This window comes from Mesorhizobium sp. WSM2561, assembly GCF_000513915.1.
Taxonomy (GTDB): Bacteria; Pseudomonadota; Alphaproteobacteria; order Rhizobiales; family Rhizobiaceae; genus Mesorhizobium; species Mesorhizobium muleiense.
Map to the genome: position 1 here is coordinate 1 of NZ_AZUX01000026.1, position 95,717 is coordinate 95,717.

Consider the following 95,717-nt stretch of genomic DNA (forward strand, 5'->3'; position numbering starts at 1 on the left):
CGACGGCACGCCGACCTGACGGGCCAGCAGGATGTGCTCGCGGGTCTGCGGCATCGGGCCGTCGGCGGCCGACACGACCAGGATCGCGCCGTCCATCTGCGCGGCACCGGTGATCATGTTCTTGACATAGTCGGCGTGGCCGGGGCAGTCGACATGGGCGTAGTGGCGGTTGGCCGTCTCGTATTCGACATGCGCCGTCGAGATGGTGATGCCGCGCGCCTTCTCCTCGGGCGCCGCATCNATCTGGTCGTAGCGCTTGTATTCGCCAAAATACTTGGTGATCGCCGCCGTCAGCGACGTCTTGCCATGATCGACATGGCCAATCGTGCCGATGTTCACATGAGGCTTTGTACGCTCGAATTTACCTTTTGCCATAGTCTCTTTCCTTGGACGGCCGGGACCTTCAGTTCAGTCGAATGCGGGGCGATTAGCGACTGCGGCCGAAAAACACAAGTGTCTTGTGGCCGGGGCTTTCTCACCCGGTCTGAACCCATGATCCGGTTTTCGGGGATGTGGCGCGGATATAGGAACGAACAAGAAGAAATGGAATGGCCAAAGATAGGTTCCGCGGGTATCGCCATTCAGCGAATGGACATCGCTGCTTCCGCCTGTCCGCCTTGCCGGATTTTACTGCCGGATCTGGCCCATTGCCGGTGTGACGCCGGTCTGATTTCCTGATCCGATGCATTTCATTCCGATCGCCATCCGCGGCCCGCTGTTCATGATCCTGTCGACCGGGTCCTATGTCGCCAACGACACCATGTTGAAGCTCGCGACGGTTGGGCTGCCGCCCTATGAAGTGCTGTTTTTGCGCGGGACGGCGGCAACGCTGTGGGGCATTCCGTTGCTGTTTGCGCTGGGCTATGCCAGGCAAATCCCGCTGATCCTCGACAGGAGAGTGTTGCAAAGAAACCTGCTCGAGCTGGCGGCAATCCTTTGCTACGTGGTGGCGCTTGCCAACATGCAGATCGCCGATTCGACCGCCCTGGGACAGATCACGCCCCTGCTCATGCTGATTGGCTCCTCTGTCCTGTTCGGCGAACGGATCGGCGGCTTGCGCATGGCGCTGATCGGGCTCGGCTTCATCGGCGCGGTGATGGTGGCGCAGCCGACGATGCAGGGAATCTCGGTCTACGCCTTGCTGGCGCTCGGCAATGCGGCGTTCGCCGCCGCGCGAGATCTGGCCGGGCGGCGGGTCGCCGCCGACGTGCCTGGCATGATCGTCGCAATTTCTGCGGTGGTGGTGGTGCTGGTCGGATCAGGCGTCGCGCATCTGATGTCGGAGCGTTGGGTGATGCCCGAGACGCATCATTTGCTGCTGATGGCCGGGGCCGGATTGTTCCTGATCTTCGGCCATTTCTTCATCTTCATGGCCTATCGCACCGGGCCAACCGGCGTCGTGGCGCCGTTCTATTACTGCTTCACCGTCTGGGCGGTCATTTCCGGCCTGGTGGTGTTCCAGCAATTGCCGAACGCGCTGGCGATCGGCGGTATCCTGCTGGTGGTGACCAGCGGGCTGACCATCGTGTCGCTCGACGAGCGGCGGCGCCGACTGACCGTCGTCGCATAATTTGGGCAGTGGTGACCAAAACAACGGTTACACCACAAATTTCAACTTGGCCGCTGCCCGCAAAAAATGGAGAAACCAGTGACAAGCCAGGAGAATGCCGGCAACCGCATGCTTGCCGGAAAATGCGTGTGCGGCGCCGTGCAATACGTGGTGGCCGACGAGTTCATCTACGCCGCCAACTGCCACTGCTCGGACTGCCGGCGCACCACCGGTTCGGCCTTCAAGCCGTTTGCCGGCATCGAGCGTGAGAGACTGAGCCTGACCAAGGGCGAGGACAACCTCCTGATCTTTGGCGAGGAGACCGGCCACGACGTGCACTGCAAGACCTGCGGCTCATTGCTCTATTCGGTCGTTCGCGACGGCGCCTTCGTCCACGTCGCCATGGGAACCCTCGTCGACGAGCCGGCCATCCGTCCGACGCAGCACATCTTTGTCGGCTCCAAGGCGAAGTGGTTCACGATCACCGACGACCTGCCTCAATATAAAGAGCATGTCGCCGGAGGCGCCGACTGAAGACCTGGCGATGTGGCTGACGGCATTGCCGCTCAGGCAAACGCAGTGACACGGCGCATTTTCAGGAAGTTATTTTCGATAATGACTTCAACAGCATGCTTGGAGCGGGTAGCGGGAATCGAACCCGCATATTCAGCTTGGAAGGCTGCTGCTCTACCACTGAGCTATACCCGCGCATTTCACCAGAAAACCGCTATGCACTTTTCGGTCCGAGGCTTTGCGTTTCAGGGCTTCCGGGCCGGCAGTGGTGGAGAGGGTTGGATTTGAACCAACGTAGGCATAGCCAACGGATTTACAGTCCGTCCCCTTTAACCACTCGGGCACCTCTCCAGTCTGCCGCCGGAGCCATGCAACGAGGCATCGACGCGTCGCGGCCGCAGGAGCAGCCCGTCGCGAAGCGCCTTATGGCGGCAGCGCCCAAAACTGTCAACCGCAACATCCCGGCAAAACGCGCTGAATTTCTTGACGACCCGACGAGCAGGGTTTTCAGGCTGTATCCATAGGCGAACGACACGGCTATAGAACCGGCCATGAGCAACGATAACAAGCCCAAAACCCCGAAAGACACCCACTACGCCAAGCTGCGCCGCGCGCATCGCGACGAGAAGAGCGGCGGCGCGCCGGCGTTCAGGCCGCGCCAGCCGGTACCACCAGGAGAGACCGCCGCGGATGGGCTGGTGCGGCTGTACGGCCTGCACACGGTGCGAGCAGCACTCGACAATCCGCGCCGGCGGATCAAGAAGATGCTGGTGACGCGCAACGCCGCCGAGCGGCTGGCGATCGCCGACCTCACCGCCCTGCCCTTTGAGACAGAGATGGTCGAGCCGAAAGACATCGACAAGGTCACCGGCTCCGATGCCGTGCATCAGGGCGTGCTGATCGAAGCCGAGCCACTGAAGCCGAAGCGGCTCGATGCGCTCGGCGATACAACGCTGGTGCTGGTCCTCGACCAGGTCACCGATCCACACAATGTCGGCGCGATCCTGCGCTCGGCGGTCGCCTTCGGCGCCGGCGCGCTGATCACCACGGCGCGCCACAGCCCGCATGAATCCGGCGTGCTGGCAAAGTCGGCCTCCGGCGCGCTGGAGCATATCGACCAGATCGAGGTGAAGAACCTCGCCGACGCGCTCGGCCAGTTGCACGAGGCCGGCTTCCAGACCATCGGCCTCGATTCGGACGGACCGGCGGAACTCGAAAAGAGTTTTTCGGGAGAAAAGATCGCGCTGGTGGTGGGCGCCGAGGGCAAGGGCCTGCGCCAGAAGACCCGCGATACGGTGACGACGCTGGCCCGGCTCGACATGCCCGGCGCCATCCGCTCGCTCAACGTGTCGAACGCCGCGGCGGTGAGCCTTTATGCGGCGAGGAAGTTTTTGGGTTAGGGGAGTAGGGGAGTAGGGGCATAAGGGAGTAAGAATAAGGCAGCAAGAAAGGCGGATTGCGGCTCGCTGCAAGCGCTATCCCTACTGCCCTACTGCCTTACTGCCCTATTCCCCTAACCCCCTATTCCCCTACTCCCCTAACTCGTGCCCCGCCATTCGCTCCAGCGCCCTGACCAGCGCCGAATGATCCTCCTTGGCGCCGCCATTGGCCGCGCAGGAGTTGAACAATTGCTGCGTCGTCGAGGTGTTGGGCAGCGCGACGCCAAGCGCTTTTGCCCCTTCCAGGGCGAGATTAAGATCCTTCTGGTGCAGTTCGATGCGGAAGCCTGGCGCGAAGCTGCGCTTGATCATGCGCTCGCCATGCACTTCGAGGATGCGCGAGGCGGCTAGCCCGCCCATCAGCGCTTGTCGCACCTTGGCCGGATCGGCGCCGGCTTTCGATGCAAAAACAAGCGCTTCCGCGACCGCTTCAATGGTCAGCGCGACGATGATCTGGTTGGCGACCTTGGCGGTCTGGCCGACGCTGTTGGGGCCGACCAGCGTGATGTTCTTGCCCATTTTTTCGAACACCGGCCTGGCGCGCTCGAAGGCCTTTTCCTCGCCGCCGACCATGATGGTCAGCGACGCGGCCTTGGCGCCGACCTCGCCGCCCGACACCGGCGCATCGAGATAGTCGCCGCCGAGGTCGTCGATCTTCCTGGCGAAAATCTTGGTCTCGATCGGCGAGATCGAACTCATGTCGATGACCATCTTGCCCGCGGTCAAACCCGAGGCGACGCCGTTGTCGCCGAACAGCACGTCGGCCACCTCAGGCGTGTCGGGAACCATGGTGATGACGATGTCGGCGGCACGTGCCACGGCGTGATGGCCGGTGACGGTTTTTAGACCCTTGGCGACGAGATCGGCCGGCGGTTTCGAGCGATGGTCGCTGGCGACGACGGTGTAGCCGGCGTCGAGCAGGTGCCCCGCCATCGGCGCGCCCATGATGCCGAGGCCGATGAAGCCGATTGTGTCCATTGATGTTCTCCCTGGTGTTTCCTTGTTGAGGCCGCGTTCCGTCGCGCCCCCCTCTGGCCTGCCGGCCATCTCCCCCACGGGTGGGGAGATTGGCAGTTTCGGCGCCGGCTTTTACTTTTCCGACCTCGAAAATTGGCGAAAGCGGCGGTGACATCCAATCTCCCCACCCGTGGGGGAGATGGCCGGCAGGCCAGAGGGGGGCGCGACGGAACGCGACATTTATTGCTACGTCCCGTCCCTACGCCGCCGCCTGCCCTGCAAACTCCCGGAACCAGCCCAGCCCGGCTTCCGTCCCGCCCTTCGGCTTGTATTCCGCCCCGATCCAGCCGGTATAGCCGATGCGGTCGATGTGACTGTACAGAAAAGGAAAATTGATCTCGCCCGTCCCCGGCTCATGACGGCCGGGATTGTCCGCAAGCTGGATATGCGCGATGCGGCCGAGGTTTGCCTCGATGGTGCGGGCGAGATCGCCCTCCATGATCTGCATGTGATAGATGTCGTATTGCAGGAACAGGTTTTTTGAGCCGACGCGGTCGATGAGCGCCAGGGCCTGGTCCGAATAGTTGAGGAAGAAGCCGGGAATGTCGCGGGTGTTGATCGGCTCGATCAACAACCTGATTCCGGCCTGCTCCAGCTTCTCGGCCGCGAAAGCCAGGTTTTCGGCGAAGACGTCTTCCAGCACCGAACGCTCGACGCCTTGCGGCGCGATGCCGGCGAGGCAGTTGACCTGTTCGCAACCCAGCGCATGCGCGTAGGTGATCGCCTTGGCGACGCCTTGCCGGAACTCGGGAACACGATCCGGCAACACCGCAATGCCGCGCTCGCCCTTGCCCCAGTCGCCGGCCGGCAGGTTGAACAGCACCTGCGTCAGGCCGTTTTTCTTCAGCCTCGCCGCAACGACATCGGGCGAATGGTCATAAGGGCCGATATATTCGACACCCCTGAAACCGGCGCGGGCGGCGGCATCGAAGCGGTCGAGGAACTCGTGCTCGCCAAAGAGCATCGAGAGATTGGCTGAACAACGCGGCATTCTTTTTTCTCCGTTCAGTCCAGCATGACGATCGCCGTCGGCGCGTCTTCGTGATGTTCGGCAAGCTCCTCGAATTCGGTGATCTTGTCGATTTCGGTGCCCATCGAAATGTTGGTGACGCGCTCTAAGATGAATTCGAGCACGACGGGAACCTGGTGCTCCTTCATCAGGCGCTGCGCCTGTTTGAAGGCGCCGGCGAATTCCTCCGGCCTGCGCACCCGGACCGCCTTGCAGCCCATGGCCTCGGCGACAGCAACGTGGTCGACGCCATAGCCAGCCTCGGGATCGTCCTTCCGGTTGACGTTCTCGAAGGCGAGGCTGACCTCGAAATCCATCGAAAAGCCGCGCTGCGCCTGGCGGATGAGGCCGAGATAGGCATTGTTCACGACGACATGGATATAGGGCAATTTGTGCTGCGCGCCGGCCGCCAGTTCTTCGATCATGAACTGGAAATCATAGTCGCCGGACAGCGCCACGATGTTGCGCTGCGGATCGGCGGCGCGAACGCCGAGTGCTGCCGGCAGCGTCCAGCCGAGCGGGCCGGCCTGGCCGCAATTGATCCAGTTGCGCGGCTTGTAGACGTGCAGGAACTGCGCGCCGGCGATCTGCGAAAGGCCAATCGTGGTGACATAGGTGGTGTCGCGGCCGAATGCCTTGTTCATCTCCTCGTAGACGCGCTGCGGCTTCAGCGGCACCTGGTCGAAATGCGTCTTGCGCTTCAGCGTCTTCTTGCGGCCCTGGCATTCCCTGGCCCAGCCGGACCAGTCGCGCAGTTTCCCAGCCGTTTTCCACTCGGTGGCGACGTCGAGCAGCATTTTGAGCGCTGCACCGGCATCCGAAACGACACCGAGGTCCGCCGCGAAGACACGGCCGATCTGCGTCGGCTCGATGTCGACATGGATGAATTTTTTGCCCCTGGTGTAGACGTCGACTGAGCCGGTATGGCGGTTGGCCCAGCGGTTGCCGATGCCGAAGACGAAGTCGGCCTCGAGCATCGTCGCGTTGCCGTAGCGATGCGATGTCTGCAGCCCGCACATGCCGACCATCAGCCGGTGGTCGTCGGGGATCGCGCCCCAGCCCATCAGCGTCGGGATCACGGGCACGCCGGTGACTTCGGCGAACTCGATCAGCAGATCCGAGGCATCGGCGTTGATGATGCCGCCGCCGGCGACGATCAACGGTCTTTCGGCCGCGTTGAGCATCGCCAGGGCCTTCTCGGCCTGGCCGCGAGACATTGCCGGCTTGAACGGCACCAGCGGCTCATAGGCATCGATGTCGAACTCGATCTCGGCCAGCTGCACGTCGACCGGCAGGTCGATGAGAACCGGCCCCGGCCGCGACGAGCGCATCAGGTGGAACGCCTTCTGCAGCGCCATCGGCACCAGGTAGGGTTCCATCACGGTGACCGCCCATTTGGCGACCGGTGCTGCGATGGCGGCGATGTCGACGGCCTGGAAATCCTCCTTGTTGAGACGCGCCCGCGGCGCCTGGCCGGTGATGCAGAGGATCGGGATGGAATCGGCCGCGGCCGAATAGAGGCCGGTGATCATGTCGGTGCCGGCCGGGCCGGACGTGCCGATGCACAGGCCGATATTGCCTGATTTGGCGCGGGTATACCCTTCGGCCATGTGTGAGGCCGCCTCGACATGACGCGCCAGGATATGGCGGATCGTACCCCTCGCCTTCAGCGCCGAATAGAACGGGTTGATGGCAGCACCCGGCACGCCGAAGGCGCATGAGATCCCTTCTTTTTCCAAAACGAGAACCGCTGCGTCGACTGCGCGCATCCTGGCCATTTCAGCCTCCACGGAATTGTTGATGGCCGAGAATGGCAGCGCGCCTGTTATTTTTCAATTTTTTCAGAATATTTTTTCATTTTTAGAAAACGACTTCTAACTCCTGATTTCCTTTGCTTTTCCGTTTTCCACGGAATTCGGATTGCAAATTTGTGAAAAATTTTTTCATTGCGCATTTGGCGAAATTGGCAAGAATGCCCACTATGGAAACCGCCGAGAAACGCCAGCGCGGACGGCCGCGCGCCTTCCACGGTCCGGCCGAGGCGGCTTCGGTGCAGTCGCTCGACCGGGCGCTGCGCATCCTGGCCATCGTCGCCGAAGGCAGCGGCCTGTCGCTGAGCGAGATCGCCGCGCAGAGCGGCCTCCCCGCCTCCACCGCCTACCGCATGCTGACGACGCTGGAAAACCACGGCATGGTCGAGTTCGACAGCAGCGACCAGCTGTGGTCGATCGGCGTCGAGACCTATCGCATTGGCGCGGCGTTCCTGCGCCGCCGCAAGCTGGTCGACCGCGCCCGCATCGTCATGCAGGAATTGATGGAGAAGACCGGCGAGACCGCCAATCTCGGCGTCGCCGAGGACGACTGCGTCGTTTTCGTCAGCCAGGTCGAGACGCATCAGGCGATCCGCGCCTTCTTCCGGCCGGGCACGCGCAGCTCCTTCCATGCATCGGGCATCGGCAAGGCGGTGCTGGCGCATCTCGAGCCGCAGCGCGTCGGCGCCGTCCTGCGCCGGACCGGGCTGGAGCGCTTCACCGAAAAGACGCTTTCCGACATCTCGGCGCTGGCCCGTGATCTGGTGACGATCAAGCTGCGCGGCTGGTCGGTCGACGACGAGGAACGGCACCCCGGCATGCGCTGCGTTGCCGCTGCCATCTTCAACGAGTTCGGCGAGCCGATCGGGGGCGTGTCGGTTTCGGGACCGACGGTGCGGGTCACGCCGGAGCGGCTGGCCGAGATCGGCCCGCTGGTGCGCGATGCGGCAGCGGCGGTGACAAAGATGATCGGCGGCAGGACAACTAAGGCCTGACGCGCCGCAAGCGCGAGCGGGGCAACCCTCCAGACAAAGAAAAAGGGGCCGTGGGGTGCCCCTTCTTCCGGTTGCCTGAACGGTCCTCTCAAAGCCGGCAGCGGTGACGATAGCCGTCGTAGCCGACATAGGTGTCGGAGTACGGATCGTAGCTCTGATAGCGGTTGAGGCAGCGCCGGACGTGCCATGAGCCGCCATTTTCCTCGATGTAGACGGTCCGCGGCTGGGCGAGCGCGGTGCCAAGCAGGAAGCCACCGACGCCGGCGGCGATGCCGATGCCAAGGTGCTTGTTGTGATGGTGCTTGTGATGGGCGGCCGAAGGCTGAACGGTGCCGGCCAGCATGGCGGCGCCGACAGTGGTGGCGATGAGGCCGGAAACGATGGTGCGCTTGAACATGACGATCTCCTTGCTGCGTTGTGAGAGGCGATCCATCCGCCTCTTGACCATCTGTCGTGGCAGCAAGGAAAAAGGTTCGACGGTTTTTTGGATTTTTCTTGAACAGGGTTTGCGCCAGGCGCGCAATTACGACCGGCAAAGAGCGCCGGTCGGCAGTCCGGCGGCGGGAGGCCTCAGCCCATGCCGGTGATATGACGCAGCCAAAAGGCGAGCGCGATGAAGCCGATGATGGTGGCGATACCGGTCCAGTCGATGTTGGCGTTCTTCACTTGCCTGATGAGCTTCACCAGGAGAAACCAGGCCACGACGACGATCAGGGCAATGACGACAAGTCTGATCATGCGACACCCTCGCCTATGCGATTGCACCTTCGAACGATATAGGAAGCCAATTGGCCGTTTTCAGGATGCCCGCGCCGGCAGCTCCGGCGCGCTCAAAACGGAGTTTTGTCTTTACTGGCGCACCAAATATGCTAACCGGAGCGCCGTGCCCTTGTAGCTCAGCTGGTAGAGCAGCGGTTTTGTAAACCGAAGGTCGGCGGTTCGATTCCGTCCGGGGGCACCAATTAAATCAACGCATTAGCTCATATTTGCAAATTGCCAGTTTGGTTACATTCCAGCCCTGGGTAACGTTTCGGGTAACAGAAACTGATTCCTAGCCGAGAGTGTGAGCGCCTCTGCCCTGCCGGCCAGGTGGCAATTGCGAAGCCAACTCATTTCTTGCAACTATCTGCCCGACGGTCGGAAATGGCGAGCGAGACGGGGGCATGCAAAGGCCAGTTGGGGCATGGGAATGGGTTGCACTGATTTCCGGTTTTGGCGCAGCATTCCTAGGCGCAATCGTCGGCGTCGCCAGCCTGGCCTTGGTGCCGAATGGGTGGCGCTCTTCAAACTTCTCAACCTCCGTGACGGTCCACGAATGAAAGCCGTCTCCGCTCGATTTGAGGTAAGGGACATCCTTCGCGGGATTGTGCTTTGCGAGGTCATTGGCGATCGCAAAGGTAAAAACAATCGTTCCGCTGTCGGTCTCAAGTTCAAGCAGTCCGATCAACGGCTCGGCCGATAGCAGGGTGGTGTCGGCGGCGAGCAGTTTGTTTATTCCGGTTTTGCTGGTTTTCACGGCGGCCTCCAAATCGGAATTCCGGACTTTAGCAAAGCGCCCGCCCCGTGCGAACTGACGGCGATCGGGCGGAAGCCAAACAAACTCGCCGCTCCATTCGCGAAGCGGCGAGCCCTTCGTTCGCATGTTTCGCTTCGAATTAGCTTGAACGCATGTATTCGCCAGCCGGCGAGTCCCCATTTCTCGCCGGTTAGGCCCGGCGCCAGAGCTCCCCCGAAGTAAAACCCTGACGTCGGGCCGCTGTATCATAGGTTATTGAACGAAGCCGGGCAAAATGGTTCGATCGTTCGCAACTTGGGAGGAAGCAATGCGCAGAACCCAATGCGATGCCTTTGATAATCCAGAGAGCTGTGACGACCTTTTTGAAACCCGAATTGAAGTGGTAGAAGCCCACGGCGAGTGGTCGGTGCACGTAGTTGAGGAAGATGAAGAACGCATCTACTCATTCGTGCTGGAATCCTTCGCCCTAGCTTTCGCGGAGGGCCAGAGGATGCGCCTAAAACTCGCTGATGTTATGCGGCAGTAGGAACCATATCGACTACTGTGATTGAGGACGGCGGCCCGCATGCCCCTCACGCTTCGAACCGAGTGTAGGCGCGCTCGACGCCGACCACCGCCTCATCCTTGGTTTCGACAGTTCCCCTCGCCCCACCTTCAAAGCACGTCCAGAACCAGGTGCCGGCGCCTGGGCCATGTACCGCCTTAAATATCCGTCCGACGGCATCCTGTTGAAAGCTCGCAGTGAAGTCGAAAGGCGCCGCCTGTCCGCCGATCACCGTTCGTGACCACGCGAGCAAGACGCGGGCACCTTTCCCGTGCACGAACCTGAAGGCGTCGTCCCGGTTCTCGAATGTCTGCATCACCGTGCTGCCGTCGACGACTTGCCAGCCTCTCTGGTAGGCGAGGCGGACCTTGAGACGCTCGATCATCCTCGGAAACGCTCGACAAACCACTCGATCTTGCCGCCGACCTTCATCGGCTTGTGGATCATGAGGCGTTTCGGCAGGTGTTCGGGATGAACTTCCAACAGCGTGATCTTGATCGACGGCTTGCATTGGCCGCAGCTGAAATTGAGAGTTTGTGGATCTCTGCCGCCGCCGAACACCATCATCAGATCGGCCGAGCGATGGTAGCGGACGTTTCCGCAACTGCATTCGGCCTTGACCAGCATGTGGTGCCGGGTCGCCTTTCCCAGGGTGTCGATCGGATCATGCGCCATAGGAACAAAAAAGGAACATTTTCCTTGATCGTCAAGACGGGCTGTGGAATCTTTCCACCAATGTGAAACCTGCGGAGCATGCGCTTTGAGCGATGAAATTCGCCTGCCGAGGCCAGAGGTGACCGCGCCAGGCGTCCAGCATCATTTTTGCGAGCATCCCGGGTGCGGCAAGCACGCCAGCTGGGGCTTCGCCAAGCCTAGGCAGCCGCCGCGTTGGTTCTGCTTCGAACACCGCAGTGAAGGGGAGCGCGTCTGTAATTGTAAAAGCCAGCACGCGGGGGGCAAAGGCGCTCTAGGCTGACATCTCTTTGATGATTTCGTCGAGTAATGCGATATCGTTCAACGCTGCCAATTCCAACGGATCGCTAGCCTGCTCAAGCGTCCTTGGTTGAGGGACGCCGCCCGGCGCTAACGGCGCGTAGCTTGCCACCAGGATATCTCGATACTGCCTCAGCAAGCCGAGTGCCTGATCGATGGTTGCCTGTTTCATGTGTGGGACACTATCATATAGCGTACGAGTGCCGTGGATTATTTCCCGGCCTCAGCCCATCATCGTCGTGGGGCTTCTAGCTTTGGCGCTCGCTTAGTCGCTCTAGGAGCTTGCGGGATTCCTCGATGATGCGTCGACTTTCGGCGATTGTATTCCGAAGATCAGCAAGCGCCGCCTCACGGCGCTCTCTATCCAGGCGAGCGCCCTCGATTATGGTCCGTTCGAAATCCGAAGCGTTCATACCCCTACTTAAATGCGGAACTCGGCTTCCGGTTTCATTGGGTCTGTTGCTCCTCGCGATAGTCCTGCAGTGACGCATGCCGAAGGTCTTCCTCGCCACGCAGGTGCTTCACGCGTCCGATCAGCCCCGGTCTGACCCATTGCGTCGCCGGCCGCTTCATGCCCTTCGGTGCCGGCCCGGCGTGCTCCTGGACGCGCTTCCATAGGCGCTCACGAACCGCACGGCTCGAATTGATGAAGGCCGATCCAACATATTTGCGCGTGCCGATCTCGCCCATGAGAGCGAATGCCGGCTTGCCGGCCTCGCGCTCGACGCCCAGCAGCTCGAACTCACCGACGGTGTAGCATTTCGCCTTCAGCCAGTTGGTCGAAGGGCCGCTGCGGTACTTGCTGTCCCGGCGCTTGGAGACCATGCCCTCTAGGCCGGCCTGGTCAACCAGGTGATAAATCGCCTTGGCGTCGCCAGGCAGATCCTGGCTGAACTGGATGCGAAGATCAGACGGGAGGATGGCAGCGAGGATTTCGCGGCGTTCCTCCAGCGCCATGTCACGCAGATCATGGCCGTTGAGGTGCAGAAGATCGAAGGCGACGAAATAGAGGTCATGCTGGCGCCGCGTAATGGCCTTACGCAACTCCGTAAAGGCAGACAGTCCCGCTTCGTTGAGCACGACTATTTCGCCGTCAATAATGGCGTTCTCGACATCAAGCGTTGCAGCGGTCGCAGCGAGCGTGGGGTATTTTGCGGTCCAGTTAAGTCCTCGCCTCGTGAAAATACGAACCCCGGACTGGTCAATGATGATCTGCGAACGGTAGCCGTCGAACTTGACCTCATGGCTCCAGGCGTCGCTTTCCGGAGGCTTGTCGACCAGGGTTGGCATGAGCGGTTCGATGAACTGCAATCGGCCATCGCCGGAACTCTTACGCATACTGGAACCCCAACACAGATGCGATTCAAGCCGACAACGCCGATTCAGTTCCGGAACATTTTAGACGAATTGAATGATTGAACAGCTATGACGAACGAGCACAACCTCTGCAATGCATGGGCTGCCCTAAGCATGGTGCGGATGGCGATCGAGCAGACCTGCCCTGCTGGCGTGCTGCCAAGCGAGGAAGCGGTGTTGCTGCTCTACGGGCCGGAGCCTGTGCATGATGGCGAAGCATTGGCCAAGGCCATCATTGAGACCGTCGAGAGACTGACCCGAGAATGAACGAATGCGACTACCGATTCTTTTTGAGCAGTCGGGCTTCCCTCAGGATCGAGTTGCGGTCGAAGCCGATCAGCGAAACAATCTCGCGGATCTGGTGTTCAGATGCGCCTGACTCGCGCGCAAGATCGCTAACGATTTCAGGTTTCATGCCGGGCCGCCGTTGGTCTTCTGCCATCACACAATGCCTCGTGCTGGCCAAGAGTGCGATGGTCGCTCCTAAGCGTCAGCGGCCATGTTGTGTGGCTGACGATTTGCTACTGTACGCTTTCGGACAAATCTTGGCCAGTGGCTTCGCTCGGGGTAGAGATAGGCCTTCGCCTTGCTCGCGATCCGCGCCATGCGAGAGGCGTTTCCACTTGTGAGCGGACGGGTTAGGACTCCTTCGCAAAAGACAGTTGATCTCATTTGTGTACGGCACACTGAGCTCGGTCGAAAATCACCGAGTCGGCGTGGGCGTTGGATGACGATCGAGCGACGCGCGTCATCCAATCGATGGATGAAGCCCATCAAGGGCCGGTGCTATTTTGATGCATGTCGCGACCTTGCTCGAGCCACCTTGCTATCGCCATGCTCGCGATCAGCGTCAGCTATGCCGAAGCTGCTGACCGTAAGGTCGAAGCCTCGGACCTCGGGGCGAACGCCAATTCGAAGAACCTGCCGATTTGCACCGCATCAAGCTCACTCTACGAAGTCCTCGGAGACAAGTGTTTTCTCGTCAAAGGTTCGATGATCTATGGCGACATTGCCGAGCTTTCCGAGTTAAGCATTTGGGCTGGTAGCGGAGGCTGGTAGCGGAGCGGATGGTGGTAGCGCCGCCCCTTTCTAAAGCCGGGGCTGATAAGGCCCAAGGCCGGCAGCTTGAGGAGCCATGACCGAAAGCCCGTTGGGATGGTCGCTGAGAGCTGATGGCGGATCTAACGGAACGGGCGTTCTTTAAATTCCCTTATCCACCTGATTTGCCTCGTTTCGCACCCGAAAACAAACTTAACTGGAAAGAGGTTGATTTGGTGCTGGTTCGGCGGCAATCCGCACTTCTGGCGCGCACTGAATATTTCGAAAAGGCCAGGTGGCGAACGGTCAGAAGGTTGTGCAGTTGACTGAATTGCCGAACCGGTTGCAGGTGGTGGTCTTAGGCTGGCTTGCGGCCATGTTCGCAAAAGCGGCGTTCGACCGGGCCGCCGCCCTGCCGCGTGACGACAAGGATTCGTTCTGGATGCATTGCGCCATGGCCGGCGTGTCTGGGCTGAAGCCGTAGGATACGCAGCGGGTGCGGAAGTAGGTCGCCTGCTCTGCTTGTGGCGTCGTCGAAAACCATGCTGGCGAGCCAGGCATTCCAAGGCCAGATCCGGAGCACCCGGCAACAGTGCACAGAACGGCCGCGACCCATGTTTTTGCCAAAGCTAAGCTCCCCCCCAAACCACAACATAGTCCTCAATCACTCGCGCTGTCCACGGCCGATAGATTGGCGCGGCAAGACCCCCGCCAGTGATGGCGAGGGCATTTGTGGCTCATGGAAGGCGGAGCCGCATTCTTCAAGATTGCTTTGCCATGCGAAGAATTGAGTTCGCGAAGTCCGAGCCCCAATCAGTAGCGCCGTCATAGAGGATGGTATCGCCGACAGTTGCTTGGCGTCCCCATGCTTCTAACGCCTGTGCCTTGACGATGACGCCAGCCATGCCGGTGGCAGTGGTTCCCATCGCCGCGCTTACCACGTCACCAAGCGCGCGCAGAGCTGCCTTACGGGTCCCAAGCCGCGTCAAGGCCGGACTTTTCCTTCATGAGCTTGCGGTGGGTTTCAAGGCGCTTCGCGAGGTTGCAGCCGGCGCAAGCTGGCAAGCTCCTGCTCCCATTCGGCACGCCCGCAGCCCATGATCTTGCGCTTGTCGACCCCCTGCCTCTAACGATGCTGCGAACTCGGTTGACGTACCATTCCAGATCACTGGACGAACCGTATCGCTGATATCTGTGCTCAGAGCCCGGCTCCTTGATGCCGCTGCCGATGAAGTCGCGGTCCATTTCCTCACCTTGGCCAATGAGGCACTGAGGCACCTTCGGCCAACGCGGCGTCCATTCCTGAGTGTGGCGGCAGCGGTGGAAGCAGCAGCGAGGTGGCGGGCTCATATTAGCCAGCGTGAACGGAACGTGATTCCGCTGGGCTGCGGCAACGAAAGTTGGTCGTCGGCGTTGCGCTTATTCGCCCGAGGAGGAAATAACTCGTGCCAAGTCTGGATGCGAAGCCCCGCCAGTTTCCCACGCTCGCAGGCATTCTGTTTGGCCTTGGTTTGGGCGGCTTTTTCGACGGCATCGTCTTTCATCAGCTGCTCCAGTGGCACCACATGATAACCAGCGCCGGCTATCCCGCCGACAGCGTCCAAAACCTACGATTCAACACGCTCCTCGACGGTCTGTTCCACGCCGCCACCTATCTGTTCGTTGTGCTTGGGCTGGTCCTGCTCTGGCGCGCCGCGCATCAATCGCACCTTTGGTGGCCGGGAAAGATGCTGGTCGGCACAGTGCTCATCGGATTTGGCTTGTTCAACCTGGTCGAAGGGCTGGTGGATCACCAGATCCTCGGCATCCACCATGTCAACGAGACCGTCCCGCGGGAGCAATGGATCTACTGGGATTTGGGTTTCCTACTTTGGGGTGCGCTGATGTTGGTCGGCGGATGGAGGCTGTGGAAGCAGGGCAGACGTGCCTCGCCAGGCTAGTTGCGGTAAGGTGCCTGCCTAGGCCGGTACTTACAATTTTATGCACTTATTCGATTCTACGCGACCTGCTTACATTAGCCAGAGTGAACAGAACGTGATTCCGGGCCGAGGCCTTCACACCTTCGCTTTACGCCAGCCATACGCATCGACTTCGGATTTGTGGACGCGGAAGCAAGACTGAGGCGTGTTGCGTAGTGCTTTGAGCGCCTAAGCTTCCACAAACGCAACGAGGGTTCGCACGCGGCCTAGCCGCGGATCGAACCATCAACAAGGCCGAGGTCGAGTTCCTTCAAAAAATGGCTAGGTTTGTTACGCAAAAAAGAGCGGCTACTTCATTCTATCCATGAAGGGCGCAATGGCGACACCGATGAGATTAAATGCATGATAGTCGTGACGATTACCACCGCTATATAAGCAAGAAAGGCAGTTATGCCGACTATCAAACGCAGCCTTCATTACCAAGCCCACAGGGATCTTGGATCACCAGCGCTAGATAGGTCAAATAGCCAAACGCGGGTGGAATGAGCGTCCAGAGAAGCAAACGAAATCATTCAGGCATGTCACCCCACATTATGGGTGCGCACCCTGGGGAACGCGCCGTCATCGAACCTACATTCGACAATGCTATCACGGGGCGAACCTAAGATGACTTTAAATTGTCATATCCGGTTGATTTGGTTCATTTGGCGGAACGAAATTAACTGGTAAGAGGTTGATTTGCGCCCTGAGATTTTCCATTTCGCTCAGATGGCGAACTTTCAAAAAATTCATAAGGGGCGCCGCGACAAGCTAGCTGTCCCCTTTTTCAAGAAGTTTAGCGCAGGACTTTGCTAGTCTCGGCAATGATTTTGGGGCTGGACCCAATCGCAATCGTATAGCTGAAGCGAGCCACGCCTTTTGCCTGTTTGTGTCTTGGCAGGCTGCGGACAACCCAATCATAGGTGCCCGAAACCATGCACCGGTCATTGGCACAAGTGACCATGACGCTGTTGTTGCGGACGTTGTAACCCCGGCTCAGGCCATCGCTGGAAATAGCTCCTCTTATCCTCAATGATCGAGCCTAGGTCCGTCCATTTGCCATAGTAGTCAACGAACGGCGCGTAGGACGTCTGAACTTGAGCCAGAGCCAATTCGGCGTTGTCGCCATGGTGCTCAATGAGCCCCTTTGATGAAGGCCACTGCAGCGCTCTCCATCTGTTGCTTGGCGCTTGCGTCGAGTGCGGGCGGGGGATTGGGCCTAGCGGGTACCTGTGAAGTATCCACTTCTGGCTGCGTCACCGCGACATTGGTCACCCGCAACTCTGCCATTTCGCTGGCCGATAGGTACCTCATGTCGGACCTGTCATAGCTTAAGGCTAATTCCATGAGCTTCGGGTCCACTCCCATCTCGCTCATGTAGGACATTATCTGGGCTGTCCCAGCCTGGATGCGAGCCACCGCTTCAGCGGTGGACATTCCGCTGTCTGGTGCAAAAGATGACCGATGAATGCCAATGGAGCCCGGGTCGGCAACGCGGCGAACGCCACCCATAAAGGCCAGTGAACAGGCCGAAACGCATTGTAATTGGCGGACCTGAAGCGTATCCAGCCCCGCTGCGCGGATCATACGCCCCAACTGAATTGCGCTGCCGACATTGCCGCCCGAGGAGTCGAATACGATCACCCTGGCTCCGCTGCTTACAGCGGCATTGCTGAAGGCGGTCAGAGGTTCACTATCGCCGAATTCACCGGAGACAACAAGGAATGGCTGCTGCCCCGAGGACGAAACCGGTGTATACTCCAGGGCCTCAACCTGACATGTCGCCGCGACAATTGTCCCAACTGCCAGAACTAAAGAAACTGCACGCACAATCTGAACAAGCCCCACCTGCCTGACGCAGGTAAGAGCCTGTTAGCGAGCTAATTCAAGAGGGAACTGAAGGCAGGGGTGAACACGGGTCAAGCCCAGCCAAAAGGGGTAGTGTCTCAGAGCCAGCCCTTTCGCTCGCCATCGCGATAAAGCCGCTCGGCATATTGCTCTGGGCTGATCGCATGCTTGTTGCTCTTGCGCTGGACTATGCCGTCACGTTCGGCTCGCGAATAGAGCGCACAAACTGTCTCTGGCTTGCGACCGTGTTTAATCACAAGCTGCCTCATGAGATCGACCTGTTTGACGGTCTGGGACATGCCCTAGAGATAGAATGTTTCCTCCTCCGCGCATAGTGATATCACCAAAGCCTTACCCATGTGGGCCGTTTATGGAGCGACAAAATTCGCCCCCGGGCATGCAAGAACCCGCCAAGGCGAACCGTGGCGGGACGCAACATGAGTGGAGGACGCCGACCCATGGGGAAACCAACTGAAGGCCGCTCGCGCCCTTGTCGGGATCGAACAGAAAGACCTTGCCGGACAGGTTGGCGTCAACGTCAACACGATCCGAAGCATGGAAGCTGCGGGAACTGGACCAATTGCCGGACGGTCCCAAAATGTGCAGGCCGTTCAACGAGCATTGCAAGCACAGGGGATCGAGTTCCTGAACCATGGGCGTCCAGGCGTCCAATTGCGCTGGCGCATTGCTAAGAAGGGCTGAAGTCAAAGTAGAGGCATGCATGCCCGGCTCGCTGCGCTCCAAAGGCGGTGGAGCCAGTGTCCTAGCCAGCCGCCGCGATCAGATGGGGCGGTTCACCGTTTCCACGAGCGTGCGGGCTCGGCGAAACTCGTCATGGGCACGACGCAGCGATGCTCGATGCCAATGAAACGCTGGATGTCGATTTGACGCATATCAGGCAACAAGACGACGGCATCATCATCCGATCTACTAGCGACCTGACCTCGAACACTTACGTCATTAATTCTGCACCCGTGACGCCACAAGTCGCGGAAGTGCAGGAAGCGTCCTGATCGGGCGGAATTAACCTTGCGGGATCGCCCTGATCTCAGAGCCCGATGATCGCGCCTGATTTTGGTTGCCACCGTTTGAGCACTCGCGGGAACAAAGGTCGTGTCCGCCTGTTAGATCACACCTTGAACAACGGGAGACTGCGATGCTCACCAAATCTCTATTAGCCCTTATGCTGGCTACCAGCTTAACTGCGACAGCAGCACCTGCCCTTTCGCAAGAGACGCCAACACCTACACCGCCTGCCGCAGCCGATGATGCTCGCGACGACTTCGACTGGGGTTGGTTGGGCCTTATCGGCCTACTGGGTCTGGCAGGTCTAACAGGCCGCAGGAGGCGGGACGACACTCTCGGTCGGACGAACGTCAGGTAATGAGCTACGGCGTGAGCGCCGAGCGCCGCTCCGCCATCCTCGCCGCCCCTATGTAGCGCTCTGCCTCAGACGTGCGATGCTGAGCACCGCACGTGCGGCGTTCTACTTCTTGCGCTTATACGGGAAGGTGGCGTCGCCATCATCATTCCCGGATATGACGCGAGGATTGGCGCTAGAGACGCCGTCGCTGGTTCCACCTTTGTGGTTTTTCTCTGACTGGCCCTTGGCGTCCGCCTCCGGCCCCGGCTTGGCGGATGAGCGTTTGAGCTCTCGATCCACTACCGAGCGGCTGCCTTCGGCCGGGTCTTTATCAAGACGGTTTTTCTTAGACATGGCTCTTTCTCCGTTGAGAAATCGCCAACTCGGCATGGGGAGCAAAGTTCCCTCGATTAGGCGGCTTTCCGCTTCTGCCCTTCCCGCTGGCGATACCGTGCCCTAGTCGGACAGGCCGCCGTCGACTGCGATGGGCGCTCAGGTAACACCCGGTCAAAGTGTTCCTCTGACTGGTCGGTTTCGAGTTCACGGGCGGTTTTGCGGAACTTGTCTACCTGACTCTTACCGCAGGTTTATCGAGCTTGCTGTGGCCGAGCAACACCTGGATGACGCGGATGTCAACGTCCTGCTCAAGCAGGTGGGTGGCGAAGCTGTGGCGCAGCGTGTGCGGGCTGACGCGCTTACGGATGCCTGCGACTTCAGCGGCTTCCTGGACCGCGCGATGGAGTTGCCGCGACGAGATCGGCGCAATGCAACTGCGTCCCGGGAACAGCCAGCCATGCGGAAGCATCACCCCGCGCCGCTTGCCTTCGCGCCACCACAGCCGCAGCAGCTCCAGCAGTTGCGGCGAGAGCATAGCGTTGCGGTCCCTGCGTCCCTTGCCCTGTTCGACGCGGATCAGCATGCGTGTGCTATCGATGTCGTCGACCTTGAGGTGCGCGACCTCGGACACGCGCAGGCCCGCGCCATAGGCGACGCCAAGCGCGGCCTTGTACTTGATACCCGGCGCCGCCTCGAGCAGCCGCGCTGCCTCCTCGACGCTCAGCACGTCGGGCAGTTTGCGCGGATACCGGGTGACCACCAGCGCGCGCGCCAGATCCCGCCGCCTCAGCGTCACCGTGAACAGGAAGAGCAGCGCCGAAACCGTGCCGTTGATCGTCGCAGGGCCTACGCCATTCTCATGCTGATGCAACTGGAAGCGCCGGATGTCCTCGGTCGTGGCGGTGTCGGGAGCGCGGCCAACGAACGCGGCAAAGCGCCGGCATGACGCAAGTAGTCCTGCTGCGTATGCGGTCCCAGGCCCCGCATCAGCATGTCGTGCTGCATGCGCTGGCGAAGCGGCGTGATCGGAGCATCGGTCGACAAGGTAGCCATGGCAAGTTCCTCTCGTTGAAGGGAACTCCATGGTCAGATCGCAGGCTTTACCCGCTCAAGGCCTTCAATGCGCGTCATCTCAGAACTAGGCGACCCTCCCGCGAAGCGGGTTCGTGCATGCTGCGCAAAGCTGCCCGAGGCCTAGCGAGTTTACGTCGGTCAGAATGCGACATCACCATGTCCGGCAATCGACCGTTACGCTGACATGAAATTGTGTTCGGAAACTATGTTCGGTTTGTCGCCAACGAGCGGTCGTTAAGGCCGAGCGGCCGGAGTCGACCACAAATGAGAAGTTAAGGGCCGCGGTGTCGTGATTTGGATTGTCTTCTGCACCGATGAACTGCCGAACGGCGTCGGCAAGGGTCTTATGCCCCGCCTTGTCACGCTTTGCCATGTGCAGTCCCCCACAAGCGTGTAGCGCAACTCGCGGGATACGGCGAGTCGATCCAACGCTCGGGGGTCACCAGCCTGCGAGGTTTGGCGATCGCCCTGAACAACCGCGGTGTCCGCACAGCCCGCATGGGCCGATGGCAGGTCTCGAATGTACCCATGGTCATTAGGCAGTTCGCATTTCGTAGGAAATGGCCTTAGTCTCCCAGCTCTGCAGCAACGTCTCCGTCCTCAATACAACGAGAAGGCCGTCAGGCAACCTTGTCGTGTAGCTGCTGGGAAGTGCCCATGAACGTCGCCACTAGATCAGCCTCGTTCACGATGCCGGCGTTGAACAGCGTCACAAGTGTTGCGGCATGTGCCTCCCGCTCCTTGACTGATGCGCCCTTCGGCAACGTCGCGTCAAGTACGCGCGACAGGAGTTCGAGGTCGCTCGGTTTAAAGATCCCGACTCGGGCTGTTTGGTACGTCAGGCTCATACGCCCATACTTAGGTTCACAGGCCGCGGCGGCGGCACGGCAAGTTGGCGTCTGGTTGCTGCGCCGAAATTCCGCTCTTTGGCCAGTCACGCCAGCGTTTGATCAGCTACGCCCAGAAAGATCCTCCTTTCCAGGTCACACTACCCTTCGCCGGCTGGATTTCTGCTTTGCGTCGGACGTGCAGGCACGTCCTCGAGCAGGGTCGGCTCATCCGAGCCGCGCCCGGGCTCAGTTGCTGGCAGTGCACCATTTGGTGTCATCTTGTTGACTGCCTCCGGCAGATCTCGTGTGATCCTGTCAATGAGTTCCTCGCGCGAAAGGCCAGTCTGCCTGGTAAGAGCAGTGAGCGTCTCCCCATCGATAGCCGCTTCCACGTCGCGCGGCTCGATGGGCTCGTTCGGGCCGGTGCCAACCCAAGAGTCTACCTTCGGGCCTGCACCCGCCGTTCTAAATCGTTCGAGGATGTCGCCGAGAGCTGTGCCCGAAACGCCCTTCGATAACTGGTCGAGAACGCCACCTTGCGGATTATTGGGATCGCGCTCTCCTGTGCCACGGATCAGGTCTCCGATCTTGTCGCGATTTTGGTAAGCCAGGACCCCGAGCATAGCGATCGCTAATTTTCCCAGATTTGCCATTGGTTCCTCCTTTTTCACAGGGAGAATAATTCGGCCTAGCAAAAGTTCCGCGAGTGCAATCTAATATTAGCCGGGGTGCACGCAGCGCTTTCAATTGTCGTCCATCACTTTGAAAACTTGGCTTTGGAGGCCCAACGTGCCGCCATCGCCCGCTTTTGCCGAAGCCGAGGGCATTGGGATCGTCCAGGAGTTCACGAAGGGAGAGACCGCCAAGCGCTCTGGTGCTTGGATCGTCGACCTCAACTGGCAGCCGCCCTAGCGCATTGTGGCTGGTGGAACTTCGCGGCTGCCGTCGCCATAGCGGTACTCGAGGATGTAGACACCGTTGCTGCTAGACCAGTGCAATCAGCAGGTAGCGGATGATAACCTTGTCCTGCCGGAATCGACGTTCGAGTTCGGAGCGCCGGCTACGCCAATCCGACAGGTCGATCTCCTTCGTCATCACCTCGAAGACGACTATGTCATCATTGCCGGTTCGGCCGCCGTCCCGCCACAGACCCTCCGCTGGAGCCTGCAAATAGGCCGTGACGCCCTCGAAACTTGCCGCCAGTTCTTCCTTCAAACGGTCGAAATCTTCCCGGTCGAAGGGCCGGCCGGTGTTGTCGGCACGTGGGAGCAGGATCTGGACGAGGTGCATGGCAAGCGCTCGCTGAAAAGCAGTCAACGACCGCAATGATTAGAGCGTTCCCGGTTGCAGCGGGCACTGGCACGTTACTCGGGTATATTAGAATCCGACGGGTTTCCGGAGCTCAAAAAGTGAATTGCGCGGTTCTTCTAACGCATCAAGCCCGCCGCCCTGAGGGCATCATCGATGGTCTTCTTTATCCCGTGCAGATCCACGGTCGAGCCCGAGTGGTTGACGCGGTTTGAGATGGCTCCGCAGACTGGGTCGTTGCCGTCACCATTTCGGGTATCCGCGCAGCGTGGAGTCGCCGCTCGCCGCCAGGTCCCGTAGACCTTGATCCGGCGGATGCACCTTTGCCGGTTTCGACGATTCCCCAGAACTGGGCGATCTCCCGGGTGGAAGAGATGCCAACCTTGAGGATGTAGGGCCCAGGAGTGCCGAGGCCATCGTCGCCCAGGGGCGTGCCGTGACCCATGCCGGCGATCATATTGACCTCGAGCTTTGCCTCTCCGTCATTGTCACACCATACCTTCTTGGTCCATCCACGCTCCGTTTTGGAATGCGTCGGCGCATTGCCGAGCTTGTGCAGGCCCGCCATTGGGCAGCGATGGCTTCCGCGTTCGATGGCGCTACGGTGTGATCAGCGGAGCCCTGCCAGATCGAGAGCCGCGGCCACGGCCCTTTGTGCGAGGACGCGCGCTGCACCAGCCGTCGCAATTCTTGCTCCGAGGGGCCGCCATGCCCGCGCATGCGGTCAAACGCTTCGGGGACTGAAGTCACGCTGCCATAGGGGAGCCCAGCGATGATGCCGCCTCCCCTGAACAATTCGGGATAGGTGGCGAGCATCGCGGAGGCCATCGCACCTCCCGCTGAGAGGCCGGTGACGAAGACACGCTTTCGGTCGAGCCCGTAGGCGACGACCATCGCCTCGGCCATCTGGCTGATCGAAAGCGCCTCGCCCCGATCACGCGCTGTGTCAGCTGGTAGAAACCAATTGAAACAGAGGTTGGGATTATTGGCTCTTTGCTGTTCGGGATAGAGCAGCGCAAAGCCAGCTTCATCTGCCAGCTGCGACCACCCCGAATTGTGGTCGTACCCGGCGGCGTTCTGGGTGCAACCATGCAACACCACGACAAGCGGTGCGCCTTCGCAAAGAAATCGCGCCTGCAACGCGCCCGGGTTGGATCCGAAATCGCTCAGGGTCGAGAGACGGTAGGATGAGCCGAAATCCGGGCTACGGGCGTTTTGCCGCGCGCGCATTGCTGCGAGGCGCGCAATCGTATCTGACATTTTCCGCATGAAGCCGACCTATTTTCGACGCCCGGGATCGGCTCCAGTATGAGCTACGCACTCGCAGCAAGTTACAAGCGAAGGGTTGACCGAAATTGAGATGTGCCGACCGCAGGACCGGCCCTCTGCGATTTTAGCTGTATTGATGCGCAAGAGAACCCAACGACCTCTCAGGGATTGAGGGAAGCTACAGCGAGCTGGCCCCGCTTACTGCGCAGGCGGGGCCACTCGGTCAGATTCGATTGACGTCGCGCGCGCGGTCGCGCTCGATTTCATCGGCGGTATAATCGTCTGCATCGGGGTCAAACCCGGTCCAGCCCCCCGCCTCGTAGTCCCTGCGGCGCTCGGCTAAGTCGACCGACCTTGATTGACTGAGGATTTGCTCGGCGCTCCGCGCAAGCTCGTCCGCAACTCTGGCCGTAACCAAAGTCCCGCCACGTCGGACGCCTTCTGCATAAACATGCGCATCGCTTTCGGCCACGCCGGAGTCCGTAAGGGCGCCAATGATGCCGCCGGCAGCACCGCCGACAGCAGCGCCCGCAAGTGCTCCAGCGGCGGTGGCAGCAAGCCATCCAGCAGCGACGACCGGTCCCACGCCAGGAATGGCCATGATGCCCAGCCCCGTCAGTAGCCCGCCGGCACCGCCCACCACTGCTCCTATCCCTGCGCCACCGGCAGCATCTTCAGCAGCTTCGGAGGAATCGACGGAACCATCGCCATCATACCAATCGCTGGAGTTGTTGGCGACGATGCTGATATCGGATGCGGGGATTCCTGTCGCCTCCAATTCGCCGACTGCGTTTGATGCGTCATCGTAGTTGTCGAACAGTCCTGTTACCGTTTTCATTCAGACTCTCCCTTAAATTTGTTCAATTGCTGCCGGCAACGACGTTGCCTTGATAGTCGAGCGCCACGGCGGTGTTTTTCCCGTCTTTGCTCGCCTCACCGCGCCAAATGCCCCGGTCGTCCTTGGTGAGCTTGGATACGTTTGAATAGCCTGCGTCCTGGATGCGATTCTTGGCCTGCTCCTCGGTGAAGCTGTTCGCGCCGGGAACAGGAGCGGCGGCACTGGACGGACCCGTCGTTTTGACAGCCGGGGTTGTTGCGGTCGTTGCCGAGGAAGAGTCTTTGTCAGTCGTTGTGGCGATCTTTTCGATCATTTCCTTGTGCATTTGGAGCGTCGGTAGTGTCTCCTGCGCGAACGCCTTCAGCGGGCCGTTATCGCCGTCTTTCGCATATGCCTCGAACAAGGACACCGCGTCGGCATGAGCACCACGCTGCATCTCGACGTAAGGTTGATCGAGGGGTGCATTGTCGTCGTGAAGTTTCTGCAAAGCGGTCTTGTGAGGGGCGTCCAGATCGGCAGGAATCTGTAGCTTCTGCTCGCCCGCGATCGACTGTAGCTTGGCGTTAGCCGCGCCATGATCGTCTATCATTTTTTGTGCAAAGTGTTTGACATTCTGGTCGGTCACTTTGGATTGGGCGACCTTGCTTGCATCGACCTCGAACATCCCGCCAATCGCAGCTTTGTTTACGAAGTCCTGAGCTTTTTCTGCGGTGAAGGCGGGCGTTGCAAATGCCATCGCGGTAGCAGTGGCCAGGTAGGCCACCAAGTAACTTGCTTTCATCAATATGTCCTCATTGGCGCACTCACTGTGCGGTGGACAACAACCATCGCGAACCGGCTTTGTTCCAACGAAAGGCGATTACGCCGAAAGCGCCGCGGCCATCCATCTAAGCCCGCGCGCCGAAGTGACGGCTTAACGTTAGCTGGTTCCAAAACTAGCGGCGCCCGCAATTCCGCGGCTTGCCTGGGTTAGATCGAAGGTCGGCGGCAAGTCATTCCGGGCGCTGGTGAGGTAACGCCAGGAACAAGCGTGCGCGAGGCGGTAAAAAGTTCGGCGTCTGGTCCTAATAGGCCCGGCTACTTCATGCGAACCTGTGCCACGCTGTCTTTGTAGTCCTCTTTCGGGTCGCCCATCCCGAGGAAAAGTTTCACCCCAGCGACCATGCTGGATGCATCTTTCCAGATTTCGGCGTCCGCAGGATCGAACCTGAGTAAGCTTAGTCTCGGGTCTTCCTTACCTCCTTCGAACCAGGCAGCGACAAAGCGGTTCCACAAGCGGTCGATGACTGCCCGATCATTGTCGATCCTCAGTGTGCCTTCGACGGTGGCGAACAGGTCGTGTCCCTTGGCGGCATAGACCAGTGTAGCTTCCTTTCCAGCTGCAACGGCCTCAGCCAGGTCGGTGTCCTTCGCAGTGAAAAAATAGATGACGTTGCGGTCACCATCGAACTGCGCTGTCATGGGTCGAGGGTGGACGCCTGGCACGCCTATCATCGCCGTCATGTCGGAACGGATCGAGTCCCAAAACTTGCTTTTGAATTCCTGATCGTCGCCGGACATGGCTCCTCTCCAGTGAGAACGCAAAACGCCGCGTGTCTGCCGTGGTTCCAAACCCCACCTGGAAGAGGCAGAGTCCCGCCAAATCCAGATCAGAGCGGCCCTAAGACGAATATGGCCATGAGGCCGACAAAAAGAACAGCGGCAAACACGGCGCCCCACATCAAGATTTTTCCGGTGCCGCGCTGCTCTTCCTGGCCAGGCAGATCTTTCGCCATTGCACGAATCCTGTTTTGAAATGCGATGACTAACCAACGTGTCTTGCCGATGCTGGTTCCGGCTGCGGAACTTTGCACCCCATATCGAGTTGGCGTTTCTCAAGGGAGAACAGGAGCCATGTCGAAAAACCCGTCTGGAAAAAGACCCGGCCGGCAACCGGTCGCCCGAGGAGGACGCCAGGGGCCAGTCCGAGAAGAGCCATGAAGGGGGAACGAACGACGGCGTCTCCAGCGCCAATCCTCGCGTCCTATCCAAAGAGGCTGACGGGGACGCCACGTTCCCGCATAAGGACAACAAGTAGACGCTTGGATTCCAGCTATTCACGTGCGGTAGGTTGGAAAACGCCGGCTGGAGAATCCGATGGTCACGCGGAAGAACACGCGCGGCGATTGCACCTCGATGGCCAGCCGAGATTATGATGATCTTGCAGGCGCCCTCGTTCCCGTTCGTGTCCCAGCCGTCAAAGGTGAGCGCGCGTTCGCGGGCTAAACCCGGCGGCGAGCAGCCTCGCGGCGCTCCCCGCAGCCTCGCGAAAAAAGCCGCCGCCTTTGTGCGCAGCACCGGATCGCCCCCACGACTTGTTAGACTGTCCATCTCCCGGCCCTCGACGAAGGCACCGTCCTCGATACCGCGGTGTCGCACTATAGGGGTCATAGCGGGCCCACAATCCAATGACTGCTTGCAGCCCACCATTCATTGGGAATGCAGTGCCTCAGTGGAACATTGAATTGGCGAGCGCGTTCGGATCAAAGGAGGACCGAGCGATGCGGCAACATCCCCAGCAGAAGCATCCCCAACCACCATTGCCCAAACAGCAGCAGGATATGCCCGGCTATACCGGAAAAATGGACCCTCGCCCGGATCACGGCGAGCAAAGTTACCGCGGGAGCGGCAAGCTGACCGACCGGGTCGCCCTGATAACGGGCGCTGACTCTGGAATTGGAAGCGCGGTGGCGATCGCCTTCGCTCGTGAAGGTGCGGATGTTGTGATCTCCTATTTAGAGGAGGACGAGGATGCACGCGAAACCGCACGTTGGGTTGAGGATGCCGGCCGCAAAGCCGTACTGGCGCGCGGCGACATTAGCGACGAGAATTTCGCCCGCTCGCTTGTAAAGCGCGCCGTGGATGAGTGCGGTCGTCTCGACATACTGGTCAACAACGCAGCGCACCAAGCCACCTTCGAGCAGCTGGAAGATATTTCGTCAAGCGAGTGGGATCTCACCTTCCGAACGAACATCTACGCCATGTTCTTTCTCTGTCAGGAGGCGGTGAAGCATATGAAGCCCGGCTCCGCTATCATCAACACCTCGTCGATCAACGCCACGAGCCCATCGCCGACGCTGCTCGCCTACGCCACCACCAAGGGCGCCATAGCGAACTTCACTGCCGGCTTGGCCGGCCTTGTCGCCGACCGCGGTATCCGCGTGAACGCGGTTGCGCCCGGACCAATCTGGACACCGCTGATCCCGTCGACAATGCCGCCAGAGAAGGTGAAGAACTTCGGCACGAACACGCCACTGAAGCGGCCTGGTCAACCGGCCGAATTGGCCGCGACCTATGTGCTCCTCGCCTCTGACCAAGCAAGCTATACCACCGGAGCAGCTTTATGAGGTTACCGGCGGCCGTCCAATGCTCTGAGCCGAGTGGCCGGCGCACACGGCCCACCTTGTTAAAGAGCGGGCCGAGATCAAGTCCTGTAACAAACCTGTGCTGGTTGATCTCCGAGCCTAATAGTCCGCAAGGAACGGCCAGCCTCAGAAAATTTACGTCGGTCAGAATGCGACATCGTCATGAAATTGTGTTCGGAAACTATGTTCGGTTTGTCGCCACGAGCGGTCCTTAAAGCGATCAAGGCCGAGCGGCCGGAGTCGACCTCATGTCAGCCGCTGGCTGGCTCCTTGCGGGTTCCCGAAAGCTGGCCTTCATCCAAGCGGCCCCGTCCACCTGAAAAAGGGCGGCAAGCAGAAAGATGTCATGCCGGCGGAAAGGGTCGCGAGGGCGGCGACGCCAGCGTGATGACGTTGCCGTCAGGATCACGCACCTGCGCCAGCGTCGAATAGTCGCCCTCATCGTCGTCCCCGAGCACGATCCCCAAGCCCTGCAGTCTGCGGCGCTCAGCCGCGACATCATCGACGTAAAGGAACATCACGCCCCTGCCGGCGATCTCGTCGCTGGTTGAAACCATTAGCCCGCCCTGGTCGAAAAGCTCCCACTGCACCAGCGTGTCCATCGGCCGGTGATCCGGTCCGCAACCGAGCAGCTTCGTATACCAGCCTTCGGCCGCCGCAAGGTCTGCGGTGAGCAATGCGGTGTAGATCTTCTGCAGGTTCATTTGTTTTTCTCCGGGCCAGACTCGGTATGAACGACTGCTCGACCAGCAAGGTTCCCGTGACATCTGGAGCATGATCGAACGGCAACCTTATCGATTTAACGTTTGGAAGCGGGCTGTCAGGAATCCAACAGTGGAAGCCGTCTACAGCTGTTCCAGATTTGGGGCCGGGAGCTGTCGGTCAGTTTCCGGCACACAATTGACCGGAGCGGACATTCCACGTCGCCTTGCCAAAGCAGATCTTTCTCGAATAGTGCTGGAACGACGCTATCGCGTATTGGTGAGCCGGCACCCGGTTCTGGCGGTGCCCGCCGGCTGTGCCGGCGCACGACGCAAGGAATTTGACAGGAGAATAGAATTGTCGACCACTCTTGCGCCAGGTCCAGTCTATAGGGCGGACCGGACGCGCGTCACAGAGTTGAACCAGCGTGAACTGGAGCGCTTCGCGGCGCACACCGGGAGGTCGAAGGCATTACTCGACCGCGCGCGCAAGGTCATGCCGGCTGGAACGCCGATGTCCTGGATGGCCGGCTATTACATGCATCCCCAGCTCTATGTTGCGGGCGGCGAAGGCGCGCGATTTTTCGATGTAGACGGGAATGCCTATGTCGACATGAACGTGGCGGACCTTTCGGCCACGCTTGGCTACGGCATTCCGGCGGTGGAAGAGGCGATGGTCCGCCAGTTCCGCAACGGTGCCCACTATCTGCTGCCCACCGAGGATGCCGTAGTGGCGGCAGATTCGCTCGGGCGACTGATGGGGCTACCCTTCTGGCAGTTCACGCTGGCGGCATCGGGCGCCAACACTGAAATTATGCGCATCGCCCGGCACATCACCGGCCGGCGCAAGCTGATCGTCTTCGAAGGCAAGTACCACGGCCATATCGAGGAAACGCTGGTCAAGTTCGACGGCGAACGGGTCGTTCCCGAATATCAGGGCCTGTCAGGGCGCCGGTCCGAAGATACCATCATCCTGCCCTTCAACGATCTCGATGCCGTGGCGGCGGCGCTGGAGTCGCGCGAAGTCGCGCTGGTCCTTACCGAACCGGCGCTGACCAATTGCAGCCTGGTGCTGCCCGATCCGGGTTATCTGGAGGGCCTGCGGCGGATTACCGCCGAAACCGGCACGATGCTGTGCATCGATGAATCGCACACCTTTTCCTTCGCCTATGGCGGCCTGACGCGGCTCTGGAATCTCGAGTCCGACTTCATCACGCTCGGCAAGGGGCTCGGATCGGGACTGGCCTTTGCCGCCTATGGCATGACCGACGCGATAGGCGATCATGTCGAGAAGCATCTCGACATCCTGCACCGCAGGCCCGGCATTGGCCTTGGCGGCACGCTTTATGGCAATGCCCTGTCGATGGCCTGCGCGCGCGCCGTGCTGGAACATGTACTGACCGAAGACGCCTTCAACCGGATTTCCGCGCTCGGATCGCGCATGGCCGACGGCATCGACGCCATCTGCCGGGATCTGGACCTGCCATGCCGCGCGTTCCGGATCGGGCCGCGTTCGGGCTTGTGCCTGACGCCCGAGCTGCCGCGCAATTATGCCGAAGCGCGTCTGTCCATGGACCTCGACATGCTCGACGCCCGCCGCGTCTTCATGGCGAACCGGGGGTACTGGGATTGCATCGTCAGCGCCGGACCACAGGCATCCTTTGCGCATGGCAAAGAGGATATCGATGGCTATGTCGATCTTATGCATGAATTCATGAATAATATTAAATGATAATAACGATCTGCTATTTAAAATCACGAAACTGCACCGTCGAGGCCGCAATCTCGGCGCACCTTTTTGTTAGTCACGAGGTCCGCTATCGACGAAAACAAGCAGCAAAAACAACGTCCGATGGGGCGCAACTGCGACTTCCAACGTGGTCCACCGCAATGTCCACTTTCAGGCGGAGGCAGAGCTCACCTCAACGGCCGACGTTAGGCGCAAAGCAGTCATACATGAGACATGGCGGGAACGACTGGAACGGGTCACGGCCGTGAGTTCCGGCGGAGCCTCCAGAGCAGCGGCCAGGGTTCTCTCCTGCGGCGCATGGCCGGCCTTTGTGTCTGCAAATCGACCGTTATGCTGACACGAAATTGTGTTCGGAAACTATGTTAGGTTTGTCGTCACGAGCGGTCGTTAAAGCGATCAAGGCCGAGCGGCCTGAGTCGACCCACTACAGCCATTCGGATTTGCATCGCTAGGCCGCAAGTTGACCCGAAGGAGACCGGGCCATACGCGCGGGAAGTGACAGGTTTGCGCGCATGCCAGTCATTCAAGGCAATGTTGCGGTCTCCCAGAAGCGGACGTTCATTGGGCAAGCCAGCCAGCAGATTTGCCGATACTAGCCGCTGCGCAGGATTTGATCTGGACGGGCATCAGGAGCTGGAGGTCAATTTTGACCTGTTCCATTGCCGTAAGCGGATTACGACCGCGCGGCGCTATTAAGCGCAGCCTGATATGCAGTCTCTGCCCACTCACAAAGCTTTTCATCATCCTCGCTCACCTCGGGAGGCACTTCGGCATAGGACTTGAGGGCGCGCGACTCGCCCTCGTTCGTCGTGTAGCCGAGCTTGCCCGAACTCGCCGCGTCGTATTCCTGCACCGACTGCTCGTCGGTCTTGAAGTAGAGACCGCCTTTCCAGATCATGCCGAAAACAAGATCATTGCGGCGCAGTGCGATCGCTCCGAAGAGCGGTTTCCTTGTCACCTCGGCCCAGTCCGCAAGGAGACCGATGTAGTGATCCGCCATCTCTGAAGCCTTCGACTTTGTCGCCATTTGTTATCTCCATCTATCCGAAGTAGTCAGTTTGGTACGACCACGTGCTTGCCCGGCGCCGTACCGCTCTCGAGATTGGCCTGTGCCTCCTGCACGCTGCCGAGGCCATGGTACACCTTGGCGATGCACACCTTCAGCCGACCTTGCGAGATGGCTTGGAGGTGCCGGTCGAATACATTGGCGGGCAGGTCGTTGGCGTTGCCGCCATAGGCGGTCAACCGCGTTCCAAAGGGGATGAAGCCGAGCGGACGGAAGTCGGGTATGACCCAGTCGTCCGATAGGGCGCTTCACCTTCCACTTCACACCGACCTCGTGTGCGTGGCTCAACGCAGTGGAGGGCTTCTTCGCCAGACTCGCCAAACGCCGCCTCAAGCGCGGCGTCTTCCATTCGGTCGTTGATCCCCATCATCAACCGCTTCCTCGCCGAGCACAACGATCACCCCAAAACCTTCACCTGGACCGCCGATCCGGACAAAATTATCGCTGCCGTCAAACGCGGGCACCAAGCATTAGATTCCTTCAATTAGGAACTGCTGCCTATCAATTGGTGCGCAAAAAGGGTTCTGACTCAGATGTGGACGGCCCCGGTCAGCAAGGGAGTCGCTGCATGTTCCGACACCTACCGAAAGGGCTCGACGCCAATTCAGTCTGAAAGGATTGCCTGATGTTGAAGCAGGTGCTGCTTGAATCGATCGGCGTAATCGTCTCCCACCGCAGAGATGACGCTCTGGCACGATGCCAGGGCGGCCCGCCACGCTGACACTCGGGGAAGATCGGCTTCGAGACGGCTGGATCGAGAAGATCGAAGTAACGAAATAGAGGTGCGAACACCGCATCGACCATGCCGAACGCCGATCCCGCGAAATAAGGCCCCTCATCGAGCTCGCCCTCGAGTCGCTGCAATTTGTCTCGAAAGGTAGCCTGCTTGGCGTCGGCGATCGGACGATCCTTGGCGTTGAGAAACTGCCAGGCATCGGCAAGCGTCGCGGTGCCAAACTCGATCCAGGCCCGCTGTTGCGCGCGGGATAGTGCGTCGGCGGGATAGAGGCTGGCACCGTCTTGCGTTTCGTCGAGATATTCGCAGATCACCATGCTCTCAAAAATGATCGCGTCTCTCCCATCCGCCTGTCCCACCTTGAGCAAAGGCACCTTGCCCGTCGGCGAAAGCGCTAGGAACCAGTCCGGCTTCGCGGCGAGATCGACGTCGATCCTGTTGAAGGGTACACCCTTTTCAAGAAGGACGATCGCCGCCCGCTGAACGAACGGGCACAGCGGATGACTAATGAGCGTGAGGTTGGCGTTCGGCATGATGGTCTCTCGATATGCTGGAGATCGGATGGAGATGCTGCGCCCGGCTCTACAGCATCTGCCCGCCTGAGATGTCGAAGGTCGTGCCGTTCGCCCAGCCCAGATCGTCGGACAGGATCGCGGCAACCGCGCCGCCTATATCATCCGGCAGCCCGACACGGCCGAGCGCGATACTCTGTGCCACGTACGCATTCACATCCTCGTTATCGCGCACTCCCCCGCCGCCGAAATCGGTTGCGATGGCACCGGGGGCGATTGCGTTCACCCGGATCCTGCGCGCCCCAAGCTCGACCGCCATGAAACGGGTCAGCACCTCGACTGCCGCCTTCATCGCCGCATAGATGCTGTATCCCGGCACGGTGAAGCGCACGAAGCCGGACGAGACGTTTAGGACACGTCCGCCGTCCTCGATCAGCGGCAACAGCTTCTGGGTCAGGAAGATCGGTCCGCGCAGGTGCGTGGTGACCAGTGAGTCGAACTGCTCTTCGGTCGCATTGATGAAGTTCGCAGTGATGCCATTGCCAGCATTGTTGACGAGGAAGTTGAACCGTTCACGGCCGAAGTCGGTCCTCAGCGTATCGGTCATTGCCCCGGCAAATGCCTGAAAGCTGGCGGTATCGGTGACATCGAGCGCCAGCATCGCAGCCCTTCCGCCCTGCGCCACGATCTCCTGTTTCAGCGCCTCGGCCTCTGCAGCACCACTGCGGTAAGTGCCGATGATATGGACACCGCGCTTGGCGAGGTGAAGCGCCATGCTGCGGCCGAGGCCGCGGCTGGCGCCAGTAATGAGTGCGATCTGATTGGTCATGGTCTGCCTTTGTCGGATAGTGGGCACCGGGAAAGGGGTGCCGTCCGGCTCCCTCGGTATTTTCAAGATAGGCGATGATGGGATCGCAAACCCGCCCAATAAGCTCAACCTTTTGCCTGATCGTCTCAACCGCTTTGCTTAGTGGCGGGGCTGTGCCATAAGTCTGTCGATGACCGACCATCTTGCCCTGCATCTCGACATCGCCCTGCGCCACGCGCCACCTGGATCGACTGTCACGTCGATCCCGCGCGTGGAGATCGGCGTTGGGCAAGCTTCCAGCGGCAAGACACCATGCCTGTATCGCTCGATGATCTGCTTCATCCTGCAGGGGTCAAAGCGCGTCGCGATTAACGACAATCTTCTGAGCTACGATAGCGCACAATATCTCATCAGCGCCCTCGACCTGCCGTTGATCGGTCAGATTCTGGATGCCCATGGGGGGCAGCCCTATGTCGCGGTATCACTCGTGCTGGACCCGGCCATGCTGGCGGAACTGGCGTCGACCATGCCGCCGGTGCGCGAGAACGATCCAAAGGGTATCGGCATCGCGATCAATCCGATGACCGCTCCGCTTCGCGACACATTGCTTCGCCTATTGTCGTTGCTCGACACGCCGGCCGATATCCCGGTTCTCGCCCCCATGATCGAACGGGAATTGCTCTATCGTCTCCTGCAAGGTCCGCAGGGACGGCTGTTGCGTCAGATTGCCCAACCCGAGGGCGCGCTGGGTCGCATCCGGCGGGCCGTTGGGTGGATCAGGGACAATTACAACACCCGACTGCGCATCGAGGCTTTATGCGATGCCAGCGGCATGAGCCGCGCCAGCCTACATCGCCATTTCCTGGCGATGACCGGCCTCAGCCCCCTTCAGTATCAGAAACAACTCCGGTTGCAGGAGGCGCGCCAGCTGCTTTTGGCCGGCGAACATAGCGCATCCGACGTTGCGTTCGCCGTCGGCTATGAGAGCGCGTCACAATTTAGCCGAGAGTACCTTCGGCAATTCGGCGCGCCGCCGGCGCGGGACGTTCGTCAGATACGGCGCGAAATCGGTGCGGCCGCGTAAGCGCTTGGAAGGCAGGTTTCAGGATCCTAGGCGCGCCGCTTGAACGGCAAAGATGGGGCGGCAGTTGAACGGCGGCTTGCTGCGCCGTCTATCCAATTCCGGACAGACGGCTTCCGGCCCCGATCAAGTCGTTCAGCGCATCGCCGGAGAGCGTCCGGAATTGGCGCTTCCTGCCGGTTCAGATCAACGGCAGCAACGTGAACTTTCCACCCTGGAGCGACGTTGTCGTCATGCAGCGGCAGTAACCGGTTCGGGGTCTCCCATATGCGAAAATCGACCGTTACACTGACATGAAATTGTGTTCAGAAACTATGTTCGGTTTGTCGCCAACGATCGGTCGTTAAAGCGATCAAGGTCGAGCGGCCGGAGTCGACCCTATCCCAGCCATTAGGCCCCCTGGATGATCTTCCTAAGAGCAGACATTGCGGAACATTAGGGCTAGCCCCTCCCCCACAGGAGTGGGGGAGGGTGGTTCACCTGGGCTGGTTAGCCGGGCCGACGGTGGACTCATTGACGGTCATGTCGTCGGGGGCGTCGATGGAGAAGTCGACTAGTCTATCCGTTTGGTTGGTTGTTGCCACAATGCGCGGCGATGAACATGGCAACGGCCGACCGGCAATAGGATTCAATTTCGTAGTCGTCCTCTGCTCTCGCCTCATCGAAGCGTACGATAATCAGCAGATCGGACCCCTTGATAAGCGCGGCAAACAAGCGGGCTGACCGGAGAGGATCGGGCACGTTCAGAAGCGCCTTCGCGTGCAACTGACGCAACAGGGCCTCGATTTGGGCGATGACATGGGCGGGGCCGGCTTCGTAATGGAGCTTGCTCAACGACTTTTGATTCGTCGTGTCGGCCATGACCATGGCTTCGACATTGCGGACGTCCGGGCGCAACAGCGTGCGAAGCAGCGATGATCCCACAGCCATGAGCTGATCTTCGGCCGAACCGTCGACGCCTTCAAAAAGGGCCTGTGGTACAAACTGATGGCAGCGGGCCGCAAAGGCCGCGCTGAACAGCGCCTCTTTGTTCTCGAAGTGCCTGTAGATGCTGAGCTTGGATATCTTCGCTCGCTGGGCGACCTTGTCCAATGTCGTCGCTTGAAAACCCAGTTCCGCAAAGAGTTCGCCCGCGGCGTCGACTATCGTTTGGCCAAGCGCCTCGTTGACGGGCCGGCCGCGCCGGCCTCGACTATTTTCGGTCACGATAATTCCAGTCCTTGACAGTATCGTTATTCTTGAATTACGATACCACGCAGTGTCTAAAATGTGCAAGCCAAGCCCAGCCCAACCACAACACGGAGCCCATCACCATGGATGACGTCATCATCATAGGCGGCAGCTTTGCCGGTCTCGCTGGCGCCCTGCAGCTCGGCCGTGCCCGCCGCAAGGTCATCGTTCTCGATACCGGCCTGCCGCGCAACCGCTTCGCCGGCCACTCGCATGGCCTGCTCGGCCACGATCACAAGCCGCCGCTGGACATCCTGGCCGAGGCGCGGCAGCAGCTGGCGCGTTATCCCACGATCAGGCTGGTCAATGCCCGGGCCGACAGCGTCTCCGGCGCCGTCGACGATTTCTCCGTCCTCACCGGCGATGGCGCAAGCCTTGGGGCGCGCCGCCTGATCCTGAGCTATGGCGTCGCCGACCAGATGCCAGATGTTCCGGGCTTTGCCGAAGGCTGGGGCACGTCCATCGTGCCCTGCCCCTATTGCGACGGCTTTGAAGTCGCCGGCCAGCATTGGGGCCTCGTCTGGTCCGGCCCGCAGTCGCACAATCAGGTCAGGCTGTTCCACGATTGGACCGACAGGTTGACGCTCTTCGCCGATGGTCACGACATTCCGCCCGATATCCGGGCCGATCTGGCGCGTCGCAACATACCTGTCGTCGAGGGCCGGATCACCGAGATCGACCGTCACGGGGGCCATAGCGCCACCGTCAAGCTCGATACCGGCCCCGATGTCGCGGTCGACATCCTGTTCGCGCATCCGCGCAACAAGCCGTCCGCAAGCCTGCATGAATCACTGGGTCTCGCCACGGTCGATACGCCCCTCGGCATCGCCCTCAAGGTCGACGAGCGCCGCGAAACCAGCATGCCCGGCATCTACGCCGCCGGCGACCTCGCCAATCCCCTCATGCCCTCGGTCACCACGGCATCATGGCAAGGCGCGATGGCGGGTATCTTCGCCCAGCAGTCGATGCTGGTTTGAGAACACAGATTGGAGATGAGCATGGCCGTCGAACCGGACAGCGCGGGTGTGCGCTTCCCTCCGCCCTTCGTCTATCTGGGAGCGCTGCTGTTGGGGCTGGCGGCGGAGCGGTTCGTCACCCTGCGCTCTTTCGGCATCGACTGGCGGTTGCTGGTCGCGACGGGCGCGCTGCTGTTCGTTGCCGGCGCGGCGATGATGCTTGCGGCGGCGGGGCTGTTCCGGCGGCTGGGCACCAACGTTCCGCCGTCGCAGCCAACGACCCTCATCGCAACGACCGGTCCTTATCGGTGGACCCGCAATCCCATGTATCTCGGCATGGCGCTTATCTATGCCGGCCTTGCGATCGGCTTCGACGGGCCGATCGCCTTCGCCTTGCTCCCGTTGGTGCTGATCGCGATCCAGACGCAGGTGATCGCCCGCGAGGAGCGCTATCTCGAAGCGAAGTTCGGCGACGACTACCGCCGCTACAAGGCCGAGGTTCGCCGCTGGCTCTGACTATTCCGCCGCCGCCGCCTGCGGGCCCGCGAGACTAGCATTCCCGGCATCTATGCCGTGGGCGACCTCGCCAACCCTATGATGCCCTCTATCACCCTGGCATCATCGCACGGCGCGACGGCAGGTATCTCCGCCCAGCAAGTCGATGTTGGTTTGAGAGCACAGATTCCCTTCTCCGGTGGCCGCGGGCCATCCTGAAGGTTGCGGCCTGTGTCACGGAAAACCGACCGGCCGGCTGAACTCACAGTTCCACTGGCCCCCCAACTACGCGAGCCGTCAAACGTCCGCTCTTTGTGTCGACTGATAAAAAAGCTGTCAGTCTGCTTCCCACCATCTTGCGACGTCATCGCCATGCAGCGGCAGTGATCGGTTCAGGGTCATAACCGGCCGTCCCGAAGTGCGAAAATCGACCGTTTTCCGTACACCCGGTGAACGTTGACTAAACTACGCCATGGACCCCTTTTTGGTGTCCGGCAAATATGTAAGGTAATCTATTGTGCGGATAACGCTCTTCGCTTAGAATACCGCACATGCTGATAGGATACGCACGGGTTTCAACGATTGATCAGAACCTTGATCTGCAACGCGATGCACTGACGAGGGAAGGCTGCACCAAGATTTTCGAAGAGAAGAAGTCCGGCCGAGCCGGCACAAAGCGTCCAGAGTTCGATGCCGCCCTCGCCTACCTTCGACCGGAAGACGTTCTGGTGGTTTGGAAGCTCGACCGTCTTGGCCGATCGCTCGTAGAGATGATGCGTACGATCGACACGCTTCGGCGCCAAGAAATCAAATTCCTGAGTCTGACTGAGCATTTCGACAGTGAGACCGCGCATGGTCGGTTCGCATTGCAGATGCATGGCGCAATGGCCGAATATTTCCTCGACCTGAATCGGGAGCGCACGATTGAGGGCCTAAAGTCGGCCCTCGCCCGAGGTCGCAAGGGCGGGCGAAGGAAGAAGCTCAACGACGGAGATGTCGAGGCCGCCAGCGCTCTGCTCAAGGCTGGCACAATTCCAGTCGCCGAGGTCGCCAAGCGGATGGGAGTTTCTCGAACGACGTTTTATTCCTACTTCCCGTCCGCACGCTCGAGACAAGGATAAGGGCGGCCTCGCCTAGGCTAGCGACCAACGCCTGACCGGGCGGCGACCGAGTAGCTTTTTATCGGAAGCCTCATCGATCATAGCAGCCTTGTCGGTCACCGATTTGAATGCGCCGATAATCAGATCTGACAGGGGGCATCGGGATAGTAGCGGATCGGCCGCATGCTTCCCGAATTTGTAGTGTCACGGAGGGATGCACGAGCTGAGCGCCCGACAACGACTTCGGTGCTTGACATCCGACCGCCTTCCTTGAGGACGCACCCTCGCCCGCCGTTGCAGACGCAACCGGGCGCAAACCCTGGCGGAAGCAGGGATCAGGTCACGTCGTCTCGAATGGAGAATGCGATGTCATTTTAATCGCTGGCGCTTGCGAAGGTCAACTCATTCGTCGAAAAGCTTCCGACCGAGGAACCCGATCAGCGAGAGCCTTCGCTCCGGCTTTGGTGGATCCCAATCCGGTCCGACCTCCTCGGCCAACATGCACATTGACCCTGCCCAGCCTGCAAGCTTGGCTGTCCATTCAGGCGTCATGCGGCTGTCGAATGCCCATCCCTCGAACACGTCGGCCAAGTGTATCATATGACGATAGCCGAGCTCCTCGCGCAGGTCCTCCGACCAGCGTTGCTCCGCGGCTTGATCGAATATACATGCGAGTCCTTCAGCCGAGGACTTCGACTGGTTCCTGCGCTCCTCCATAGCGTTCAACGCGAGCAGGTTCTTCGCCGCGCGGCGAAGCTCTATCCTTTTCTCCGAGCTCAGTCCTTCAGCCGTTTCAGCGCGGCCCTCGAGCGTTCGAGCCAGTGCAATCCTTTGCTGAGGAGTCAGACGGGGCATTGGTTTTAGCTTTTGAGAGTTCGAGTTTACCTTAGTGGTCTAGATTGCCGGATTAGCTTAAAATTGAACTCGCGCTTTGGATCACCGTTAATCGGTGCGGGAGAGCCGTACAGCATTCTCAGCAGGGTCAATCGACCATACCGCGGCCATTGCCGCCCATGCCAATAAGCTGCTTACGACGGAGAAAGCCGACATGGACGATGTGTCGGCGATCAGGGGCGAAATGCAAACGATCGCCAACCAGACGGCCATCGACTTCCCGAAGCAGGCCCAATAGCTTAGCCAAAACGTTCTGCGCTCATCAGCTTTCATGGTCGACGCCCCACCAGTGCGGATCGGCTGCGTGACCTAGGGGGCCGTTTTTCCCCGCCGAGATACAGGTCCGGGGACCCCAAGGTCCGAGCAAAAATCCAATTTTTGGATAATACAAATTTCGGATTACCGCAACGTCGAAGCGAAAAATGCTCGACGAGCGAATGGCCAAGACCCTGCATTCAAAGCGCCATCGGCGACTTGCTGAGCTGCTGACCGAAAGGAGAAAGCAGGCAGGTTTGACTCAGGCGGCTGTCGCCAGAGCACTGGGGCGTCATCAGCCATTTATTGCCAATATTGAGAACGGCGATCGTCGTCTGGACGTCGTAGAATTTCTCGTCCTTGCCGAGATAATCGGCTTTGACCCTTATGAGGTCATGCGCGAGATCGCGTCGATCAAACCAGAGTAGCGATGGCGAACTGCCGCTCATCGCCGTCGCGATAAAACCTGCAACTTCTGGCATGACCCGGCCAGAGTACGCAGGCCCGCCTGCTCCAAAGCACGTCCCTTGTCATAAAGCCGTTCGAACGTGGCTCGGTGCATTCCGCGTGGCTTGTCCGGAAAAGGTAGCATCATGTTGGCGGATCCGCCTAGCCGTTGGCGCAATTTTCGAGCCTTCGATAGAGCCCGAAAACGTGGGTCTTCATACTGGGAACGATAGCCGAGGTTCAAACACAATCGGCAACGGAATCTCTCGCCAGCGTAGAGCACCGCGCACCGTCGATCGCAGCAAGGACACCTGAACCAACGGCGCTCGCCGCCGAAAGGTTGTTCCGTGGTTTCAAGCGGGATGATCTCGTGCACGCGCCGCAACTCCGGGGCGAATTCGCGGCGGTAGTAGGTAAGCTCCAGGAACTGTCCATCCATAAAAATTTCGATCGAACTGCAAGGTCGGCCGCCGACGTCCCATACCAAACTACCGCGGCGCCCCGTCTCGAGCAGGCCGTACGTGCGCAGGACCGAAACGCGGAGATCCAAATCGGTCCTCGCACCTTTGTCGGCCTCCGTCTCGCCACCTATTTCCGGATCCTGCGCCGCCCATTGTCGCCTTCGATTTCCAGCAATAATGTGGGAACTCGGAGCAAATCTTAGCCCCAGAGACATTAAAAACCGTGACAAGGAGGCCGATGGTGTAGCTCGTTTCAGAAGGATTTTGCCTGCCTGCGCTATGGATATTTGCTCTGCAGTGCCTTCTCCAGTCTGCCTGCGCACAAGGCAGAGATCGAAGAGCCCTTCGTACCGGCAGAAGGATCGCAGAAGGGCCTGCAGACCACATTCCAGTTAGATCCAGGCAAATGCAGGCGTGCTCGCGAGCGTTCAGGCAATTGTTGAGGGCCGAAGCAGACTATGCAAATTGTGTTCAGACTTTTCGAGGAGGTGGTCGGCGCCAGCTAGGCTGCGGTGCTTGACCTGTTTTGTGGTCGGCTAGTGCAGACACTTCCCTTGCTTTCTCGGGTGGTATCACGTGCCTGTCACTCGGTTCAGATCGGTTCAGTGGGCGCACTACCCCCTTTGCAGGGGGCAATGCGCTTTCAGTCGTTCTGTCACTTCGGACGAGTCGGACGAGAGACGCAGCATGTCTCCAGATTCCAGGTGTTGAGGCTATGCCAAATTGCCTGGGCGGATCGGGGTCAGCCGGTCGATCCTACTGATGCTACCTTACTGGCGGCGCGGTGCGCGCGGACATACAAACGCGCACCACGGTGTTTTTCACACTTCCGTGGGATGGTTGTTTTGCCCAGCGGCCCGTGGGCGGTCATGTTCCCGCTTCGTGGCCTGTCGGAGGGCTGTAGTTCAGGTGCACTAGGTCGACGGCACCCATTCGAATTGGTTGAACCGGGTTACTTGCGCGATGCCTAGTTGGACAAAATGCACCCCAAGCGCCAAGCCGATGCCAGCCCGCGCCTTCGCATGGAGTTTGGGTTCACCAGCAACGGCGGCCGTACCAAGATCGAAGGCCGAGGCGCAACCGCGCTCCATCAGAAATTTCCTTGCTTGAAATTCGCGCAAATCACGGCGTCTCACGCAGCATCCTTTTCCAAGACAGCGGCGCGTCCGCGCCATTGTTTCATCGTTTGCCGGATCAGTTTGGTGAAATGTTCCCTAGCCGGATTTCTGGTCACAGTGACCTCGCCCAGATCAGGTTCGCCTCGCGGATTGCCTCGCAGGCCTCTTGCGCGGTGAGCCCAAAGCGACCCCGCAAGAGCGGGACGGCTGGCTTGCCACGCTGGCGGCGCGGTGTTGTGGCGAGCCATGTCGCGGCCTCGTCGATCGCCGCGCTGGTCTCGTGGCATAGGCCGGTGGTGCCGCCGATGGGGAGGTTGGTCATGCGGCGTCCCCCTCGTTGTTGACGTCGAGGTCTTCCTCTTCGACGTACATCTCCGATATCTGGCGGGTGACCTCGATCTGCATCAAGGCCAGCGCGCGCATCACTCTGACACGGCTTCGATATTGGTCAGTCCGCCGTGGTAGGCAGAGCTTTTGCCGAGAGCTGGTATCAGGACGTCGGCGCCAGGCCTCAACGCCTCGAAGAGACCATCCAGTATATGCTTCGCGGCGTCCGCCGTGCGCCTGTGGTTGCACTGGTCGCCTTCTGGGTGCGATCCCAGAATGCAGGCAGGCGGGGCCACCGTTGTTGTCGTTGGCGTTCATGCGGCTTTCGTGGCACGAGCCCGCTCCCAGGCCACGATGTCGGCTTCCAGGAAGTAGCGCCGACGGTTGACGGTCATAGGCTTGGGAAACGCCAGCGCGTGATCGGCCAGCCAGCGCCATAGGGTCATGTCTGTGATGTGATAGCGGGCCAGCACTTGCTTGGCCGTGAGGTAGGAATTTTCCATAAGTTAGGCCCTGTTTTGCTACAGTGCCTAACTATCTATTGACCATTCATGCCTTCGTCACCGTGGACTTTCCCAGTCAGAGGGAGGCACCTCGGAGTCCACATTGAACTCAGCCCGTCCCTCTTTTCGCCTGCGACCGTCATCGGCATGAATGGCTGGCCGTATATGGTCGGCAATCAATTGGAGGACAGTTTTAGACGCTGGTCGCTGGTCGCCTAGGGCTATGGAAAGGCAATAGTCCACGAAGCGGAGCAGAGGATTGGTTGGGTTCGGATCGCGGCGTGGCAATCCGAGATTGTCGTCAACCACGTCGTGCCACACTTGGCAGAAATCGAAAATCATCTCCTGCAAATTCGCCGGCAGACGAGATGTCGTCTCCGGCGGCCGGCTCCAATGGTGCTTCCACCGAGCCTTGTCCCACGCCATAAGGTCACCAAGCTCGGCATCGATCTGGCACCGGACGTCCCACAGGCTGCGCACCGTCCAGTTATTTTCGCGATCGAAATGCCCATAGGGTTCCGGATCGTCCGAGTTCGGCCCTTCGCCTTGTAGCCAAGCGTAGGCGCCTGCTTCATCGGTGAATGGGGCAAATTCGTCATCGTGAAAGGACCACGCCTTCACCAGCACCGCCGCCAGCGCCCGGTCGACATGCTCTAGGACACGGGATAACCGCGAACTCTCCTCGTCGTAAAATTCCTGCCATCCATCGAGGAAACGGTCGAGAGCCAGAGTAACTAGCTCGACCAGGTGGTCCTGTGCTTGGGGGTCCAGATGCCGAACGAAAGTCGTGTGCGAGAGGAGCTTGAACCGGTCTAGAACCGCGCTCATTTTGCCAGCTTCATCTGGACGACGTTGGTGGCCTTCTTCTTGTCGACGAGTGTCATCACGAACGCCGCCCAAGCGTCCAGCGCTGCTCGCTTCTCATCGGCATAGTCGTGCACCTGGTAGATGCCGGCGATGCCGCGGAACGATCCCGACTTGTGGTTCAGAACCTTCTCGGTGACCTCCATTTTGATGCCGATGCGCTGCATGCCAGCGGCCGCGGTGCGGCGTATGTCGTGCAGCGTCCAATCGGTTATCTCGACCTCTGCCTCGGCCGCACAGGCAGCCATGAGCTTGTCGATGCGTTGTTTCATCCTGGAAAAGCCGCTGACGGGGTGCTCGCCGTCCGTTGTGAAGACGTAGCCAGCCTTCCCTTTGACCTTGGGCACGGCCTTGAGAACCACGAGCGCCTGCTTGGAGAGCGGAACTACATGGGGCTCGCCGTTCTTCGATCGCGCTGCCGGGATGACCCATTCGCGGGCGTCGAGGTCGACCTCTGACCAGGTCATCTCGGCGACCTCCGAGCGCCGCTGGCCGGTGAGGATCAGCAGCTGCAGGAGGTAGCCGAACGGCCCTCGCCCCGTCTCATCGTAGGCTTTGCTCGCCTGCCACAGCCACTTCAACTCGTCGTCGCTCGAGCCTGGCACTTCCTTGCGCCGGATCAGGACACGGTTGCGGCTGTCGTTCTCTTCGGACGGCGCCTGAAGATCGGCCATCGGTGAGGCGTCGAGGATGTCTTTGCCGACGGTCCAGTTGAAGAATTTGCGGAGCTCGGCGAATGTCCTGTTGGCACCGATCGGCGCCGTCGTGGCGAGCGTTTCAAGATGCTCCCGGATGTCTCGGCGGGTGATTTCGTGGATGCGCTTTGATCCCCACAGGCCAGCGGCGCGCTCGGCGTTGGTTTTCCACTCCTCTCCGTCCTGCCGCATGCCGAGAAGCCGCGCCTTCTCCGGATAATTCCGGCGTTTGGAGGCGTACTCTTTGAGGTAGCGGGTAACGACGCTCAGAAATTGATCGCGGTCGGGGTCGGTCTTCGGCGCACGCTTGGCGGCTTGCTTCTCTGCACCGGGATCCTCGCCCCTTCTGACCCGCTCCAGGATGTTCGCGGCCTCTTGGCGCATGCGGCTCAACTCAGCGCCAGCCGCGTCCACATCATCACCAAAGAGGGAATTGCCGAGCGTCACCTTCTTAGGTGCGCCTGCCGCGCGATACCGCACCGCCCACGACTTCCGGCCGGTGGGCTGGATGACGAAGTAGAGCCCACTCAAGATACCGTCGGGAATCTCACGCCGCTTGTCGTCCGGCTTGAGCTTCAGGAGTGATGCTGCGGTGAGCGCCCTTGCCATCTCGTCCCCCTTGGGTAACATTGGGGTAACGGATGTGACGTGTTATGTCCCGTTACCCAATGATGGCAACATATGCCAACACGGCGCGCAAATAAAGGCAACGCAAGGGCTTCAAGCAGAAAGATGTTCGGTTTTGTGGAGTCTCGTTAGGGCTGGTGACAGGTTTTGTAAACCGAAGGTCGGCGGTTCGATTCCGTCCGGGGGCACCAGCAAACAAAAGCTTCTTATGGGGCCTCCCCACGGGCGCGCGAAATCTGCTCGTCCCCGATTTCCACAGGCCGGGGCCGTAGCACGTCAGCTTCAACGCTTATATTCCCTGAGCAGAGACCAAAGGTATTCCGTAATGGAACCACAGGTATTCCGTAGTGGAAAAAATAGGAGTCGCCGTTGGAGCAGAAACGCACGATCGCACCGTTTATCGGCGGCATGTATGGTGGTCTTGCTGCCCTCGCGTTGGCGTTCGGTTTCCGCTTCCTGATGATTCCCGATCCCGATCCGACCTCGCAGGCAACGATAGCCTTTTCGGGATTGGCCTTTTCGATCTGTTTCAGCCTGGCCTTCCTTCGCGAGCATCGACGCCAGATCGCTGCCGTCAGAGAATTTCTAAGCCGCCCAAGATCGTATCAGGACTAATCCCCCGCGCTTCGCGAAGCAAAGCGCCCATGCCTCCGGTCCGGGGCATCAGAACCAATGGATGCAACAGGGATGCGGACCGGCCGGCATCTCCCGCTCCCGGCCATTAATGCCATTCGATTAAAATGCCCCTGTGTATATTAGCAATCGCTCAATTTCGCGCGCTGACAATGTCCGGGCGGTGGGCTGAACAACGGGTGGTGTCATGCGAAGCGACTTCGCTGCAGCGCGCGAGCTCTTGGAGTGCGCCCAAAACCGGCTCTGCGGCATGGATGAAACGAGCCAGCGCGTCAGCGAGGCACTGGACTTGCTGATTGAAGAAATAGCCATCGCCGAATTCCGTAAGGCGCCCTTGACCGTCGTGCCGTTTCCACGTGCGCGGCCACCCAGGCATGCTCGGTAGAACACCGCCGATGTAGTCGACAGCGGAAGTGCTCCCACCAGCGGAATTGAACCTGCGCGATTGCGGCTTAGCGGCGTCCGGGCCACCAGAAATCCCATCGGGAGCCCTTCACACCGCGATCGCCGCCACCAGAATCCGGTTCTGCCTTCGTATAGCGGCGCGCAGTTCGGCAATCCTCGCCCCGTCGCGCTTCACGAATTCAATGAACATCATGTTCATGTTGTTGAACACCAGTTCGCCGAGCGCCTGCCCGTCGATATCGCGGCGAACCAGGCCGATCGCCTGCAGCCGGGCGATCAGCGCGCGGATCTGTTCGGTCAGCGCCCGGTCGAGCGCCGTGTAAGCCTGGCCGAACGGGCTGTCGGGCAGTTGTGTCGAGATTGCCATCGCCTGCCGCCACATCTCCTTGCTGAGATAATGCAGCGAATGCTCGATATAGATGCCGAGCAGCGTATCGAGCGCATCGCCGACATTGGCCGGCGGGTTGGCGACGACGCCCTGCCCGGCATTGAGCACCTCGTTGACCTCCATCGAGACGATGGCGCCGAGGATGTCGCCCTTGTTCTGGTAATAGTTGTAGATCGTGCCGACCGAGACTTCCGCCTGCGCCGCGATCGTCTCGATCTTGGCGCCTTCATAGCCGGTGTCGCGAAAAAGCGCCGCCGCCGCCTCGATGATGCGGCGATGCCGATCCGCCTTTTGCCTTGCCCGCAATCCGCTCATATCGGCTATCTGCCATAAAAACAGAATTGACTCAATTTTAGAATTGGTTCAATTTTTTGCCAGAAGCCAGAAAGGCAAGGGAGAACACTCGATGACCATCAATCAAAACACCCCGAACCCAACGACCAGGAAGCCGCTTTCCGTTCTGAAGAGGTATCTTCACGCCGCGTGTGCAGCGACAGCATTGTTGCTGGCGACGGGCAGCCTCACTCAGGCCGCTGATCTCAACGCTCTGATCTGGTGCGATCACGCCGACCCGGCGCTGCTGGCGCCTTTCGAGGAGGCCAATGGCGTCAAGGTCAATGTCAAGGAGTTCGAGGGCACCGGCGCCGGCATGGCCATTGTCGAGCAGTCGCAGCCCGGCGACTGGGACGTGATGGTGATCGACAGCATCGACATACCGCGCGGCGTCGAAAAGGGCCTGTTCGAGCCGCTGCCGGAAGACAAGCTGCCGCTGGCCGACCTCTTTCCCCAGGTGAAGATGGACAGCTCCACCGTGGTCGACGGCAAGCGCTACGGCATCACCGAAAAATTCGGCTACAACACCATCGGCTACAACAAGACCAAGGTCGATCCGGCCGACATGCAGTCGCTGGCCGCGCTGACCGGCGACAAATACAAGGGCAAGATCGCCATTTACGACTATTACCTGCCGGTCATCGGCATGGCGGCGCTGGCGATCGGCAAGAAGACCGCCGAGCTCACCGAAGCCGACCTTCCGGCCATCAAGGAAGAGCTGCTCAAGATGAAGGCCAATGCCAAGCTGGTCGGCGAAGTGACCGCCAGCCAGACCGCGCTGGCGACCGGCGAGGTCGACATTCTCGTCGGGGGCGGCGAATGGGTGACGGCCGGGCTGGCCAAGGAGAACCCTGCCCTCGACTTCTCGATTCCCAGAGAAGGTGCTGTGCTGTGGTCGCAGTCGCTGGCCATGTTCAAGGATTCCAAAAACAAGGACACGGCGCTAAAATTCATCCAGTACATCATGAGCCCTGAAGGCCAGGCGCGGCTTGCCACCTCTGCCTGCTATTGGGGCATGCCGGCGAATACCAAGGCGGCTCTGACCGATGAGCAGAAGAAGATCCTGCGCTTCGACGAGCAGCCGGATTTCCTCGCCCGCGCCCAGCCCTACCCGGCGCCGGATGCCGATCTCGACAAGAAGATGCAGGACGTCTGGACCGAAATGCTGCAGGCGCAGTGACCGGTCGCCGGTCGTGAACTCTGCCACGAACAGCGGGCGTGCCCTGCCCCGGGCGGGCTGCGCCCTGCCTCGGGCGGGCCGTGCCCTGCCCTGGGCGCTGGTCACGCCGGCGCTCGGCTGGACGCTGCTGTTCTTCGTGCTGCCGTTCGTCGCCATGGGGTTTTCCAGCCTGACGGCGCATGACGGCGGCGGCTTTACGCTCGGCAACTACAGCCAGTTCTTCACCAATCCGGCCTATTGGCAGGCGATGGTGAACTCGCTGCAGGTCACCGTGATCGTCACAGTGATTTCGGTGCTGCTCGCCTACCCCTTCGCCTGGATCCTGGCCGAACAGGTGCCGGAACGCTGGCAGCGGCTGGCGCTGATGCTGGCGGTGCTGCCGTTCTGGACCTCCTATGTCGTGCGCTCCTTTTCCTGGCTGCTGGTGCTGGCGCAGAACGGCGTAATCAATCGCGCGCTGACCGGCTCCGGCCTGTTCAGCGAGCCGCTGCAACTCGCCAACACGCGGCTGGCCACGGTCATCGGCTTCGTGCATTTCTTCGTCATGCTTTTGACGCTGACGATCTTCGCCAATCTGAAGCAGCTCAGCCCGAGCTACCGCAAGGCAGCCGCCGATCTCGGCGCCGGGCCGGTGCGCACGTTCCTGCATGTCGTCCTGCCGCTGACTTTGCCCGGCATCATGGTCGGCGCCTTCCTCACCTTCGTGCTGTGCATCGGCGACTACATCACGCCGCAGATCCTCGGCGGCAACAACGAGCTTTTGATGCCGCAGCTGGTGATGATGCAGATCGGCCGGCGCGGCGACTTTCCGCTCGCCTCGGCACTGTCAATCATCCTGATGGCGGTCGTCACCATTGCCTATCTCGCCTGCGCCCGCTGGCTCAAGATCGAGCGGGCCTGACCGTGCGCGCCGTTGTCCGCATCGTCTCCTGGTTTTACGCCATCGCCATCTTTGGCTTCATCTTCCTGCCGGTGGTCGTGCTGGTGCTGTTTTCGCTGCAGGCGACGTCGTTTCCGATCCCGCCCTTCACCGGGCCGTCGCTGCGCTGGTACGACGCCGTGCTCGCCGACACGCGGCTGACCTCGGCGCTGGTCAATTCGCTTCTAGTCGCGGCCCTCTCCTCGGCTGCTGCCGTCACGCTCGGTTTCCTCTCAGCCTGGGGTTTTGCGCGTTTCGTCCTGCCGGGGTCGGCCCTGCTGCGCGGGCTGATCACGCTGCCGCTGACCGTGAGCTATCTCATCATCGGCATGGGGCTGCTGGTGCTGTTCAACTGGGCCGGCATACCGAAGTCGCTGCTTGCTGCCGGCATCGGCCATGTGGTGATCAACCTGCCGCTCTGCTTTGCCATCATCTACAGCCAGATGGGCGACCACCAGATCAACATCGAGCGTGCCGCGCGCGACCTCGGTGCGCCCGAATGGAAGGTGCTGCTGCTGATCACGGTGCCTGTCATGGCGCCGGCGATCTTTGCCGGTTTCTTCCTGTCGATGACCTTCTCCTGGGACGAATTCGTGATCTCGTTCCTGCTGACGCGCTTCGACACGACGCTGCCGGTGGAGATCTGGAACCTGCTGCGCTCGGGCCTCAATCCCAAGACCAACGCCGTCGGCTCGCTGGTCTTCGCCGTCTCCATCGTGCTGGTGGTGTTTTTTGAACTGATGCTGTTGCGGAGGAAGCCGGCATGACCGCGCCACTGGTCGATGTCCGCGCTGTCTCGCATCGCTTCGGCCAGCACACCGTGCTGAGGAACGTGTCGCTGCAAATCGAGCCGGGCAGCTACACCATCCTGCTCGGCCCGTCGGGCTCCGGCAAGACGACGCTTTTATCCATTCTCGGCGGCTTCGTCACGCCGAGCCAAGGCAAGGTGCTGATCCGCGGCGAGGACTGCACCGCGGTGCCGCCGGCGAAGCGCCCGACGACGACGGTGTTCCAGAACTATGCGCTGTTTCCGCACATGAGCGTCGGCAGCAATGTCGGCTTCGGCCTGCGCATGCAAGGCGTCGATGCCGCTACACGGACCGCCCGGGCGCGCGAGGCGCTGGCGCTGGTCGGGCTGGCCACCGCCTTCGACAAGAAGCCGCACCAGCTTTCCGGCGGCCAGCGGCAGCGCGTCGCGCTGGCCCGCGCCCTTGTCGTCGAGCCTGCGGTGCTGCTGCTCGACGAACCGCTCGGCGCGCTCGACCTAAAATTGCGCCGGCAGATGCAGGACGAGTTGAAAGCGATCCAGAAACGCGTCGGCACCGCCTTCATCCATGTCACCCACGACCAGGAAGAGGCGATGGCCCTTGCCGACCATTGCGTGGTGATGAATGACGGGCGCATCGAGGACGAAGGTCCGCCGGAGCGCGTCTATGCGCGGCCGGCGACGCGCTTTTCCGCAACCTTCATGGGCGAAAGCACGCTGATATCGGGGACGGTGACGGCGGCGAAGGACGGAACAATCACTGTCGCGACGCAGGTCGGACCGCTTTCGCTGCCCGGTACAGTGCCTGCTGGCGCTTCTGTCGCCCTCGCCGTCCGTCCGGAGCACCTTGTCCTCGGCGCGACAGGCGGCGCGGTAAGGCTCGGCACGGCCAAGGTGAGCGACGTGGTGTTTCAGGGCAGCTTCAAGCGCGTGCTGGCTGTCTCCGAGAAAGACCCGGCGCTGCACTTCATCGCCAGGGTTCCCGCAGCAACGGTCGTCCAGCCGGGCGACTTCTCTGCGGTTTCGTGCGAGGCTGGCGATGTCATCCTTCTGGCGGGCTGAGCCATGGGCACGCTTCCGGTTGTCGACGCTGCGAATTGGTATGAAGCCGTCCGTATGGGCGATGGCGTGACGCTGATCCACGAGCCGTGGATCAAGCCGTTCTTCCGCTGCAACATCTGGCATGTGCGCGGCCGCGATCGCGATCTTCTGTTCGACACCGGCCTCGGCCATTTCAGCCTGCGGCGCCACGTCCCGCTGGTGACGGAGCGAAAACTCGTTTGCGTGGCCAGCCACACGCATTTCGATCATATCGGCTGCCATCACGAATTCCCGGACCGCTGCGTGCATGCGGCCGAAGCAGAAATCCTCGCTGATCCGCGCAATGAATGGACGGTCGCCGACCGCTACGCGACCGACGCCATGTTCGACGGAATGCCGCTGGGCTGGGATGCCACGCGCTACCGGATCCAGCCGGCGCCGGCCGATCGTCTGCTCGGAGAGGGTGATTTCGTCGATCTCGGCGACCGTGCCTTCGAGGTGATCCACACGCCGGGCCATTCACCCGGCGGCATCGCGCTCTACGAGAGGAAGACCGGTATCCTGCTTTCCGGCGACATCGTCTATGACGGCCCGCTGATCGACGATGTCTATCATTCCGCTGTCGACGACTATGTCGAGACGCTGCTGCGGATGCGCGAGCTCGATGTTACGGTCGTGCATGGCGGGCACTTCCCGAGCTTCGGCAAGGTGCGCTACCGCCAGCTTATCGACGAGTATCTCGCACTAAAGCGGCAGGCCGGCTGCCATCTGCTGCAGGCGCGCTAAGCACCGGCCTGTGGATCGCGGGAAATGCCTGGCGAATTCACAACGCCCGTTGCGGGCACGGCGTGCCGGCGGCATCGCCGCAGCGTGAAGCCGTTGGTTGGGGTCTCAAACTCGTCTGTTCCGACTGGCGCACCAGTTGGGCAAAGGCAAGAGCAAAACTTCCCAGCATCAAGACGATGACAATCAGGCGTGTTACCGGCAATAAATCGGTCCGACTAGCTGGCCCCCACGCCGCCCATCCACTGCCGGCTAACATGGTCGATCCGGCTTTACGAGAGTTTAATTCCCGTCTTAACCATCACATTCGCTTGTCACTCGACACGATGCGCGAGCAGCAGGCCGGCGGCTGCTCCCGGCGCTGTGTCAAGCGGCGCCAGATGTCTTGCTTTGCAGATCTGCCCGCCCATGCTAACCCGGCGCTGGCGCGGCCCAAGCAACCGGTCGCCACCGACCGGTCGCCATCAACACTCGCCATTGGGGAGCCATGAACAAAGCCGCCAGCCGCTTCGCCTTCGTCTCGTCCGACACCGCCGACGCCAAGGCGGCGCTGGAGAGCCTTTCGGCGCGCTATGGCCAGGCACCCATCGAGGATGCAGAGATCATCGTCGCCCTCGGCGGCGACGGCTTCCTGTTGCAGACCTTGCGCGACACGATGAGCACGGGGAAAAAAGTCTACGGCATGAACCGTGGCACCATCGGTTTCCTGATGAACGAATATCGCGCCAGCGGTTTGACCGGGCGCATCGCTGCGGCCGTTGCCGAAACGATCCGTCCACTGGAGATGCAGGCGGTCACGGCTGAGGGCGAAACAATATCGGCGTTGGCGATCAACGAGGTTGCGCTGTGGCGCCAGTCCTACCAGACGGCCAAGATCCGTATCACCGTGGACGGGCAAGTGCGGCTGGAGGAATTGAACTGCGACGGTGTGATGGTCGCGACGCCGGCCGGCTCGACCGCCTACAACCTCTCCGCGCACGGACCGATCCTGCCGCTCGACGCGCCGCTGCTGGCGCTGACCCCGGTCAGTCCGTTCCGCCCGCGCCGCTGGCGCGGCGCGCTGCTCTCCAACAAGGCGACCGTTCGTTTCGACATCCTGGAGCCGGAAAAGCGGCCGGTGAACGCCGCCGCCGACCACACCGAGGTGAAGGCCGTAACCTCGGTTACGGTGCAGGAATCGCCAACGGTAACGGCGACGCTGCTGTTCGATCCGAGCCACTCGTGGAACGAGCGCATTCTCGCCGAACAGTTCCGCTATTGAGCCGGCGCAGCGACAGCAGTTCGATTAAGCATCGCGATTAAGGTTACGACTTCACAATCGTGCCGTCCCCCGCCTGTTTGTGTTGACAAATCGTGGGCTTGCGCCTACCTGCAATACCAATCTTGCAGGCGCGTGGCGCTTGCCGCGACCGCTTGCGTTGCGCCCCCGAACCAGCCAAAGACAGCCAAACTTGTCCTCAGACACCCAGATCGCTCAAGACGTGTTGACCTTCGCAGACCTCGGCCTGTCGCCGAAGGTCCTTTCCGCAGTTACCGACGCCGGTTACACAGAACCGACACCGATCCAGTCCGGCGCCATTCCGCACGCCTTGCTCGGCAAGGATATTTTGGGCATCGCCCAGACCGGCACCGGCAAGACGGCCTCGTTCGTGCTGCCGATGCTGACCCGCCTCGAAAAAGGCCGGGCGCGCGCCCGCATGCCGCGCACGCTGATCCTCGAGCCAACGCGCGAGCTTGCCGCGCAGGTTGAAGAGAACTTCATCAGATACGGCAAGAACCACAAGCTCAACATCGCGCTGCTGATCGGCGGCGTGTCCTTCGACGAGCAGGACAAGAAGCTGGAGCGCGGCGCCGACGTGCTGATCGCGACGCCAGGCCGCCTGCTCGACCATCGCGAGCGCGGAAAGCTTCTGCTCAACGGCGTCGAGATCCTGGTCATCGATGAGGCCGACCGCATGCTCGACATGGGCTTCATTCCCGACATCGAGCGCATCTGCGAGATGATCCCGTTCACCAGGCAGACGCTGTTCTTCTCGGCGACGATGCCGCCTGAGATCACCAAGCTCACCGAGAAATTCCTGCACGCGCCGGTGCGCGTCGAGGTTTCGAAGGCCGCGTCCGCCGCGACCAACATCATCCAGCGGCTGGTGAAATCCGGCTCGAAACCCTGGGACAAGCGCGAGACGCTGCGCAATCTGATAAAGGCCGAGGATGCGGAGCTGAAGAACGCCATCATCTTCTGCAACCGCAAGATCGAGGTCTCGGAGCTTTTCCGCTCGCTGCTGAAACATGATTTCGACGCCGGCGCGCTGCATGGCGACATGGACCAGCGCGCGCGCATGCAGATGCTGGCCAATTTCCGTGACGGCAAACTGCGCTACCTCGTTGCGTCGGACGTCGCGGCGCGCGGCCTCGACATCCCCGATGTCAGCCACGTCTTCAATTACGACGTGCCGATCCATGCCGAGGACTATGTCCACCGCATCGGCCGCACCGGCCGCGCCGGCCGCTCGGGCAAATCCTTCACCATCGCCACCAAGTCCGACACCAAATACATCGATGCGATCGAACGGCTGATCGGCAACAAGATCGAGTGGCATGACGGCGATCTGTCGACGGTCGTCGCCAGCGAGAGCGGAGAGGACGATGCTCCCCGCCGTGGCCGCGGCGCCCCGCGCCGCGCCGGCCGCAAGGACGATGGCAAGGAGAGGGGCGAACGCAGACCACGCGAACGCCACGCCAAGCAAAGCGAAGCTGCAGCACCGGATGCGGCGCGCGAGGAACAGCCGGTGGCGGCCGAGACCGCGGTCGCCGATGCCGGTGAGCGGCGCGCGCGCAAGGAAGCGATCCGCTCGGAAAACACCGAGCGCCAAGCTTCCCCCGAACGCCAAGCTTCACCCGAACGCCAATCTTCCCCCGAACGGAAGACTTCGCCCGATCGCCATCGCAACGAACAGCGCGCGCCGGAACGTGGCGACACCAGGCCGCAGCGCGACGGCAATCGCCCGGCCCGCCATCGCCAGGAAGACAACGATGGGACCGTCGGATTCGGTGACGACATGCCCGCGTTCATGCGCATCGTCGGCAAGGGCTAACAGCAGAAATTGGGCTGATCACATCACAGCAAGGACCAGCAAAAACGGCCCTTGCGGGGCCGTTTTCATGTGCAAAGCCGTCTTCTTGTTGGTCTTGCTCAGGTGAGCGGCGAGAGCTGGATCTCGACGCGGCGGTTCTGGGCGCGGCCGGCGGCCGACGCGTTGGAGGCGATCGGACGCGTCTTGCCGAAGCCGGTGACGGCGAAGCGGCGGGTATCGACGCCCTGCCCGGACAGATAATTGGCGACCGCCAGCGCGCGGCGCTGCGACAGGTCGAAATTGTGTTCGTCGCCACCGGTCGAGTCGGTGTGGCCGAACACGTCGACGGTGGTCTGGCGGAACTTGTTCAGCACAAGCGCGACCGAATTCAGCACTTGATAGAAGCCGGGCTTCACCGCGTCCTGGTCGACGTTGAAGGTGATGTCGGAGGGCATGTTGAGGATGATCTGGTCGCCGCTGCGGGTGACGCTGACGCCGGAACCCTGAAGCTGCCGGCGCAGTTCGGCCTCGTTCTGGTCCATCGTGGCGCCGATGGCGCCGCCAGCGAGAGCGCCGACGCCAGCGCCGATCAGCGCATTGCGGCGATCGTTGCCGCCGGCGAGCAGGCCGAGCCCCGCACCCGCCAGCGCGCCGATGCCGGCGCCGGCCGCAGTGTTGGAGACTTTCTGTTGTCCGGTATACGGATCGGTTGTGGTGCAGGCACTCACGAGCACAGCCGTCGCCACGGCGACGAGCACAGTCTTTTTCATCAGGTAGTCCCTCTCCAGTCCGCGGTCCCACCAGTGGCGCGCCGCATCCCTTGTGCGTCCAAGTGGACGCACGTCGCTCTATGCTTGTAACATGAAATGCGGCGAAAAATGGAACGGGAAAAGCGGCTGGCTGTGGCTTTTCCCGGTCAATTCAACCGCCGCTATTTTGCGCAATTCCGATCGGCCGGCAGAGACTGTCGGCTACCAGAGATTCTTGCCGTCGATGACGACGACCTCGACCTGATCGAGGTCGAAATCGTCGAACAGGCGCGAATTCACGCTGATTTTCGGATTGTCGAAATCCGGCTTGCCGGTCGACCAGTCCGGCGTTTCGGTGAAGGTGCCGCAGCCGCAGGTGGCGCAGAAACCATGTTTTACCGTTTTCGAGCCCCATCGATAGAAAGAAACATTCTTGAGCGGGCTGGTGAGCTTGAATTGCGACGGGACGTAATAGGCCCACAACGAGCCGCGTTTCGAGCAGAAGGAGCAGGTGCATTGCGTCACGGTTAGCGGCGCTTCCGAAACCTCGAACGTCGTCGCCCTGCAGTGGCAGCTTGCCTTTATGGTCATAACGCCTCCCTCGCGATTGCTTCCCGCCAGCGCGGTAAGGCAACATAAAGAGGCGCTGTTGACAACCGTCTGTCGGCAGACTCGGCGTGCCTGCGTCGGACGCGTGGCGCGCTTCAATCTTGTTGATGCATGTCGTTATCCCAAACCGCTGCGCAGCCTCGGGTCAGGCCATGGCTCTCGGAGCAAGCTTTTGGGCGACATGCATCAAAACGACGACGGTGGCACGAACAGGCAGATGGTCTTTCCGTCATTGGCGCCGGCGACCGAACACCAGTGATATTCGCCGTCGGGCGAATTCTTGATCCGTGCATCGCTGTAGCCCACGACCTCGCCTGTTCCCTTGATGACATAGCCCTCCGGACGCTCGCTGATCGACGTCTGCGAGACCGCGCGGCAATCGTAGCCAGAACAACAGGAGAATGGGTAACTCCAGCCTTGCGGCTTCGCTGCAGTCGGCGTGGCGTCGTGCGCCAAGGCGGAGGCTGCAAATGTAGTGACGGCGGCCGTCAGAGCCACCACCGCAATGATCGAATTCAGGAGGCGGCGCGCCGTCTTGACGGCTGAGGCCAGTCGGGTTGTGGAAGCAGGCATGGGCGCAATTCCTATCACCGAGTTATCAAGCGTTTCGCTTGCCCGTTCTTGGAACGTATCTTCCCAGTGGCCGGCTCGTCAGGTCGCAAATACGCCGCGTCCGGCCATAAATGCTTTTTCCCCCAGCGTTCGGATGCTGGGCTGATTCCTTTGCTGGCGCAAGAAATTGCTGTGCAACCGAGCGCCGACATCTGCAGCCGGAACCAGCCTGCCGGGGCTGACGAGAGTGACTTCATCAACCCCGGCAGTGGGATCGCGCGGATAACGAGAATCAGCTCGCGGTGGTTCCGGGCCAGGCGACGGCAGGCCTGCAACAATGAACCCGGAGGTAGAAGTAATTGTCGAAAATTCGATGAAAAAACAAAGCCATAAAGCAGCCGCTCAATTACAGTGAAGAGCCTGTTACTCTAGCGTGATGTTCCTGCTGCTTGGGGCGTAGAAGCTTCAGTCGATATCGGCCACCACTTCGCCGGCGCCGCCCTCGATGCGCTGCGACAGCGAGGCCTCCATGAAATCGTCGAGGTCGCCGTCCAGCACGCTCGACGGGCTTGTGCTCTCGACGCCCGTGCGCAGATCCTTCACCAACTGATAAGGCTGCAGAACGTAGGAGCGGATCTGATGGCCCCAGCCGATATCGCTCTTCGACGCTTCGGTGGCGTTGGCCACCGCCTCGCGCTTCTTCAGTTCTTCCTCGTAGAGCCGCGAACGCAGCATCTCCCAGGCCTTCGCCTTGTTCTTGTGCTGGGAGCGCTCAGCCTGGCAGGCGACCGCGATGCCGGTGGCGAGATGGGTGATGCGGACCGCTGAATCGGTGGTGTTGACGTGCTGGCCGCCTGATCCGGACGAACGATAGGTGTCGATGCGGACATCCGATTCGGAAACGTCGATCTCGATCGTATCGTCGATCACGGGATAGACCCAGACGCTGGCGAAGGAGGTGTGACGGCGCGCATTGCTGTCATAGGGCGAAATACGCACGAGACGGTGAACGCCGGATTCCGTCTTCAGCCAACCATAAGCGTTGTGGCCCTTGATCAGCAGCGTGGCGGACTTGATGCCGGCCTCTTCGCCGTCATGCACTTCCAGCACCTCGACCTTGAAGCGGCGCCGCTCGGCCCAACGCGTGTACATGCGCAGGAGCATCGAGGCCCAGTCCTGGCTTTCGGTGCCGCCGGCGCCGGCATGGATTTCGAGATAGCTGTCGTTGGCGTCCGCCTCGCCCGAAAGCAGCGTCTCGATCTGGCGGGCCTTTGCTTCGCCGCGCATCGAGCGGATCGCCGCTTCCGCCTCGGCGACGACGCCCTCATCGCCCTCTTCCTCGCCAAGCTCGATCAAGCCGATATTGTCTTCCAGCGCCTGGGTGAGGCCTTTGACCGCGGCGATGCCTTCCTCGAGGCCCTGACGCTCACGCATCAGCTTCTGAGCCTCCAGCGGCTCGTTCCAGAGGCTCGAATCCTCGGCACGCACATTCAGGTATTCAAGCCGCTTTATGGCTTGATCCCAGTCAAAGATGCCTCCTCAGCAGGGTTATCGCCTGCCTGATTTCGTCGACAATATTCTGCGTTTCCGCGCGCATGGCTGGCCGTTCTGTCCTGTGCTGAAATGGTGCCCTGTCGCTTTAGCAGAGCTTGGGTTGGCGCGATACATAGGGACGGCACCGCCGCCTGTAAAGCGAAATGGGCCGGCTCGAAAGCCGGCCCAAATACCCAATCCTATGTCAGTAGAGCCCGCCGCCGCCGGACTGGATGGCCTGGTTGGCCTGTGGCGACAGCGCGCCGCCGGAGGCGTTGGAGCCGTCCTCACCCATGCCGATCACCCAATAGCTGTCGGCGGGGCCGGTGCCCGGCTTGAAGGCTTCGATAAAGGCGCCGGCGTCGTCCGGGTTGGCCCGCATGCCGGTTTTGCGATTGATGGCGATCAGCTTCATGCCTTCGGGAACCTGGAAATCGACATTGGGCGTGCCGTCCAGCGCCACGCGCATGAAGTCCTTGAAGATCGGCGCAGCAAGGCCGCCGCCGGTCGCGCCCTTGCCAAGACCTTTCGGCTGATCATAGCCCATATAAAGTCCGACAACGAGGTTGGGCGTGTAGCCGATGAACCAGGTATCCTTCTCGTCGTTTGTCGTTCCGGTCTTGCCGGCGATGTGGCGGCCGAGTTCGGCGACGGTAGCGCCGGTACCGCGCTCGACGACGCCCTCCATCATCGAAGTGATCTGATAAGCGGTCATCGGATCGAGCACCTGCTCGGAATTGTCGACCAGTTCCGGCTCAGGCTGGTTCTGCCATTCGGCCGCATTGCAATTTTCGCAGCCGCGTTCGTCCTGCCTGTAGACCGTCTTGCCGTAGCGATCCTGGATCCGGTCGATCAGCGTCGGCTTGATCGACTTGCCGCCGTTGGCCATGATCGAATAAGCCGATACCATGCGCATCACTGTGGTCTCGCCCGACCCGAGCGCCATCGGCAGATACGGCGCCAGTCGATCATAGACGCCGAAGCGCTCGGCATATTCGGCGACCAGCTTCATGCCCATGTCGTTGGCCAGGCGCACAGTCATCAGATTGCGCGACCTCTCGATGCCGGACCGCAAGGTCGCCGGGCCCGCAGTCCTTCCATCGTAGTTTTTCGGCGTCCAGGTCGTGTTGCCGCTCTTGATGGTGATCGGGCCATCCATGATAACCGAAGCCGGCGTATAGCCATTGTCGAGAGCGGCCGCATAGACGATCGGCTTGAACGACGAACCCGGCTGCCGCATGGCCTGGGTGGTACGGTTGAATTCGGATAGCGAATAGGAGAACCCGCCGACCATGGCCAGAACGCGCCCGGTATGCGGATCCATGGCGATCAGGCCGCCCTCCACTTCGGGGGCTTGGCGCAAGATATAGGTCCCATCCGTACCTTCTTTCTTCTGCACGAAGATGACGTCGCCAGGCTTCAGCACGTCCGCCGGCGATTTGGCCTTGACGGTCTTGCCGCCGACCACATGACGCATGGCGAAGCTCATGTCCTCGCGGCTGACGGTGCCTTCGACGCGATCCTTGACAAGTTCGCCCGAGATCTGCCGGGTCGGCCGAAGGCCGATCGACAGACCGCTCTCCGAGCTGTCGAGCACGACGGCGAGCGACCATTCGGGCACGTCGTCCAGTCCCTTGACTTCGCTCAAAGGCACGCCCCAGTCGCCGGACGGGTCGATGGTCTTCACCGGCCCACGATAGCCGCGCAGCGTATCGAACTTCATCAGGCCGTTCTGCATGGCTTTGCGGGCGATGAGCTGCATCTTGGGATCGAGCGTCGTACGGACGGACAGGCCGCCCTCGTAGAGCGCATTCTCGCCGTAGCGCGCGCTGATCTGGCGACGCACCTCCTCGGTGAAATATTCGCCGGCGAACAGATAGGTGCCGGAGCGGCGTGGCTTGACGCCGAGCGGCTCGGCCTTGGCCTTGGCGCCTTCCTCTTGCGTGACGTAGCCGTTGCCGACCATCTGGTCGATCACCCAGTTGCGGCGCTCGATGGCGCGGTCGGCATATTTGAATGGGTGATAGTTGGAGGGGCCCTTCGGCAAAGCCGCCAGATAGGCCGCCTCCGCCACGGTGAGTTCATTCACCGCCTTGTCGAAATAAGTGAGCGCTGCGCCGGCGACGCCATAAGCGCCAAGCCCGAAGAAAATCTCGTTGAGGTAGAGCTCGAGGATGCGGTCCTTCGAATAGGCCTGCTCGATGCGGAAGGCGAGGATCATCTCCTTGATTTTGCGCTCGTAGGTCTGGTCCGAGGACAACAGGAAGTTTTTCGCCACCTGCTGGGTGATCGTCGAGGCGCCGACCTGGCGCTTGCCCGAGCCAGCATTCTGCAGATTGACCATGACTGCGCGGCCAAGGCCGGTCATATCGATGCCGGGGTGATTGTAGAAGTTTTTGTCCTCGGCAGACAGGAAGGCCGCCTTGACACGATCCGGCACCGCCTGGATCGGCAAATACAGGCGCCGCTCGCGCGCATATTCGGCCATCAGCGCACCGTCGGACGCATGGATGCGGGTCGTCACCGGCGGTTCATACTTGGCCAGGACCTCGTAATCGGGCAAATCCTTCGACAAATGGCTGATATAGATCGCCACGCCGGCCGCGACCAAAAGGGCCAGCGCGGTGCCGATGCCGAAGAAATAGCCAATAAGACGAATCATGCCCGCTCCAGTCCTTGGTTCGGGAATTGCCTAAACGAAGCCGCCTTTCGCGCAAGCTTTCGAGACGATCCCGACCGGTAATCGAAAATCCATGTCGCCACCATGTGGGCAAAATGCGGCAGCCTGGAATTTCGGCTTCGAATGGCGAAAATATAAGTGCAAAGTGTTGTCGTCGTGCAACGCTGCCTCTGGTTGTGGCGAGGGCTGGCATCTCAGCCTCCGGTTCCGGCTCCGGCCTTGGCTGAAGCGAACAGGGCGATGGCATTGGTTATGCTCTGGGCCGCCTTGCTGCGCCAATCGGCGCTGAGCAGTTGCGCCTCGTCCTTGGCGTTCGACAGATAGCCGAGTTCGACCAGCACGGAGGGAACATCCGGCGCCTTCAACACCTTGAAGCTGGCCGAACGCTGCGGATTGTTGATGAGGCCGACGCTGGTGGAAAGCTGGCCGACCAGCGTTTGGGCGAAACTCATCGAGAAACTGTGCGTCTCGCGGCGAATCAGGTCGATCAGGATGTCGGTTACTTCCTTGTTGTCGTCCTTGATTTCCATGCCGGCGAATTGGTCGGAAAGGTTTTCACGGTCGGCGAGCGCCTGCGCTTCGGGATCGGAAGCCTTGTCGGAGACGGTGTAGACGGTCGCGCCGCGGAGGCCCTTGACCCTGATCGTGTCGGCGTGGATCGAAATGAGCAGATCGGCCTCGTGCTGGCGGGCAATGCGCACGCGGTCGTCCAGCCGCAGGAATTGGTCCGTCTCGCGCGTCATGAACACGTCGTATTTGCCGACTGCGGCGAGTTTGTCCCGCAATTCGGTGGCGAATGCGAGCGTGACGTTCTTCTCGACCGTGCCGTTCATGCCCTCGGCGCCGCCGTCGATGCCGCCATGGCCTGGATCGATGACGACGGTGAAGCGATGGCCTGGATTGGAGACCGGGCCGGTGCCGACCCTGCCGCCCTTGTCGGAGGAGACCGTCGAGCCGGTGGTCAACGCCTGATTGGCAAGAGCGGCGTCGAACTCCCGCACGGACGCCGCCGACATGTCGATGGCGATGCGGTAGCCGTTGCCGTCATCATTCTTGAGCACGTCGAACTTGTCGACGGCGAACGGGCCCTTGCCAGTGAGAATCAGCCGCGACACCCCCTCGCCGAGATCGCCGTACCGCACGCTCCTGACCAGGCCGCGCGCCTTCACATCCTTGGATTTGATGGCGAATCTCGTGCTTGGCAGGTCGACGACCAGACGGTGGGGGCCGCGCAGCAGGAACCATTTGACGTCGGGCTCACGATCGAAATTCATGACGATGCGCATCTTGGTGGCGTCACCCGCCATTTTGTAGCTCGTCACTGCCAGCGGCGCGTCGGCGGCAAAGGAGACTGGCGAAAGAGCCAGGCAAGCGACAACCAGCAACAGCAGACAAGCGGCGTGGAAGCGGGCGGCGTAGAAAAAAATGCCTCCGGCGCGACCACTCATGTGCGTGAAGACTGCCAGTGCCATCTCTTCCAGTCGCTCCGGTTTGGCGTGAGGCGCCCGATCCTGTTGTCGGCCAATCTTGCTTGTCGGAGTGTCGTCGTCTTGTCGAAACGTCGGTCAGGCCGCGAACTCGATTAACGGTTCGTAACCAGAGAAGGTTAACCAAGCCTTTTCACGCAACGCTTAAAGCCGTGCTTCCGTTGCGGAACTGCATTTTGCCGGCATCGGAAATCGGGGTTGCCTTCCAACCCGCCAAATCATAAAAGCGATGCTGGATCACTGCAATCCTGGAACCGTCCTTCTCCGCAGCTTCCTGCTACAGGTGAGATGAACGACGGCTCCTTTCGCGTCAGGCGAAAAAGGCAACAGGTGATCGCGACGAATTTCGCAGGTGTAAGCCCGTGGCGGGGGAAGCGCCTGCGTGAGGAAAACGGCCGGGATTGTCCCGCGCCGGCTCTGTACGAGCAAACAAGCTGGTCCGGTTTTCCCGGGCTTTGGTTCAAAAAGGTTCTGCTGGTTACGATGGCTTCAAGCGCAATCATGGAAAGGTCCGCAGCAAACCGCGCCATTATGGCTGCGGGCGGCACCGCCATGGCGCTCAGGCAGCGGCCGGCGGACATTCAATTGCCCGGCACCCATGTTCATCCACATTCACAGCGGCGGGCTTTGCCCCGCAAGCTGCGGCTGACGGCTGCCGGGGGGAAACGAAATAATGCCCAACAAAATGCTGATAGACGCCTCCCACCCGGAGGAAACACGAGTTGTCGTCGTTCGCGGTAACCGTATTGAAGAATTCGACTTTGAATCCCAGGACAAGAAGCAGCTCAAAGGAAATATCTACCTCGCCCGCGTAACCCGCGTCGAACCCTCGCTTCAGGCAGCCTTTGTCGAATATGGCGGCAACCGTCACGGTTTCCTCGCCTTCAGTGAAATTCATCCCGACTACTACCAGATTCCGGTCGCCGACCGTCAGGCGCTGCTGCGCGCGGAAGCGCAGGAGGCTGAAGACGAGGACGATGAGGACGGCGATGGCGACGATCGCCAGAACCGTGATCGCGGCCGGCGCGGACGCCGCCGCGGCGGCAAGAGCCGCGACCGAGGCGAGCACAAGCGTGATGCAGGTGCGGCCGATTCGGACGATTCTGGCGATTCCAGCGACAGCGGGTCCAGCGACAGCGGGTCCAACAACAGCGTCTCCAATGAGTCCAATGACAGCCGTTCCAATGAGGGCGGCGAACACGGCGAGGATGCGGTCGCGCAGAACGTCGATGCCTCAGAAAAAGTCGACACGCCGTCCGCTGCTTCGGAACATGGCGAGGCTGTCGCCAGTCATAGCGAGGCAAGTCCTGATGAGACGAGCCGTGACGAGACTGGCCATGGCCGTGACGAAACTGGCGGTGACGAAACTGGGCCTTCCGAAGGCGGTCCGAATTCCATCGCCGCCAGCATCGAATCGGATGTGATTTCCGAAGCCGTGCCGCAGGCTGATGCGGCCGGCGAAGCCACCTCCACCGACAATGATCGCGGCATGCTGGAAGAGGTGCAGTCATCGCATCCGGATGACCATGAGGTCGAATCGGTCGGCGCCGAGGATGCGCTGGAAGAAGCGCGCAACCGCCGCAAGCCGGTGCGCCGCCAGTACAAGATCCAGGAAGTGATCAAGCGCCGGCAGATCCTTCTGGTGCAGGTCGTCAAGGAAGAGCGCGGCAACAAGGGCGCGGCGCTCACCACCTACCTGTCGCTTGCCGGCCGCTATTCGGTGCTGATGCCGAACACGGCGCGCGGCGGCGGCATCTCGCGCAAGATCACCAACGCACAGGACCGCAAGCGGCTGAAGGAGGTCGTCGCCGATCTCGAAGTGCCGCAGGGCATGGGCGTCATCCTGCGCACGGCCGGCGAAAGCCGCACCAAGGCCGAGATCAAGCGCGACTACGAATATCTGATGCGGCTTTGGGAAAACGTCCGCAACCTGACGCTGCAGTCGACGGCCCCTGCCCTCGTCTACGAGGAAGGCAGCCTGATCAAGCGCTCGGTGCGCGACCTCTACAACAAGGACATCGACGAGATCCTGGTCTCCGGCGAAGAGGGTTATCGCGAGGCCAAGGATTTCATGCGCATGCTGATGCCCAGCCACGCCAAGGTCGTGCAGCCGTTCCGCGACACGACGCCGATCTTCGTGCGCAACGGCATCGAGGCGCAGCTCGACCGCATGCTGCAGCCGCAGGTGACGCTGAAGAGCGGCGGCTACATCATCATCAACCAGACCGAAGCGCTGGTCGCCATCGACGTCAATTCGGGCCGCTCCACCAAGGAGCACTCGATCGAGGACACAGCGCTTCACACCAATCTGGAAGCGGCCGAGGAGGTCGCACGGCAGCTGAGGCTGCGCGATCTCGCCGGCCTGATCGTCATCGACTTCATCGACATGGAGGAGAACCGCAACAACCGCTCCGTCGAGAAGCGGCTGAAGGATCACCTCAAGAACGATCGCGCCCGCATCCAGGTCGGCCGCATCTCGCATTTCGGCCTGATGGAGATGTCGCGCCAGCGCATCCGCGCCAGCGTGCTGGAATCGACGATGAAGCCTTGCCCGCATTGCGGCGGCACCGGCCATGTGCGGTCCGATTCGTCCGTCGCGCTGATGGTGGTGCGGGCGATCGAGGAATTCCTGCTCAAGGATTCGCGCAGCCACATCACGGTGCGGACGCCGGCGGCGACCGCGCTCTATGTGCTCAACCACAAGCGCGGCACGCTGGTGGAGCTCGAAAACCGCTTCGGCCTGACCATCACAGTCGAGGCCGACGATACGGTCGGCGCCCAGCACTATGCGATCTTCCGCGGCGCGCTGGCCGAAAAGCCTGAAGGCTTCGTCGAGGTGCGGACCTTGCCCGCCTATGTCGAGCCGGAAGAGCCCGCCGACGAAATCGTCATCGAGGAGGAGGAAGACGAGGTCGTTGCACCGGCGGAACAACCGCGCCAGGCGCAGCAGCCGCAGCAGCCAAGGCCCAGCGAGGAGGGCGAAGGCCGCGACCGCAAGCGCCGCAAGCGCCGCAGACGGCGCGGCGGCAAGGATCGCGACCGCGAGCATGGCGCCCCCGTGGAAGGCGCGTCCATCTCGGCCACTGCCGATGGCGTCTCCGAAGCCGCAAGCGATGAAGGCGCCGAAGCAGACCACGAGGACCAGGTCGGCGTCACCGAGGCGGTGGAAGCGTCGGATGACGGGCAAGAGCCTGAAGGTCGGGAGCCTGATGAAGGTCTGGGCAAAAAGCGTCGGCGCGGCAAGCGCGGCGGCAAACGCAATCGCCGTGAAGACGGCGAAGGCGAGGTCGATGCAGGCTCTGCCGAGTCGGCTGACCGTCCCGAGGTCTTGGAGGACGTAGCCGTCTCCGGCGAACCGGCAGCAGCAACGCCGGTCGAAGCAACGCCGGTCGAAGAGCCTGTCGACCTTGCTCCGGCCAATGACGACATGCCAAGCGCCGAAAAGCCGAAGAAGCCGCGTCGCGCCGCCAAACCGAAGAAGGCTGCGGCGGACGTCGTTGCCGAGACGCCGGTAGCCGAGCCGGAAATTTCTGCCGAGGCTCCCGCAGCTGTTTCGGAGGAAACAGCCGTGGCCGCCGTCGACGAGAAACCAAAGGTCCGCCCGTCGCGACGCAAGCCCGTACCGGTCGATGCTCCGGTTGAGCCGATCGTGTCCTCGACTGTTGCCGAAGAGGAAAAGACCGAGGAGAAGCCGAAGCGTGCCGGCTGGTGGCAGCGGAAAGGCTTTTTCTAAGCTTTTCAGTAGTTTAGCCTGATCTTCTGACCAAAAAAATCCCGCGCTGTCCTGTCGACAGCGCGGGATTTTACTTGGCTGAAGCGGGCCAATCTCTATGGCGCCCCCAAATCTCTATGGCGCGAAAACCGACCAGTTCATCATCTTCGCCAGCCTTTCCAGCGCAATCGACCCCAGCCTGGAATTGCCGTTGGCGTTGAGGCCGGGCGACCAGACGGCAAGCGACGCCACGCCCGGCACGATCGCTAAAATGCCGCCGCCGACGCCGCTCTTGCCCGGGATGCCGACGCGAAAGGCGAAATCGCCTGAGCCGTCATAGTGGCCGCAGGTCAGCATCATCGCGCCGATCCGGCGTGCGCGCTCGGCCGACACCACGGAATGGCCAGTCGCCGGGTTCTTGCCGCCATTGGCGAGGAAGCGGCCGGCCAGAGCCAGTTGCCGGCAGCTCATCGCGATGGCGCAATGGTGGAAATAGACGCCCAGCGCCAGATCTGGCGCGTGGCTGAGATTGCCGAAGGATTTCATGTAGTTGGCGAGCGCCAAGTTGCGAAAACCGGTGGCTCGTTCCGAAGCCGCGACCTCGCGGTCGATGATGATGGTCTCGTCGTCGGCCAGGAACTGGATGAAGCGCAGGATCTCGCCGATCGCCTCGCGCGGCTGGTGGCCGGCGAGCAGAATGTCGGAAATGACGATGGCGCCGGCATTGATGAACGGATTGCGCGGAATGCCGTTCTCGTGCTCGAGCTGGACGATCGAGTTGAACGGGTTGCCCGAAGGCTCGCGCCCGACACGCTGCCACAACGCGTCGCCGACATTGCCCAGCGCCAATGTCAGCGTGAACACCTTCGAAATGCTCTGGATCGAAAACGGCTCATCGGCGTCGCCCGCCATCAGCACGCGACCGTCATTGGTCACCGCGGCAATGCCGAACTTTTTCGGATCGACCTTGCCGAGCTGCGGAATGTAGGTCGCGACGTCGCCGCGATCGGTGCGCTCGGCCATTTCGGCGGCAATCTCGGTCAAGGCCTGCTCGAGGTCCGGCATCGCGCTATCTCAGCCAGCGTTCGATGCGCATCATCGCCTCGACCATCTCGTCGTGGCTGCCGGCATAGGAAAAGCGCATGGCTCGATGACCTTGAAGCGGATCGAAATCGCGGCCGGGCGTCGCCGCCACATGCGCCTCGGCCAGCATCTTGCGCGCGAAGGCCATGCTGTCGTTGGTGTGCCTGGTGACGTTGCAGAAGGCGTAGAACGCCCCGTCCATCGGTGCCGCCAGGGTAAAGCCGAGTTCGGGCAGGCGTTTCATCAAAAGCTCGCGATTGCCCGCGTATCGCGCCTTCACCGCCTCCAATTCCGCGGTTGCCTTGAACGCCTCGATCGCGGCGATCTGGGACAATTCCGGCGGTGAGATGTAGAGACTCTGGGCGATGCGCTCGACCGGCCGCACCAATGGTTCCGGCAGCACCATCCAGCCGATGCGCCAACCGGTCATGCAGTAGTATTTCGAGAAGGAATTGATCACCGTCACGTCAGGGCCGCAGGCAAGCGCTGTCGTGTCCGGCGCAGCGTAAGCCAGCCGGTGGTAGATCTCATCGGAGATCACGGCGATGCCGAGTTCTTGCGCCGTCGTCACCAGCGCCGACAGCTCGTCGGCGGGGATAATCGCCCCGGTCGGATTGGCCGGGCTGGCAAACAACACGCCCTTCAGCTTCTTTTCGCGATGCGCAGCCTTCAAATGTTCGGCGTGGAGATAGGCATCACCGTCGAGCTCGATCTCGACGATCTCGATGCCGAGCGCGGCCATGATGTTGCGATAGGCCGGATAACCGGGGGCGGCGATGGCGACACGGTCGCCTGGATCGAACATCGCCAGAAATGCCAGGTTGAAGGCGGCCGACGATCCGGTGGTGACGGCGATCCGGCCGGGTGAAACGGCCAGCCCGTAGTGGTCGGCATAGTGCTGCGCGATTGCCTCGCGCAGGCCCGCAAGACCCAGTGCGTCGGTGTAGCCGATTCGCCCCATGTTCAATGCATTCGTCGCCGCTTGCCTGACTCCGGCCGGCGCCGGATCCGACGGCTGGCCAACGGCCATGGAAACGACCGGCACGCCCCTGGCTTTCAGCCGATTCGCTTCCGCCAGAATGTCCATGGCGTGGAACGGCTCGACGTCGCCGCGACGCGAAAGCGATACAACCATTTGACCAAATTTCCTTGTACGCCCTTGGGTCAGCCCTTTGAGATCGGCCCTTGGGCCGGCGCTTGCCAGCTGCCGGGCGCCGAGCTTTGGCGTCCCGCGCCGCACAAATGCCCGATTGATGTGAGGATCACAAGTTCAGTAAAGTTTCAGTGCCGACTTTTCATCCTCCATCCGCTCGTCTACCAGTGGACCTGCCATGTTGAGCCGACCCAAATCGACGATAGCCAGGGCAGCGCGCGCCTTCGCGACGCTTTCGCTTGCCGCGACGGTCGCTGTGACCAGCACCGTCAGCGCTTTTGCGCAAAACGTGCCGGTGGTGCGCGATGCCGAGATCGAGGCGCTGGTGCGCGCCTATGCGCGGCCGATCTTCAGGGCCGCGGGCCTGCCGGAAGACGGCGTCGACATCGTGCTGGTCAACGACCAGAGTTTCAACGCCTTCGTGGCCGGGTCCCGCCTGTTCATCAACACCGGCGCCCTGATGTCGGCGGAGACGCCCAACGAGATCATCGGCGTCATCGCCCATGAAGCCGGCCATATCGCCGGTGGCCACCAGCAAAAATTGCGCAACCAGCTCGAACGCGCCAAGACGATGGCCATCATCGCGACGCTGCTTGGCGCCGGTGCCATGGTTGCCGGCGCCACCAGCAAGAGCCGGGGCCTGGCCGGCGCCGGCATGGGGGTTGCAGCTGGCGGCGGCGAGATGGCGCAGCGCAGTATCCTCGCTTATCAGCGCACCGAAGAGATGACCGCCGACCGCTCGGCGATAACCTATCTCAATGCCACCGGCCAGTCCGGCCTGGGCATGCTGAAGACCTTCGGCCGCTTTCAGAGCGCGCTTTCGCTGTCGGGGGCGCAGGTCGACCCCTACCGCATCAGCCATCCGCTGCCGCGCGAACGCATCGCCAACCTTGAAGTCCTGGTCAAAAAAAGCCCCTACGTCGAAAAGGTCGATCCGCCGGCGCTGCAGCAGCGGCACGACATGATGCGCATCAAGATCGCTGCCTATATGGGAGGTCAGGCCGCCGCATCGCGGCTGATGCGCAAGATGCCGGGCAGCCTCGCCTCGCAATATGGCGACGCGCAGACGAGCTACCTTTTCGGCAATCTGGCCGGGGCGCTTGCCAAGACCAACGCGCTGATCAAGGCACAGCCGAAGAACCCCTATTTCCAGGAATTGCGCGGCGACATCCTGATGAAGGCGAACAAACCGAAGGCCGCCGCGGAAGCCTATGCCAAGGCGGTCAGCCTCGACCCAGCGCGATCCGGGCTGCTGCCGGTTTCCTATGGCCAGGCGCTGATGGCAGTCGGCACGCCCGATTCCCTGGAGAAAGCGGTGGTGCAGATCAACAAGGGTCTCGCGCGCGACCGAGAAAACGCCGTCGGTTACCGCCATCTTGCGCAAGCCTATGGCGAGCTTGGCAACATTCCGGCCGCCGACCTTGCGACCGCCGAAGGCCATTTCTATTCTGGCGCCTACAAGGATGCCAAGATCTTCGCAATGCGCGCGCAGATGAAAATGAAGCGCGGCGAGCCGGGCTGGATCCGCGCGCAGGACATCATAAACTACGCACCATCAGGCAAGAAAAAGTGAACCTTCCGGCCGCGCGCGGCGACAAGTAGTGGACCAATCGGGTAGTCGAACCAATCGGGTAGTCGGGCCAATCGGGTCGGACGACCGGGCCGGAAACCAGGCAAGAGGATCAGGGATGATGACGAAGGCAATTCTGCTGGCCACCACGGGCGTGGCGGTCGCTCTCGCCATGCTGGGTTTCGGGTTCGTGACCGGAAGTCCGCAGCCGGCAAAAGCCGATGCCGCGCAGATCGCCCAGGCAGCCGCCGCCGACACCAAGATCGACCGGGCTGAAGTCGAAGGCATCATCCGCGACTATCTGCTGAAGAACCCGGAAGTGCTGCTGGAGGCTCAGGAAGCGCTCGAGGCCAAGCAGAAGGAGGCGCAGCGCGTCGCCAGTCTCGACGTCATCAAAGATGCCAAGGACCAGATCTTCAACTCGGCCTTCGACGGCGTCGTCGGCAATCCGAACGGCAAGGTCACCATCGTCGAATTCTACGATTACAATTGCGGCTACTGCAAACGCGCCATGGAGGACATGCAGACGCTGACGACAGCCGATCCGGACCTGCGCTTCGTGCTCAAGGAGTTCCCGATCCTCGGCCCGGATTCGCAGAAGGCAAGCGTCGTCTCGATGGCCTTCCACCTGATGATGCCGGAGAAATACGGCGAGTTCCACAACGCGCTGCTCGGCGCCCAGGGACGCGCCACCGAAGCGGCGGCCATCAAGGTAGCGCTTTCGCTCGGCGCCGACGAAGCGACGCTGCGCGAGAAGATGAAGGATCCGTCGATCGCCGAGGCCCTCTCCAAGACCTATGATCTTGCCAACAAGCTGGCCATCACCGGAACGCCCTCCTATGTGGTCGGCAACGAGGTGGTGTTCGGTGCGCTCGGCCAAGGCGTGCTGGCGGAAAAGATCGAGGCGGCCAAGGCCGCACTCTGATCGGCCGCTGGCTTTCGGCGCAGGCCATTTTCCGCCTGTTGTGGACAGCGAAAGAACCCACTTGCGCTCTTTTCGCAGGCGTCTAAGCCCAGTAGAGGCCCAGTGCGCCGACTGATGCCGGCGCTGATGTGGTGGATTTGAAGTTCCTGCTGCTTTGGTGGCGTCAGCGTTCAGGAACTTTAAATCCACCACATCAGAAATGTATAAATTGCCAGTATGGCTTTGAATCCGAAATTCGTTCAAAGCGCTGTTCCAACGTATTGCGAATTTCGGATTCGAAACCACACTGGGAAAAGGTCGGCATTTTGAAAACGGTTTTCGTCCTGAACGGTCCCAACCTCAACGCGCTCGGCAAGCGCGAGCCGGGCATCTATGGCGGCAAGACGCTGGCCGCGATCGCCGACGATTGCAAGCAGGCAGGTGCGGCACTTGGGCTCGAGATCGATTTCCGTCAGTCGAACCATGAGGGCGACCTCGTCGACTGGATACAGGAAGCCGCCGACAAGGCTGTCGGCATCGTCATCAATCCGGGCGCCTACAGCCACACCTCGATCGCCATTCACGACGCCATCCGCTCCGTCGCGCCATTCCCCGTCGCCGAAGTTCATCTTTCCAACATCCATGCGCGAGAATCATTCCGCCACGTCTCCATGGTCTCGCCAGTCGCCGTCGGCGTGATCTGCGGGTTCGGGCCGCTCGGCTACACACTGGCGCTGCAGGCGCTGGCCGCACGCCTATGACCGGCCAACAAACAGAAGGCTCGAAAATGTCGATAAAAAAGAATGGTGTTGACCAGCAGCTTATCCGCGATCTGGCGGGCATACTGAACGACACCAACCTCACCGAGATCGAGGTCGAGCTGGGCGACTTGAAGGTGCGCGTGTCGCGACAGGCGCCGGCCGTCCATGCGGTCGCCGCACCGCAGCCCGCCTATGCCCCGCCGGCAGCGCAGCCGGCCGGCGCAGCCGCCCCGGCAGCGGCCGACGTGTCCAAGAACGCAGTGGCCTCGCCGATGGTCGGCACCGCCTACCTGGCGCCATCGCCCGACGCCAAGGCGTTCATCGAAGTCGGCCAACAGGTCAAGGAAGGCCAGACGCTGCTGATCATCGAGGCGATGAAGACGATGAACCAGATTCCCTCGCCGCGTGCCGGAACGGTGACGGCGATCCTGTTCGAGGATGCGCAGCCGGTCGAATATGGCATGCCGCTCGTCGTGATCGAGTAGAGCCGGGAACAGCCGAAAAATGTTCCAGAAAATCCTCATCGCCAATCGCGGCGAAATCGCTCTGAGGGTGCTGCGCGCCTGCAAGGAGCTCGGCATCCAGACGGTGGTGGTGCATTCCACCGCCGACGCCGACGCCATGCATGTGCGTCTCGCCGACGAGAGCGTCTGCATCGGCCCACCGCCGTCGCGCGACAGCTATCTCAACATCCACCAGATCGTTGCGGCGTGCGAGATCACCGGCGCCGACGCGGTGCATCCGGGCTACGGATTCCTGTCGGAGAATGCCAAATTCGCCGATATCCTCGCCGCGCACAACATCACCTTCATCGGCCCGTCCGGCGATCACATCCGCATCATGGGCGACAAGATCGAGGCCAAGCGCACCGCAAAGCGCCTTGGCATTCCGGTGGTGCCCGGCTCCGACGGCGCGGTGACCGAGGAAAAGGAAGCCAGACGCATCGCCGCCGAGATCGGGTACCCCGTGATCATCAAGGCGTCGGCCGGCGGCGGCGGACGCGGCATGAAGGTGGCGCGCAGCGAAGCCGATCTTGTGGTCGCACTGCAGACGGCGCGCTCGGAAGCCGGTGCCGCATTCGGCGACGACGCCGTCTACATCGAGAAGTATCTCGAAAAGCCGCGCCACATCGAGGTCCAGGTGTTCGGCGACGGTGCCGGCCGCGGCGTGCATTTCGGCGAACGCGACTGTTCGCTGCAGCGCCGCCACCAGAAAGTCTGGGAAGAGGCGCCCTCGCCGGCGCTCAATGCCGAGGAGCGCGCGCATATCGGCGGCGTCTGTGCCAGGGCGATTGCCGATCTCGGCTACTCCGGCGCCGGCACCATCGAATTCCTCTATGAGAACGGCGAGTTCTATTTCATCGAGATGAACACGCGCCTGCAGGTCGAGCATCCGGTGACGGAGGCAATCACCGGCATCGACCTCGTGCACGAGCAGATCCGCGTCGCCTCGGGCGGCGGGCTTTCCATGCGCCAGGAAGAGATCCGTTTTCAGGGCCACGCCATCGAATGCCGCATCAATGCCGAGGATCCGCGCACCTTCACCCCCTCGCCCGGCACGATCACCCACTTCCACACGCCGGGAGGCCTCGGCATCCGTGTCGATTCCGGCGTCTATTCCGGCTACAAGATCCCGCCTTACTACGACAGTTTGATCGGCAAGCTGATCGTGCACGGCCGCAATCGCGTCGAATGCATGATGCGGCTGCGGCGGGCGCTCGACGAATTCGTCGTCGACGGCATCAAGACGACACTGCCGCTGTTTCGCGATCTCGTCGGCAATGCCGATATCGCCAATGGCGAGTATGACATCCACTGGCTGGAAAAATATCTGGCCGATGAGGATTAGGACGTGAACTTATAGAATATAATGGCGCGATGACCCGTCCCTACGCGCCAGGCTATCGCATCCCGACCGACCTGTTGCTCAAGGCCTACGCCTCTGGGGTCTTTCCGATGGCCGAAAGCGCCACCGATCCGGAAGTGTTCTGGGTGCGGCCGGAGACGCGCGGCATCATCCCGCTGGACGGATTTCACACGCCCAAAAGCCTGAGGAAGGCGATCCGGAAAAACCTGTTCGATATCCGTTTCGATTTTGATTTCGAGGCGACCATCGACGGCTGCGCCGAGAGGCGCGAGGAACGCCGGTCGACCTGGATCAACGCGCCGATCCGCGAGGCCTATGTCGAACTCCATCGGATGGGCCATTGCCATTCGGTCGAAGCCTGGCGCGAGGGTCGGCTGGTTGGCGGCCTCTACGGCGTGTCTCTTGGCCGGGTGTTCTTCGGCGAAAGCATGTTCGCCAGGGAAACGGACGCGTCGAAGGTCTGCCTGGTGCACCTGGTCGAACGCCTGAAGGAACGGCGCTTTGCGTTGCTCGACACGCAGTTCACCACCGAGCACCTCAAACGCTTTGGCGCGGTCGACGTGCCAAGGGGCAAGTATGAAAAGATGTTGGCTGACGCGCTGAAGGGCGAAGCGGTCTTTTTCCCATGATCTGAGCCAAAGGTCGGTTTTTGGTCAGGTTTTTGCGGCAGGCTCAAGCGGCGTCTGCGCGTGGAACATCATCTTCCAGCCATTGACGCGATGGACATAGCCGGTGCTGACCAGCGCCGCATAAGGCTCGCCATTCTCGCGCGTGGCATGGGCCTCATAGGTCAGCATGACAATGTCGCTGCCCGGCTCGATGATGCCCATGAGGTCGATGTCGAGATCGCGCCAGCGATTTAGGCCCGTCGCGGTTTCGGCCAGATCGGCGTTGCTCATCGTTTGCGCCATCTGTGGGAAAGCCACCAGGCATTTGGTGTCGGCATTGGCTTTGAAATAGGCTGCGTCGCCGGTCCAGAACCCTTTTTCGAGATCGAGGAGTTCGTTCTTGTTGGCCATCATGGGAACATCTCCGTAACGCCAGCCATGACCAACGCACGAAGAATAAGGCGGTTCCGGAAGGCTCAGTAGGGATCCCGAACAGGCGATCCCGCACGCCAGGCATTATAACTGGTCTTGGCTAATTGGTTTTGGCCGCGTCGGGTGCCGGCACTTCCGACTTCTGCTTGCAGCCCTTCAGCCAGACGTCGTAGACGGCGTGCTCGACGGCGTTGAGGCCGGGGCTTTCGGCAAACATCCAGCCGGTGAAGATACGGCGGATCTTGCGATCCAGCGTGATCTCGTCGACCTCGACGAAAGAATCGGTCTTCGGCTCTTCGGTTTGCGGCTGCGAATAGCAGATGCGCGGCGTCACCTGCAAAGCGCCGAACTGCACCGTTTCGTCGATATAGACATCGAAGGTGATGATGCGGCCGGTGATCTTGTCGATGCCGGCGAATTCGGCGACAGGATTGGTGATGCGTTGTGGTGCGGCCGGTGCCGCTGGCGCCACTGTCGCATCCGGTTCCACTATCGCATCCGGGTTCAAAGGCGCATCCGGTTCCACTGGCGCCTCAAATTCCGTCGGCGCCCCCGGGTCCACTGGCGCCTCAAATTCCGTCGGCGCCCCCGGGTCCACTGGCGCCTCCAGCGTCTGAGCGGCGGCGATGCTAAAAGCCGCAAAAGCGGTGGCGGCCACCGTCAGTCCGCCTATCGAGATTCGGCTGAAAATGCTCATGTAGGGATCCGGTGGTTTGCGCCCGGGGTGATTCTGTCGCGCCCAAGGCTAGTCGCTGCTGTCAGATCGACAAGCAGCTAAACGCCAATTGTGGCGATAAAGGATCGATCCGCCCTTGGCGAGCGGTTAGAGACCGTTTGGAAACTCTACTCTGGCGGCCATCTGACGGCGCTTTCTGCGCTTCCGGTGCTCACGGACCCAAATGTCCGCTCCGCGCCGGTTCTCGAAACCACCACCATATGACTCGCCAGAGCGAATTTCGAAACAGTCTCTCACGACCCCGGCGTCCAGGCGTCGTAATCGCCGGTCACCTGCGGGCGGTGCTGATTGCTGAGTATCGAGCCCTTGGGACGATAGGCCGCGGCACTTCCGGTGAGGTTCGGCTGATGCGACTTCTGCCAGTCGTGTGGCTTGTAGTTGTCGCTCGTCGGCGGGACATCGACGCGGTGATGCATCCAGCCATGCCAGCCGGGCGGAATCATCGAGGCTTCCGAATAGTCGCGATAGATGACCCAGCGGCGGGTGCGGCCTTCCGAATCGACACCACCCTCGTAGTAGACGTTGCCAGCCTCGTCCTGCCCGACTTTCTTGCCATGCCGCCAGGTGTGGAAGCGCGTGCCCAGCGTCTGGCTGTTCCACCAGGTGAAAAACTGCAGAAGGAAAGTCTTCATCCAAAATCCTCGCGGCAAGTCCTCGCGGCGGCTGCGGTGGCGCCTGTTTCCTGCTTATGGCGTCAGGCCATCGCCAAGGCAAGGGTTTTGCCGCACGAGCCACGCAAATGGCCGTCGGAAAACCGACGCACCGTGGCAAGCCTTTCGCGTCCTTTCGAGGCATGCCTTGCCAAGGCTGCCTGGTCTTTCTAAAGCTCAGCGCGCCGCATGCAGGTACCCAGCCTGATTGACGGTTGAGGGAGGGAAAGATGGCCCCAGACGCATCCGGCGCGGATCCGCGGATCAGTGCCAGCTCCATTCGCCTGGGCAAGGGCGGCGAGCCGATCGTCTGCCTCACCGCCTATACCTACCCCATCGCTCGCCTGCTCGACGATCATGTCGACCTGCTTCTGGTCGGCGACAGCGTGGCCATGGTTCTCCATGGCCACAAGACCACGCTGGGCGCCTCGCTGGAGATGATGATCGCCCACGGACAAGCGGTGATGCGAGGGTCAGCCAAGGCCTGCGTGGTGGTCGACATGCCGGCCGGAAGCTATGAGGCGACGGCGCGCCAAGCCGTCGCCTCGGCGCGGCGGATTGTCGGCGAAACCGGTTGCCAGGCCGTCAAGCTGGAGGGTGGCGTGACAGTTGCCCTACAGATTGCGGCGATTGTCGCTGCCGGCATTCCGGTCATGGGACATATCGGCTTGCAGCCGCAATCGGTGGAAAGCGACGGCGGCTACAGGATCAAGGGCCGGACCGACGAGAATGTGGCTGCGCTTTATCGCGACGCCGAAGCGGTCGAAAAGGCCGGCGCGTTCTCGGTGGTCATCGAAGGCACCGTCGAGACCGTCGCCGCCGACCTCACCCGGCATATTTCCATTCCAACCATCGGCATCGGCGCCAGCGGCGACTGCGACGGCCAGATCCTGGTCATCGACGACATGGTCGGCCTGACCGTCGACCGGGTGCCGAAATTCGTCAAGCAATATGCCGACCTGCGCAGCGTCATATCGCAGGCGGCAGCCGGCTATGCAGCCGAGGTGCGCAGCCGGACATTCCCCGGCCCGAGCCACGTTTTTTCGGCCGCAGCCGACAAGGGCGAAGCATGAGCGGGGGCGAAGCATGAGCCGGGGCGAAGCATGAGCCGGCCTCTCGTCGTCGACAGCGTCGCCGCCCTTCGCGCGCAAATCCGCGACTGGCGTCGCGACGGCCTTAGCCTTGCCATGGTGCCGACCATGGGTGCGCTGCATGACGGCCATATCTCGCTGATCAGGATCGCGCTGGAAAAGGCCGATCGCTGCATTGTCTCGATCTTCGTCAACCCAACCCAGTTCGCGCCGAGCGAAGACCTCGACAAATATCCGCGCCAGCTCGGCCGCGACCTCGATCGGCTGGCCGAGGCCGGCGCACAACTTGCGTTCACCCCTGGTGTGGCGCAGATGTACCCGGCCGGCTTCGCCACCAGGATCTCGGTCGGCGGGCCAGCCGCCGGGCTGGAATCGGATTTCCGGCCGAGCTTCTTCGACGGCGTCGCAACCGTCGTGGCAAAGCTCTTCCTGCAGGCGTCGCCCGACTGCGCGGTTTTTGGCGAAAAGGACTACCAGCAACTTTGCGTCGTCAGGCAGCTCTGCAGCGATCTTGATCTGCCGGTGGACATCATCGGCGCGCCAACAATACGCGACGCGCATGGGCTCGCCATGTCGTCACGCAACGCCTATCTCGGCGAAACCGAGCTCGCGGTGGCGCGCCAGCTCAACGCCATCTTGCGCCGAACGGCGGCGGCACTCGCGGCAGGCGCGGATGAAGGCAGCGCAACCGCCGGGGCCAGCCGCGCGCTGGTCGAGGCCGGCTTCGACAAAGTCGATTATGTCGCGGCGCGCGAGAGCCTGACGCTCGCCCCGTGGCGGCCAGACCGCGACGGGCGACTGCTCGCAGCTGCCTGGCTGGGCAAGACCCGGCTGATCGACAATGTGGAAGTTCCCTCCGCCTGAAGCGCGTGCCGTTTGGATGGATTCATGCGACGCGCTTCAAGTTGTTGCTTTGATGCATATCGTTATTGCAAAACCCTTCGCACCCTCGGTTCAAGCCCGAGGGCGTGCTTTTGCGCGCCATGCCTTAGGGCCAATCAGGCATCAGGGCCAATCAGGCGACCTTGAGATCCTTCATCGCCTTCTCGTAGACATCCTTGATCGGCTTGGATACGTCCTCAGCGGCTTTCGTCGCCGCCGCCTGAAGCTCCTTGCTCTGCTCGACCGTCTTTTCCACCTGCTTGCGCAAGAAGTCTGTCTGCAGTTCGACGAACTCAGAGGGCGATTTCACGGTAACCAGGGCTTCGAGGTGAGAAAAGCTGGCCTCAACATTTGCGCGCAAAGCGGCGATCGTCTTCAGCGACAGCTCATTGCTAGCGGTCTTGGCTGTTTCGAAGGATGACTCAAGAGCCTTCTGGGTCGCCTCGGCGCCGGTCGCCAATTTCGATAAGGCTTCTTTCGATTGCTCGACGCCCTTTTCGGCGACAGCGCGGAACTGATCGGTTACCTCGGTCTGGACTTCTGCATTCTCAACGTTTTCAGCAGTTTTATCAGCGGTCTTGGTCATAGTTTCCATCCTTTGCGGTGGGCGGCCTTTGTAGAAAGGTCGTCTCGTTCATCTAGAACCTGACGTTACGGCATCTGCAGTGCATTGCAATATTTTTGTGCGTCGCACCATGCTTTTTTGCCTCGGCGCTAGCCACTCGTGAATTTCCTACCTGCGGGCTTGTTTTTTGCGGACCGCGATTCCGCAATTCAGCCCGCAACCGACCGGCGCAGCCCCGTAAAAACGCAACTGACTGCGACCTGTCAGGCCAGGCAAATCTATTCGATCGCCTTTTCCAAAATCAGCGCCGGCAGCCCTGAGCCACCGCCACAGTCAGCAGTGTTCCCGGCCGGCAAAAACCCTTTCGAGCGATAGAAGGCGACGGCGGGAGCATTTGCCTCTTCCACTTCGACACGCAGCGTCCGCGCCTCGGGAAAGCTGACCTCGACCTCTTCCAGCAGCGCCTGGCCGATCCCTTGCCTCTGGCAGGCCGGATGCACGTAGAGCTGGTTCAGCATGACGATCCTCGCATCCGTGGTGGCTGCGGCGAACGCCATGCCGCCAATGCGGTTGCCATCGTCTGCGACCAGGAATTCGGAGTTCGGCCGTGTCAGCCGCGCCTTGAGCGAGGCGATCGAATGCCATTCATCTGTTATCTCAGCGACTTTGGCAGCACCATAGATGGCGTCGTAGGTGGCGTGCCACGTTTCGACCAGCAACGCCCGGACCGCGGCAAGATCGCGCTCGCCAGCGGTGCGAACAAACATCATCCTATTCGATCCCGAGTTTGGCCTTGACGAGGTCGTTGACGGCCTGCGGGTTGGCCTTGCCGCCAGTCGCCTTCATCACCTGGCCGACGAACCAGCCGGCCATGCTCGGCTTGGCGCGCGCCTGCTCGACCTTGTCGGGATTGGCTGATATCACCTCGTCGACCGCCTTTTCGATGGCGCCGGTGTCGGTGACCTGTTTCATGCCGCGACTTTCGACCAGCTGGCGCGGATCGCCGCCTTCGTTCCAGACGTTCTCGAACAGATCCTTGGCGATCTTGCCGGAGATGGTGCCCTCTTTTATCAGATCAATGACCGCGCCGAGCTGATCGGGCGAAACCGGAGCATTTTCAATACCCTTGCCGGCTCTGTTCAAAGCACCGAGCAGATCGTTGATGACCCAGTTGGCGGCAAGCTTGCCGTCGCGACCAGCGGCCACCTTCTCGAAATAGTCGGCGACCGCCTTTTCCGACACCAGGATCGAGGCGTCGTAGGTCGACAGGCCGAGCGAGGAGATCAGCCGCGCCTTCTTGGCGTCGGGCAGTTCAGGCAGATCCTTTGCCAGCGCATCGACATAGGCCTGGTCGAATTCCAGCGGCAACAGGTCGGGATCCGGGAAATAGCGGTAGTCGTGCGCTTCTTCCTTGGAACGCATCGAGCGCGTCTCGCCCTTGTTGGGATCGAACAGCCGCGTTTCCTGGTCGATCTTGCCACCGTCCTCGAGGATGGCGATCTGGCGGCGCGCCTCGTAGTCGATGGCCTGGCCGATGAAGCGGATCGAGTTGACGTTCTTGATCTCGCAGCGCGTGCCGAATTCGCCGCCGGGCCGGCGCACCGAGACGTTGACATCGGCGCGCAGCGAGCCTTCGTCCATATTGCCGTCGCAAGTGCCGAGGTATCGCACGATGGTGCGCAGCTTGGTGACATAGGCCCTGGCCTCGTCGGCGGATCGCATGTCAGGCTTGGAGACGATCTCCATCAGCGCCACGCCGGAGCGGTTGAGGTCGACATAGGACATCGTCGCATGCTGGTCGTGCATCGACTTGCCGGCATCCTGCTCCAGATGCAGGCGCTCGATGCCGACCTCGATGTCCTCGAACTCGCCCTGCCGGTCGGGACCGACGGAGACGATCACCTTGCCCTCGCCGACGATCGGCTGCTTGAACTGTGAAATCTGATAGCCCTGCGGCAGATCGGGATAAAAATAGTTTTTCCGGTCGAAGACCGATTTGTGGTTGATCTCGGCCTTCAGCCCGAGGCCGGTGCGGATCGCCTGCTTGACGCATTCCTCGTTGATGACCGGCAGCATGCCCGGCATCGCCGCATCGACGAGGCTGACATTGGCGTTTGGCGGCGCACCGAACGCCGTCGAGGCGCCGGAGAACAGTTTTGCTTGCGAGGTCACCTGCGCATGGACCTCGAGGCCGATGATGATCTCCCAGTCGCCGGTGGCGCCTGATATCAGGCGCTTGGCGTCGGGTGTGCGGGTATCGATGAGGGTCATGGCGATCCAGATAATTGTTGTTCAAATTGTCTGGCGTTGTCGGCCGACAAAATCAACCGTTCGCTAGATCAATCGGCCGGAACTGGCAAGGGAGTCCCCCTGTTGACAGAGACTCCCCTTGTTGATCGAGAACCTCTGTTGACCGAGATCAATGTCGTCGGTTGCCACTATGGCATGATCGCCAAGAGGCAGGAGTGACCGACATGAGTTTTTTCGACTATTTGATTTCAGTCGACGTCCGGACCGAATTGACGGGCCGCATGATGCAAAAGCTGGGCGTCGACCGGCAATTGAAAACCGTACCCGACCAAGCAGCCGTCACAAGTCGCGCCGTCGACCGCTGCCGTTCGTGCGGCCGTCAGGACGAATGCGCGGTTTGGCTCGACGAAAACGAGCAACCGGACGATCCGCCGGATTATTACCGCAACAGTGACCTGATCGCACGGCTGCAACGTGCGGGCGGCTTACGCTGGAGGGCGGGCTGAAGAGAAAAGCCGTCACGCCGTCGCGATATAGGCCCTGATCTCCGCGGCCTCGCGCTCGACATCCTCGATGCGCCGCTTGACCACGTCGCCGATCGACACGATGCCGTCGAGCAGGCCGTCCTTTTCCACCGGCAGATGGCGGAAACGGCCACTGGTCATGATCTCCATGACCTCGTTGACGGTGTGGTTCTCATTGCAGATCTTCACCTTGGGGGTCATTGCCGAACGCACCGCGATATCCAATGCGGCGGCGCCTTCCCTGGCGAGGACCCGCACGACGTCGCGCTCGGAAAGAATGCCGACGATCTTGTGATCGCCATTGGTGATGACCAGCGCACCGATCCTGTGTTCGGCCAGGATGCGAATGGCCTCGCTCAGTTTTTCGTTCGGCCCAAGCGTCAACACGTCGTGGCCGTTCTGCTCGAGAATTGCCTTAACAGTCATGGCGTCCTCCTCAGTTTACCTTGCCGGTTCCTGCCCTGACCGGCTTTCCCTAGTGCCAGACATCGTGCGCCGCGATCGATTGGTTTTCAAGTGCGGCGAGGCTCAGGCCCTGAACTCGTCCGCCTGCTGCCGCCGATCGAAAGCCCGCAGGCCGAAGAAGCCGGCGACAAAACCGCCAATATGAGCCTCCCAGGCGATCTGGCTGTCGATGCCGGGCGCGAAGGCAACGAGGCCGGTGGCGAGATTGATCACCATCCAGATGGCAAGAAAAGTCACAACGCCGCGCGAGCGGAACACCGCCGCCATCGGCAGCGGCGCGCCGGCGAAGGCGGCTTTGCCGGACGAGCGGTCGGTGCGGAAGCCGAAGCGCGCGGCGGCCCCCATCATGCCGGAAATCGCCCCCGATGCGCCGACCAGCGGCGCCTCGCCGAGCGGATGCACGGCCCAGAACAGCACCACCGCCGCCAGCCCGGTCGCGGCGAAGAACAGGCTGAAACGAAGCGCGCCGAAGCGGTTCGCCAGTGGTGAGCCGAAAGCCGCCAGCCACACCATGTTGACGGCCAGATGAGCAAAACCGCCATGCAGGAAGGCATAGGTGAAGGGCCGGGAAAACAGGAACCAGTCGAAGCCATATTGGCCAGTATAAAGAACTGGAATGAAGGCCGCATCGTACAACAATGTCAGCAACTGGCTTTGGCTAAGCACGTACTCCTGGATGAGATAGAGGACGACGCAGATGCCGATCACCGCCAGCACAACGGGCGGCATGTTGAACACCGGCTCGCGGCGCGGCTCCGGCTCACGGCCGACAGGTCCGCCCTCGCCCTGTTCGATTTCCGAGGGGCTTGCTGGTTCGCTCATATGGCTCGCACTCAGTCGCTGGTTTCGACTTCGCGAGCATGTAGATCACGGTCACCCGATTCACAAAGGGCGAATCGCCCCACGCAAATCAAAACGGCGCGAATCAAAATTGGCGCGAATCAAAAAGAAGCCGTCCAAGGTTGCCCTTGAACGGCTGGTCGAGCCCCCATGCTCCCCCAAACTCTTGACTGAAATGCTGCCGATCGCTGCGAAACGACCGCTTCTGGAGTGGTTTTAACGTGCCACGGGCCTGGGCGGAGCGCAACGTAAACCACTTGTTAACCTTAACGGCCCCGACCCGTGAACAAGTGTTAACGATGCTGGCACGCATCCTGCTCCGCAACGCATGTAGGTCCTCGGAGGGCGCCCTTCTGTTCACCGATGGGACATCAGACGACAGATTGCGCGGAGCAGCATAACATGAACCAGAACGGATCGATCACGCTGTTCCATTATTGGAACCGGCTGCGTGACGGGCGCCCTGCCCCGAAGCGTTCGGAAGTCGAGCCGGCCGATATCAAGTCGCTGCTGGCCGACACATTCATCCTGGAAAAGGATACGCGCGGCGAAGCGGTATTCCGGCTCGCCGGCACCAGGCTTTGCGCGGTCTATGGCCGTGAACTCAAGGGGTTTTCCTTTCCCTCGCTGTGGCGCGAGAAGGACCAGCGGCTTATCTCGAAGCTTATCCAGGGCGTCTTCGATCAGAAATCCGTCGTGCTCATCACCTATGAAGGTTTCAGCCGCACCGACCGTTCCAGCAAGTTCGAGCTGCTCGCCCTGCCGCTCGACGGCGGCGTCGACAATCCGCGCTGCCTCGGCGTGATAAGCGCCGCTGAAAAACCCTTCTGGCTGGGCGCGGATCCGATCGCCGACGCCCTGGTCGATTCGATCCGTCTCGTCGATCCGGAGAAGGAACCGAAATTCCTCAAGAACCGGCCGGCCATCGACGTTCCCTCGCTTGTCCCGTCGGAACTCGATCCGTCCCAGACGATTTCGGCGCTCGGCCAGGCACGCCGCATCCGTCATCTGGTCGTATTCGACGGCGGGCGCGGGGAATAATCCAAAATCCTAAAGTAGCGGCGTCAGGCTTTCCCCTTTGTTAACCCGCTTCGCTGTAGCTTTCCGGCGAAGTTCCTCGCATCAACGCGCGGAATGCCAAACGGGGTGTAGGCAGTCATGAGGTCAGCGGCGGTCGACACCGCGCCGTCCCAAGCTGAAAGGCGCAACTTTCAGCGCGTCCGCGTGAAGATCTATGGGCGCTTCATGCTGGAGGATCGCACCGAACATCCGTGCCAGGTGGTCGACATGTCGCCGGGCAATGTAGCGCTTCGCACCGAGCGCATCGGCATGCCGGGCGAGAAAGTCATCGCCTATATCGATCACATCGGCCGCATCGAAGGCGTCGTCACCCGCATCTTGCAGGACGGCTTCGCGATGACGGTCATCGCGTCGGAACGCAAGAAGGACAAGCTTGCAGCGCAATTGACCTGGCTTGCCAACAAGCACGAGCTCGATCTGCCGGAAGACCGCCGCCACGAACGCGTGGCGCCGCGCAATCCGACCAGCGTGCTTCAGCTCGGCGACGGGCGCCAGTACCAGTGCCGCATCATCGACCTGTCGCTTTCGGGCGCCGCGGTCGAGATAGACGTCAAGCCGGCAATCGGCATCCAGGTCATGCTGGGCACCATGCGCGGCCAGGTGGTGCGCCATTTCGAGGACGGCATCGCCATCGAGTTCGCGGTGATCCAGCGGCCGGAAACGCTCGATTCCGAATTCAACGCATCCGGCACCTGACAAACAGCGCACACTCCCGCAATCGACCGGCCCATTTCGGCCGGTTTTTTGTTGACTCCCGCCGGCCAACGCAGCCTGCCACCGATGCCGCGCCAAGGCGCCGCGCCGATGTGATCCCCGCGAAAAACGCCTCAACAACTTTATGCTGAAATGTTTCAAATTTTATGTTTATTCTATGGGCGTTTTACTTAATGTCTACTTCGAGCCTTTGCGTCGAATAAATCCAATCGTGTCATTGTCTCCTCAAACGGGGAGACTGGACGATGAAGAAGACGAGGGGCAAGCTGTTGCTCTTGGCAATGGCGACGCAGCTTACCGCCTGGGGGACAGCGTATGCAGCGGGACCTGCCTTCATGCACACCGGCAGCCGCACCACACAGCCGGTCGGCCATTACGAGTTCTGCCAGAAGATCCCGCAGGAATGCAGTCAGCGGACGCCGAAGCAGGCGCCGATCGAACTGACCCGCAAGCTGTGGGCGAAGATCGTGAGCATCAACAATTCGGTCAACGGCAGGATCGCGCCACGCACCGATATGGAACTGTGGGGCAGGGAAGAGGTCTGGTCCTATTCCAACAGCGAATTCGGCGACTGCGAGGACTATGCGCTGGAAAAGCGCCGCGCGTTGATGAACATCGGCGTTCCGGCCGGCGACCTGCTGATGACGGTTGCGCGCCAGCCGAATGGAGACGGCCACGCAGTGCTGACCGTGCGCACCAGCCTCGGAGAGTTCATCCTCGACAATCTCGAAACCAGGGTGCTGTCCTGGACCAGTACCGACTACACCTACCTGAAGCGCCAATCGAGCCAGAATTCGGGCGCTTGGGTAACGATCAACGACGGCCGCTCCGGCGCGGTTGCCAGCGTCCGCTAAGGACGCGACGCAAAAGCCCGGTCGAGCCCCACCTCCCCGTCCCCAACGACCGGGTTTAGGAGCCGGCCCAGTCCCCGGGCCGGCTCCACTTTTTCAAGCGGTACTAGGATCCTGGTGAGTGACAAATCCTACTTGCGCGTCGGGAATGGCGGGAGACGACCGGTGCGGACTCCGATTGCGACAAATTCAGCGGCGCAATAAGCTTCGGCCGTGAGCTACCAGGCGATGAAAAATCGAGTGATCTGTGATCAGAGGACTGTTCGGGAATGTTTCCTAGACGCTTGGTTTCATTGAGAGGTTTCCGGGCACCGTCAGGACACAGAAGGAATCTGAATACACTGAGCGCAAACCGAACCTCAATTGAGACACAACTGAAACACATCGACGCGCCGGACGACATGTATGCGAAACGTTTTGGGCGGATGGTCGAGCCGCAGGCAGGCCAGGAGCGCAGGAGCGTCGCCAATGACACCCGACCAGATTCGACTTGTTCAGGATAGTTTCCACGAGGTCCTCCCGATACGCGTGGCAGCCGCGGCTCTGTTCTATGAACGCCTGTTCGCGATCGACTCGGATCTTCGCGCACTGTTTCTGGCGAGCGACATGCCCAAGCAAGGCGCAGAGCTGATGGCGAGCCTGGGCTCCGTCGTGCGCGGACTGGATCGTGCCAACACCGTCCTTCCGACCGTACGCGAGCTCGCCAAGCGTCATGGGGCTTGCGGTTTCAAGGAGCATCATTATCCGATCGTCGGGCAAGCGCTCATCGACACGATGGCGGCCGGCCTCGGCACGGCCTTCACGCCGGCGGTCGGCGAGGCTTGGGAGGCAGCCTATGCGTTGCTCGCAAGTGTGATGATCGCGGCTGCTCGCGAGGATCAGCTCGCAGCGTGAGGCATCCGATGCCGGAACGATCGGCACTTAAGTTAGCGATGTTCGCGCTTTGAAACCAAACGCGCCCGTGGCCCAGCCCGGCGGCCGCGATTGACAGTGGCTGTCGATTCCCGTGGTTGCATACGCAGTTTAACGGATCCATTCCGTCGAATTCGACCATAATTCGACGGAGGCTCAAACGCTCACTCCCCTGGTCTTATCGCAACCTCCTCTAATTGACGGCGCGAATGGTCGCGTCGCGAGGATGGAGAAAAAACGACCACTATCGATCACGCAAACTATTCCGCCTCGAGCGACAGGCTCGACGCTATCGGCTTCGCCAAATCCGCGATCCGCCTGGCCTTCCGTGCATTGAAGATGCGCAGCGAGCGAGTCGCGCTACAGTCAACGCCCGACTTATCTGCTCAACGACATGTGCATCGGCCGCTCGGAGATCGATCACGTCACGTCCATGCGGTTTACAATTGCCAACAGCGCTCAACGCGGTCGCTTGAACGCGAATGATGCTGATCCACATTGACTCGGCCTGCTGAACAGGCTCGGCTCGACGGGCGTGAGAGTTGCCCCGAAGTCGGGCAAGGCCTTCAACACAAGAATTACTCAAACCGCGCAATCCGGGGCGATCACCTCGCCGGGGTTTTGGCGCTTTGAACAAGGCCCACGTCTCGCAGATCGTTTCGTAGCGTGGAAGCATGTGGATCAGCAATTCCATGGCAAATTCCACGAACGCAACCACCCTCGTTCAAACGCAGCGCCGTCACAAGGAAGCGGTCCGGCAAATTCGCCGCACTATTCACTTGGAGAAGACGATGCAACACACCACCAAGTCCTCAAGGCCACCGTTGAACGGCGTCGACACGCCGAACCTTCTGGCAACGATCAACTTTGTCGCCGGCCAGCCTGAATTGGCCAAGTTCCAGTTCCGCGTCCACAACGAGTGGGTCGAAGGCACCCACAGCAAGAGCGTCATGCTCGGCTTCCACGGCGCCGGCCAGGAACAGAAGCATGCCAAAGCCTATTACGCCGACAGTGACCACCCGGCCGTGCTGTGCGGCGCCGATCACGGCCCCACCCCGGTCGAATGGCTGCTGCATGCGCTCGCCAGCTGCCTGATGGCGGGCGTCGCCAACATCGCCGCGGCGCGCGGCATCAAGCTGACCAAGGTGCAGTGCTCGGTCGATGGCGACATCGATCTGCGCGGCATCCTCGGGATTTCCGACGAGGTCCGAAACGGCTTTCACAACATCACGGTGGCGTTCGAAATCGAGGGCGATGCGCCGTCCGAGAAGCTCCAGCAATTGGTCGAGCAGACACGGGCACGGTCCGCGGTCTTCGACATGCTGACGAACGGTGTTTCCGTTTCGGTCGGTGTCAAAACCATTCAGTGATCCACTCGGCAAGGCGGTTCGGACGGGTGTCTGAACCGTCGCCCTCCAAAATTGATGGAAACAATATGGAACAGGCTGACGTTGTCATCGTCGGCGCTGGCCAGGCGGGCATCGCCTTGAGCCATTGCCTTCGAAAACGTGGGATCTCGCATGTCATTCTGGAACGCGGGCGCATTGGCGAACGGTGGCGGTCCTCGACATGGCGTTCGCTCCGCCTTTTGACGCCCAATTGGCTGAACGCGCTGCCAGGCTCCCCATATTGTGGCTCCGAACCCGACGGCTACATGAGCCGCGACGCGTTTGTGGAAACCCTGGTTGGCTATGCCCATCGTTCGCAAGCGCCGGTGCGCTCGTACGTCGATGTCTTGTCGTGCGAACAGGATGGGCAGGGCTTCAGGCTGCGGACGACCGCCGGCGACTGGTCGGCGAAAGTCGTCGTTGTGGCCACTGGTCATTGCGACGTGCCGAGCATGCCCTTCCCCCTGCATACCAGCGCGGACCAACCGGTCAGCATCCACGCTTCGCAGTACCGAAGTCCCGACCAGCTTGCGTCAGGCGGCGTGCTGGTTGTCGGCGCATCGTCGTCGGGCGTCCAGATTGCCGACGAGCTGCGACGCAGTGGCAGACGCGTAATCCTGTCCGTCGGCAAGCACACGCGTTTGCCGCGCATCTGGCGAGACAAGGATATCTTCTGGTGGCTCTACCATATGGGATTCATGTCCCAGCGGCTGGACGATTTGACAGATCCCGACAGCGCCAGACGACAGCCTTCACTTCAACTTGCCGGTCGGGCGGATCGCTCCAATGTCGATCTGGCGACCCTTCAGGGCATCGGAGTCGAACTCACCGGGCGGTTGAAAGGCATCTCGAACGGGACAATTGGCTTTGCCGATGATCTCAAAGATAGCATCACGGCGGCGGACGCCAAGCAGGACCGGCTCCTTCGCCAGGTCGACCAGTTCGCGGGTCACAAATCCATGGCCGGCGCCCCCGCCCCGATCGAGCTGCCGACGAATTGCCTCAAGCGCCTGTCGTTCGCGAACGACGACATCGGCACCATCATATCGGCGACCGGCTACAGCCGCTCGTTTTCATGGCTGAAACTGCCCGTCATCACCGCCGATGGCGAACTGGCCCACAAGGGCGGGATAACGACCGTCGCCGGCCTCTATGCGCTTGGCTTTCGCTTTCTGCGCAAGCGCGATTCCAATTTCATTGGAGGCGTTGGGCCGGACGCGCAAGCGATCGCCGACCATGTCTCACACTACCTCGGTCAGAGCGGCCTCAAGGCAGCATAAGGACATTCCGATGCTTTCCAATGTCGTCCCCGCACATTCTCACTACGACGCCATCATCGTCGGCGCGCGCTGCGCCGGAGCCTCGACGGCAATGCTGCTCTCCCTGGCAGGATTGCGGGTGCTGGCAGTCGACCGCCAGTCCTATGGATCTGACACGCTGTCTACACACGCGCTGATGCGACCAGCCGTCATGCAGCTTTCGCGTTGGGGCCTGCTCCAACCGTTGATCCAAAGCGGTGCGCCGGTGATCAGGTCTACCACTTTTCACTATGGCGAGCAGGAGGTCACGGTGCCCATTCGGCCCGAGCCAGATATTCCGGGCCTGATCGCTCCACGCCGCACGGTGCTTGATCGCATGTTGGTCGATGCAGCACGAGCCGCTGGAGCCACGATTATGCACGACACTCCGGTCCATGATCTCATGTTCGACGCACATCGCCGTGTTCGCGGCGTCACATTGAGAGATGCCGGCGGCCAAACTCGCGAGATAAGCGCCGATATCGTGGTTGGAGCAGACGGGCTCGGCTCGTTTATCGCTCGCAAGGTCGAGGCACGGATGCTGGTGCAGGGGCGGTGCTCGGTGGCACATGTCTTCGGCTACGCCCCCGCGCCGGCGTTCTCGGGATACCACTGGTATTTCGGCCGGAACTTATCCGGCGGCGTGATACCGACGAATGACGGGCTTGCCTGTATCGTCGCATCCGTTGCGACCGAGCGGTTTGACGCGGAGTTCCGCTTCGATCTTTCCGCCGCACAGCTTGCCCTGGCAGCGCTGGCACCCGGATTGGGATCGCGGGTCTTCGGCAATGGTGGCGAACGTCTGAAGGCCTTCCGCGGCACGCCTGGCCGATTGCGGCAGGCATACGGCCCTGGCTGGATGCTGGTCGGCGATGCCGGCTTCTTCCGCGATCCGCTGACCTCGCATGGTATTTCCGACGCCCTGCGTGATGCCGAAGGGGCCGCGACGGCAATACTTTCCTGTCGCGAGTCCGCATTGCGGGAGTTCCAGGAAGTACGCGACAGCCTCGCGCTGCCCATCCTTGAGACCACGGACGCCATCAGTGCCTTCGACTGGTCCCTCGAAGAGCTACCTGAACGCCACAAGCGCTTCAGCGAGGCGATGAAATCCGAAGTCGCTGTGCTCTTGGCCCGGGCGGCGCGCGATCGCGAGGTTCCGCCTCTCCCGCAAGGGCTAGTGACGTCGCAGCTAGAGGCAATCTGAAACACAAAACAAGGAGCAAGGCTATGCAAACGACCATACGATCCGGATGGTCCGGGGTCCGGTTCGGACAACCGGAAGTCGGGGCCAGTGCAGAGCGAAGGCGCATCACTCGTGCTAGCGACATCATTGCGTTCAGCGACATGACCGGCGACAGAAACCCACTCCACTACGATGATGCCCTATCCGCCCGCACCGTATTCGGCCGTCTCATAGTTCAGGGCGGTGTCACTTCCGGCCTTCTCAATGCGCTGGTGGCCGAGGACTTACCGGGACCCGGCAGCGTTTTTCTTGGCGTCGAGTGGAAGTTCCTCAAGGCTGTCGGTATCGGCGAGGAGATCGTCGCACGCGCGGAGGTGCTTAGCGTGCGGGAAGACAAGCCGATCTGCACGCTGTCAACCACCGTCGCAAACTCGGCAGGCGAGATTTGCCTGTCCGGCACGGCAACAACCTACACTGTGCCGCTCGATTAGCCGCCATAGGCTGCCGGGCGGCTCCGCATTTCCATGCTCTCCCACACGCTGTCTCCAACGGGCAGAACGCATGTTCGAGGAACTTAGCGGAATGGTCCGCTGCAAACCAAGGAGCCAACTTTATGAACATCTCATTCGGTATCTATGCAGCCCCGACATCCACTCTGTGGAAAGACATCCGCAAAGGTCCGCCGCTCGAGGCAGTCCGGGAGCATCTCGACCGGGTGATTAACTTCAGACGCCTTTGCGAGATCGCTCGCAGGGCTGAGGTCCGGTGACGGAGTACGGGTCAAATGCGATGGCGGGCGTGAAGACACGTCCGCCATCGGTTTGGGTGTTGCGAACCCAAATGCTTCGTCGCTAATGTAAGGCCGACCATACGGTTAGGACAACCGGATTGAGCTCGGCCTTCGAAGTAAGGGTCTTTGGCGACCTCACGGTTCGCCGTGACGGGGAGCCTGTGGCCCTAACGCAATCGCGCAAGACGCGGGCGTTACTCGCCTATCTGGCCGTGCAGCAAAAGCAGCAGCGCCGCGAGTGGCTTTGTGAGATGTTTTGGGACGTCCCTGATGATCCTCGGGGCGCGCTGCGTTGGAGCCTTTCGAAGCTGCGCCGGATCTTAAATGCCGACGGCGAGACCCGGCTTGCGGCCGATCGCAACGTGGTCCAACTGAAGCCGGGATCGATCTGGCTCGACTACGATCTGATCAGGGGCCTGTCGGCCGATGCGGTTGGTTCGCTGCCTACAGAGGGTCTGGAATCGATCGCTGCGGCTTTCGCCGGCCCGTTCTTGTCGGACCTCTATCTGCCGCGCTGCCAGGCGTTCGAGGCTTGGCGCGTCTATTGTTCGAACGAGACCGAGATTCTGCACCTGAAGGCGCTACGCGCCCTGATCGATCGCCTGGGCGACGAGCCTGAGCGGGCGCTTCCCCACGTGCACACGCTGCAGTCACTTCTTCCGGACAATGATCTAGCAGACGAGATCGCCCGCATTAACGATCAGGCTCGACTGACCGTCGCCGCTGCCCCGATCCGAAGTGGCACGACGGCTGGACCTGTTAGCCGGCCGGCCCCCGAACCTCCGCTGACGGGGCCCGTGCCCGAACCCGTCCCGTCGCCTTTGACGAAGGTTTCGTCAGGTAAGCAGCAGATACGCTACGTCAATGCCCGCGATGGCACCCGGATCGCCTATGTCATCAGCGGATCCGGGCCAGCGATCGTGCGTGCCTCGCACTGGATGTCCCATCTCGACTTCGATTGGGAAAGCCCAGTTTGGGGACATTGGATCGACGGGCTGTCCAGCGGCTTCACGCTTGTACGCTACGACGGGCGCCTGAACGGCCTTTCCGACACAGTCTGTGAGGATGTGTCTTTCGATGCATTCGTCGACGATCTCGAATGCGTCGTAGAGGCCGTGGGCCTCGACCGTTTCGTCCTCCTTGGAATATCGCAAGGCTGTGCTCTCTCTGTCGACTACGCCATTCGCCATCCCGAGAGGGTCGCGGGTCTCTTGATTTGGGGAGGATATGTTCGTGGATGGCGAGCGCGCGGAAATGCGGCGGAGATCGTCAGACGCGAAGCAATCTCGGCGTTGATGCGTCAGGGCTGGGGTCGGGACGACCCATTGTTCCGCCAAATGTTCACCAACCTGTTTATACCGGGCGCCAATCGCGTGCAGATGGATTGGTTCAATGAGCTGCAGCGCCGGACACTCACGCCGGAAAACGCGATGCGGTTGAGCTATGTCTTTGCCGACATTGACATATCGCGATCGCTTGAACGGCTGCATGTGCCAGCGCTCGTGCTGCATGCCAACGGCGACCGGGTCGCGCCTTTCTCGGAAGGTTTGGAGCTCGCCAGATCGATAACTGGTGCCCGCTTCGTCGAACTGGAAAGCGCCAATCACATCCTTCTTGCCGAGGAACCCGCGTTCCGCAACTTCATTCTCGAGGCGTCGACATTTGCCAACGAGGCGCTTCAGGCGCAAACGGTCGTTGCCGTCGACCCGAGGACCCGGCGACAGGCAACGATCCTGTGCGCCGATTTCCAATACGCCGAACCGGTGATGGAGAACCTGCCTCCCGATGTCGCGCTGGAGCGGGTCGACCCCTTCCTCATGCAGGCCACCGCACTCGTGCGCGACAACGGAGGAACGGTTCTGACGATTTCCGAGAACGAGCTCGTCGCGTCGTTTGGCGCGCCTGAGCCGCTCGAAGGACATGCTGCACTTGCCTGCCGGACCGCACTCGCGCTGCGCGAGCTCGCGCTGCGCCATGGCGATTGGATGACCGGCGTTCGTGCTGCCCTGGACACAGGCATCGTGATCGTCAGCCCGGCACGTGACCGGGCTTTGGAGGTGCGCGGCGGGCCGGTGTCCGTGGCCCATACGCTGAGCCAGGCGTTGGGGCGCGATCTCGTGGTGGCAACCGCCAGGACCCGGACATCGGCTGGCGGCTTCGTCAGTATGGAAGCGCTGGCAGCGCCACTTCTGTCGGAATACCCGAAGAACCAGCGGCTCTTTGAAGTGATCGAGATCAGGCGGGGCCGCTCGCGCTGGCAGTTGCGCGCCGAAACGCAGCTGTCGCCGTTCGTCGGCCGCGAGATGCAACTGCAGATTCTGAACAAGGCCTGGCATGACGTATTCGACGGCGAAGGTCAGACGGTTTTCGTGGTCGGCGATCCCGGTCACGGCAAGTCGCGTGTCACGCATGAATTCGTTGGGGCCATCCCTCACGATGATGCCGAGAATCTGGAGGTCGGCGCGCTCGAAACGGACCTGCGCAGCGGCTTCGTCGTAATTCGGAAACTGCTGCAAACCCTGTTCGGCGTGGGCGACACCGAAGCGCCGCCAATCGCAATCGAAAAGGTACTGGCCGCGCAAAGCGCGCAAGGCTTCGATGAGCGGCTCCTCGATCCGATCATGGCAGTCATGGAACTGCCCGTTCAGGATCCGAACTGGGCTATCATTTCTGGCCAGGAGCGATCCCGGCGCATGCAGGAAGCAGCGGTTGGGCTTCTGCTCTTCCTTGGCCGCGAGAAGCCCGTCGTTCTCCTGGTCGAGGACCTTCATTGGATAGACGCCGAGAGTGAGGGGGTCCTGGTGCGGCTGGCGCAGGCACTGCCCACTGTCCGCTGTCTGCTTATCCTGACCTGTCGACCCGAATACGATCGCGGTGCCTTCGCCGCTGCAGGACCTTCCGAAATCCGCCTGCCGGCGTTCAATACGGCCGAAGCAGCAGCATTTCTTGACTACCTGGTTGGCAGGGACCCTGAGCTGGCGCAGCTCCGCGGTGCAGTCGGGGATGCGTGCAAAGGCAATGCATTGTTCCTGGAAGAGACCGTCCGCGCTCTCGCCGAGACCGGCAAGCTGGAAGGGCAGCCGGGCCGCTACCGGCCTTCTGGCGAGGTCGACGAGATCGTCGTTTCGGCGAGTATCCAGACGATCGTCGACGCTCGCTTCGAACGTCTCGACAAGGATTCGAAGCGGGTAGCCGAGGTCGCCTCGATCTTCGGCGGAGAGATTCCGGTGCCCTTGCTACGAAGGATGGCGACGCTGTCGAGCCTGCGCTTCGATGCCGCCCTCCAGAATTTGAAGAAGGCCGATCTCCTAGTGGAGCTTCAGGTTTTTCCCGAGGCTTTCGTCCGCTTCAAGCACGTCCTCATCCGAACTGCTGTGTCCGGACGTATCGTATCGTCGGCGCTCATTGAGCTCCACAGGACTGCGCTTGCCGAATTGAAGGCCCATTACGCGGACCGGCTTGATGAGCACAGCGAACGCCTGGCCAGACACGCGCAACAGGCTCACCTCTGGGTCGAAGCCGTCGGCTATCTTCTGATCTCGGCTCGCAAGGCGATCAGGCGGTCGGCGCACGTCAGTGCACTTGAGCAACTGGACCTTGGGGTCAGGCTGCTGAGGAGCAACGATGTCGCCGACGCCGATGAGCAAGAGATCGAGTTCCAGCTCGCGAGGGGCGTGGCCCTCATGGCGGCCCGTGGCTGGGGTGCGACCGAAGTGCTCGCCGCGTTCGAGCGCGCCGAGGAACTTTGCAGTAAGATCGGCGACCAGGCGCGTCTGTTCACGGCGCTGCGCGGGAGAGCCCAATACTACATGCTTAGCGGTAAGCCGGCAGCGGCGCAGGAACTGGCCTGCCGATGGGCTGGCATGGCTAAGGACGACAGCGATCCCGGTCTCGCGATCGAGACCGAGCACATGTTCTGGACAAACAATTTCTTCCTTGGGGAGACCGCGGCGGCCCAGAACCATGCGGAACGCGCCATCGGCCTCTACGACCCCGACCGCGATCATTATCTGACGTACAAGTACTCCGGTCATGACCCGGGCGTCTGCTGCCGCTGCTTCTCGGGATTGTCAGCCTGGCTGGCCGGCGAGCCGGATAAGGCAAGGCTACGGTGCGAAGACGCAACCGGGCTCGCCGGACGTTTCGAGCATCCGCTGAGCATGGCGCTTGCGTATTGGGGGACCAGCTACCTCCATATGTTCGCGGGGGAGCCTGAGGCCGCGCTTCGGGCGGCGGAAAGCGAGTTGCAGATAGCAGAGAAGTTCCAGTTGCCGCTCCTTGTCGGCCAAGCCGCGTTCCAGGTTGGATGGGGGCAATTCCGGCTTGGGGAACGGGGGGCCGGCCTGCGCGGCATGGAGGAAGCTATATCTGCCATTCGCCGGACCGGCGCTGAAATGGGGCTGCCCTATCTGATAGGCCTTTACGCCGAAGCGCTGGGCGACAGCGGCAGGCTGGACAGCGCTCGCAAGTCGGTTGAAGCTGCCCTCGAGCTCGGCCGCTACAACGGAACCTATTTCCAGCTCGCCGAAGTACTTAGGATCGAAGCCTGTATCCGCGAAAAGAGCGGTGGCGGACCTGACGAGATCGAGAAGATGCTCCACAAGGCTGCGAACGTCGCCACCTTGCAGCGTTCCGCGATTGGCCAACTGCGTATCGCTGTGGAACTCGCTCGCTGTCTTCGAAGCCTTGGAGATGTCGAGAAAGCGCGTGAATTTATCGCGCCTCACGGCGAGCTTGTCGGTAAGCTCGACGACAGCCAGGATGCGCGGGCGGCGCGTGAGTTCTTCTAGCCAACGTGGCTACGTGACGCGTGCCCAGCAACCGCGCCGCCGCCACTGCGGCTGAATAAGCATCCGGCTACGCTAGGTTTTCGAAATCCAGTATGCGTCGGTGAAGCCGACATATACCTCACCTCACGCTGAAACCGCGTTAGCCCGACAGGCTCGCCTTGCGAAGGCCTTCGATATATCTGCTGCGATCAGTCCGGTCGATAAAACGGCAACAGCACCTCGGCGAGATTCGAAAGCCGCAGCAATGGATCGAACGCGCAGACCCGAGCCATCATTTGCTGCGCTTCCGATAGGCGCCCCGCAAGGGCATGACCCGCCGCCACTACACGCATCGCGCTCACGTAGTTCGGCTGGTGCCGCAGCGACTTTCCCGCCCAAGCGACAGCGTCATCGTAGTGGCCGGCACAAAAATGAGCGAGCCCGGTGTTGAACTGCCAAGCGAACAGGCGTGGACCAATGGGCTTAAGACGCATGGCAAGCGCGGCGTGCTCGACGGCCTTGCCTGGCTCGCCCAAGCAAGCCNGCACCCAGCTGCTGACGCCNAAAGCNGCGGCCAAGTTCGGGTTGAGAGCGAGCGCGCGATCGATGCAAGCNGCACTGTCATCAAGNTCGCCGCCTACGTAGCCGAGGACGTATCCACCGTAGGAAAGCGCAATCGCATCGTCCCTTCCGAGTTCGACCGCTCTCCTGGCCAGTCGAGTAGCCTCGGCAATCTCTTCCGCGCGGTCGACCATCCAGCCGTTGCTTTTTCGGGTAGCGTAGCACCGCGCCGCCCGCGCATGGGCTATCGCGAACTCCGGATCACGGTCGATCGCCTTCATGAAGAGGCGCAAGGCTTCGTCAATGGCCGATC

Annotated in this window: 97 protein-coding genes, 3 tRNA genes and 5 pseudogenes; 47 read left to right on the plus strand and 58 right to left on the minus strand. The window is 61.2% G+C overall.

The window, feature by feature from the left end:
• Positions 1 to 375: GTP-binding protein (locus tag M727_RS36990; RefSeq protein WP_156941579.1), on the minus strand; the 375-nt coding region annotated here is incomplete at its 3' end.
• A gap of 307 nt (positions 376 to 682) precedes the next feature.
• Between M727_RS36990 and M727_RS0121495 the strand changes: the two genes are divergently transcribed.
• Together M727_RS0121495 and M727_RS0121500 are read left to right on the plus strand one after the other, a co-directional pair.
• On the plus strand, positions 683 to 1,570 hold the full coding sequence (locus M727_RS0121495) for a DMT family transporter (RefSeq protein ID WP_027154396.1): 888 nt from the start codon (positions 683 to 685) through the stop codon (positions 1,568 to 1,570).
• Between the two features lie 66 nt (positions 1,571 to 1,636).
• Positions 1,637 to 2,083, plus strand: a complete 447-nt coding sequence (locus tag M727_RS0121500; RefSeq protein ID WP_027154397.1) for a GFA family protein — start codon at positions 1,637 to 1,639, stop codon at positions 2,081 to 2,083.
• Positions 2,084 to 2,183: 100 nt separating this feature from the next.
• On the opposite strand, the gene M727_RS0121505 is transcribed toward M727_RS0121500, so the two are convergent.
• Both M727_RS0121505 and M727_RS0121510 read right to left on the minus strand, forming a co-directional pair.
• Positions 2,184 to 2,257: transfer RNA gene (locus tag M727_RS0121505), tRNA-Gly, on the minus strand.
• A gap of 71 nt (positions 2,258 to 2,328) precedes the next feature.
• Positions 2,329 to 2,413, minus strand: a tRNA-Tyr gene (locus M727_RS0121510).
• A gap of 200 nt (positions 2,414 to 2,613) precedes the next feature.
• On the opposite strand from M727_RS0121510, the gene M727_RS0121515 reads away from it, so the two are divergent.
• On the plus strand, positions 2,614 to 3,462 hold the full coding sequence (locus M727_RS0121515; RefSeq protein ID WP_027154398.1) for an RNA methyltransferase: 849 nt from the start codon (positions 2,614 to 2,616) through the stop codon (positions 3,460 to 3,462).
• A gap of 129 nt (positions 3,463 to 3,591) precedes the next feature.
• Here the strand turns inward: M727_RS0121515 and M727_RS0121520 are convergent, their stop codons facing one another.
• The 3 genes from M727_RS0121520 to gcl all read right to left on the minus strand — a co-directional run bounded on the left by M727_RS0121520 (position 3,592) and on the right by gcl (position 7,305).
• Positions 3,592 to 4,479: a 2-hydroxy-3-oxopropionate reductase gene (locus tag M727_RS0121520; RefSeq protein ID WP_027154399.1), complete on the minus strand. Its 888-nt coding sequence runs from the start codon at positions 4,477 to 4,479 to the stop codon at positions 3,592 to 3,594.
• 238 nt (positions 4,480 to 4,717) lie between these two features.
• Entirely contained in the window at positions 4,718 to 5,509 is a 792-nt protein-coding gene (gene hyi / locus M727_RS0121525) for a hydroxypyruvate isomerase (RefSeq protein ID WP_027154400.1), read from the minus strand.
• A gap of 14 nt (positions 5,510 to 5,523) precedes the next feature.
• A complete protein-coding gene (gene gcl, locus M727_RS0121530) occupies positions 5,524 to 7,305 on the minus strand; it encodes a glyoxylate carboligase (RefSeq protein WP_027154401.1) in 1,782 nt (593 codons plus the stop codon).
• Between the two features lie 203 nt (positions 7,306 to 7,508).
• Between gcl and bhcR the strand changes: the two genes are divergently transcribed.
• Positions 7,509 to 8,333 (plus strand): HTH-type transcriptional regulator BhcR, encoded by an 825-nt coding sequence (gene bhcR, locus M727_RS0121535; protein ID WP_027154402.1) that lies wholly within the window; start codon positions 7,509 to 7,511, stop codon positions 8,331 to 8,333.
• A gap of 88 nt (positions 8,334 to 8,421) precedes the next feature.
• Here bhcR and M727_RS0121540 read toward each other — a convergent pair whose 3' ends face one another.
• Positions 8,422 to 8,730, minus strand: coding sequence for a BA14K family protein (locus M727_RS0121540; RefSeq protein ID WP_027154403.1), 309 nt, complete (start codon positions 8,728 to 8,730; stop codon positions 8,422 to 8,424).
• 173 nt (positions 8,731 to 8,903) lie between these two features.
• Entirely contained in the window at positions 8,904 to 9,071 is a 168-nt protein-coding gene (locus tag M727_RS40250) for a hypothetical protein (RefSeq protein ID WP_084646825.1), read from the minus strand.
• Positions 9,072 to 9,218: 147 nt separating this feature from the next.
• On the opposite strand from M727_RS40250, the gene M727_RS0121550 reads away from it, so the two are divergent.
• A tRNA-Thr gene (locus M727_RS0121550) sits at positions 9,219 to 9,294 on the plus strand.
• Positions 9,295 to 9,384: 90 nt separating this feature from the next.
• Here M727_RS0121550 and M727_RS42420 read toward each other — a convergent pair.
• A complete protein-coding gene (locus M727_RS42420; RefSeq protein WP_198032674.1) occupies positions 9,385 to 9,849 on the minus strand; it encodes a hypothetical protein in 465 nt (154 codons plus the stop codon).
• A 307-nt stretch (positions 9,850 to 10,156) separates the two neighbouring features.
• On the opposite strand from M727_RS42420, the gene M727_RS36995 reads away from it, so the two are divergent.
• Positions 10,157 to 10,375, plus strand: coding sequence for a hypothetical protein (locus M727_RS36995; protein WP_051505682.1), 219 nt, complete (start codon positions 10,157 to 10,159; stop codon positions 10,373 to 10,375).
• A gap of 46 nt (positions 10,376 to 10,421) precedes the next feature.
• Here the strand turns inward: M727_RS36995 and M727_RS0121565 are convergent, their stop codons facing one another.
• From M727_RS0121565 to M727_RS0121585, 4 genes are all read right to left on the minus strand, one after another.
• Positions 10,422 to 10,778, minus strand: a complete 357-nt coding sequence (locus tag M727_RS0121565) for a hypothetical protein (RefSeq protein WP_036262955.1) — start codon at positions 10,776 to 10,778, stop codon at positions 10,422 to 10,424.
• Positions 10,775 to 11,020 (minus strand): hypothetical protein, encoded by a 246-nt coding sequence (locus M727_RS0121570; protein ID WP_245268756.1) that lies wholly within the window; start codon positions 11,018 to 11,020, stop codon positions 10,775 to 10,777. Before M727_RS0121570 ends, M727_RS0121565 begins: the two co-directional genes overlap by 4 nt.
• 340 nt (positions 11,021 to 11,360) lie before the next feature.
• The gene (locus M727_RS0121575) at positions 11,361 to 11,558 is read right to left on the minus strand and encodes a hypothetical protein (RefSeq protein ID WP_027154407.1); all 198 of its coding nucleotides are present in this window, start codon (positions 11,556 to 11,558) and stop codon (positions 11,361 to 11,363) included.
• A gap of 275 nt (positions 11,559 to 11,833) precedes the next feature.
• On the minus strand, positions 11,834 to 12,724 hold the full coding sequence (locus tag M727_RS0121585) for an ATP-dependent DNA ligase (protein ID WP_051505676.1): 891 nt from the start codon (positions 12,722 to 12,724) through the stop codon (positions 11,834 to 11,836).
• 141 nt (positions 12,725 to 12,865) lie between these two features.
• Between M727_RS0121585 and M727_RS0121590 the strand changes: the two genes are divergently transcribed.
• Entirely contained in the window at positions 12,866 to 13,009 is a 144-nt protein-coding gene (locus M727_RS0121590) for a hypothetical protein (protein ID WP_245268764.1), read from the plus strand.
• Between the two features lie 10 nt (positions 13,010 to 13,019).
• On the opposite strand, the gene M727_RS41655 is transcribed toward M727_RS0121590, so the two are convergent.
• Positions 13,020 to 13,184, minus strand: coding sequence for a hypothetical protein (locus M727_RS41655; protein ID WP_210163967.1), 165 nt, complete (start codon positions 13,182 to 13,184; stop codon positions 13,020 to 13,022).
• A 392-nt stretch (positions 13,185 to 13,576) separates the two neighbouring features.
• Between M727_RS41655 and M727_RS0121600 the strand changes: the two genes are divergently transcribed.
• Both M727_RS0121600 and M727_RS0121605 read left to right on the plus strand, forming a co-directional pair.
• Positions 13,577 to 13,801: a hypothetical protein gene (locus M727_RS0121600; RefSeq protein ID WP_245268772.1), complete on the plus strand. Its 225-nt coding sequence runs from the start codon at positions 13,577 to 13,579 to the stop codon at positions 13,799 to 13,801.
• A gap of 274 nt (positions 13,802 to 14,075) precedes the next feature.
• Positions 14,076 to 14,264, plus strand: a complete 189-nt coding sequence (locus M727_RS0121605; RefSeq protein ID WP_027154411.1) for a hypothetical protein — start codon at positions 14,076 to 14,078, stop codon at positions 14,262 to 14,264.
• Positions 14,265 to 14,541: 277 nt separating this feature from the next.
• Here the strand turns inward: M727_RS0121605 and M727_RS41660 are convergent, their stop codons facing one another.
• Together M727_RS41660 and M727_RS42760 are read right to left on the minus strand one after the other, a co-directional pair.
• Complete coding sequence (locus M727_RS41660) at positions 14,542 to 14,769, minus strand: hypothetical protein (RefSeq protein WP_198032675.1); 228 nt, start codon at positions 14,767 to 14,769, stop codon at positions 14,542 to 14,544.
• A 357-nt stretch (positions 14,770 to 15,126) separates the two neighbouring features.
• Positions 15,127 to 15,324 carry a hypothetical protein gene (locus tag M727_RS42760; RefSeq protein ID WP_210163968.1) on the minus strand — a complete coding sequence of 66 codons (198 nt, stop codon included), beginning with the start codon at positions 15,322 to 15,324 and terminating at the stop codon, positions 15,127 to 15,129.
• Between M727_RS42760 and M727_RS0121615 the strand changes: the two genes are divergently transcribed.
• Positions 15,235 to 15,720: a DUF2243 domain-containing protein gene (locus tag M727_RS0121615; protein ID WP_245268796.1), complete on the plus strand. Its 486-nt coding sequence runs from the start codon at positions 15,235 to 15,237 to the stop codon at positions 15,718 to 15,720. The two genes, M727_RS42760 and M727_RS0121615, sit on opposite strands and share 90 nt — an antisense overlap.
• A 1,152-nt stretch (positions 15,721 to 16,872) precedes the next feature.
• Here M727_RS0121615 and M727_RS37000 read toward each other — a convergent pair.
• Positions 16,873 to 17,382, minus strand: a complete 510-nt coding sequence (locus M727_RS37000) for a hypothetical protein (RefSeq protein WP_156941582.1) — start codon at positions 17,380 to 17,382, stop codon at positions 16,873 to 16,875.
• Positions 17,383 to 17,684: 302 nt separating this feature from the next.
• A complete protein-coding gene (locus tag M727_RS0121625) occupies positions 17,685 to 17,855 on the minus strand; it encodes a hypothetical protein (RefSeq protein ID WP_156941583.1) in 171 nt (56 codons plus the stop codon).
• Positions 17,856 to 18,027: 172 nt separating this feature from the next.
• On the opposite strand from M727_RS0121625, the gene M727_RS40260 reads away from it, so the two are divergent.
• Both M727_RS40260 and M727_RS41665 read left to right on the plus strand, forming a co-directional pair.
• Positions 18,028 to 18,288 (plus strand): helix-turn-helix transcriptional regulator, encoded by a 261-nt coding sequence (locus M727_RS40260; RefSeq protein ID WP_027154415.1) that lies wholly within the window; start codon positions 18,028 to 18,030, stop codon positions 18,286 to 18,288.
• Between the two features lie 149 nt (positions 18,289 to 18,437).
• Positions 18,438 to 18,599, plus strand: coding sequence for a hypothetical protein (locus M727_RS41665; protein ID WP_156941584.1), 162 nt, complete (start codon positions 18,438 to 18,440; stop codon positions 18,597 to 18,599).
• A 473-nt stretch (positions 18,600 to 19,072) separates the two neighbouring features.
• On the opposite strand, the gene M727_RS0121640 is transcribed toward M727_RS41665, so the two are convergent.
• From M727_RS0121640 to M727_RS43820, 11 genes and pseudogenes are all read right to left on the minus strand, one after another.
• Positions 19,073 to 19,303, minus strand: a complete 231-nt coding sequence (locus tag M727_RS0121640) for a hypothetical protein (protein WP_023803438.1) — start codon at positions 19,301 to 19,303, stop codon at positions 19,073 to 19,075.
• A gap of 235 nt (positions 19,304 to 19,538) precedes the next feature.
• Positions 19,539 to 20,338, minus strand: a pseudogene (locus tag M727_RS37005) (site-specific integrase); the annotation flags it as partial.
• Between the two features lie 172 nt (positions 20,339 to 20,510).
• On the minus strand, positions 20,511 to 20,732 hold the full coding sequence (locus M727_RS41670; protein WP_156941585.1) for a hypothetical protein: 222 nt from the start codon (positions 20,730 to 20,732) through the stop codon (positions 20,511 to 20,513).
• Positions 20,733 to 20,979: 247 nt separating this feature from the next.
• Positions 20,980 to 21,207, minus strand: a complete 228-nt coding sequence (locus M727_RS0121650) for a hypothetical protein (protein WP_027154416.1) — start codon at positions 21,205 to 21,207, stop codon at positions 20,980 to 20,982.
• A gap of 140 nt (positions 21,208 to 21,347) precedes the next feature.
• Positions 21,348 to 21,842, minus strand: coding sequence for a YidB family protein (locus M727_RS0121655; RefSeq protein WP_027154417.1), 495 nt, complete (start codon positions 21,840 to 21,842; stop codon positions 21,348 to 21,350).
• Between the two features lie 331 nt (positions 21,843 to 22,173).
• A complete protein-coding gene (locus tag M727_RS0121665) occupies positions 22,174 to 22,479 on the minus strand; it encodes a hypothetical protein (protein WP_027154418.1) in 306 nt (101 codons plus the stop codon).
• Between the two features lie 137 nt (positions 22,480 to 22,616).
• Positions 22,617 to 23,766, minus strand: a pseudogene (locus tag M727_RS37010) (PHB depolymerase family esterase).
• Positions 23,767 to 23,989: 223 nt separating this feature from the next.
• Entirely contained in the window at positions 23,990 to 24,604 is a 615-nt protein-coding gene (locus tag M727_RS0121675; RefSeq protein WP_027154419.1) for a hypothetical protein, read from the minus strand.
• A gap of 22 nt (positions 24,605 to 24,626) precedes the next feature.
• Positions 24,627 to 25,385, minus strand: a complete 759-nt coding sequence (locus M727_RS0121680) for a DUF4142 domain-containing protein (protein WP_027154420.1) — start codon at positions 25,383 to 25,385, stop codon at positions 24,627 to 24,629.
• Between the two features lie 296 nt (positions 25,386 to 25,681).
• Positions 25,682 to 26,164, minus strand: coding sequence for a pyridoxamine 5'-phosphate oxidase family protein (locus tag M727_RS0121685; RefSeq protein ID WP_027154421.1), 483 nt, complete (start codon positions 26,162 to 26,164; stop codon positions 25,682 to 25,684).
• 89 nt (positions 26,165 to 26,253) lie between these two features.
• Complete coding sequence (locus M727_RS43820) at positions 26,254 to 26,379, minus strand: hypothetical protein (RefSeq protein ID WP_280944173.1); 126 nt, start codon at positions 26,377 to 26,379, stop codon at positions 26,254 to 26,256.
• A 765-nt stretch (positions 26,380 to 27,144) separates the two neighbouring features.
• Between M727_RS43820 and M727_RS37015 the strand changes: the two are divergent.
• Positions 27,145 to 28,018: pseudogene (locus M727_RS37015) on the plus strand (SDR family oxidoreductase).
• A gap of 334 nt (positions 28,019 to 28,352) precedes the next feature.
• Here M727_RS37015 and M727_RS0121705 read toward each other — a convergent pair.
• Positions 28,353 to 28,712 (minus strand): VOC family protein, encoded by a 360-nt coding sequence (locus M727_RS0121705; protein ID WP_027154423.1) that lies wholly within the window; start codon positions 28,710 to 28,712, stop codon positions 28,353 to 28,355.
• Positions 28,713 to 29,067: 355 nt separating this feature from the next.
• Here M727_RS0121705 and M727_RS37020 point away from each other — a divergent pair, with 355 nt between their 5' ends.
• Positions 29,068 to 30,441 carry an aminotransferase class III-fold pyridoxal phosphate-dependent enzyme gene (locus M727_RS37020; protein WP_198032676.1) on the plus strand — a complete coding sequence of 458 codons (1,374 nt, stop codon included), beginning with the start codon at positions 29,068 to 29,070 and terminating at the stop codon, positions 30,439 to 30,441.
• Between the two features lie 691 nt (positions 30,442 to 31,132).
• Here the strand turns inward: M727_RS37020 and M727_RS0121720 are convergent.
• Positions 31,133 to 31,486 carry a TfoX/Sxy family protein gene (locus M727_RS0121720; protein ID WP_027154424.1) on the minus strand — a complete coding sequence of 118 codons (354 nt, stop codon included), beginning with the start codon at positions 31,484 to 31,486 and terminating at the stop codon, positions 31,133 to 31,135.
• A 26-nt stretch (positions 31,487 to 31,512) separates the two neighbouring features.
• Positions 31,513 to 31,704, minus strand: coding sequence for a zinc-binding dehydrogenase (locus M727_RS37025; protein WP_051505679.1), 192 nt, complete (start codon positions 31,702 to 31,704; stop codon positions 31,513 to 31,515).
• Positions 31,705 to 31,769: 65 nt separating this feature from the next.
• Between M727_RS37025 and M727_RS40275 the strand changes: the two are divergent.
• Positions 31,770 to 32,013: pseudogene (locus M727_RS40275) on the plus strand (IS630 family transposase); the annotation flags it as partial.
• Between the two features lie 116 nt (positions 32,014 to 32,129).
• On the opposite strand, the pseudogene M727_RS37030 reads toward M727_RS40275, so the two are convergent.
• A pseudogene (locus M727_RS37030) lies at positions 32,130 to 32,794 on the minus strand (glutathione S-transferase family protein).
• A 49-nt stretch (positions 32,795 to 32,843) separates the two neighbouring features.
• Entirely contained in the window at positions 32,844 to 33,602 is a 759-nt protein-coding gene (locus M727_RS0121740; RefSeq protein WP_027154425.1) for an SDR family oxidoreductase, read from the minus strand.
• A 169-nt stretch (positions 33,603 to 33,771) separates the two neighbouring features.
• Here M727_RS0121740 and M727_RS0121745 point away from each other — a divergent pair, with 169 nt between their 5' ends.
• The gene (locus M727_RS0121745; protein ID WP_027154426.1) at positions 33,772 to 34,665 is read left to right on the plus strand and encodes an AraC family transcriptional regulator; all 894 of its coding nucleotides are present in this window, start codon (positions 33,772 to 33,774) and stop codon (positions 34,663 to 34,665) included.
• A gap of 555 nt (positions 34,666 to 35,220) precedes the next feature.
• Here the strand turns inward: M727_RS0121745 and M727_RS0121750 are convergent.
• Positions 35,221 to 35,868 (minus strand): TetR/AcrR family transcriptional regulator, encoded by a 648-nt coding sequence (locus M727_RS0121750; protein WP_027154427.1) that lies wholly within the window; start codon positions 35,866 to 35,868, stop codon positions 35,221 to 35,223.
• Positions 35,869 to 35,975: 107 nt separating this feature from the next.
• Between M727_RS0121750 and M727_RS0121755 the strand changes: the two genes are divergently transcribed.
• The 3 genes from M727_RS0121755 (at position 35,976) to M727_RS0121765 (ending at position 38,464) form a co-directional block, all read left to right on the plus strand.
• Positions 35,976 to 36,869 carry an NAD(P)/FAD-dependent oxidoreductase gene (locus tag M727_RS0121755; protein ID WP_027154428.1) on the plus strand — a complete coding sequence of 298 codons (894 nt, stop codon included), beginning with the start codon at positions 35,976 to 35,978 and terminating at the stop codon, positions 36,867 to 36,869.
• A 21-nt stretch (positions 36,870 to 36,890) separates the two neighbouring features.
• Positions 36,891 to 37,364, plus strand: coding sequence for an isoprenylcysteine carboxylmethyltransferase family protein (locus M727_RS0121760; protein ID WP_027154429.1), 474 nt, complete (start codon positions 36,891 to 36,893; stop codon positions 37,362 to 37,364).
• 530 nt (positions 37,365 to 37,894) lie between these two features.
• Entirely contained in the window at positions 37,895 to 38,464 is a 570-nt protein-coding gene (locus M727_RS0121765; protein WP_027154430.1) for a recombinase family protein, read from the plus strand.
• Positions 38,465 to 38,845: 381 nt separating this feature from the next.
• Here M727_RS0121765 and M727_RS0121770 read toward each other — a convergent pair whose 3' ends face one another.
• The gene (locus M727_RS0121770; protein ID WP_027154431.1) at positions 38,846 to 39,298 is read right to left on the minus strand and encodes a hypothetical protein; all 453 of its coding nucleotides are present in this window, start codon (positions 39,296 to 39,298) and stop codon (positions 38,846 to 38,848) included.
• Positions 39,299 to 39,774: 476 nt separating this feature from the next.
• Here M727_RS0121770 and M727_RS40280 point away from each other — a divergent pair, with 476 nt between their 5' ends.
• Positions 39,775 to 40,020: a helix-turn-helix transcriptional regulator gene (locus M727_RS40280; RefSeq protein ID WP_084646835.1), complete on the plus strand. Its 246-nt coding sequence runs from the start codon at positions 39,775 to 39,777 to the stop codon at positions 40,018 to 40,020.
• A gap of 1,394 nt (positions 40,021 to 41,414) precedes the next feature.
• Here M727_RS40280 and M727_RS41675 read toward each other — a convergent pair.
• The 5 genes from M727_RS41675 to M727_RS0121815 all read right to left on the minus strand — a co-directional run bounded on the left by M727_RS41675 (position 41,415) and on the right by M727_RS0121815 (position 44,616).
• A complete protein-coding gene (locus tag M727_RS41675) occupies positions 41,415 to 41,636 on the minus strand; it encodes a hypothetical protein (RefSeq protein WP_156941587.1) in 222 nt (73 codons plus the stop codon).
• A gap of 94 nt (positions 41,637 to 41,730) precedes the next feature.
• On the minus strand, positions 41,731 to 41,940 hold the full coding sequence (locus M727_RS37035) for a hypothetical protein (protein ID WP_036262968.1): 210 nt from the start codon (positions 41,938 to 41,940) through the stop codon (positions 41,731 to 41,733).
• A 319-nt stretch (positions 41,941 to 42,259) separates the two neighbouring features.
• Positions 42,260 to 42,448 (minus strand): helix-turn-helix domain-containing protein, encoded by a 189-nt coding sequence (locus tag M727_RS0121805; RefSeq protein WP_027154434.1) that lies wholly within the window; start codon positions 42,446 to 42,448, stop codon positions 42,260 to 42,262.
• Between the two features lie 57 nt (positions 42,449 to 42,505).
• The gene (locus M727_RS0121810) at positions 42,506 to 43,276 is read right to left on the minus strand and encodes a hypothetical protein (RefSeq protein WP_027154435.1); all 771 of its coding nucleotides are present in this window, start codon (positions 43,274 to 43,276) and stop codon (positions 42,506 to 42,508) included.
• Positions 43,273 to 44,616: a site-specific integrase gene (locus M727_RS0121815; protein ID WP_027154436.1), complete on the minus strand. Its 1,344-nt coding sequence runs from the start codon at positions 44,614 to 44,616 to the stop codon at positions 43,273 to 43,275. Before M727_RS0121815 ends, M727_RS0121810 begins: the two co-directional genes overlap by 4 nt.
• Positions 44,617 to 45,003: 387 nt before the next feature.
• Between M727_RS0121815 and M727_RS0121820 the strand changes: the two genes are divergently transcribed.
• Positions 45,004 to 45,249, plus strand: a complete 246-nt coding sequence (locus tag M727_RS0121820; protein ID WP_027154437.1) for a hypothetical protein — start codon at positions 45,004 to 45,006, stop codon at positions 45,247 to 45,249.
• A 511-nt stretch (positions 45,250 to 45,760) separates the two neighbouring features.
• Here the strand turns inward: M727_RS0121820 and M727_RS0121830 are convergent.
• Complete coding sequence (locus M727_RS0121830; protein WP_027154438.1) at positions 45,761 to 46,375, minus strand: TetR/AcrR family transcriptional regulator; 615 nt, start codon at positions 46,373 to 46,375, stop codon at positions 45,761 to 45,763.
• A gap of 91 nt (positions 46,376 to 46,466) precedes the next feature.
• On the opposite strand from M727_RS0121830, the gene M727_RS0121835 reads away from it, so the two are divergent.
• The 7 genes from M727_RS0121835 (at position 46,467) to M727_RS0121870 (ending at position 54,177) form a co-directional block, all read left to right on the plus strand.
• The gene (locus tag M727_RS0121835; protein WP_051505680.1) at positions 46,467 to 47,573 is read left to right on the plus strand and encodes a spermidine/putrescine ABC transporter substrate-binding protein; all 1,107 of its coding nucleotides are present in this window, start codon (positions 46,467 to 46,469) and stop codon (positions 47,571 to 47,573) included.
• A 13-nt stretch (positions 47,574 to 47,586) separates the two neighbouring features.
• The gene (locus tag M727_RS0121840) at positions 47,587 to 48,474 is read left to right on the plus strand and encodes an ABC transporter permease (RefSeq protein ID WP_084646832.1); all 888 of its coding nucleotides are present in this window, start codon (positions 47,587 to 47,589) and stop codon (positions 48,472 to 48,474) included.
• A 2-nt stretch (positions 48,475 to 48,476) separates the two neighbouring features.
• Positions 48,477 to 49,259 carry an ABC transporter permease gene (locus tag M727_RS0121845; protein ID WP_027154441.1) on the plus strand — a complete coding sequence of 261 codons (783 nt, stop codon included), beginning with the start codon at positions 48,477 to 48,479 and terminating at the stop codon, positions 49,257 to 49,259.
• Positions 49,256 to 50,320 (plus strand): ABC transporter ATP-binding protein, encoded by a 1,065-nt coding sequence (locus M727_RS0121850; RefSeq protein ID WP_027154442.1) that lies wholly within the window; start codon positions 49,256 to 49,258, stop codon positions 50,318 to 50,320. The genes M727_RS0121845 and M727_RS0121850 overlap by 4 nt, the downstream gene beginning before the upstream one ends.
• 3 nt (positions 50,321 to 50,323) lie before the next feature.
• Positions 50,324 to 51,085 (plus strand): MBL fold metallo-hydrolase, encoded by a 762-nt coding sequence (locus M727_RS0121855; RefSeq protein ID WP_027154443.1) that lies wholly within the window; start codon positions 50,324 to 50,326, stop codon positions 51,083 to 51,085.
• A 484-nt stretch (positions 51,086 to 51,569) separates the two neighbouring features.
• The gene (locus M727_RS0121865) at positions 51,570 to 52,343 is read left to right on the plus strand and encodes an NAD kinase (protein WP_027154444.1); all 774 of its coding nucleotides are present in this window, start codon (positions 51,570 to 51,572) and stop codon (positions 52,341 to 52,343) included.
• Positions 52,344 to 52,533: 190 nt separating this feature from the next.
• Complete coding sequence (locus M727_RS0121870) at positions 52,534 to 54,177, plus strand: DEAD/DEAH box helicase (protein ID WP_027154445.1); 1,644 nt, start codon at positions 52,534 to 52,536, stop codon at positions 54,175 to 54,177.
• Between the two features lie 98 nt (positions 54,178 to 54,275).
• Here M727_RS0121870 and M727_RS0121875 read toward each other — a convergent pair whose 3' ends face one another.
• The 6 genes from M727_RS0121875 to M727_RS0121900 form a co-directional block, all read right to left on the minus strand.
• Complete coding sequence (locus tag M727_RS0121875) at positions 54,276 to 54,926, minus strand: OmpA family protein (RefSeq protein ID WP_031254560.1); 651 nt, start codon at positions 54,924 to 54,926, stop codon at positions 54,276 to 54,278.
• 201 nt (positions 54,927 to 55,127) lie between these two features.
• Positions 55,128 to 55,496 (minus strand): GFA family protein, encoded by a 369-nt coding sequence (locus M727_RS0121880; protein WP_027154446.1) that lies wholly within the window; start codon positions 55,494 to 55,496, stop codon positions 55,128 to 55,130.
• A gap of 204 nt (positions 55,497 to 55,700) precedes the next feature.
• Positions 55,701 to 56,087: a hypothetical protein gene (locus M727_RS0121885; protein ID WP_036262977.1), complete on the minus strand. Its 387-nt coding sequence runs from the start codon at positions 56,085 to 56,087 to the stop codon at positions 55,701 to 55,703.
• A 444-nt stretch (positions 56,088 to 56,531) separates the two neighbouring features.
• Positions 56,532 to 57,663, minus strand: a protein-coding gene (gene prfB, locus M727_RS0121890; protein WP_128173254.1) for a peptide chain release factor 2 whose coding sequence is annotated in 2 segments (ribosomal slippage) — positions 56,532 to 57,596 and positions 57,598 to 57,663 — 1,131 coding nt in all. Because the reading frame shifts where the segments join, the coding sequence is not laid out codon by codon here.
• Between the two features lie 141 nt (positions 57,664 to 57,804).
• Positions 57,805 to 60,261, minus strand: a complete 2,457-nt coding sequence (locus M727_RS0121895; RefSeq protein ID WP_027154449.1) for a penicillin-binding protein 1A — start codon at positions 60,259 to 60,261, stop codon at positions 57,805 to 57,807.
• 212 nt (positions 60,262 to 60,473) lie between these two features.
• Positions 60,474 to 61,727, minus strand: coding sequence for an N-acetylmuramoyl-L-alanine amidase (locus M727_RS0121900; RefSeq protein ID WP_156941591.1), 1,254 nt, complete (start codon positions 61,725 to 61,727; stop codon positions 60,474 to 60,476).
• A 712-nt stretch (positions 61,728 to 62,439) separates the two neighbouring features.
• On the opposite strand from M727_RS0121900, the gene M727_RS0121905 reads away from it, so the two are divergent.
• Positions 62,440 to 65,499 carry a ribonuclease E/G gene (locus M727_RS0121905; RefSeq protein WP_027154451.1) on the plus strand — a complete coding sequence of 1,020 codons (3,060 nt, stop codon included), beginning with the start codon at positions 62,440 to 62,442 and terminating at the stop codon, positions 65,497 to 65,499.
• A gap of 114 nt (positions 65,500 to 65,613) precedes the next feature.
• Here M727_RS0121905 and M727_RS0121910 read toward each other — a convergent pair whose 3' ends face one another.
• Together M727_RS0121910 and M727_RS0121915 are read right to left on the minus strand one after the other, a co-directional pair.
• Positions 65,614 to 66,543, minus strand: coding sequence for a glutaminase (locus M727_RS0121910; protein ID WP_023798153.1), 930 nt, complete (start codon positions 66,541 to 66,543; stop codon positions 65,614 to 65,616).
• 4 nt (positions 66,544 to 66,547) lie between these two features.
• A complete protein-coding gene (locus M727_RS0121915; protein ID WP_027154452.1) occupies positions 66,548 to 67,696 on the minus strand; it encodes an aminotransferase class I/II-fold pyridoxal phosphate-dependent enzyme in 1,149 nt (382 codons plus the stop codon).
• Positions 67,697 to 67,892: 196 nt separating this feature from the next.
• Here M727_RS0121915 and M727_RS0121920 point away from each other — a divergent pair, with 196 nt between their 5' ends.
• The 6 genes from M727_RS0121920 to aat all read left to right on the plus strand — a co-directional run bounded on the left by M727_RS0121920 (position 67,893) and on the right by aat (position 73,444).
• Positions 67,893 to 69,287 (plus strand): M48 family metalloprotease, encoded by a 1,395-nt coding sequence (locus M727_RS0121920; protein ID WP_027154453.1) that lies wholly within the window; start codon positions 67,893 to 67,895, stop codon positions 69,285 to 69,287.
• A 118-nt stretch (positions 69,288 to 69,405) separates the two neighbouring features.
• Entirely contained in the window at positions 69,406 to 70,209 is an 804-nt protein-coding gene (locus tag M727_RS0121925; protein WP_027154454.1) for a DsbA family protein, read from the plus strand.
• Between the two features lie 305 nt (positions 70,210 to 70,514).
• Positions 70,515 to 70,949: a type II 3-dehydroquinate dehydratase gene (gene aroQ, locus M727_RS0121930; RefSeq protein ID WP_027154455.1), complete on the plus strand. Its 435-nt coding sequence runs from the start codon at positions 70,515 to 70,517 to the stop codon at positions 70,947 to 70,949.
• 26 nt (positions 70,950 to 70,975) lie between these two features.
• Positions 70,976 to 71,434, plus strand: coding sequence for an acetyl-CoA carboxylase biotin carboxyl carrier protein (accB, locus tag M727_RS0121935; RefSeq protein ID WP_027154456.1), 459 nt, complete (start codon positions 70,976 to 70,978; stop codon positions 71,432 to 71,434).
• A gap of 19 nt (positions 71,435 to 71,453) precedes the next feature.
• Positions 71,454 to 72,797, plus strand: a complete 1,344-nt coding sequence (gene accC, locus M727_RS0121940) for an acetyl-CoA carboxylase biotin carboxylase subunit (protein WP_027154457.1) — start codon at positions 71,454 to 71,456, stop codon at positions 72,795 to 72,797.
• 29 nt (positions 72,798 to 72,826) lie between these two features.
• Positions 72,827 to 73,444 carry a leucyl/phenylalanyl-tRNA--protein transferase gene (aat, locus tag M727_RS0121945; RefSeq protein WP_027154458.1) on the plus strand — a complete coding sequence of 206 codons (618 nt, stop codon included), beginning with the start codon at positions 72,827 to 72,829 and terminating at the stop codon, positions 73,442 to 73,444.
• Between the two features lie 24 nt (positions 73,445 to 73,468).
• Here aat and M727_RS0121950 read toward each other — a convergent pair whose 3' ends face one another.
• The 3 genes from M727_RS0121950 to M727_RS0121960 form a co-directional block, all read right to left on the minus strand.
• On the minus strand, positions 73,469 to 73,837 hold the full coding sequence (locus M727_RS0121950) for a hypothetical protein (RefSeq protein WP_027154459.1): 369 nt from the start codon (positions 73,835 to 73,837) through the stop codon (positions 73,469 to 73,471).
• A gap of 118 nt (positions 73,838 to 73,955) precedes the next feature.
• Entirely contained in the window at positions 73,956 to 74,552 is a 597-nt protein-coding gene (locus M727_RS43160; protein ID WP_036262992.1) for a DUF2155 domain-containing protein, read from the minus strand.
• A 272-nt stretch (positions 74,553 to 74,824) separates the two neighbouring features.
• A complete protein-coding gene (locus M727_RS0121960) occupies positions 74,825 to 75,223 on the minus strand; it encodes an NADH:ubiquinone oxidoreductase subunit NDUFA12 (protein ID WP_027154460.1) in 399 nt (132 codons plus the stop codon).
• Positions 75,224 to 75,471: 248 nt separating this feature from the next.
• Here M727_RS0121960 and panB point away from each other — a divergent pair, with 248 nt between their 5' ends.
• Positions 75,472 to 76,314: a 3-methyl-2-oxobutanoate hydroxymethyltransferase gene (gene panB, locus M727_RS0121965; protein ID WP_027154461.1), complete on the plus strand. Its 843-nt coding sequence runs from the start codon at positions 75,472 to 75,474 to the stop codon at positions 76,312 to 76,314.
• 30 nt (positions 76,315 to 76,344) lie between these two features.
• Positions 76,345 to 77,196, plus strand: coding sequence for a pantoate--beta-alanine ligase (panC, locus tag M727_RS0121970; protein ID WP_027154462.1), 852 nt, complete (start codon positions 76,345 to 76,347; stop codon positions 77,194 to 77,196).
• Between the two features lie 151 nt (positions 77,197 to 77,347).
• Here panC and M727_RS0121975 read toward each other — a convergent pair whose 3' ends face one another.
• The 3 genes from M727_RS0121975 to gatB all read right to left on the minus strand — a co-directional run bounded on the left by M727_RS0121975 (position 77,348) and on the right by gatB (position 80,050).
• Complete coding sequence (locus M727_RS0121975; protein ID WP_027154463.1) at positions 77,348 to 77,800, minus strand: phasin; 453 nt, start codon at positions 77,798 to 77,800, stop codon at positions 77,348 to 77,350.
• Positions 77,801 to 78,057: 257 nt separating this feature from the next.
• On the minus strand, positions 78,058 to 78,546 hold the full coding sequence (locus M727_RS0121980; RefSeq protein ID WP_027154464.1) for a GNAT family N-acetyltransferase: 489 nt from the start codon (positions 78,544 to 78,546) through the stop codon (positions 78,058 to 78,060).
• A gap of 4 nt (positions 78,547 to 78,550) precedes the next feature.
• On the minus strand, positions 78,551 to 80,050 hold the full coding sequence (gene gatB / locus M727_RS0121985) for an Asp-tRNA(Asn)/Glu-tRNA(Gln) amidotransferase subunit GatB (RefSeq protein ID WP_027154465.1): 1,500 nt from the start codon (positions 80,048 to 80,050) through the stop codon (positions 78,551 to 78,553).
• Between the two features lie 203 nt (positions 80,051 to 80,253).
• Here gatB and M727_RS0121990 point away from each other — a divergent pair, with 203 nt between their 5' ends.
• Positions 80,254 to 80,535, plus strand: coding sequence for a DUF6455 family protein (locus M727_RS0121990; protein ID WP_027154466.1), 282 nt, complete (start codon positions 80,254 to 80,256; stop codon positions 80,533 to 80,535).
• Positions 80,536 to 80,547: 12 nt separating this feature from the next.
• Here M727_RS0121990 and M727_RS0121995 read toward each other — a convergent pair whose 3' ends face one another.
• Together M727_RS0121995 and M727_RS0122000 are read right to left on the minus strand one after the other, a co-directional pair.
• Positions 80,548 to 80,979 carry a CBS domain-containing protein gene (locus tag M727_RS0121995; RefSeq protein ID WP_027154467.1) on the minus strand — a complete coding sequence of 144 codons (432 nt, stop codon included), beginning with the start codon at positions 80,977 to 80,979 and terminating at the stop codon, positions 80,548 to 80,550.
• Positions 80,980 to 81,081: 102 nt separating this feature from the next.
• The gene (locus M727_RS0122000; RefSeq protein WP_027154468.1) at positions 81,082 to 81,840 is read right to left on the minus strand and encodes a rhomboid family intramembrane serine protease; all 759 of its coding nucleotides are present in this window, start codon (positions 81,838 to 81,840) and stop codon (positions 81,082 to 81,084) included.
• A 420-nt stretch (positions 81,841 to 82,260) separates the two neighbouring features.
• On the opposite strand from M727_RS0122000, the gene M727_RS0122005 reads away from it, so the two are divergent.
• The 9 genes from M727_RS0122005 to M727_RS0122045 all read left to right on the plus strand — a co-directional run bounded on the left by M727_RS0122005 (position 82,261) and on the right by M727_RS0122045 (position 94,864).
• Complete coding sequence (locus M727_RS0122005) at positions 82,261 to 82,899, plus strand: PAS domain-containing protein (RefSeq protein WP_027154469.1); 639 nt, start codon at positions 82,261 to 82,263, stop codon at positions 82,897 to 82,899.
• Positions 82,900 to 83,016: 117 nt separating this feature from the next.
• Positions 83,017 to 83,634, plus strand: a complete 618-nt coding sequence (locus M727_RS0122010) for a PilZ domain-containing protein (RefSeq protein ID WP_027154470.1) — start codon at positions 83,017 to 83,019, stop codon at positions 83,632 to 83,634.
• Between the two features lie 263 nt (positions 83,635 to 83,897).
• On the plus strand, positions 83,898 to 84,506 hold the full coding sequence (locus tag M727_RS0122015) for a transglutaminase-like cysteine peptidase (protein ID WP_027154471.1): 609 nt from the start codon (positions 83,898 to 83,900) through the stop codon (positions 84,504 to 84,506).
• Between the two features lie 465 nt (positions 84,507 to 84,971).
• A complete protein-coding gene (locus M727_RS0122020; protein WP_027154472.1) occupies positions 84,972 to 85,397 on the plus strand; it encodes a globin family protein in 426 nt (141 codons plus the stop codon).
• A gap of 809 nt (positions 85,398 to 86,206) precedes the next feature.
• Positions 86,207 to 86,785 (plus strand): OsmC family protein, encoded by a 579-nt coding sequence (locus tag M727_RS0122025; protein WP_027154473.1) that lies wholly within the window; start codon positions 86,207 to 86,209, stop codon positions 86,783 to 86,785.
• A gap of 65 nt (positions 86,786 to 86,850) precedes the next feature.
• On the plus strand, positions 86,851 to 88,083 hold the full coding sequence (locus tag M727_RS0122030) for an NAD(P)/FAD-dependent oxidoreductase (protein WP_027154474.1): 1,233 nt from the start codon (positions 86,851 to 86,853) through the stop codon (positions 88,081 to 88,083).
• Between the two features lie 10 nt (positions 88,084 to 88,093).
• Positions 88,094 to 89,305: an NAD(P)/FAD-dependent oxidoreductase gene (locus M727_RS37045; RefSeq protein WP_051505681.1), complete on the plus strand. Its 1,212-nt coding sequence runs from the start codon at positions 88,094 to 88,096 to the stop codon at positions 89,303 to 89,305.
• Positions 89,306 to 89,328: 23 nt separating this feature from the next.
• Positions 89,329 to 89,775, plus strand: coding sequence for a MaoC family dehydratase (locus M727_RS0122040; protein ID WP_027154475.1), 447 nt, complete (start codon positions 89,329 to 89,331; stop codon positions 89,773 to 89,775).
• 397 nt (positions 89,776 to 90,172) lie between these two features.
• Positions 90,173 to 94,864 carry an alpha/beta fold hydrolase gene (locus tag M727_RS0122045; protein ID WP_156941588.1) on the plus strand — a complete coding sequence of 1,564 codons (4,692 nt, stop codon included), beginning with the start codon at positions 90,173 to 90,175 and terminating at the stop codon, positions 94,862 to 94,864.
• Positions 94,865 to 95,717 lie beyond the last annotated feature (853 nt).

Excerpts from the sequence above, each read along its gene's own strand:
- M727_RS0121590 (WP_245268764.1), top strand. The coding sequence starts at position 12,866 with ATGGCGATCGAGCAGACCTGCCCTGCTGGCGTGCTGCCAAGCGAGGAA.
- M727_RS0121810 (WP_027154435.1), bottom strand. The coding sequence starts at position 43,276 with ATGAGCGCGGTTCTAGACCGGTTCAAGCTCCTCTCGCACACGACTTTC.
- M727_RS0121875 (WP_031254560.1), bottom strand. The coding sequence starts at position 54,926 with ATGAAAAAGACTGTGCTCGTCGCCGTGGCGACGGCTGTGCTCGTGAGT.
- M727_RS0121540 (WP_027154403.1), bottom strand. The coding sequence starts at position 8,730 with ATGTTCAAGCGCACCATCGTTTCCGGCCTCATCGCCACCACTGTCGGC.
- accB (WP_027154456.1), top strand. The coding sequence starts at position 70,976 with ATGTCGATAAAAAAGAATGGTGTTGACCAGCAGCTTATCCGCGATCTG.
- M727_RS0121850 (WP_027154442.1), top strand. The coding sequence starts at position 49,256 with ATGACCGCGCCACTGGTCGATGTCCGCGCTGTCTCGCATCGCTTCGGC.
- M727_RS0122030 (WP_027154474.1), top strand. The coding sequence starts at position 86,851 with ATGGAACAGGCTGACGTTGTCATCGTCGGCGCTGGCCAGGCGGGCATC.
- M727_RS0121900 (WP_156941591.1), bottom strand. The coding sequence starts at position 61,727 with ATGAGTGGTCGCGCCGGAGGCATTTTTTTCTACGCCGCCCGCTTCCAC.
- M727_RS41670 (WP_156941585.1), bottom strand. The coding sequence starts at position 20,732 with ATGGCAAAGCGTGACAAGGCGGGGCATAAGACCCTTGCCGACGCCGTT.
- M727_RS0121570 (WP_245268756.1), bottom strand. The coding sequence starts at position 11,020 with ATGCTGGTCAAGGCCGAATGCAGTTGCGGAAACGTCCGCTACCATCGC.
- M727_RS41665 (WP_156941584.1), top strand. The coding sequence starts at position 18,438 with ATGCTCGATGCCAATGAAACGCTGGATGTCGATTTGACGCATATCAGG.
- M727_RS0121960 (WP_027154460.1), bottom strand. The coding sequence starts at position 75,223 with ATGAAGACTTTCCTTCTGCAGTTTTTCACCTGGTGGAACAGCCAGACG.
- M727_RS0121495 (WP_027154396.1), top strand. The coding sequence starts at position 683 with ATGCATTTCATTCCGATCGCCATCCGCGGCCCGCTGTTCATGATCCTG.
- M727_RS0121905 (WP_027154451.1), top strand. The coding sequence starts at position 62,440 with ATGCCCAACAAAATGCTGATAGACGCCTCCCACCCGGAGGAAACACGA.
- M727_RS0121650 (WP_027154416.1), bottom strand. The coding sequence starts at position 21,207 with ATGAGCCTGACGTACCAAACAGCCCGAGTCGGGATCTTTAAACCGAGC.
- M727_RS0121565 (WP_036262955.1), bottom strand. The coding sequence starts at position 10,778 with ATGATCGAGCGTCTCAAGGTCCGCCTCGCCTACCAGAGAGGCTGGCAA.
- M727_RS0121600 (WP_245268772.1), top strand. The coding sequence starts at position 13,577 with ATGCTCGCGATCAGCGTCAGCTATGCCGAAGCTGCTGACCGTAAGGTC.
- M727_RS0121680 (WP_027154420.1), bottom strand. The coding sequence starts at position 25,385 with ATGAAAGCAAGTTACTTGGTGGCCTACCTGGCCACTGCTACCGCGATG.
- M727_RS0121815 (WP_027154436.1), bottom strand. The coding sequence starts at position 44,616 with ATGGCAAGGGCGCTCACCGCAGCATCACTCCTGAAGCTCAAGCCGGAC.
- M727_RS0122025 (WP_027154473.1), top strand. The coding sequence starts at position 86,207 with ATGCAACACACCACCAAGTCCTCAAGGCCACCGTTGAACGGCGTCGAC.
- M727_RS0121925 (WP_027154454.1), top strand. The coding sequence starts at position 69,406 with ATGACGAAGGCAATTCTGCTGGCCACCACGGGCGTGGCGGTCGCTCTC.
- M727_RS42760 (WP_210163968.1), bottom strand. The coding sequence starts at position 15,324 with ATGAAAGACGATGCCGTCGAAAAAGCCGCCCAAACCAAGGCCAAACAG.
- M727_RS43820 (WP_280944173.1), bottom strand. The coding sequence starts at position 26,379 with ATGGCGAAAGATCTGCCTGGCCAGGAAGAGCAGCGCGGCACCGGAAAA.
- M727_RS0121625 (WP_156941583.1), bottom strand. The coding sequence starts at position 17,855 with ATGAGGCAGCTTGTGATTAAACACGGTCGCAAGCCAGAGACAGTTTGT.
- M727_RS0121515 (WP_027154398.1), top strand. The coding sequence starts at position 2,614 with ATGAGCAACGATAACAAGCCCAAAACCCCGAAAGACACCCACTACGCC.
- M727_RS0121980 (WP_027154464.1), bottom strand. The coding sequence starts at position 78,546 with ATGTTTGTTCGCACCGCTGGCGAGCGCGATCTTGCCGCGGTCCGGGCG.
- accC (WP_027154457.1), top strand. The coding sequence starts at position 71,454 with ATGTTCCAGAAAATCCTCATCGCCAATCGCGGCGAAATCGCTCTGAGG.
- M727_RS36995 (WP_051505682.1), top strand. The coding sequence starts at position 10,157 with ATGCGCAGAACCCAATGCGATGCCTTTGATAATCCAGAGAGCTGTGAC.
- gatB (WP_027154465.1), bottom strand. The coding sequence starts at position 80,050 with ATGACCCTCATCGATACCCGCACACCCGACGCCAAGCGCCTGATATCA.
- M727_RS0121500 (WP_027154397.1), top strand. The coding sequence starts at position 1,637 with ATGGAGAAACCAGTGACAAGCCAGGAGAATGCCGGCAACCGCATGCTT.
- M727_RS0121640 (WP_023803438.1), bottom strand. The coding sequence starts at position 19,303 with ATGTCTAAGAAAAACCGTCTTGATAAAGACCCGGCCGAAGGCAGCCGC.
- M727_RS0121705 (WP_027154423.1), bottom strand. The coding sequence starts at position 28,712 with ATGAACCTGCAGAAGATCTACACCGCATTGCTCACCGCAGACCTTGCG.
- M727_RS0121880 (WP_027154446.1), bottom strand. The coding sequence starts at position 55,496 with ATGACCATAAAGGCAAGCTGCCACTGCAGGGCGACGACGTTCGAGGTT.
- M727_RS0121520 (WP_027154399.1), bottom strand. The coding sequence starts at position 4,479 with ATGGACACAATCGGCTTCATCGGCCTCGGCATCATGGGCGCGCCGATG.
- M727_RS0121805 (WP_027154434.1), bottom strand. The coding sequence starts at position 42,448 with ATGGAAAATTCCTACCTCACGGCCAAGCAAGTGCTGGCCCGCTATCAC.
- M727_RS0121855 (WP_027154443.1), top strand. The coding sequence starts at position 50,324 with ATGGGCACGCTTCCGGTTGTCGACGCTGCGAATTGGTATGAAGCCGTC.
- M727_RS0122010 (WP_027154470.1), top strand. The coding sequence starts at position 83,017 with ATGAGGTCAGCGGCGGTCGACACCGCGCCGTCCCAAGCTGAAAGGCGC.
- M727_RS0122005 (WP_027154469.1), top strand. The coding sequence starts at position 82,261 with ATGAACCAGAACGGATCGATCACGCTGTTCCATTATTGGAACCGGCTG.
- M727_RS43160 (WP_036262992.1), bottom strand. The coding sequence starts at position 74,552 with ATGAGCATTTTCAGCCGAATCTCGATAGGCGGACTGACGGTGGCCGCC.
- M727_RS0122000 (WP_027154468.1), bottom strand. The coding sequence starts at position 81,840 with ATGAGCGAACCAGCAAGCCCCTCGGAAATCGAACAGGGCGAGGGCGGA.
- M727_RS0121720 (WP_027154424.1), bottom strand. The coding sequence starts at position 31,486 with ATGGCGACAAAGTCGAAGGCTTCAGAGATGGCGGATCACTACATCGGT.
- M727_RS0122020 (WP_027154472.1), top strand. The coding sequence starts at position 84,972 with ATGACACCCGACCAGATTCGACTTGTTCAGGATAGTTTCCACGAGGTC.
- M727_RS0121675 (WP_027154419.1), bottom strand. The coding sequence starts at position 24,604 with ATGAAAACGGTAACAGGACTGTTCGACAACTACGATGACGCATCAAAC.
- panB (WP_027154461.1), top strand. The coding sequence starts at position 75,472 with ATGGCCCCAGACGCATCCGGCGCGGATCCGCGGATCAGTGCCAGCTCC.
- M727_RS0121975 (WP_027154463.1), bottom strand. The coding sequence starts at position 77,800 with ATGACCAAGACCGCTGATAAAACTGCTGAAAACGTTGAGAATGCAGAA.
- M727_RS0121915 (WP_027154452.1), bottom strand. The coding sequence starts at position 67,696 with ATGGTTGTATCGCTTTCGCGTCGCGGCGACGTCGAGCCGTTCCACGCC.
- hyi (WP_027154400.1), bottom strand. The coding sequence starts at position 5,509 with ATGCCGCGTTGTTCAGCCAATCTCTCGATGCTCTTTGGCGAGCACGAG.
- M727_RS0121575 (WP_027154407.1), bottom strand. The coding sequence starts at position 11,558 with ATGAAACAGGCAACCATCGATCAGGCACTCGGCTTGCTGAGGCAGTAT.
- M727_RS37035 (WP_036262968.1), bottom strand. The coding sequence starts at position 41,940 with ATGACCAACCTCCCCATCGGCGGCACCACCGGCCTATGCCACGAGACC.
- M727_RS41655 (WP_210163967.1), bottom strand. The coding sequence starts at position 13,184 with ATGGCAGAAGACCAACGGCGGCCCGGCATGAAACCTGAAATCGTTAGC.
- M727_RS0121995 (WP_027154467.1), bottom strand. The coding sequence starts at position 80,979 with ATGACTGTTAAGGCAATTCTCGAGCAGAACGGCCACGACGTGTTGACG.
- M727_RS40280 (WP_084646835.1), top strand. The coding sequence starts at position 39,775 with ATGGCCAAGACCCTGCATTCAAAGCGCCATCGGCGACTTGCTGAGCTG.
- M727_RS0121665 (WP_027154418.1), bottom strand. The coding sequence starts at position 22,479 with ATGCACCTCGTCCAGATCCTGCTCCCACGTGCCGACAACACCGGCCGG.
- M727_RS40250 (WP_084646825.1), bottom strand. The coding sequence starts at position 9,071 with ATGATCAGACTTGTCGTCATTGCCCTGATCGTCGTCGTGGCCTGGTTT.
- aat (WP_027154458.1), top strand. The coding sequence starts at position 72,827 with ATGACCCGTCCCTACGCGCCAGGCTATCGCATCCCGACCGACCTGTTG.
- M727_RS0121835 (WP_051505680.1), top strand. The coding sequence starts at position 46,467 with ATGACCATCAATCAAAACACCCCGAACCCAACGACCAGGAAGCCGCTT.
- M727_RS0121745 (WP_027154426.1), top strand. The coding sequence starts at position 33,772 with ATGACCGACCATCTTGCCCTGCATCTCGACATCGCCCTGCGCCACGCG.
- M727_RS0122015 (WP_027154471.1), top strand. The coding sequence starts at position 83,898 with ATGAAGAAGACGAGGGGCAAGCTGTTGCTCTTGGCAATGGCGACGCAG.
- M727_RS0121685 (WP_027154421.1), bottom strand. The coding sequence starts at position 26,164 with ATGTCCGGCGACGATCAGGAATTCAAAAGCAAGTTTTGGGACTCGATC.
- M727_RS0121885 (WP_036262977.1), bottom strand. The coding sequence starts at position 56,087 with ATGCCTGCTTCCACAACCCGACTGGCCTCAGCCGTCAAGACGGCGCGC.
- M727_RS0121895 (WP_027154449.1), bottom strand. The coding sequence starts at position 60,261 with ATGATTCGTCTTATTGGCTATTTCTTCGGCATCGGCACCGCGCTGGCC.
- gcl (WP_027154401.1), bottom strand. The coding sequence starts at position 7,305 with ATGGCCAGGATGCGCGCAGTCGACGCAGCGGTTCTCGTTTTGGAAAAA.
- M727_RS0121740 (WP_027154425.1), bottom strand. The coding sequence starts at position 33,602 with ATGACCAATCAGATCGCACTCATTACTGGCGCCAGCCGCGGCCTCGGC.
- M727_RS0121770 (WP_027154431.1), bottom strand. The coding sequence starts at position 39,298 with ATGCCCCGTCTGACTCCTCAGCAAAGGATTGCACTGGCTCGAACGCTC.
- M727_RS0121920 (WP_027154453.1), top strand. The coding sequence starts at position 67,893 with ATGTTGAGCCGACCCAAATCGACGATAGCCAGGGCAGCGCGCGCCTTC.
- M727_RS0121585 (WP_051505676.1), bottom strand. The coding sequence starts at position 12,724 with ATGCGTAAGAGTTCCGGCGATGGCCGATTGCAGTTCATCGAACCGCTC.
- panC (WP_027154462.1), top strand. The coding sequence starts at position 76,345 with ATGAGCCGGCCTCTCGTCGTCGACAGCGTCGCCGCCCTTCGCGCGCAA.
- M727_RS0121865 (WP_027154444.1), top strand. The coding sequence starts at position 51,570 with ATGAACAAAGCCGCCAGCCGCTTCGCCTTCGTCTCGTCCGACACCGCC.
- M727_RS0121760 (WP_027154429.1), top strand. The coding sequence starts at position 36,891 with ATGGCCGTCGAACCGGACAGCGCGGGTGTGCGCTTCCCTCCGCCCTTC.
- M727_RS37045 (WP_051505681.1), top strand. The coding sequence starts at position 88,094 with ATGCTTTCCAATGTCGTCCCCGCACATTCTCACTACGACGCCATCATC.
- M727_RS0121990 (WP_027154466.1), top strand. The coding sequence starts at position 80,254 with ATGAGTTTTTTCGACTATTTGATTTCAGTCGACGTCCGGACCGAATTG.
- bhcR (WP_027154402.1), top strand. The coding sequence starts at position 7,509 with ATGGAAACCGCCGAGAAACGCCAGCGCGGACGGCCGCGCGCCTTCCAC.
- M727_RS0121910 (WP_023798153.1), bottom strand. The coding sequence starts at position 66,543 with ATGCCGGACCTCGAGCAGGCCTTGACCGAGATTGCCGCCGAAATGGCC.
- M727_RS0122040 (WP_027154475.1), top strand. The coding sequence starts at position 89,329 with ATGCAAACGACCATACGATCCGGATGGTCCGGGGTCCGGTTCGGACAA.
- M727_RS0121950 (WP_027154459.1), bottom strand. The coding sequence starts at position 73,837 with ATGATGGCCAACAAGAACGAACTCCTCGATCTCGAAAAAGGGTTCTGG.
- M727_RS0121765 (WP_027154430.1), top strand. The coding sequence starts at position 37,895 with ATGCTGATAGGATACGCACGGGTTTCAACGATTGATCAGAACCTTGAT.
- M727_RS0121755 (WP_027154428.1), top strand. The coding sequence starts at position 35,976 with ATGGATGACGTCATCATCATAGGCGGCAGCTTTGCCGGTCTCGCTGGC.
- M727_RS0121655 (WP_027154417.1), bottom strand. The coding sequence starts at position 21,842 with ATGGCAAATCTGGGAAAATTAGCGATCGCTATGCTCGGGGTCCTGGCT.
- M727_RS0121830 (WP_027154438.1), bottom strand. The coding sequence starts at position 46,375 with ATGAGCGGATTGCGGGCAAGGCAAAAGGCGGATCGGCATCGCCGCATC.